This is a genomic window from Microbacterium sp. NPDC077663, assembly GCF_044542795.1.
Taxonomy (GTDB): domain Bacteria; phylum Actinomycetota; class Actinomycetes; order Actinomycetales; family Microbacteriaceae; genus Microbacterium.
On the sequence record NZ_JBITVE010000001.1, the window covers coordinates 229,522 to 340,127 of the forward strand.

Sequence of the window (110,606 nt, forward strand, 5' to 3'; positions counted from 1 at the left end):
AGGACCTCGTCCAGCGCGGCCACTTCTACTGCATCGTCGACGAGGTGGACTCGATCCTCATCGACGAGGCGCGGACCCCGCTCATCATCTCCGGCCCCTCGTCGGGCGAGGCGAACCGCTGGTTCACGGAGTTCGCGAAGATCGCCCGCACCCTCGAAGCCGGCGTCGACTTCGAGGTGGACGAGAAGAAGCGCACGATCGGCGTCCTCGAGCCGGGGATCGAGAAGGTCGAGGACTATCTCGGCATCGACAACCTCTACGAGTCGGCGAACACCCCGCTCATCTCGTTCCTCAACAACTCGATCAAGGCGCTCGCGCTCTTCAAGCGCGACACCGACTACGTCGTGATGAACGGCGAGGTGATGATCGTCGACGAGCACACCGGCCGCATCCTCGTGGGGCGCCGGTACAACGAGGGCATCCACCAGGCGATCGAGGCGAAGGAGGGTGTCGCGGTCAAGGCCGAGAACCAGACCCTCGCCACCGTGACCCTGCAGAACTACTTCCGGCTCTACGAGAAGCTGTCCGGCATGACCGGTACCGCCGAGACCGAGGCGGCCGAGTTCATGTCGACGTACAAGCTCGGCGTCATCCCGATCCCGACCAACAAGCCGATGATCCGCAAGGACCAGTCCGACCTCGTCTACAAGAACGAGCAGGCCAAGTTCGCGCAGGTCGTGGAGGACATCGCCGAGCGCCACGCCTCCGGCCAGCCGGTCCTCGTCGGAACGGTCAGCGTCGAGAAGAGCGAGTACCTCTCGCGTCTGCTCGCCAAGAAGGGCATCAAGCACGAGGTCCTCAACGCCAAGAACCACGCGCGCGAGGCCGAGATCGTCGCCCGCGCCGGTCGCCACGGCGCGGTGACGGTCGCGACCAACATGGCCGGTCGAGGCACCGACATCATGCTCGGCGGCAACGCCGAGTTCCTCGCCGTGTCGGAGATGAAGGCGAAGGGCCTCGATCCCGTCGAGACGCCGGAGGAGTACGAGGCGGCGTGGGAGGAGGTCTACGCGGCCGTCAAGGAGAAGGTGCAGGAGGAGGCCGATCGCGTCGTCGAGGCCGGCGGGCTGTACGTCCTGGGCACCGAGCGCCACGAGTCGCGCCGTATCGACAACCAGCTCCGCGGTCGATCGGGACGTCAGGGCGACCCCGGTGAGAGCCGCTTCTACCTGTCGCTGACGGACGACCTCATGCGGCTGTTCCAGTCGGGGGCCGCCGAGGCCATCCTCGCCCGCACCAACTTCCCCGACGACGTGGCGATCGAGTCCACGATGGTCTCGCGGGCGATCAAGAGCGCGCAGTCGCAGGTCGAGGCCCGCAACGCCGAGATCCGCAAGAACGTCCTCAAGTACGACGATGTCCTCAACCGTCAGCGCGAGGCCATCTACGCCGACCGCCGTCACATGCTCGAGGGCGACGACCTGTCGGAGCGCATCGAGCACTTCCTCGAGGACACCATCGGCGCGATCATCGACGAGCACACTGGCTCCGGTCACAACGAGAGCTGGGACTTCGACGCGATGTGGGCGGAGCTCGGCACCCTGTACCCCGTCGGCGTGACGATCGACGAGGTCGTCGCCGAGAGCGGCAGCAAGGGCAAGGTCACCCCTGAGCTCCTCAAGCGGGAGCTGCTCTCGGACGCCAAGATCGCCTATCGCAACCGCGAGGAGAAGCTCGGGTCCCCTGCGATGCGCGAGCTCGAGCGCCGCGTCGTGCTGCAGGTGCTCGACCGCCGCTGGCGCGACCACCTCTACGAGATGGACTACCTGAAGGACGGCATCGGTCTGCGTGCCATGGCCCAGCGCGACCCGCTCATCGAGTACCAGCGCGAGGGGTACCAGATGTTCCAGTCGATGATGGCCCAGATCAAGGAGGAGTCCGTCGGGTTCCTCTTCAACCTCGAGGTCGAAGTGCGTCAGACCGAGGGCGGCGACATCGAGGCGAAGGGGCTCGCGGCTCCGGAGATCGACGCGCAGAAGCTGCAGTACACCGCGCCGAACGACGCCGGCGAGGTCGAGGTCCGCAACGAGCGCGGCCAGGTCCAGCAGGCCGCGACCAGCAAGGCCCGTCAGCGCGAAGCCGAGCAGGAGGCTCCCGCGGACGCCCCGCGCGGCGCTTTCGGCCAGCAGGTGCAGGCTCCGGCGGAGGCGGGCAACCGCGCGCAGCGGCGGGCGTCCGGCAAGAAGAAGTGATGGCGGACCGACGGGGCGGTGCGGGCCACGCACCCGCCATTGGCCCCGTCGGGTCCCCGATATCCTGAACCGATGACCCCGCGTACCCTCGACCAGTCATCCAAGCTCAAGGACGTCCTTTACGAGATCCGCGGGGCCGCCCTGGTCGAGGCCGACCGGCTGCAGGACGAGGGTCACACGATCCTCAAGCTCAACACCGGGAATCCCGCGATCTTCGGCTTCGAGGCTCCCTTCCAGATCGTGCGCGACATGATCGAGGCCGTGCCTCAGGCCCACGGCTATTCCGACTCCCGCGGCATCATGTCCGCGCGACGGGCGATCGTCTCGCGCTACGAGGAGGAGCCCGGGTTCCCGAAGTTCGACCCCGACGACGTGTACCTCGGCAACGGCGTGTCCGAGCTCATCACCATGACGATGCAGGCGCTGCTCGACGAGGGCGACGAGGTGCTCATCCCCGCGCCGGACTACCCCTTGTGGACCGCGATGACGAGCCTCGCCGGCGGCACACCCGTCCATTACCTCGCCGACAGCGAGAACGGATGGCAGCCGGATCTCGAGGACATCCGCGCCAAGGTGACCGCGCGGACCAAGGCGATCGTGGTCATCAATCCGAACAACCCCACCGGTGCGGTCTATACGCGCGAGGTGCTGCAGGGGATCGTCGAGATCGCGCGGGAGCACGAGCTGCTGCTGCTCTCGGACGAGATCTACGACCGCATCCTCTTCGACGATGCTCAGCACATCCCGTTGGCCACGCTCGCGCCGGACCTGCTCTGCCTGACCTACAACGGTCTGTCCAAGACGTACCGCGTGGCCGGGTACCGCTCCGGCTGGATGGTCATCACCGGCCCCAAGAAGCACGCGGCGGGATTCCTCGAGGGCATCCAGCTGCTCGCCTCGACGCGACTGTGCCCCAACGTCCCGGCACAGTTCGCGGTGCAGGCCGCCCTGTCCGGTGTGCAGTCCATCGACGCGCTGATCGCGCCGACGGGGCGTCTCCACGAGCAGCGGGATGCCGCCTGGGCCGGCCTCACGGCGATCCCGGGGGTCACGTGCGTCAAGCCGCAGGGTGCCCTCTACGCGTTCCCGCGGCTCGATCCCGAGGTCCACGACATCCACGACGACGCCAAGTTCGTCTACGACTTCCTCGTCGCCGAGCATGTGCTGCTCGTGCAGGGGACGGGCTTCAACTGGCCGACGCCGGATCACTTCCGCATCGTCACGCTGCCCGAGGCCCGTGTGCTGACCGAGGCGATCGAGCGCTTGGGCAACTTCCTGGCGTCGTACACGCAGTAGGCGGCGCGGAGGTCAGAGCAGGGCGAGTGAGGTCGCGCGCCAGCGTCCGTCCCACCCCTCCAGCCGCATCGCGACGGCCCGCGTACGGATCGGCCCGCCGATCACGACGACGGCTTCGAGCACGCCGTCCGCCGGTTCGCACGTGCGCTCGGTCAGGATGCGGTGCGCCGGCCGGACGGCGGCGACGCCGCGAGCGCTGCGCGCCCGGGCCGAGAGGTTCGCCCGCGTCACGAGCACGCGATAGGCGTCCTCGCCCAGCCACCGCGCGAGTTGGTCGACGTCGCGGACACCCGCCAGCACCTCGAGGACGCCGATCGTGAGGTTCTTCACGAGCGGGAGGGGGTCGGGAAGGTCCTCCGACGAGGTGCGCTGAGGGGCGAAGTACTCGGCGACCTCGAGCGCGCTCCCCGAACGCGGTATGCGGCTGTCTTCGGTGGCAGTGAGGGCCATGTCGGTTCCTCTCGGGCGACAGGTGTCTACGGGTCGATGAACGGCACGAGTACAGCACAGCCCGACGAGCGGGTGGATGAGAATACTCCAACCTGTGGACAAAGGCGGTCGTGGGTCGGTGCGGTCGTCTACTGTCGCCCCCGTGCGCTGGGATCGATTCTTCGAGGACCTCGAAGACCAACTCGACTCCGAATGGGAGGCGGAGCGTGCGGCGCTGGACACCGAGGCCGAACGGCTGCGGCTCGCCCGCCTGTCGCTGTTCGAGCGGCTTCACGCCCTCGTCGGTGCAGCCGAGGCCGCGATCGTCGTGGATCTCGTGAGCGGAGTCGCCGTGACGGGATCCCTGGTCGCGGTCGGCCCGGACTGGCTCGCCGTGGAGGACGGGGGCGCGAGGGGCGCGCTCATCGTCCCGCTGTCGGCGGTGGCGGCGGTCGGGACGACGCACGCCGATCTCCTGCGCAGCGCGCGCGGCAGTGAGCCGGGGCGACTGCGCGAACGCATGACGCTCGGTTTCCTCCTGCGCGACCTCGCGCGGCGCCGTGTGCCGGTGACGTTGCACGCCAGGGACGGGCGGGAGTACAGCGGCACGATCGACCGCGCGGCATCCGACCACCTCGATGTCGCGCTGCACGACCGCGGCTCACCCCGGCGCGCCGACCTCGTGACCGGCTACCGGATCCTTCCGCTGTCGGCGGTGACGGAGGTCCGGTTGGAGTCTCCGACCGCGCTCGCGTGAGCGAGCGGCGCTCGCCGAATCGTCACTCGCCGCCGCGGCGGCCGCGTCCCCACAGTTCGGGGAAGCTCGCGGCGTTCGACTCCCGCCAGAGAGCGTGCAGACGCGCATCCTCGGCTTGGTCGTCCAAGTAGTCCTCGACACTGTCCGCCTCGATGCGCCACGTCCCCGGGCTGCCCAGCCGCGCGCCGCGCAACCGGCCGTCGAGGATGAGGGCGACGACCTCGTCGACGTCCAGCTGCAGCATCTCCGCGACCTGAGCGGGCGTGAGCATACGCAGCGAGGAGGCATCGGGCATGAGGCCATTATGCGGCCGCGGCCCCGTCGCATCCCGCGCATCGCCGGCTTGTGGATAATCACCGTCGCGACGGAGCGGGCTCGGTCACCATGACGTCATGACCACTCCCGAGACCGTCCGCCCGGCGCCCCGCGCGTTCTGGGCCGACGCGCGGTTCCTCCTCGGCATCGCGCTGATCATCGCATCCGTCGCGGGCGTCTGGCTCGTCGTCGCCTCGGCCCGGCAGACGGCCCCGGTCTTCGCCGCTGCTCGCACGATCGTCCCCGGTCAGACCGTGACGGCCGAGGATCTGCGGGTCGTCGATGTCGCCCTCGGTCCCGCCGGCGAGACCTACGTGTCTCCCGCGTCGCTGGAGCCCGGGGTCATCGCGACCCGGACGATCCTGGCGGGGGAGCTCGTCCCGCGTGCGGCGGTGGACGGGGCGGATGCCGCGACGACGACGAGCGTCGTGATCCGACCCGCGGGCGACGTCTCGGCGGCCGTCACCGCAGGGTCGGTCGTCGAGGTCTGGTCGGCACCGGCCGAGACGGACGGCGAGGTCGGCGCCCCCCGCATCCTCGTGCCGTCCGCGACGGTCGTCTCGGTCACCCGCGACGACGCCGTCGTCTCGGGAGAGGACGTGTCGCTCGAGGTCGTCATCCCCCGCGCCGACGTGGCGGCGACGCTCGCCGCGCTCGCGGGCGATTCCCTCCTGTCGGTCGTTCCGGTCGCGGGAGAGGCGCCGTGAGGGTCGTCGTCGCCGCCGACCGGCCGCGGGCCGAGTCCCTCGCCAGTGATCTGCGCCGCGAGGATGCGGAGGTGCGGGCGGTCGTGTCCTCGGGTGCCCCGGCCGCCGCCGCGCACGACGCCATGTCGGCTCCGGAGGCGGCCGAACTCCTCGCCGAGCTGTCGCGAGCGGATCTCCTCGTCATCGAGGGGAGGCCGTCGACCTTGACCGCCGAGCTCGTGGCGGCGTGCGACCGGATGTCCGTGCGGATCGTGCCGTTGTGCGCACGCGCCTCCGACCGACGTCTGGCTGCAGCGCTCGGCCTCGCGGCCCACGACCGGGACGCACCGGCGGTCGAACTCCTCGCGAGCCCGCAGCCGTCGGCATCCGCCGACGCCACCCGCGGCCGGGTCATCTCGGTGTGGGGCGCCCACGGGGCACCCGGTCGCACGACGCTCGCCGTCGAGGTCGCGTGTGCGCTCTCCCTCCGTGAGCGCCGTGTCGCCCTCGTCGACGCCGACGCGCACGCGCCCTCGCTCGCCCTGGCGACGGGCCTCGCCGACGAAGGACCCGGGTTCGCCGCTGCGTGCCGCCAAGCCGAGCGCGGCGTCCTCACCGTCGCGGAACTCAGCAGGATCTCCTCCACCCTGGCCGAGGTGGCGGTCCTCACCGGCCTCAACCGGCCGGGGCGCTGGCCGGAACTGTCCCATGCGCGGGTCGTCGGGGCACTGGACGCCTGTCGGGACTGGGCGGACGACACCGTCGTCGACACTGCGGCATCCCTCGAACGGGACGAGGAGATCGTGAGCGACCTCGTCGACGGACCACGCCGCAACGCGGCCACGCTCGCCGCGATCGAGGCGGCCGACCTCGTCGTCGCCGTCGTCGCCGCCGACCCGGTCGGGGTCTCCCGCTTCGTGAGGTCCTGGCCGGATCTGCGTGCCGCCGCAGGCGCGACCCCGGTGCACGTGGTCGTCAACAAGATCCGAGCGGGTGCTCTCGGCGTCGACGCCCGCGGACAGGTGCGGCGCACGCTCGAACGGTACATCGGCGTGACGGACGTCTCGTTCGTGCCGTGGGATCCCCGAGGGGCGGATGCCGCGCTGCTGGCCGCGCGCCCCATCGCCCACGTCGCACCGCGCTCGGCGGTGCCGACCGCGGTGCGACGCCTCGTCTCCGAATCCCTCACCCCGCGGGAGGCGGCGACCACCGCCTCGCGGCACTCGCTGCGGCGGCTGGCCCGGAGCGCGTGACCCGAAGGGAGGCCCCGGGCGGAGGATCTAGGGTGGAGGCGTGTCCACCCTCAGCGACCTCGTCTACGCCCAAGGCCGTTCCACCGCGGAAGACGTGGAATGGCTCCACCGTCTCGCCGGCGACGGTCAGCTCCTCGCCGACCTGGCGTTCGCGGACATCGTGATCTGGGTCCCGACCGCCGACGATTCGTTCATCGCCGTCGCGCACACGCGACCGAGCGGCGCAGCGACCCTGTTCTATCGCGACATCGTCGGTGACGCGGTGCGTCCGCAGTGGCGCACCCAGGTCAAGGACGCGTTCACCCAGGTGCGGGTGGTCGACTCCTCCTCGCCGGACTGGTTCGAGGAGACCCCCACGCGCGTGCGCGCCGTGCCGATCGTCCGCGAGCGCGGGGGAGAGGGGCGTGAGACGCGCGTCATCGGCGTCCTGACCCGGCACACCAACCTCGGTGAGGCGCGCACCCCGTCGCGGCAGCAGATCACCTTCAACGACTGCGCCGACGACCTCTTCGGGATGATCGCCTCGGCGGACTTCCCCGACCTCACGGCGCCGACCTCGCCGCGCCGGGGCGCTCCTCGTGCGTCGGACGGTCTGATCCGCCTCGACGTGGACGGGGTCACGACCTTCGCGAGCCCCAACGCGCTCTCGGCCTTCAACCGGCTCGGATTCGACGACGAACTCGAAGGTGAGTCGCTCATGGAGGTGGCGACCACGATCATGCCGGCATCGCGCCAGTTCGATGAGTCGCTACCGATCGTCATGGCAGGGCGTGCGCCGTGGCGCGCTGACGTCGAGGCGCGTGGCGTGACGGTGTCGCTGCGGACGATCCCGCTGCGCGAGAACGGAACGCGCATCGGCGCGATCGTGCTCTGCCGCGACGTGAGCGAGATCCGGCACCAGGAGCAGGAGCTCATCACGAAGGACGCGACGATCCGCGAGATCCACCACCGCGTCAAGAACAATCTGCAGACCGTCGCGTCGCTGCTGCGGATCCAGGCGCGTCGTACGCACTCCGACGAGGGGCGGGACGCGCTGACGCAGGCGATGCGTCGCGTGAGCGCGATCGCCGTGGTCCACGACACGCTGTCGGAGGGGCTCACGCAGAGCGTCGACTTCGACGACGTCTTCGAACGCGTCCTCAAACTCGTCGCCGAGGTGGCGGCCGCCCCCAACACGCGAGCCCGCACGGTCAAACGGGGCACGTTCGGAACCCTGCCGAGCGAGTACGCGACACCGCTCGCCCTCGCCCTCACCGAACTCGTGACGAACGCGGTCGAGCACGGGCTGGCCGACAAGGAGGGCGAGGTCGAGATCATCGCCGAGCGCGATGAGGACCGCCTCGCGGTGCGCGTCCGCGACACCGGCGTCGGCCTGCCCGAGGGTCAGGTCGGCCGGGGCCTCGGCACGCAGATCGTCCGCACTCTCATCCAGGGAGAGCTGAGCGGAACGATCGACTGGCACACGCTGGTCGGCAGTGGCACCGAGGTCACGATCGAGATCCCGATGCGGTACATCGAGCGAGCGCGGGCCTGAGACCCGCGCTCGGCGACATCAGGACGCGCGGCGGGCGCGGGCGGCGCGACGCTTGAGAGCGCGACGCTCGTCTTCGGAGAGACCTCCCCAGACGCCCGAGTCCTGACCGGTCTCGAGGGCGTACTGCAGACAGAGTTCGGTGACGGTGCACCGGGCGCAGACGGACTTCGCCTTTTCGATCTGGTCGACGGCGGGCCCGGTGTTCCCTACGGGGAAGAACAGTTCGGGGTCGACGGTCAGGCAGGCGGCTTTGTCGCGCCAATCCATAGCGGTGCTCCTTGTGGGGGATCGGAAGTCGGGATGCGACGCCGGGCGACGTCGACTAACCTGGGTGGTGTGCGAGCTGTTGCTCGCCCCACGCCGCTGTGGGAGCACACTTGCCCGTCAATATTCCCATGCTCAGGCATGTGAATCAAGGGTTAACGGAGTATTTCGGCGGCTCGCCGTGCCGCGGCGCCCAGGAGGAGCTGTGAACGTGCCCACCACTCGTGTCGAGCGGATCGCGGCGGGATGGCTCGCCCTCGAGGCGGTCGGCGTCCTGGTCCTCGCGGCGTGGGAGCTCGTCGCCCTGACCCGCGGCGACAGCGAGAGCGTGCCCAGCTCGCTCGCCCTGCTGGTCCTCACCGTGATCGGCGCGGCCGCGGTCATCGGATTCGCCGTCGCGGTGTGGCGCGGCGGGTCCTGGGGGCGTTCGGGGGGCGTCGTGGTCCAGCTCCTGATCCTGTCGATCGCGCTCGGTTCGCTGACGGGAGAAGGCGCCGACGCGCGGCTGGCAGCAACCATCGCGGTGCCCGCCGTCGTCGGGCTGATCCTCCTGATCGCCGCCGCCCGGTCGGCCGGTGCGCGATCGAGAACGGGCGACAGCGAGGTCTGATCAGACCCCGAGCAGGGTCCGGATCCGCGCGACGTGCCCGGTGGCCTTGACGTTGTAGAGGGCATGGGCGACCGTGCCGTCCGCGTCGATGACGAAGGTCGACCGGATGACGCCCAGGGCGAGCTTGCCGTAGTTCATCTTCTCGCCCCACGCGCCGTAGGCCTCATGAACGCCGTGGTCGGGGTCGCTGAGGAGCGAGTAGGGGAGAGCGTCGCGCTCACGGAACTCGCGCAGCTTCGCCGGTTCGTCGCGCGAGATGCCGACCACGGTGTAGCCCGCGGCCTGCAGGGGGGCGACGCTGTCGCGGAAGTCGCAGGCCTCGGTCGTGCAGCCGGGCGTCATGGCGGCCGGGTAGAAGAAGACGATGAGACCGCCCCCGCGGAAGTCGCTCAGTGAGACGGCCTCACCGTCTTGATCGACGAGGGTGAAGTCGGGGGCGGAGTCTCCGGGGTTCAGTCGCGGCATCCCCCCATTTTAGTCGGGCGCTCAGGTGGCGAAGGTGGCGAGGAGCCGCTGTAGGGAGTCCAGGCGTGCCGGTCCGCGTTCGCCCAGCCGCCCCTCCGCGACGGCCTCGATGATCGCGCAGTCGGGCGCGTCGGGCAGGTGCGTACAGCCTCGCGGGCACTCCTCGGCGATCGCTGCCAGGTCGGTGTAGGCGCGGAGGATGTTGGCCGGATCGACGTGCCCCAGTCCGAACGACCGGACGCCGGGGGTGTCGATGACCCACCCGCGGCCGTCGTCGCCGACGTACCGCAGCGAGACCGCGGAGCTCGAGGTGTGTCGGCCGCGGCCGGTGACCTCGTTTACATGCCCCGTCGCCCGCGCCGCGTCGGGGACGAGCGCGTTGACGAGCGTCGACTTGCCGACGCCGGAATGTCCGACGAAGACCGTGGCGTGGCCCGCCAGGCGCGCGCCGATCTCCGCGACGGGCATCTGATCACGGCCGCTCGTGAACACCTCGAGGTCGTCGAGCCCCTCGAAGTGCGCGAGGAAGGATGCCGGATCGGCGAGGTCGGTCTTGGTGACCACCAGAAGGGGCTGCATGCCGGCGTCCAGGGCCGCGATGAGGTACCGATCGACGAGACGGGGGCGCGGCTCGGGATCGGCGGCCGCCACGACGATCAGGAGCTGTTCGGCGTTGGCGACGATGACCCGCTCGACCTGGTCGGTGTCGTCGGCGCTGCGACGCAGGAGGGACGTGCGCTCCTCGATGCCCACGATGCGCGCGAGCGTTCCGTCGTCGCCGGTGGTGTCTCCGACGACACGGGCGCGATCGCCGTTGACGATCGGCTGCTTGCGCAGCTCCCGGGCCCGCGTCGCGAGGATCTGACGCTCGTGGGGACCGTCCTCGTCGATGAGGACGGTGTAGCGGCCGCGGTCCACTCCGAGCACGCGCGCGATCTGCGCGTCGGCGTGCGCGGGGCGCCGTTTCGTGCGCGGGCGGTTGGCTTTGGGGTTCGGCCGGACGCGGATGTCGGCCTCGTAGTCGAGGTCGTCGTCATCGTCGTCGTCGAGCCAGCTCACGCGAGCATGCCCGCCCACAGCTGGGGGAACTCCGGCATGGTCTTGGCCGTCGTTCCGATGTCGTCCACGACCACCCCCGGGACGCGGAGGCCGATGACGGCGCCCGCCGTCGCCATACGGTGGTCGTGGTGTGCCCGCCACACCCCTCCGTGGAGAGGACGGGGAACCACATGGATGCCGTCCTCCTCCTCCTCGGCCTCACCACCGAGGGCGCGCAGGTTGTTCACCAGGGCGGCGATCCGGTCGGTCTCGTGCCCGCGGATGTGGCCGATGCCGTGGAAGGTCGTGGGGGCGTCGGCGAACGCCGCCAGCGCGAACAGGGTGGGCGTGAGCTCACTCGCCGCGGACAGGTCCAGGTCCACCCCCGACAGGCGATCGCCCGCCGTCACCGTCAGCGCTCCCGCGCGTCGCGAGACATGCGCCCCCATGACCGGGAGGATGTCGGCCAGGAGTGCGCCCGGCTGCGTGGAGTGCGCGGGCCACCCGGGGACCGTCACCGATCCGCCGGTGAGGACGGCGGCGGCCAGGAAAGGCGCGGCATTGGACAGGTCGGGCTCGATGGCGATGTCTTTGCCCCGGACGGGACCGGCGGGGACGAGCCACTCGTTCGGGGTCGGATGCTCGACGTGCACCCCGCGACGGGCGAGGGCTTCGACCGTCATCTCGATGTGGGGGAGGCTCGGGAGGCGCTCGCCGTCGTGGATCAGCCGGAGCCCGACGTCGAAGCGCGCGGCGGCGAGCAGGAGGCCCGACACGAATTGGCTGGACTGGCTCGCGTCGATCGTCACCTCGCCACCGCGGAGGTGCCCGTGTCCCCGGACATCGAACGGGAGCGCCCAACTGCCGGCATCGTCGATGTCGGCGCCGATCTCGCGCAACGCGTGGATCATCGCCCCCATGGGTCGGTGCATGGCGGTCGGGTGCGCGGTGACGTGCACGTCGCCGACGGCGAGACCCGCGATGGGCGAGATGAATCGCATCACGGTCCCGGCCTGGCCGCAGTCGATCGTGGTGTCGCCGGTGAAGGTCGAGGGCGGCGTCACCGCGAGATCCGGACCGAACGGGGAATCGCCGGCGACGGGGTCGATCCTCACCCCGAGGGTACGGAGCGCGTCGATCATGCGCGCGGAGTCGTCGGAGTGCAGGGCGCCGGTGAGCAGACTCGGACCGTCGGCGATCGCGGCGAGCACGAGCTCGCGATTGGTGAGCGACTTGGACCCGGGCACCGTCACACGCGCCTGGACCGGCTCGGCGGAGGTCGGTGCCGGCCAGCCCGCTGCGGACGCACCGTCGGCGGGAGAGGGGGAGGGGGGCGCGTCGCTCATCGATCCCAGCCTACTGAACGGTGCGGCGGCGGAGCGGGCGGACGGGAGGCTGTCGCCGATATGCGACATCGTCGCGACACCGACCGCGTGGCGTGGAGGTACCGGCGGCATCCGCGAAGCTGGGAATAGCCCCAGCCCCGTCCCCGTTGCACCCCGTGTCGACACCGTGCACGCCAGGGGAGAGGAGCGCGATGATCGCGACAGCTGACGCGCCCGTGCTCGCAGAATGGGCGGACGTAGACTGGCCTGTGATGAACGAGCAGGCGGTCGACGACCCGCGAACCCAGTTCGAGGAGCAGGCGCTCCCCTTCATGGACCAGCTTTACGCTGCGGCCATGCGGATGACCCGCAATCCCGCCGATGCGTCCGACCTGGTTCAGGAGACCTTCGTCAAGGCCTTCGCCGCGTGGGCGTCGTTCACGCAGGGCACCAATCTCAAGGCCTGGCTGTACCGCATCCTCACGAACACGTACATCAACACGTATCGGAAGAAGCAGCGCGAGCCCTACCAGGGCACGATCGACGACCTCGAGGACTGGCAACTCGGCGGAGCCGAGTCGACCACGGCGTCCTCGGCGCGCTCGGCCGAGGCCGAGGCGATCGATCACATGCCGGCATCCGTCGTGAAGGACGCCCTGCAGTCCCTTCCCGAGGACTTCCGACTGGCCGTGTATCTCGCGGACGTCGAAGGATTCGCGTATCAGGAGATCGCGGACATCATGAAAACCCCCATCGGCACGGTCATGAGCCGTCTGCACCGTGGCAGACGACAGCTTCGTGACCTGCTGTCCGATTATGCGAAAGAGCGCGGCATCGAGGTGCCGGCCACAAGGAGTGCGAAATGACCGACTGCGGTTGCGACAAGGCCCGTCAGGATCTCGAAGAGTACCTGCGCAATGAGATCTGCCAGACGCGCCACTCGGACATCACCGAGCACCTGGAGAACTGCGCGGCGTGCCGGGACGAGGCGCTCGTGGCGACGACCCTGACGGCCGTCGTCGCACGCGCGTGCAAGGAGGCGGCCCCGGAGGACCTGCGCGATCAGGTGCTCGCGCGGCTGCGCGCAGAGCAGGCCACCCACCACTGACCTCGCGGTCCGTCACACACGCAAGAGGCCCCGCCGGAGCGGGGCCTCTTGCGTGTGCCGGGAAGGCTCAGACGGTGAGCGCCTTCTCCATGATCGCGGCGTGCTCGCGGGCGTGGACCTTCGGCGATCCGGTCGCCGTCGAGGCAGCCGACGCGCGCGAGATCCGCTTGATCGTGCGGCCGTGGACGTGCTTGACGACCTCGAGCGCGATGAACGGCCAGGCGCCCTGGTTCTCAGGCTCCTCCTGGACCCAGAACAGCTCGGCGTTCGGGTAGCTGTCCAGCACCGCGTTGAGCTGTTCGATCGGCGCCGGGTAGTACTGCTCGAGCCGAACCAGGGCGACCTTCTCGTTCGGGTTCTTCTCGAGCTCGGCGGCGAGGTCCCAGTGGATCTTTCCGGCGTGGAGCAGGACGCGCGTCACCGCGCCGCGGTCGAGGTCACGGCTGTCGTCGATGACCGGCTCGAACCGTCCGTGGAGGAAGTCCTCGACGGGGCTCGTCGCGTTCCGCAGACGCAGCATCGCCTTCGGCGTGAAGACGACGAGCGGGCGGCGCGGGCGGGCGTAGGCCTGGCGGCGGAGCAGGTGGAAGTACGACGCCGGCGTCGACGGGCGTGCGACGGTCATGTTGTCCTGCGCGCACATCTGCAGGTACCGCTCGATGCGTGCCGACGAGTGGTCCGGCCCCTGACCCTCGTAGCCGTGGGGGAGCAGCAGCACGACGCTCGACTGCTGACCCCACTTCTGCTCGGCGGAGGAGATGAACTCGTCGATCACCGACTGCGCCCCGTTGGCGAAGTCGCCGAACTGGGCCTCCCACAGCGTCAGGGTGTCGGCCCGCTCGACGGAGTAGCCGTACTCGAAGGCCATGGCCGCATACTCGCTCAGGAGTGAGTCGTACACGTAGAACCGGCCCTGGTTGTCGCTCAGGTTCGCGAGCGGCAGCCACTCCTGACCGTTCGCGCGGTCGTGCATGACGGAGTGGCGGGTCACGAACGTGCCGCGCCGGACATCCTGCCCGGCCAATCGCACGTTCGAGCCCTCGACGAGGAGCGAACCGAACGCGAGCAGCTCGCCGAAGCCCCAGTCGATCTTGCCGTTGCGGCTCATGTCGTGCCGCTTCTCGAGCAGCTGCTGCAGCTTGGTGTGGACCGTGAAGCCTTCGGGCTTGTTGAGGAACGCGTCGCCGATGCGCTCGATGACGTCGCGGGCGACGCCCGTGCTCTCGGGTGCGCCCACCGCGGTCTCGGCCGGTTCGTCGGCGGCGACGACCGGCGAGGTGCCGGTCTGGGCGGCGTGGGTCTCGGCGAAGGCGATCTCGAGGCGGTTCTGGAAGTCCTGCTTGGCCTTCTCGTACTCTTCCTCGGTGATGTCGCCACGTCCGACGAGCGCCTCGGTGTAGAGCTTGCGCACCGAGCGCTTCGCCTCGATGAGGTTCGTCATGAGGGGTTGGGTCATCGACGGGTCGTCGCCCTCGTTGTGCCCGCGGCGGCGGTAGCAGACGAGGTCGATCACGACGTCGCGGTTGAACTCCTGCCGGTAGCGGAAGGCGAGGTCGGCGACGTGGACGACGGCCTCGGGGTCGTCGCCGTTCACGTGGAAGATCGGAGCCTGGATCGTCTTGGCGACGTCGGTCGCGTAGATCGAGGTGCGGGCGTCGAGCGGCAGTGTCGTGAAGCCGACCTGGTTGTTGACGACGACGTGCACCGTACCGCCGGTGCGGTACCCGCGCAGGCGCGACATCTGCAGCGTCTCCATGACGACGCCCTGGCCGGCGAAGGCCGCGTCACCGTGGACGAGGATCGGCAGCCACGAGAACGAGCCGATGGGGAGGCGGTCCTGCTTGGCGCGGACGATGCCCTCGAGCACCCCGTCGACCGTCTCGAGGTGCGACGGGTTCGCGGCGAGGTAGACCGGGAGCTCCTCCCCGCCGTCGGCGACGAAGGTGCCCTGCGTGCCGAGGTGGTACTTGACGTCGCCCGACCCGCTCTTCGAGCCGACGGCGACCGAGCCCTCGAACTCGCGGAAGATCTGGCTGTAGGTCTTGCCGGCGACGTTCGTGAGGACGTTCAGGCGGCCGCGGTGCGCCATGGCGATCGCGGCGCCGTCGAGGCCCTCGGTCGCCGCACCCTGCAGGATCTGGTCGAGGAGCGGGACGAGGGACTCGCCGCCCTCCAGGCTGAACCGCTTCTGGCCGACGAACTTCGTCTGCAGGAACGTCTCGAACGCCTCGGCCTCGTTCAGTTTGCCCAGCACGCGCAGCTGCTCGTCGTGACCGGGCTTCTGGTACTTGACCTCGAGGTTGTCCTGGAACCACTTGCGCTGGGTCGGGTCCTGGATGTGCATGTACTCGACGCCGAGGGTGCGGCAGTACGAGTCACGCAGGATGCCGAGGATGTCGCGGAGCTTCATCGTGCGCTTGCCGCCGAAGCCGTTCGTGACGAACTCGCGGTCGAGGTCCCAGAAGGTCAGTCCGTGGTTCTCGATCTCGAGGTCGGGGTGCGTGCGCTGCACGTACTCGAGCGGGTCGATGTCGGCCATCATGTGCCCGCGGACGCGGTAGGAGTTGATGAGCTCCTGCACGCGAGCGGTCTTGTCGACGCGCTCGGCGATGTCGACCTTGATGTCGCTGGACCAGCGGATCGGGGAGTAGGGGATGCGCAGGGCCGCGAAGATGTCGTCGTAGAAGCCGTCCTGACCGATCAGGAGCTGGTGCACGATCTTGAGGAACTCGCCCGAGCCGGCACCCTGGATGACGCGGTGGTCGTAGGTGCTCGTGAGGGTGATCGTCTTGCCGATGCCGAGCTCGCCGAGCGTCTTCTCGCTGGCGCCCTGGAACTCGGCGGGGTAGTCGAGGGCTCCGGCGCCGATGATGCAGCCCTGGCCCTTCATCAGGCGGGGGACGGAGTGGACCGTGCCGATGCCGCCCGGGTTGGTCAGCGAGACCGTTGTGCCCTGGAAGTCGGTGGCGGTGAGCTTGTTCTTGCGAGCGCGCTGGACGAGGTCCTCGTAGGCGCTCAGGTACTCGCCGAACGTGAGGGTCTCGGCCTGCTTGATGCTGGGAACCATGAGCGCGCGGGTGCCGTCGGGCTTGGGGAGGTCGATCGCGATGCCGAGGTTGATGTGCGCGGGAGCGACGACCGAGGGCTTGCCGTCGACCTCGGCGTAGTACACGTTCTGCGTCGGGAAGGCCTTCAGGGCCTGAATGAGCGCCCACCCGATGATGTGGGTGAAGCTCACCTTGCCGCCGCGCGTGCGCGACATGTGGTTGTTGATGACGATGCGGTTGTCGATCATCAGCTTGGCCGGGATCGTCCGGACGCTGGTCGCCGTCGGGACGGTGAGCGACTCGTCCATGTTGGCGGCGAGGGTCTTGGGCAGGCCGCGCAGCGGGGTGACGGTGTCTTCGAGGACGGCCTTCTCGCCGGCGGGTGCCGTCTTCGGCGCCTCGGCCGGGATCGGCTGGGGGGCCGCTGGGCGCGCCGTCGTGCGGGCGACGGGCTGAGCGCCCGTCGATGCAGCGCGGGATTCGGGTGCGGCGGGAGCCGGCGCGGCAGGTGCCGGTGCAGCGGATGCCGGGGGTGCGTTCTCGGGCGTCGGTGCGCCGGACGAGCCCTCAGGCGTGTACGCCTCGAGGATCGGCCACCATTCCTTGTCCACCGAGTTCTTGTCGCGGCTGTACTGCTCGTACAGCTCTGCGACGAGCCATTCGTTGGCTCCGAACTCCCCGTCGCTCGTAGTTCCCACGCCGGTCACCTGACTGGACACGGATCCGCCTGCTTTCGTCGTCGACGTTCGAAATGTGCGGTGCCCGCGCGGCCTCGCGCACAGACATCAAGGGTATCCCAGGTTCTGCTCCGCCCGCCCCGCGCCGGGCCGTCTGACGCGGGGGGTCGACGGTCGCCTAGCGTTGGGGTATGCACTTCTCCGGTGAGCGGCCCGCAGGCGACCTGACCTACTCCGACGTGTTCCTCGTCCCCCGACGGTCGGACGTGACCAGTCGCCTCGATGTCGACCTGTCGCCGGGTGACGGGACGAGCGCGACGATCCCCATCGTCGCCTCCAACATGAACTCGGTCACCGGCCCCCGGCTGGCGGCGACGCTCGCCCGTCGCGGCGGACTCGCGGTGCTGCCGCAGGACATGCCGTTGCAGGAGGTGGACGCCGGCATCCGCTGGGTGAAAGACCAGCCCGTGCGGTGGGACACGCCCCTCGTCCTGTCACCCGACGCGCTCGTCTCCGAGGCGGCCGCCCTGCTGCCGCCCGCCGCAGGGCACGGGGTCGTGGTCGCCGCGGCCGCGTCCCGCGGCGAGAACGGACCGCAGGTGCACGTCGACGACATCCTCGGCATCGTGTCGGCCGAGCGACTCGGGACCGCCCTGCCCGACGCGCGTCTCGGTGACCTCGTGCGGGGACGTGCGGCATCCATCGACGCCGACGACGTCGACTCCGCCCGTGCCGCGTTCGACCTGCTGGTCGCGGCGGATGCCGACATCGTCACCGTTCTGCAGCACGGCCACCTCGTGGGCACGCTGTCGCAGCGCACGGCGTTGCGCTCCTCGCTGTACCGTCCCGCCGTCGATGCCGACGGGCGGCTCATCGTCGCCGCCGCGGTGGGCATCAACGGCGACGTCGCCGCGAAGGCGCGGGCGCTGGCTTCGGCAGGTGTCGACGCGCTCGTCGTCGACACCGCGCACGGACACCAGGAGAGCATGATCCGCGCGCTGCGCGCCGTGCAGGCCGAGGGGCTCGATCTGCCGATCGTCGCCGGCAACGTCGTCACCGCCGAGGGTGTGCGCGATCTCGTCGACGCGGGCGCGACGATCCTGAAGGTCGGCGTGGGTCCGGGCGCCATGTGCACCACCCGCATGATGACCGCCGTCGGACGCCCGCAGTTCTCCGCCGTGCTCGAGACCGCCGAGGCCGCCGCCGCGACGGGCGCCCACGTGTGGGCCGACGGCGGCGTCCGCTACCCGCGGGACGTCGCGCTGGCCCTCGCGGCGGGTGCGGCATCCGTCATGATCGGCTCGTGGTTCGCGGGCACGATCGAAGCGCCCGGCGACCTGCGTGTCGACGCGGAGGGACGCGTTTTCAAGGAGTCGTGGGGCATGGCGTCGACGAAAGCGGTGCAGGGGCGGTTCGGCCGGCTCGATCCGTTCGAGCGTGCGCGCAAGGAGCTGTTCGCCGAGGGGATCTCGTCCTCGCGCATCTACCTCGACCCGCTGCGCCCGAGTGTGGAGGACCTTCTCGACATGATCACGTCGGGGGTGCGCTCCTCGTTCACGTACGCGGGGGCCGCCACAGTCCCGGAGTTCCACGAGCGTGCGATGGTCGGCTTCCAGTCGGCCGCCGGTTACGAGGAGGGCAAGGCGCTTCCCGTCAGCTGGTGATCCCCGCGCCGCTGCGGACGGGCGTGCCGTAGAATCATCGGCACAATGGACGACCCTCCCAGTAGACCCTCGCCCCACCGACCCTGCTCCCCGATGATCGGGGGTGACGTGTGATGGACTACGTCATGTTGGGCGTGGGGCTGCTCCTGACTGTGGGAACGGGTCTGTTCGTCGCGAGCGAGTTCGCCCTCGTCAACCTCGACCGCGCCGACCTCGAGGCCCGCCGCGCCGCCGGCGAGAGCCGGCTGTCGCTGACGATCAACGCGCTCCGGATCACGTCGACGCACCTGTCGAGCGCACAGCTCGGCATCACGCTGACGACCCTCCTCACCGGTTACACGATGGAACCGGCGCTGTCGAACCTCCTGAACCCGGTGTTCGCGCTCTGGGGTGTGCCGGAAGCGGCATCCCGGCCCATCGCCACCGTCGTCGCGATCACGGTCGCGACCGTCTTCTCGATGATCATCGGCGAGCTCGTGCCGAAGAACTTCGCGCTGGCCGTTCCGCGCCAGACCGCGAAGCTCGTCATGGGCTTCCAGACGGTCTTCACGACCGTCTTCCGCCCCGCGATCCAACTTCTCAACGGCAGCGCGAACGCGGTGCTGCGTGCCATGGGCGTCGAGCCCAAGGAGGAGCTGTCGGGCGCTCGGACGGCCGAGGAGCTCTCGAGCCTCGTGCGGCGCTCCGCGAGCGCCGGCGTCCTCGAGGAGGACACCGCCTCGCTGCTGGATCGCACGCTGACCTTCTCGCGTCTCACGACCGCCGACGTCATGACCCCGCGCCCGAGCATCCACGCCGTCGCCGCGGACGACAGCGTCGAAGAGGTCGTCCAGCTCGCCCGCCGCACCGGCCACAGCAGGTTCCCAGTCTACGGCGAGTCGATGGACGACATCACGGGCATCGTGCACCTCAAGCAGGCCGTGTCGGTGCCGCGTGAGCGCCGCGCCGATGTCCCCGCCGCCGCGATCGCCGAGGAGCCGCTGCGCGTTCCGGAGGCCGTCCACCTCGACGGGCTGATGTCGGAACTGCGGTCGCGCGGTTACCAGATGGCGATCGTCGTCGACGAGTACGGCGGGACGGCCGGTGTCGTCACCCTCGAGGACCTCGTCGAGGAGATCGTGGGAGAGGTGCTCGACGAGCACGACCGCAGCCGCGCCGGCATCGTCCGCGCGAAGGGTTCGATCATCTTCCCCGGGGACCTCCGCCCCGACGAGGTGCTCGACCGCACCGGCATCCGCGTTCCCGAGGGCGACGTGTACGACACGGTCGGCGGATTCATCATGGCCACGCTCGAGCGCATCCCCGCGGTCGGCGACGAGATCACCCTCGAGGACGGCACCATCACCGTGCAGCGGATGGACGGTCGCCGCGTCGACCGCGTCAAGTTCGTGCCCGCGCCCGTGCCGGTCGGCGCCGAGATCAAGGGGGGTGATCGGCGATGAGCGACTGGGCCGGAATCGCCTGGCTGGTCGTCCTGCTGATCGCCAACGCCTTCTTCGTCGGCGCGGAGTTCGCCGTCATCTCGGCGCGCCGCTCGCAGATCGAACCCCTGGCCGAGAAGGGCTCCCGCTCGGCGAAGACCGCGCTGTGGGCCATGGAACACGCGACGCTCATGCTCGCCACGTGCCAGCTCGGTATCACGATCTGCTCGCTGCTGATCCTGAACGTGTCGGAGCCGGCCATCCACCACCTGCTGGCGGTGCCGCTCGAGGCGATCGGCCTGCCGTACGCCGTCGTCGACGTCACGGGGTTCGTCATCGCCCTGCTGCTGGTCTCGTACCTGCACGTCGTCTTCGGCGAGATGGTGCCGAAGAACCTGGCGTTCTCACTCCCGGACCGCGCGGTGCTGCTGCTGGCGCCTCCGCTGGTGTTCGTCTCGCGGGTCTTCCACCCGGTCATCGTCGCGCTCAACTGGATCGCGAACCACGTGGTCCGGCTGTTCCGCGTCGAGCCGAAGGACGAGGCCGCCTCGACCTTCACGCTCGACGAGGTCGCGACGATCGTGAACCAGTCCCGCATCGAGGGCGTCCTCGACGACGCCTCGGGCGCGGTGGCGATGGCGGTGGAGTTCACCGACAAGAAGGCGAAGGATGTCGCGGTGCCGCTCTCGGAGCTCGTGACCCTTCCCGAGTCCACGACCCCCGACGAAATCGAGCGCGCCGTCGCCCGGCACGGGTTCTCGCGCTACGTGATCGTCGACGACGAGGGGATGCCGCTCGGCTACGTGCACCTGAAGGACGTGCTGCGCGCCGCCGAGGGAGCGGATGCCGATGCCACGGTCGAGCTGCCGATCAAGCCGAAGCGCATCCACCACATGATCCCGATCGGTGAGACGACCGACCTCGAGGATGCGCTCGCGCTCATGCGACGTTCGAGCCGCCACCTCGCGCAGGTGCGCGACTCGGCGGGTGAGACGACGGCGGTGCTGTTCCTCGAGGACATCATCGAAGAGCTCGTCGGCGAGGTGCACGACGCGACGCGTCGCCTGTAGCCCCGCTCAGCGCCGGCGGGCGCGGAGGTACTGCGGCGGCCACATCGTCGCAGCCTCCGCGTCGCCCAGCTCGTCAGCCGCACGGAGGGCGAAGTGCGGGTCGCGGAGCCAGCCGCGGCCGACCATGACGGCGTCGGCGAGACCGTCCTGCAGGATCGCTTCAGCCTGCGGGCCGTCGAGGATCTCGCCGACGGCCGTGACCAGCAGGCCCGTGCGCTCGCGGACTCTCGCGGCGAAGGGCACCTGGTAGCCGGGGCCGGTGGTGATCCGCTGGTGCGCGACGAGCCCGCCGGTGGAGATGTCGATGACGCTCGCGCCGCGCTCGCCGACCCAGGCGGCGACCGTAGCCGTCTCGTCGACGCCCCAGCCGCCGTCCGCCCAGTCGGTCGCCGAGAAGCGGACCGCGAGCACCCGGGTGGGTGCGGCCTCGCGCACGGCGGTCACGACGCGCAGCAGGAGCCGCGCACGGTTCTCGAGCGATCCGCCGTACTCGTCGGTGCGCTCGTTCGACAGCGGCGAGAGGAACTGGTGCAGCAGGTAGCCGTGCGCAGCGTGGACCTCCAGCAGGTCGAACCCTGCCTCGTCGGCACGCCGGGCTGCCTCGGCGAAGGCGTACACGAGGGTGTCGATGTCGCCGGCGCTCATCGCGACGGGCTCGGCATACCCGTCGTACGCGATGGCCGAGGGGGCGACCGTCGTCCAGCCGCCGTCGGCCGCCGCGACGGTCCCGCGCTCGGCGTCCCAGGGACGGTGCGTCGATGCCTTCCGTCCGGCGTGCGCCAGCTGCACACCGGCCAGGGCGCCCCGCGCGTGGATCGCCGCGACGATCGGGGCCCAGGCGTCCCGTTGCACGTCGTTCCACAGGCCCGCATCCTGAGGGGAGATCCTCCCGTCCGGGGTGACCGCCGACGCCTCGGCGATGACGACCCCCGCACCGCCGGCCGCGAACTGAGCGAGGTGCACGTGGTGCCAGTCGCCCGGCACGCCGTCGACAGCCGAGTACTGGCACATCGGCGAGACCCAGAGGCGGTTGCGCGCGGTCGCACCGGCCAGTTCGAGGGGGCGGAACAGCAGGGTCATGGGCGGACTCCGTCGCAGTAGGGTGGGCGCCATGGCGGCGCGGGAATGGACGAGGGCGGACACCGCCGAGGTCGTCAGTGAACCAACGGCGGACGACGACAAGTATTCCCGCGGCGTCGTCGGCCTGCGCACCGGATCGGCCGCGTTCCCGGGTGCCGCGGTGCTCGGCGTCGAGGCGGCGTGGCGGGCCGGTGTCGGGATGGTGCGCTTCCTCGGACCGCAGCGGGCGGCGGACCTGATTCTCGCCCGGCGCCCCGAGACGGTGACGGCCGACGGCCGCGTGCAGTCCTGGGTGATCGGTTCGGGGACGGATGCCGCGCATCGCTCCGCACGCGAGCGCGCCGCCCTGCGCGCGGTACTGGGCGGCGATGTCCCCGTGGTCGTGGACGCCGGGGCCCTCGATCTCGCGGCGGAGGCGTCTGCGCCCGTCGTGGCGACGCCCCACGGACGCGAGCATCAGCGGTTGCGCCGGATGCTCGGCCTCGACCCCGACTCGGACGATGCGGCCGGAACGGCACGTGCCCTCGGCGGCGTGGTCGTGCGAAAGGGGGCGACGACGGTGGTCGCCGCGCCCGGCACGGAGCCGATCGAGATCACCGCGCCGACCTCCTGGCTGGCGACGGCGGGGACCGGCGATGTCCTCGCCGGCACGGTCGGCGCCGTGATCGCGGGTGTCGTCGGCCGGGGTGCGCCGGCGGACGACCTCATCACGATGCAGCGAGCCGCGGCATCCGCTGTCTGGCTGCACGGTCACGCGGCGGCGCTCGCCGTCGCCGCCCACCGCGGCGGACCCATCACCGCGCTCGACGTCGCGGAGCACCTGCCGCACGCCGTCGCCGACGCGCTGATCGGCTGAGCGGCGTCGAGCCCCGGGCAGCACGCCCGTAGGCTGAACGCGTGACGAACCGCGTGCTGCTCTGGGCTGCGTTCGTCCTCGTCCATGCGGGCGTCGCGCTGCTCGGCTTCGTCCTTCCGAACGAACCGATGGGCGACGTGTACCGCGTGTACGAGCCGTGGTCGCGCGCGGTGTTCTCGGGTGGGGGGATCGTCGGGGTGACCCAGGACTGGGTCTACCCGCAGCTCGCGCTGCTGCCCATGCTCCTCGCGCACCTGCCGGCCGGGCTGCTGGGCGACTACACCGCCGGCTGGGCGGTGCTCGTGACCCTCGTCGATGCGGTCGCGTTCGCCGTGCTCATCGGCCGGGTGCGCTCCCGCGGCCGAGTCGCGGGAGCGGTCTTCTGGCTCGCGGCGATCGTCTGCCTCGGTCCCGTCGGGATGTACCGGATCGACGCTATCTCGGTTCCGCTGGCCATTCTCGGATGCCTCTGGCTGCTGCGCCGACCGGGACTCGCGGCCGCTCTCCTCGCCGCGGCGACGTGGATCAAAGTGTGGCCCGCGGCGCTCCTCGCGGCGGCCGTCGTCGCCGTCCGTCGGCGTGCCACGGTGATCGCCGCGGCGGCTCTGGTCAGCGTGGCGGTGCTGGGCGCCGTGGTGGCCGGCGGGGGAGCGGATCACGCGCTCGGATTCGTGACCGGGCAGACCGGGCGCGGCCTGCAGGTGGAAGCTCCCGTCAGCGCACCGTACGTCTGGGGTGCGCTGCTCGGATCCGACGGATCGGCCGTCTACTACGACCAGGGCCTGCTGACGTTCCAGGTCACCGGACCCCACGTCGACCTCGTCATCGCGGCGATGACGCCGCTCCTGGCCGCCTCGGCGGCCGCTGTCCTCCTGATCGGCGTGTGGCGGCTGCGCCGCGGGGCCCCGTTCGTGCGCCTGTTCCCGGTGCTCGCACTCGCCCTGGTGCTCGTGCTCATCGTGGTCAACAAGGTCGGATCGCCGCAGTTCCACACGTGGCTGTTCGCCCCCGTCGTCCTCGGGCTCGTGATCGACCGGCGTCGGTGGGCGGCTCCGGCGGCGCTCGCGTGTGTCGCGGCCGCGCTGACCCAGCTCGTCTACCCCGTGCTCTACGGCGGCATCGTCACACCGGCGATCCTGGCGGTCGTGGTGCTCACGCTCCGCAATCTTGTCCTGGTGGCGCTGCTCGTGTGGATGGTCGTCCGCCTCGTGCGGCTGCCGGCATCCGTCCCGACGACCGTCTCCCTCACTCCCTGATACCGGAGGTCCTCTCATGCTCGTCGCCTTCTCCGTCGCCCCGTCCGGGAACGGCAACTCGGACGGATCCGTCCACGACGCGGTCGCCGCGGCCGTCGCCGTCGTCCGCGCCTCGGGTCTTCCGCACCGCACGACGAGCATGTTCACCGAGATCGAGGGGGAGTGGGACGAGGTGATGGCTGTCGTCAAAGGCGCCGTCGACGCGGTCCGGCCCTTCGGCTCGCGCGTCTCGCTCGTGCTGAAGGCCGACATCCGGCCCGGATACAGCGGGGAGATCGACGGCAAGATCGAGCGGCTGGAAACGGCGATCGAATCGATTCGTGATCAGCGGGGCAGCGGGCCTAAAATCTCGGAGTGACCTCCGCCCCCGCTCGTCCCCGCCGCGCCCTCCTGGCGCTCGCCGTCGGGAGCTTCGGCATCGGCATGACCGAGTTCGTCGTCATGGGGCTGCTCCCCGAGATCGCGCGCGAACTCCTGCCGACGACGTGGGCGACCTCGCAGGAGGACGCGATCGCGCACGCCGGGTGGCTCATCACCCTCTACGCGCTCGGAGTCGTAATCGGGGCGCCGACGATCGCAGCATCCGTCGCCAAGTACCCGCGCCACCGCGTGATGGTGCTGCTGGCGGCGGCACTGACACTCTTCAACGCCCTCACCCTCCTGCTGCCGACCTTCGAGCTCGTCGCGGCGTCGCGCCTGCTGGCGGGGCTGCCCCACGGCGCGTACTTCGGCATCGGCGCGCTCGTGGCGGCGGACGTGATGGGGCCGGGCAATCGGGCCAAGGGCGTCGCGTTCGTCCTGACGGGTCTGACCGTCGCGAACGTCGTCGGCGTGCCGCTCGGAACTTTCCTCGGCCAGAACCTCGGCTGGCGGTGGGCGTTCGTGCTGGTGGTCGCCATCTTCGGCGCCGCGACGGCCGCGATCGCCGTCACCGTGCCGCACGGCGCCGGCGAGCCGTCGCGGACCCTCCGGGCGGAGCTCGGGGTCTTCCGGATCGGTCAGGTCTGGTTCGCGCTGGGAATCGGCGCGGTCGGCTTCGGCGGCTTCTTCGCCGCGTACACCTACGTGTCGCCCCTGGTGACGGAGGCGGCGGGATCACCGGCCTGGGTCGTCCCGATCGTCCTCGTGATCCTCGGGCTCGGGATGACGGCCGGCAATCTCGTGGGCGGACACCTCGCCGACGTCAACCTCATCCGGGCCATGTTCGGCCTCTTGGGGCTGCTCGCCCTCTCGCAGCTGCTCCTCGCGTTGACCTCGGGGTGGATCGTCACCGTCGTGGTGTTCGTCTTCGCGGTGGCCTTCACCTCCTCGGCGGTGAGCCCCACGATCCAGACCCGCCTCATGGATGTCGCAGGCGACAACCAGTCGATCGCGGCGGCCCTCAACCACTCCGCCCTGAACACCGGGAACGCGCTGGGCGCGGCCCTCGGAGGCGCCGTCATCGCGGCAGGGCTCGGATTCACCGCCCCGGTCTGGGTCGGGTTCCTGCTCGCGCTCGCAGGGCTCGGCGTCGCGGCGATCAGCATCACGGTCGAACGCCGCAGCCTCGCACGCGTCTGACACGACCCCGGAGGCGACGCAACCCCGTCGGCGGCGCCCGGAGGACTCGATAGCGTCGAGTCATGTCCCGCAACTCGCGCCTGTTCGCCTGCACGCCGGACGACGTCTTCGCCGTCCTCCAGGACGGGTGGCTGTTCCCCACCTGGGTGGTGGGCGCGTCTCGGATGCGGGAGGTCGCGGACACGTGGCCGCGGGTCGGGTCGCAGCTCCACCACTCGTTCGGTGTCTGGCCGGTGCTGATCGATGACGAGACCGAGGTGCTCGCCTACGACCCTCCCCGCCACATCCAGCTGCGGGCGAAGGGATGGCCGATGGGGGAGGCCCAGGTCGACATCCAGGTGAAGCCGCACCGGGACGGGTGCATCGTGCGTATCCAGGAGGAGGCGGTGGCCGGTCCCGGCAGCCTCGTTCCGCAGCCGCTCCTCGACGTCGCGCTGCAGGTGCGCAACCACGAGACCCTCCACCGGCTGGCCTACCTCGCGGAAGGGCGCGCTGCGCGGCCCACCGATGAGACCACCGCCGAGGACGAGGGCGTCGCAGAGTGAGCGAGCTCGACGCGATCGTCGTCGGCGCCGGCCCGAACGGGCTCGCCGCCGCGGTGACACTCGCGCGCGCGGGCTTGGCCGTCCGGGTCTACGAGAAGGGGGCGACGCTCGGCGGCGGCGCGCGCACCGCCGAAATGACGCTGCCGGGGTACCACCACGACGTCTGCTCGGCCGTCCACCCGCTCGCCTTCGAGAGCCGCTTCTTCCGCGAATTCGGGCTCGGTCAGCGGGTCGAGTTCGTCGTTCCCGAGGCATCGTTCGCGCATCCCCTCGACGGCGGCCGTGCGGCGATCGCCTACCGGGACCTCGATCGCACCGCCGAGGGGCTCGGCCGGGACGGCGCCGCCTACGCCCGCCTGCTGCGCCCGCTCGTCGACCGCGCGTCGGGGGTCGCGGACTTCACCGGGCATCCGCTGCTGCGCGTGCCCCGGCATCCGCTCGCCGCGGCATGGTTCGGCGTTCGCACCCTGGAGCAAGGCGGTCCACTGTGGAACGCCCGGTTCCGGGAGGATGCCGCCCCCGCGCTGCTGACGGGTGTCGCCGCGCACACGATCCTCCCGCTGCCGAGCCTCGCGGGGGCGGGGGCGGGGCTGACCCTGACGACCTACGCCCATGCGCGCGGGTGGCCGATCCCGGTCGGCGGCAGCCAGCGCATCGTCGATGCGATGGCGGACGACCTGCGCGCGCACGGCGGCGAGATCGTCACCGACCATGAGGTGACGTCGCTCGCCGAGCTGCCCGCCGCGCGCGCCGTCCTTCTCGACGTCATCCCGCGTGCGTTCCTGCGGATCGCCGGTGACGCCGTTCCTGCCGGGTACCGCGACGCGCTCGAGCGGTTCCGGTACGGCGGAGCGGTCGCGAAGGTCGACTTCGCGCTGTCGGGGCCGGTCCCGTGGACGAACCCCGAGGTCGCGGCAGCGGGCACGGTGCACGTCGGCGGCACGCGGGCCGAGGTCGCGGCATCCGAGACGCTCATCGCCCGCGGCGGCCTTCCCGATGCGCCGTACGTCCTCGTCGCACAGCCGTCGGGGTTCGACGCGACCCGCGCACCCGCCGGGCATCACACGCTGTGGACGTACACGCACGTCCCGTCGGGATCGACGGCGGATCGCGCCGAGGCCGTCATCGCACAGATCGAACGGTTCGCGCCGGGCTTCCGCGACCTGATCCTCGCCGTCAACTCCCGCAACGCCGTCGAGATCGAGGCGGAGAACCCGAACTACCCCGGCGGCGACATCGCGGCGGGCGCGCCGGCACTGTGGCAGCTGCTGAAGCGTCCGGTGGTCTCGCCGGAGCCGTGGCGCACACCCCTCGACGGCGTGTACCTGTGCTCCGCGTCGACGAGCCCGGGTCCCGGGGTCCACGGTCTGGCCGGATGGCACGCCGCCCGGTCGGCGCTGCGACACACCTTCGGCACCCGCATCGCGCCCGACCTGTCGCCGCGCTGAGCGTCAGCCCTCGAGCAGACGCCGCAGGTGCCGGCCGACCGGTTCGGTCTCGATGAGGAACCCGTCGTGGCCGAAGTCGCTGTGCAGGACGACGGTGTCGTCGTCGATGGTGGAGCGGATGCCGCGGCTGATGCGGTGCTGCCCCTCCACCGGGAACAGGCGGTCGCTGTCGATCCCCAGCACCAGGGTGCGCGCCGTCACTCGGGCGAGCGCGTCCTCGACTCCGCCGCGGTCGCGTCCCACGTCGTGGGAGTTCATGGCCTCGACGAGTGCGAGGTAGGAGTTCGCGTCGAACCGGCGGGTGAAGCGGTTGCCGTGGAAGTCGAGGTAGCTCTCCACGGCATACCTGCCGCCGTCGCCGAATGGGCTCTTGTCGGACTGCCACGACCGCTGGAACCGCTGGTTGAGTTCGGTCGGCGTGCGGTAGTTGAGCAGAGCCATACGGCGGGCGAGCGACAGGCCGCGGTGCGGGCCGTCGCCGTCGGGCGCGTCGTAGTAGTGCCCCCCGGCGAAGCGCGGGTCCATCTGGATCGCCGCGAGCTGGACGGAGTTGAGCGCGACCTGATCGGCGGTCGTCGTCGGCGGAGAGCAGAGAACGCCCAGGCGCTCGACCCGCTCGGGGTGCGTCACCGCCCACTCCAGGGCGTGCATGCCGCCCATCGAGCCGCCGATCACGCCCGCCCAGGAGTCGACGCCGAGCGCGTCGGCCAGCCGGACCTGCGCGGCGACCTGGTCGCGGATCGTGAGGAACGGGAAGCGCGATGCCCACTCGTAGCCGTCGGGAGCGATGCTCGCGGGACCGGTGGACCCCTGGCATCCACCCAGGATGTTCGGCGCGACGACGAACCACCGGTCCGTGTCGATCGGTGCGCCGGGACCGACGATGTCGCTCCACCAGCCCTCCGTCGCGTGCCCCGGACCCGCCTCGCCGCGCACGTGGCTGTCGCCGGTGAGGGCGTGCAGGATCAGCACGGCGTTGTCGCGCGCGGGGGAGAGCTCGCCCCACGTCTCGTAAGCCAGACGGATGCCGGGCAGGTTCGCGCCGCCCTCGGTGGCGAACGCACCGAACTGCGCGAACCGGCGCTCGCCGACCGGGTCGCCGTCGCGCCACGCCCCGGTCGCCGGCGGGCGCCCCAGCAGCAGCCGCGCGTCGGCCTCGGTCACCGGCGCCGAGGGCACCGTGTCTTCCGAGGTCTGCCAGTCCATCCCTCCATTGTCCCGGGTGGGGCCCCGACCCGGGTGAGTGTTACGGACGCACGACCGGTGGGGCGGGTGCAGCCTGGAGGGGCGGATGCGCCGGGATGCGGCGCGGGCGTCGTGCATCCGTCACGCGGCCGGACGCACGACACCCCGCGCCGGGCGGACCCGGGCGGGGTGTCGGTCTCCTGAGGAGGGGAGGATCAGGCGCGTGCGGCCTCCGAGACGCGTCGCGCCGCGGCGAGGGCCTGCTCGAGGTCGGCCTTCAGGTCGTCGATGTTCTCGAGGCCGACCGAGAGACGCACGAGACCCGGCGTGACACCCGAGGTGAGCTGCTGCTCCGGGGTCAGCTGGGAGTGGGTCGTGGATGCCGGGTGGATGACGAGCGAGCGCACGTCGCCGATGTTGGCCAGGTGGCTGAACAGGGTCAGGGCGTTGACGAACTCGCGGCCCGCGCCGACGCCGCCCTTGAGCTCGAACGACAGCACCGCGCCGACACCCTTCGGGGCGTAGCGGTTGGCCGCGGCGTACCAGGGCGAGGTCGGGAGGCCCGAGTAGTTCACCGAGGCGACGTCGGGGTGGTTCTCGAGCCATTCCGCGATCTCCTGCGCGTTCTGCACGTGACGTTCGATGCGCAGCGACAGCGTCTCGACGCCCTGGATGAGGTTCCACGCGCTCTGCGGCGAGATGGCCGAACCGAGGTCGCGCAGCAGCTGGACGCGCGCCTTGATGATGTACGCCAGGCCGTCGCCGACGGCGGCGGTGTAGACGGCGCCGTGGTACGACTCGTCCGGCGTGGTCAGGCCGGGGAAGCGCTCGGAGTGCTCGGACCACGGGAACGATCCGCCGTCGATGATGGCGCCGCCGATCGTCGTGCCGTGGCCGCCGAGGAACTTCGTGACCGAGTGCACCACGATGTCGGCGCCGTGCTCGAAGGGGCGGATGAGGTAGGGCGTCGCGATCGTGTTGTCGACGATGAGCGGCACACCGGCTGCGTGGGCGACGTCGGCGACGGTGCGGATGTCGAGGACGTTGATCTTCGGGTTGCCGATCGTCTCGGCGAAGAACAGCTTCGTGTTGGGGCGGACCGCACGACGCCACTCCTCGGCGTCGTCCTGGTTCTCGACGAACGTCGTCTCGATGCCGAGCTTGGCGAGCGTGTACTTGAAGAGGTTGTACGTGCCGCCGTAGATCGAGCTCGACGAGACGATGTGGTCGCCCGCCTGCGCGATGTTGAGGACCGCGAAGGTCTCGGCCGCCTGGCCCGAGGCGACGAGGAGGGCTCCGGTGCCGCCCTCGAGACCCGCGAGGCGCTGCTCGAGGACGTCCTGCGTGGGGTTCTGGATGCGCGTGTAGATGTTGCCGAACTCGGCGAGCGCGAAGAGATTCGCGGCGTGGTCGGCGCTGTCGAAGACGTACGACGTCGTCTGGTAGATCGGGGTGGCGCGGGCCTTGGTGACCGGGTCCGGAGCGGCGCCGGTGTGGATCTGCTTGGTCTCGAAGCGCCAGTTCTCGGGTGCGGACATGACGGGCTCCCTGCTCGGTGGTTCCTGCTCGGTGGTGGTTGATCGACGGACGGATGCCGCCGGTTCGACACTGACGTTACGAGCCGCATCCGGAGAGGACAACGGATCGGACACGCGGCGTAACGTGACGCGGTCCGGGCGTGTGCGCGAAGTGGCTAGCGTGGACGTCATGGCGAATCGACGTGCAGTGGTGACCGGGGCGAGCTCCGGGATCGGTGAGGCGGTCGTGCGCGACCTGCGGGCGAGAGGCTGGGATGTCGTCGGCGTCGCCCGTCGTGCGGCGCGCCTGGAAGCCCTCGACGCCGAGATCGGATCGCGTTCCTACGCGGCGGACCTCACGAGCCAGGCGGACGTCGCCGCTGTCGCCGCGCATCTCGCCGACACGGGTCCCGTGCACGCGCTCGTCCACGTCGCGGGCGGGGCGCGCGGCACGCAGCGGGTCGAAGACGGCGATGCGGCCGACTGGCGCTGGATGTTCGAGGCGAACGTACTGTCGGCGCAGCTGCTCACCGCGGCGTTGCTGCCCCTCCTGCGACGTGCCGCCGAGGCCGACGGGCACGCCGACACGGTCTACGTCACCTCGACTGCCGCGCAGACCGCGTACCCCGGCGGGGCCGGGTACAACGCGGCGAAGGCGGGGGAGTCGATGCTCGTCCATGCCCTCCGACTCGAGTTGAACGGTGAGCCGATCCGCGTCGTCGAGATCGCCCCCGGGATGGTGCAGACCGAGGAGTTCTCGCTGAACCGCCTCGGCGGCGACCGCGCCGCGGCCGAGAAGGTCTACGACGGCGTCGAGGAGCCGCTGACGGCCGCCGACGTCGCCGACGTCATCGGCTACGCGCTGACCGCGCCGGGTCACGTCAACCTCGACCTCGTCACGATGCGCCCGGTCGCACAGTCGGCGCAGCACCTGTTGGCGCGCGGGCGGCTGCGCCCGCGCAGCGACACGGACTGACCGAGCTCAGCCCGCCGGCGGAGCGTCGGCGAACGCCACCCGGGGCACGAAGACCAGCAGCACCGCGGCGAGGAATCCGCCGGCCGCGCAGATCGCCCACACGGTGAGGTAGCCACCGAGCGAGCTGGCGGTCTGCCCGGCGACACTGCCCGCCCCCGCCGCGAGCACGACGCCGAAGACGGCGGAGGAGAACGCACCGCCGATCGTCTTGGTGGTGTTGGTCATACCCGATGCCTCACCCGTCTTGCCGAAGGGCGCGGCCGCCGCGGCGGCGGCGGGCATGGCGCCGACGAGGGCGCCGCATCCGATCCCCGCGATCGAGAGGTTCAACAGCACCTGCCAGACCTCGACGTGGAAGGGCAGGAACAGCGCGTACCCGACACCCACGAGTGCGGCGGCGGCGATGAGCGCGAGGCGCGGGCTCACCCGTCGCGAGGTGACGGCGAACAGCACGGCGCCCACGATCAGCGACACGAGGTAGAGCCCGATGACATACGAGCGCTCGGTCGCATCCAGCCCGAGGCCGTATCCGAGCGAGGAATCGGTCCCCGCGTACGTCGACAGCGGCCCCTGCGCCCCCAGCAGGCTGATGCCGATGAGGAACGCCGTCGCCTGCACCGGCCACATGTCGGGGCGGGCGAGGACCCGCACGTCGATCACCGGGTAGGGGTGGCCCTTCTCGTGGAACACGAACACGGCGAGCAGGCCGACCCCCAGCACGAACAGCGCCGCGACCAGCAGCCAAGCGAGGCCGCCCAGTCGGAGCTCGCCGATGAGCCGCATCCACGCGAGTGCACCGGTCACCAGCAGCAGCCCCCACGCGAGCAGGACGACCCCCCACGTGTCGAGGCGGCGCTCGCCGCTGGGGGTCGATTCGGGCACGAACAGCCAGATGACGATCGCGATGAGGGAGACCGCGATCGCCGGCACCATGAGTGTGAGACCGAGGTCTCCGGTGGCCGCGTAGATCCTGCCCGCGGCGAGCGCGCCGATGATGGCCCCGGCCTCGAGTCCGACGACCAGCAGGCCGGCCGCGCGGCGGGTCGTCGAGACCCCGCGGTTCTGCTGACGGCCGCGTTCGAAGATGAGCGCGATCTCCAGCGGCAACCAGACGACGTAGAACCCCTGCAACGACCAGAACAGCAGGAAGGTCCAGAACGAGTCGGCGAAGACCAGCCCCCACGACGCGAGGGCGGTGAGGATCGCGGCGACGAGCAGGGTCCGCTTGTGGCCGAACATGTCGCCGAGCTTCGCGAGGATCGGGACGACGAGGGCGCTCAGCAGCAGCTGACCCGCCTCGAACCAGTTGACGTCGGCGTCGCGGATCCCCAACTGGAGCACGATGTCGCTGAAGAGGGGGACGTAGAACCCCTGCAGGATGCCGCTGACGATCTCGACGAGGATGAACCACCCGATGAGACCGGCGGTGATCCCCAAGGCTGAAGAACGCAGCCCCGAAGAGTGCGGGGTCGAGGAGCGCGCGGTGCCGGTCACGAGCGCGAGCCTAGCGCTGCACCGGCCCGCGTCCGCGGAGGCGGCCCTTCGCACGCCGTAGTCTGGGAGCCTATGGACGAAGGGATGCCGGTGGCCGCCGAGCGCGAGACGTTGACCTGGGATGATTTCGGCGGGGCGACCCGTGATCTGGCGCGATCGATCATCGCCGACGGGTTCGCGCCCGACATCGTCGTCGCGATCGCCCGCGGCGGCCTGCTGCCGGCCGGCGCGATCGCCTACGGGCTGGGTGTGAAGAGCTGCGGCGCGTTGAACGTGGAGTTCTACACCGGGATCGGCACCGTGCTCGACGCTCCCACCCTGCTCCCACCCGACCTCGACCTCGGCGCCCTCCCCGGCAAACGCGTGCTGCTGGTCGACGACGTCGCCGACAGCGGTCGAACCCTCGCGCTCGCGGTCAAGATGCTTCGCGAAGCCGGCGCCGACGTCCGCTCGGTGTGCATCTACACCAAGCCGGGGTCGATCGCGATGCCCGACTACTCGTGGCGCGAGACCGATCTGTGGATCGACTTCCCCTGGTCGTCCCGTGGGACCGTGGTCCAGGAGGACCAGGGGCTTCCCGCCGGCGCATGAGCGGGCGCTCGCTCGACGATCTGGCCGCCGACGGCCTGATCGACCCGGACTGGGCGCAGGCCCTGGCCCCCGTCGCATCCGACATCGCCGCCCTCGGCGACCGGCTCCGTGCCGACGAGCGGGGGTACCTCCCGGGCGGGCGTCACGTCCTGCGCGCCTTCGCGCGGCCGCTGTCCCAGGTGCGGGTGCTCATTGTGGGGCAGGATCCGTACCCGACCCCGGGGCATCCGATCGGGCTGTCGTTCGCCGTCGAGCGTCACGTCCGGCCGCTGCCGCGCAGCCTCGGCAACATCTACGCCGAACTCTCCGCCGATCTCGGCATCCCGCCCGCGTCCCACGGCGACCTGTCGGCGTGGACGGAGCAGGGTGTCATGCTGCTGAACCGCGTGCTGACCGTTGCACCCGGCGAGGCGGGCTCGCACCGCGGCTGGGGGTGGGAGCGTGTCACGGAGCACGCGATCCGCACCCTCGTGGCGCGGCCCGGTCCGCTCGTGGCGGTGCTCTGGGGGAGGGATGCGGCGAACCTCGCACCGCTGCTCGGCGAGACCCCGCGGGTCGAGTCGGCGCACCCGTCCCCGCTCTCGGCCCGCCGGGGCTTCTTCGGGTCGCGACCGTTCTCGCGCGTGAATGAACTCCTCGAGGCGCAGGGGGCGGCCCCGGTCGACTGGCGGCTGCCCGGCTGATCCGACGGCCTCGCGACCGACCCGTATGCTGGCGGCATGCTGGAGGACGAGTACGATCGCGACCGCCGTCGCCTGCCCCGTCACCTCCGCCGTCGACCGGAGCCCGAGCGCGGGTTCTCGTTCGCGCTGCGCCCTGCGGTGCGCACCGACATGCCGGATGTGCGCGAGATCTACAACTACTACGTCACCAACTCCGTCGTGACCTTCGACGAGAAGCGCTGGACCCACAGGCAGTGGGTGGAGAAGTTCGACCATCTCACGAAGCTCGGTCTGCCCTTCCTCGTCGCCGTCTCGCCCGGCGGACAGGTCCTCGGCTACGGTCTCGTCTCGCCGTGGACCGGCAAGAGCGGGTTCCGCTACACCGTCGAGAACTCCATCTACCTGGGTCAGGCGGCCACCGGCAAGGGGCTGGGTCGCGCTCTGTTGGAGGCCCTCATCTCCGCGTGCGAGGAGAAGGGCATCCGCGAGATGGTTGCGGTCATCAGCGACAAGGGGGCCGAGGCGTCGCTCGCTCTGCATGAGCGGCTCGGGTTCGTCGAGGTGGGCCGGATGGGACGCGTCGGGTTCAAGTTCGGCCGGTCCCTGGGCACGATCTACCTGCAGAAGCACCTGACCCCGAAGAAGAAGGACTCGATCCTCTCCCGCATCCGCGCGCGCTGAGTCACCTCGCCGGCACGTCCTCGCCGTCGGCCTGCACGCGATCGATGAGCGCGCGCCACGGGCCCGCGGCGGAGCCCTCGCCGAGCGACGCATGGCGGTCGCAGGAGTCGCCGGCGACCGCAACGTTCCACGAGAACCGGTCGGCGCCGGGAACGGATGCCGCGGGCTCCTCCCACGGGCAGGCGTCGATGAGCGGCATCCAGTCGTCGGCGTCCTGTTCCGCGATCTCCACGCGCCACGCGCGGCGCAGCCCGGCGAACCCGCCGCTGCGCACGACGACGATCGTCAGGTGGTCAGCGGGCTGGGTCATCCTCCACGACTCCGACGCTCGCCCACGCGGTGCGGACGGCGACGGCCTCCTCCGAGTCCTCACCCTACTCCCGCGCGGCGGTGTCGGCAGTGGCCGCCGCGAACTGGGCGAAGCTGGCTGCGGGGGAGAGTGAGCCCGAGGTCAGCGTGAGGTACCAGACGCGGCCCGCGCGTTCCCAGGCATGGCCGCCGAGGGCCGTCGCGACCAGGTGGAACGCTTTGTTCGGGATGCCGGAGTTGATGTGCACGCCGCCGTTGTCGCCCGAGGTCTCCACGAAGTCGCGCATGTGGGAGGGCTGCGGGTCCTTGCCGAGGACGTCGTCGTCGTAAGCGGTACCCGGGGCGGCGAGGGAGCGCAGCGCCGACCCGGTGACGGCCTCGGTGAAGATCTCGGCGCCGACGAGCCAGCTGGCGGTGTCCGCCGTCTGGCCGCGGTGGTGCTGGTCGGTGAGCGCTCCGAAGACGTCGGCGATCGACTCGTTGAGGGCACCGGACTGCCCCGAGTAGTCGAGGCCGCCGGCGCTCTCGATGACCCCGTGTCCCAGCTCGTGGGCGATGACGCTCAGCGAGCGGGTGAAGCCGGCGAACACCTCGCCGTCCCCGTCGCCGAACACCATGCGCTCGCCGTCCCAGAACGCGTTGTCATAGGCACGGCCGTAGTGGACGGTGGCCGCGAGCGAGCCGCTGCGGCCGTCGAGGCCGACCCGCTCGAAGGCCTCCCACAGGAAGGCGAAGGTCGCGCCGAGCCCGTCGTAGGCCTCGTCGACCGCGGTGTCACCGGTCGGGGCGGCGCCCTCCGCGCGGGCGGGCGTGCCGGGGAGCTCTTCGCGGTTCTGCGCGTCGGAGATCAGCCGGTCGGGGTCGGGCGCCGCCGAGACGACGAGGGCGTCACCGTCGACCGACAGGTCGAGGTGCGCACGCATCGGCGCGTAGGCGCGGGGGACGGCGAGGGTCGCGCGGGCGGCGGCGACGGCGTGCGGGAATCGCTCGGCCGGAGCGGCCGCGAGACGGGCGAGCAGATACGGCGGGACGATGGCGTGCATGCCGCCACGCTAGTCCCCGGCGCCGACACGGGGGTGAGGAGTCACCGCTCGCGGGGGTCGATGACGGGGATCGAGGCCAGCAGCCGACGGGTGTATGCGACCTGAGGATCGAGCAGGACCTTCTCGGTCGGCCCCTCCTCGACGACGCGACCGTCCGTCATGACGACGACGTCGTCGCAGAGGCTCTGCACGACGCCGATGTCGTGCGACACCATGACCAGGGTGAGGCCGTCCCGCCGACGCAGCTCCCTGACCAGCTCGAGGATCTGTGCGCGCACGGTGACGTCGAGGGCCGACAACGGCTCGTCGCCGACGAGGACCTCGGGGCGGTGGACGAGGGCGCGGGCAAGGGCGATGCGCTGCCGCTGGCCGCCCGAGAACTCGTGCGGGAACCTCTCCGCGGCATCCGACGGCAGCCCCACGTCGTCGAGCACCTCGCGCACGCGCGCGCGATGGTCTCCGGGGATCTCGAGAGCCGACAGAGGCTCAGCCACGATGCGGCCGACGCTCATCCGCGGGTCGAGCGAGCCGTACGGGTCCTGGAAGACGATGCCGGTGCGCCGCCGCAGCCAGTGCAGCGATCGGGCGCGGGCGCTGCCGTCGACGACGCGTCCGTCGAACTCGACGGAACCGGCGCTCGCGACATCGAGGCCCAGCAGCAGCCGCACGAGGGTCGACTTGCCCGACCCCGACTCGCCGATGATCGCCAGGGCGCTGTGCGCGCGGACGTCGATGTCCACGTCGTCGAGCGCCGTCGTCCAGCGGGCCGGCTCGAAGGCGCGGGACCGCGGCATCCGATACCGACGCGTCAGCCCGCGGGCCCGGATCAGATCGCTCACGAGTCCCCCCTCGGTCGCCACACGGTCGCCGTCGCATCCCGCAGCAGGGCCTGCGTCACGGGGGAGGCGGGGGAGCGCAGGAGCGTGCGGAGCGGTCCCGTCTCGATGACGCGCCCGGCGTCCAGCACGACTGCGTCGGTCGCGATCTGCGAGAGGACCGCGAGGTCGTGCGTGATGAACACGAGCGACATCCCGTCCTCGTCGACGAGGTGATGCAACAGGTCGAGGATCTCCGCCTGGATCGTCACGTCGAGGGCCGTGGTGGGTTCGTCGGCGATGAGCAGTCGCGGGCGGCAGGCGAGGGCCATGGCGATGGCGACGCGCTGTCGTTGCCCGCCCGAGAGCTGGTGGGGGTAGCGGCGGACGATCGCGTCGGGGTCGGGCAGGCGCACCCGCCGCGCCTGCTCGATCGCCCGCGACCAGGCCTGCGCCCGTGAGACGCCGCGCTCATGGATGCGGATCGATTCGGCGATCTGCCTCCCCACCGTCCGAATCGGGTTCAGCGCCGTCTGGGGCTCCTGGAACACCATGCCGATCTCGTCACCGCGCAGTCGCGCGAGATCGCGGTCCCGCAGCCCGACGAGCTCGCGACCGTCCCACCGGATGCTGCCGCCGACCTGTGCACCCTCGGGGAGGAGCCCGAGCATCGCGAGCGCGGTGAGGGACTTGCCCGACCCCGATTCGCCGATGAGACCGACGCGATCCCCGTCACCGACCTCGAGGTCGATGCCGTCGACGACCCGGCGGCCGCCGACGTCGATTGTGAGTCCCGCCACCGAGAGGGTCATGCCGTCACCGCCGCAGGGGCTTCCGCGCCCCGGGGGACGACACGACGCGACAGCGTGGGGTCGGTGGCGTCTCGGAGGGCGTCGCCGAGGAGGTTGAACCCCAGCACCGTCAGGGTGATGGCGAGCCCCGGCCAGACCACCGACAGCGGGTGGACGCTGATGAACCGCTGCCGGTCGGCCAGGAGCAGTCCCCAGGAGGGCTCGGTCACGGGGGCGCCGAAGCCGAGGTAGGACAGTCCCGCCTCGGCCAGCACGGCGACGGCCATGCCCCAGGAGAGCTGCACGATGAACACGGGGGCGACGTTCGGGAGCAGATGGCGCCACAGGTTCTGCCAGGGCGTCAGGCCCGAGGCCCGGCCCGCGAGGACGAAGTCGCTGTGGAGGACGCGCCGCAGCTCGGGACGGGTCACCCGTGCGATGTTGACACCGAACCCGATCCCGACCGAGACGATGACCACCAGCAACGAGCCGCCCCACACGGCCGAGATCATCATCGCGATCAGCAGCACGGGGAAGGCGATGAGGACATCGACCAGCACGGCCGTGCTCTCGCGCACCGGTCGGGGGGTGAGGGCGCCGAGCGCGGCGAGCAGCAGGCCGATGACCGTCGCGATGATCCCGGCGCCCACGGCGACGACGACCGTCGTGCGGGCCCCTGCCATGAGCAGGCTCAGGATGTCGCGGCCCGAACCGTCGGTACCGAGGAGGTGGGCGGCATCCGGCCCCGACCACCGGTTGGCGATGTCGACCCGTTGCGGATCGACGGGCGTCCAGAACAGGGCCACGGCTGCGACCACCAGGATCACGAGCACGACGACCACGCCGAAGCGGCCCGTGCCGGAGCCCCAGAGCCGTCGTGCCCACTCGAACCGCCGCATCACTCGGCCTCTCGCTGACGGGGGTCGAGCAGGCGGTGCACCAGGTCCACCACGAATCCGATGACGAGGACGAGTCCGGTGAGCACGAGCAGTTCGCCCTGCACCTTGACGAGGTCGCGGTTGCCGGTGTCCTCGACCAGCATGCGTCCGATACCGGGGAGGCTGAAAAGCTGCTCGATCACGACGGCGCCGACCATGATGCCCGCGACCTGCACGCCCAGGACGGTGACGACCGACAGCCCCACGCTCGGCAGACCGTGTCGAAGGAGCGCCTGCGTGCGGGTGAGTCCCTTCGCCGCCGCCGTGCGCACGAAGTCCTGGTTCAGCGCCTGCAGGGTGGCGGAGCGGACGAACCGCAGGAGCACCGCCCCCTCGACGACGCCGATGGTGAGGGCGGGCAGGATCAGGGCGCGCAACGCCGCGGCGGGGTCGGACCAGCCGGCGCGGGGGAAGCCTTGCGCGGGCAGCCATCCGAGGGTGACCGCGAAGACGACGACGAGCATCATCCCCGCCCACACCACGGGGACCGCGGCGAGGGCCTGAGCGCCGACCGAGACGAGGATGCCGTCGGGTCGACGACGTCGGACGGCTGCGTGCACGCCGAAGGGGATGGCGACGAGCAGGGCGATGACGAAGGAGAGGATGCCGAGCGGCACGGTCACCTCCGCCTTCTGCAGCAGCTCCGAGGCCACCGGCGTGCCGGTGAGCTGCGAGTTGCCGAGATCGCCCGTCAGGATGCCGCCGATCCAGTCGCCGTACTGGACGGGGAGAGGGCGGTCGAGTCCGAGCTGTGCGCGGAGGGCCGCGATCTGCTCGGGGGTGGAGTTCACGCCCGCGATCAGCTGCGCGACATCCCCCGGGAGGACGCGGAGGGTCGAGAAGATCAGCGCACTGGCGACGAGCAGGCCCAGCACCAGCAGGGCCAGTCGCGTCAGCGCGTAGCGGATCACCCCTCGCTCTTGGCCAGCTCTGCGACGTTCAGTCGCTCGTTGACGTTGACCGTCGGCATCCCGCTGACGGTCGACGCGACCGCGAGCACGGACTGCCCGTTGTAGAGCCAGTCGGCGGCATCGTCCTCGGACACGATCCGGGCGGCCTGCGCCAGCAGGTCGGCGGCGGCGGTGTCGTCGGTCGCGGCGACGGACTGCGCGTACAGCGACTGCACCTCGGGGTTGTCGTAGGTGAAGTAGTAGTCGGGGTTCGCCCAGTTCTCGAAGTCGCGTGCCTCGGTGTGCAGCACGAAGCTGAGCTCGTAGTCCTTGTTGACGTACACGTCGTTGATCCACGTGGGGAACTCGACCGGGTTCACCTGCAGGGTGATCCCGACGTCGCGGAGGTTCGAGACCAGGATCTGCGGGATCGTGGTGCCGTAGGCCGACGGGATCGTCAGCGTGAGCGAGAGGTTCTCGGCTCCGGCATCGGCGAGCAGGGCACGCGCGCCCTCGGGGTCGAAGGGGGCGACGTCCGTGAGGTCCTCGTAGCCGGGGTCGAGCGACGGGATGGGGCCGCCGAGGACCTTGCCGGCGCCGAGGGCCTCGACGATCGCGTTCTTGTCGATCGCCTGACGGATGGCCGTGCGCACCTTCTGGTCGGCCAGCGGTCCGGTCGTCTGGTTGAAGGCGAGGGTGCCCTTGTCGGTCGAGTCGCCGAGTTCGAGGGCGAAGTCGCCGTTCGCCTCTACCTGGTCCTTCAGGTTCGCGTCAAAGCCGGTGAGCACGTCGAACTCGCCGGCGAGTGCGCCGCTGAGGGCGGCCTGGTTGTCGCTCACGTACGAGAACACGACCTCAGCCGCGGCGGCGGGGGTTCCCCAGTAGTCGGCGAACCGCTCGAAGGTGATGCTGTCGCCCTCGCGCCAGTCGGTGAGCTGGAAAGGCCCGGTCCCGTTCGCGGCGGTCTTGCGGTCGATCGTGTCGCCCTCCTTCAGAACGAGTCCGGCGCGGCCGGTCAGATTCCACAGCAGGGTCGAGTCGGGTGCCTTCAGGGTGAGCGTGATCGTCTGCCCGTCGGCGACGATGCCCGTGACGTTCGCCAGTCGCGCGGAGTCACGGAACGTCGGGGTGTCGCGCACCTGCGTCAGCGACCACACGACGTCCTGCGGCGTGAGGGGCTGGCCGTCGTGGAAGGTGACGCCTTCGCGCAGGGTGAAGGTGTAGGTGAGCTTGTCATCCGAGACCTCGTAGTCGCTCGCGAGCGCCGGAACGATCTCCTGGTCGGGTGTGCGCGCCACGAGGCCCTGGTACACGTTGTCGATGAGGATCTGATCGAGGGCCGCGCCGGCGGTCTCGCGGATGTCGAGGTTGCCCGGCTCGAGGACGAGGCGCACGGCGACGGATGCGTCGGGGTCGGGGGTCCCGGACGAGGCGGAGGGCCCCGGCTGCGAGCCGGTGCAGCCGGACAGGAGCAGGGCGCCGGCGGCGAGGAGCGCGGCGGCGGCCAGGGCGGTGCGGCGAAGCATGTGCGTGGGGGATCCTTTCAGCACGATGGGGCGTCGTCATCGCCGCCGCTCCATCGGAGTGCTCGGGTGCGCGTTACAGCCTAGAGTCCCGGGCGTGGACTTCCGTCACCGACCGTCATGTGCTGCTCTGAGGGCGGCTGCGAGCTCGACGGGGCGCTCCTCCTGCACGTTGTGCGCCGAGTCCAGCTCGACGTGCCGGGTGGTCGGCAGCCGACGGAGGAACTCGTCCCGATCGGCCTGAGTGAGGAACCCGCGGGTGCCGGTGACGAGAGTGACGGGCGCGGTGACGGCGGCCAGGTCGTCCCACCCGGCGGCGGACAGGATGCCGGCATCCGCCCGCTGTGCCGCGTCGACCGCGTCCGCGGCCTCGGGGTCGGCGGCGAGCCGGTTGGCGAGGTGGGCGTAGTGGTGCTTCCACTCGACGCGGCCGTCGGGGCGGATGCGGGAGTTCAGCGAGACGCCCCGGGTGGCGGCCTCGCGCGACCCGCCGAGCCCGAACGACAGCGCGCGTTCGACGAGGTCCTCGCGGCTGGCCCAGTCGGTCGGGCCCGCGAAGAAGGCGCGGATCGAGGCGGCCGCGCCGTTCGGGTCGATCCCAGGGGAGATGTCGACCAGGACGAGGGCGTCGACGAGCTCCGGATGCCGCGACGCGAGGGCCGCCGCCGCGAGCCCGCCGAGCGAGTGACCCACGAGGGCCTGCGGACGGCCGAGTGTCCACGCGGCGACGGCGGGGGCGATGTCGTCGGCGATGGTCGCTCCCGTGTAGCGTGCGTCCTCCCGCCACGACGAGTCGCCATGCCCCGGCAGGTCGAGGACGAGCGCCGGGAGTCCGGTGGCGAGGATCGTCGTGTCCCACGTGTGGGCATTGAGTCCGGCGCCGTGAAGGAGCGTGAGCTCCGGGGGGAGGGCCGGGTCGCCGAATCGCAGGGCGCTCACGGTGCGGCCGTCCGAGAGGTGCTGGGTCAGCCGCTGCACCGGGGGAACCGGGACGCCCAGGGCCTCGGCCTGGGCGGGGAGGTAGGAGAACTCGTCGAAGGCGTCGTCGCTCACGCTCCTCATTCTCCTCGATCCCGGGTACAGCGGGCGCCGCTAGGGTGACGGCATGAGCGAACCGCAGCGCGTGCACCTGGCTCGAGCGGCCCGACCGGCCTACGACGCCCTGGAGGCGTTCGCGAAGACGGTCGGCGACCTCGCCGCCGATGCGGGGATCGACGCGCGGATGCGCGAGATCGCCCTGATCCACGCCTCGCAGCTCAACGGCTGCGCCTACTGCGTCCGCGTCCACAGCGACCGTGCCGTCAAGGCAGGGCTCACAACCGACGTCGTCGCCCAGATCGCGGTGTGGCGGGACTCGGGTGTCTTCAGCGAGCGCGAACGCGCGGCGCTCGAGCTCACCGAGGCCTACGTCTTCATCCACGAGGACGGTGTCCCGGACGAGGTCTACGACCGGGTCGGCGGCATCCTCTCCGAGGAGGAGTACGTCGCCCTCAGCTGGCTGCTCGTCTCGATAAACGCCTTCAACCGCGTCGCGATCGCGGGGCGCTACCCGGTGCCCGGGCGTTCGGCGTCGCCCGCACCGTGACGGTCCACGACGTCCCCGGTGCGTTCAACGTCCGCGACGTCGGGGGGCTGCCCGCCGAGGGCGGGGTCACGCGCGACGGCGCCCTGTTCCGATCGGGGCACCTCGCCCACCTGACGCCCGAGGGCCGCGAGCGGCTCGGCGCGTTCGGCATCCGTCGCATCGTGGATCTGCGCGACGAGCAGGAACGACGATACGACCCGTCCCATATCGACGGTCTCGACGTCGAGACCGTGTGCCTGCCGATGTTCGCGGGGTCCGCCGCCTCGTTCTTCGACGACGACCTCTCGCTCGACGACCTGTACCGGGCGCTCATCGTCGGCTCCGCATCGAGACTCGTCGACGTGGTGCGGGCGGTGAGCGCGGTGCAGCCCGTGCTCGTCCACTGCACCGTCGGCAAGGACCGGACTGGCCTGTCGGTCGCGCTCGTCCTCGCTGCGGCGGGCGTCGACGAGGATGCCGTCGTCGCCGACTACGCCCGGACCGAGACGCTCCTGCCGGCAGCGCGGAACGAGAACGTCCTGCGGTTCCTCCGCGCGCGATACCCGCACGCACGGCATCTCGAGGACCTCGCGACCCGTTCGCCCGCACCCACCCTCCGCGCCGTCTTCGACGACCTGCGGCTGCGATACGGCGGCGCCGTCGAGTACCTGCGGGCCCACGGTCTCGGTGACGACGAGATCGCCGACCTGCGGCGCGCGCTCATCGTGTGACGGGCCTCAGCGACGGGGCACGTACCGCCCGTCCGCGAGCCCGGCCTCGATCTCGAACCGGTTGGTGAGCGGGTCGCGGCCCGCGAACAGGTAGAGCAGCGGCATGAGCATGCCGTACCGCCGCCACTGCTCGCGGTGGACCGACTCGTGCGCGAGGAGGCGATCGTCGATGACTCCTGTGCCGGTGAGGAAGCAGCCGCCGACGCAGACGCCGCCGCGCCCGTACGTCGCCCCGGGCATCCCGCGGAAGACCCACAGACCCGCGCGGCGTTCGATCCGGCCGGTGGACCAGAGCGTCCCCCACGCGAAGCCGAAGGCGGTGCCGGCGAGGTAGCCGAGGCGGCTGAGCGGGGAGTCGAGGAGGATGCCGGGGATCCACCGGTCCCATCGACGACCTCGCTCGACGGCGCGGGCGGCGCGCTCCTCCCAGCCCGCCGGGGGCACCGGGCTCACGCGAGTGCTCCCAGCAGTCGCAGGATGGTGCCGAGGTCCTCGACCGCGGCGTCGCGACTGGCCGGGGCGAATCCCGACAGCGAGGCGCCGACCAGCGGCATCCGCTCGCGCAGGCGGCCGATGGCGGCGATGACCTCGGCGGGCTGAGCGCCGAACGGGACGGGCTCGAGCACCCCGATGACGGTCGCCGGGTCGAGCACGTCGAGGTCGATGTGCACGTAGACCGCCTCGGCGCCCGTCGCCGCAACGGCCTCCGCGAGCGCGGCAGGGTCGGCGAGGGCGTCGGCGGACAGCATCGAGATGGGGGATGAGTCGAGCAGGTCCGCCTCGGCATCGTCCAGAGCGCGGGCACCGACCAGCACCGTGCGTGCGTCGGTCGCGGGCGGGGCATCGGTGAAAGGCCCGGGCGCGACGGCGGCGCGCAGGGCCATGCCGGCGAGGGCGCCCGAGGGCGAGGATTCCGGGGTATGCAGATCGCCGTGGGCGTCGAACCAGACGACGGCGAGGGACGGATGCCGCGCTGCCGCCGCCGCGATCCCGGGGAGCGCGACCGCGCAGTCGCCGCCCACGATGACCGCGGGGTCGTCGGCTGCGGTGACCACGTCGGCGATCGCCTCCCGCACACGGGCAAGGGTGCTGAAGCGACGGATGCCGGTGCCGAGCGATTCGCCCGCCTCGGTGGGCACCTCGATGCGAGTCAATGCGGAGCGGGGAAGGTCGTCGGCGATCGCCTCGGCGCCGTCGATGAGGCGCATCGCGCGGGCGGACGGCGAGCCCTGCCACTGCGGGGCGACGAAGAAACGGGTCATGGGCACCTCCGGGGAGCAGGACGGCGCCGGACCCATCGGTCCGGCGCCGTCCGTGCGGATGTTACTGCTCGATCGCGCCGGCGTTGCCGCCGGTCTTCAGGGCGGCCAGTCGCGCCTCGACCTCGGTGAGCTCGCCGATGTCCTCGAGCTGGTTGAACTGCGCATCGATGGACGACGCGGCGATCTCGGCCTTGCCCGCGGCGAGCGCCTCCTGCCGGCGGACCTTGTCCTCGAAGCGGCCGAGCTCGCTCGTCGGGTCGAGGACGTCGATCGACTTGACCGCGTCATGAACCTTGTTCTGGGCCTCGGCGGTCTTGGCACGGGCGAGCAGCTCCGAACGCTTCGACCGCAGCTGGTCGAGCTTCTGCTTCATGCCGTTGAGGCCGTCCTTGAGCTTCTCGACGACCTCGGTCTGCGCGGCGATCGAGGGCGCGATCGCACGTGCCTCGTTCTCCTCGCTGATCTGGCGCTGGAGGGCGATCTTCGCGAGGTTGTCGAACTTGTCGGCATCCGTCGTGTTCCCGGCGCTGCGCAGCTCGTCGGCCTTGCGGCTGGCGGCGATGGCCTTGTTGCCCCACTCGGCTGCGGCCTTCACGTCCTCGTCGTGGTCGCGCTCGAGCAGACGCAGGTTGCCGATGGTCTCGGCGATGGCGGTCTCGGCGTCGGCGATGTTGTTCGTGTAGTCCCGGACGAGCTGGTCGAGCATCTTCTGCGGGTCCTCGGCGGAGTCGAGGAGGGCGTTGATGTTCGCCTTCACCAGGGTCGAGATGCGGCCGAAGATGGACTGCTTTGCCATCGTGTTTCCTTTCCTAGCGGGAGGTCGTGGTGTCGAGGTCGGTGTGGAGGTCGTGCGTCGGCGTCGGCGGAAGATCAGAAGCGACCGCCTCCTCTGCGGGATCGTGAGCCGCCGCTGCTGCGTCGGATCGACCCACCGCTGCGTCCGCCGCTGCGGCGGGACGAGCCGCCGAACCCGCCGAACCCGCCGGACGAACGGCGGGATCCCCCGCCGCCGAGCAGTGAGCCGAGGACGATGCCGCCCAGCATGCCGCCGAAATCGCCCCCACCGCGACTGTTTCCGCCGCCGGCGAACGAGCCGACGTCGTTCTGCGCGAGACGGGTCGCCTCCCCGGCGAGGGACGAGGCGTGCTGGGCCAGCGCGAGCGCTCGTTCGGGGTCGCTCTCCTGGGCCTGGGTCGCCTGGACGAGAGTGGCACCGGCCTCGGCCAGCCGCGTGCGGGCGGTGGCACCCACCGCACCGCGCCGCGACCGGATGAACTCCTCGGCGGTCGACACCTGGGCTCGGGCCTGGAGGAGGGTCTGCGCGAGGACGCTGCGGGCCCGGTCAGCGCGCTGCTGCGCGTCTCTGACCTCGCCGAGCGCGCTGTCGATGGCGGTGTTCGCGCGCTCGAGCAGCGTCAGTGCCGCGAGGGGGTCTCGGTTGCCGCCGGTCAGGTCGTTGCGGGCCGCGTCGAGGTTCTGCCGGGTGGCGGCGATGACGGGCGCGAGCCGCGACTCGGGATCGGGCGTCGCCGCCGCCGCCGCGAGATCCGCCTCGAGCTCGGTCACGAGAGCGGCGCCGTCGCGTTCGGCCGCCTGGAGGTCGGCGGAGAGCTTCGTGAGGGCGTCCTGCAGCTGGGCCGCCTGCGCAACCGCCTGCTCCGCCGCACGGATGCCGACGGTCGCCCCCGCGCCGTCGCCTGCCGCGACCTCGCGCTGCGCCTCGGCGAGCCGCGCGTCGGCGAAGGTGAGTCGGTCGCGGGCCTGGGCGGGGTTGTCGGCGACGGCGCTCAGGGCGTCGGCGCGGTACTCGGCACGGAGCCGGGTGAGCAGCGTCTCCGACTCCTCCGTCCGGGCGCCGACCTCGGCGCGACGCTGCTGGATGTGGGTCAGCGCCTCCGGCGCGTTCCCGGCGAGGTCGCGGAGTGCCTCGAGCGCATCGGTCTTCTCCGCCAGCGTCGCGGCGGCCGACCGGCAGAGGTCGAGGATCTGCTCGTACCCGGCGCGGCGCTGCTCGGGGGAGTCCGGCGTCTCGTCATCCATCTTCTGCTGCAGCGAGAACGCCTGCTGCAGCGAGTCCCGCGCCGCGGTGATCGCCTGCTCGAACTCGACCGTCGCGGCATCCCCGAACTCCGCCTTCGCGAAACCGAGCTCCTGCGTGCTCGTCGAGACGGCGTCGTCGGTGCGCACGAGCGCGGCGCCTGCCTGCCGCTCGAGTTCCTCGAGAGGGACCTGCTTCTTCCCGGATGCGAGGCCCGAGCCGCCCCGGCGGCGACGCACGAGCGCCCACACCACGAGACCCGCCAGAGCGGCGACGACGAGGACGACGACCCAGACGACCCCGCCGAAGCCTCCGGATCGCGCCTGTTCGAGGCCGTCCGCGGCGGCGACGCCGGCCCCCGCCCAGTCGCCGTCGCTCAGGGCGGGGCGGACGCGGTCCTGCTCGATGCGGGTGATGGCGTCCCCGGCGATTGGGCCGCTGGAATCCGCCGAGAGATAGTACGCGCGACCCTCGGTCGCGATCGCGAGGAGGTACTGGTCGGGACCGAGGTTGTTGCGCTCTGCTGCTTCGTTCGCCCAGTCCTCGGCGCTCGTCGGATCGGTGAAGTCGTCGACGTAGACGACCCAGAGGCCGATACCGGTGTCGTCCTGGAGCTGGGTGAGACGGGCGTCGAGACGCGATTCCTGTGCGTCGGTGAGGACGTCCGATGCGTCCAGTACACGGCTCGCGCCGAGGGCGACGGGCTCGGTCGCTGCGGCAGGGGCAGCCACCACGACGCCGACGACGATCGCGAGCGACACCGCCACGACGGACGCCAGGCGGGATCGCATCGTCCAGACCTCCGGGAGTCGCTCGAGTGCGGTCGGAACCGCCTGTCGCGAGTCTATGCCGCGACCCGTATGTCTCGGTACCGGCATCCGGCCGGAGCGCCTGTGCGTTCCCTCTGTGTTCCTGATCTAGGCTTCCCGGTTCGGGAGGTGTCGATGGACGACCGGTACGGAAGCGACGTTCTCGCCACGGGATGGCGCGACAAGGGACGGCCCACCGTCACCACGGTGCCCGCCGAGCGCGGACTCGTGGTCGAGATCGCGCTCGACGACTTCGTGGGTGCTGTGACCGGCGTGACCGCGGGCCATGTCGAGCTCGAGGACCGGCACGGCCGCGTGCGTCTGTTCCCCCTCGGCGGCGGATTTTTCGTCGATGGCGCGCCCGTGCAGCTCGTCCCACCCCGCGCGGCGGCCCCGGCGGGACGAACGCGCACGGCGTCCGGGTCGTTCGCCGATCCGCAGGCGCGCGCCCGCGTCGCCCGCGCGTCGCGGATCCTCGTCGAGGGCCGCCACGACGCCGAACTCGTCGAGAAGGTGTGGGGCGCCGACCTCCGGATCGAGGGCGTCGTCGTCGAGTACCTGCAGGGCGTCGACCTGCTCGAGGACCTGCTGCGCGACGAGCCGCCGAGCGCCGACCGCCGCTATGGCGTGCTCGTCGACCACCTCGTCCCGGGCTCGAAGGAGACCCGGATCGCCGAGCAGATCCTCCGCGGTCCCCACGGCCGGTTCCTGAAGATCGTCGGCCATCCCTACATCGACGTCTGGCAGTGCGTGACGCCGCGCGCGCTCGGCATCTCCGCCTGGCCCGAGGTGCCCCGGGGGATCGAGTGGAAGAAGGGCGTCAGTCGTGCCCTCGGTTGGCCCGCCGATGACCAGGCCGACATCGCTCAGAACTGGCAGCGCATCCTGGGGTCGGTCACGACCTACCGCGACCTCGACCCCGCCCTCCTCGGCCGTGTCGAGGAGCTCATCGACTTCGTGACGGCATGAGCGGGCGGCGCAAGGGCAGGCCCGCGGGAGCGCCCGACACCGCGGGATACCCTGGTCGCATGCCCGACCCCGATGCGCCCGAGGCTGCGCCGCGCTTCCGCGACAAGCCCGTGTCGTTCGTGCGCCGGAGCGGTCGCATGAGCGACGCGCAGGAGCGGGCCTGGGACGAGCTCTCGAGCACGTACCTGCTCGAGGTCGAGCGGGATGCCGCGGCCACCAGCATCCGCCCCGGTTCCACGGTCGACCCGGCCGCGGAGTTCGGCCGTGAGGCGCCGCTGGTCGTCGAGATCGGGTCGGGTCAGGGGCACGCGATCGTGCACGCCGCCTCGGCGGCGCCCGGGACCGATTTCATCGCGGTCGAGGTGTTTCGCGCAGGCTTGGCCCGGACGATGCTCGACGCCGACCGTGCGGGGGTACGGAACCTCCGGCTGGTCGAGGCGAACGCGCCCGAAGTCCTGGAGCACCTGCTGCCCGAGGCATCCGTCGACGAGGTCTGGATCTTCTTCCCCGACCCGTGGCACAAGACCAAGCACAACAAGCGTCGGCTGGTCGCCGACGGCTTTCCCGCGCTCGCCGCCCGCGCGCTGCGCGACGGCGGTCTGCTGCGGCTGGCGACCGACTGGGAGGAGTACGCGCTGCAGATGCGCGACGTCCTCGCCGAAGCGGCCGAGTTCGAGCCCGCGTTCGAGGGGGAGTGGGCGGAGCGGTTCGAGGGCCGCATCATGACCGCGTTCGAACGCAAGGGCGTCGTGAAGGGGCGCGACATCCGCGACCTGACGTACCGCCGCCGGCCGCGGACGCCGTGATGGTGCGCGCCGACGCGGGGGCACGTCCGTACATCGACGTGCGCGTCGTGCCGGCGCTGCTCGTCTGCCTCGCCGCTCCCGCGTTCTTCGTCCTGCTGACGCCGTGGCTCGGGTGGGTGCTGCTCGCGATCGGGCTCGGGGTCGCGGCGGTCCTCGAACGGCGGGATGCCGCGGGATCCGCTCCCTCGCTCACCCGCGATCTCTCGCTCATCGCGATCGGCATGCTGATCGTGAGCGTCATCCCGCTGAAGGCGGAGCTCGACGACGCGGCGATGATCCGCTTCACGCTCGCCCTCGGCGGCGCGGTGCTGGTGCCGTACCTGGTGTCGCGGTTCGTCTACCGCGATCATGCGATCCGGTTCCCCTGGCGCGGCGGCGGGCGGTGGACGGCGTGGCAGTGGGCGTGGCTGGTCGCCGTACTCGTGCTGGGGTGGTTGATCCTGCCGTTCTACTTCATCACCTCCGGCGTCTACGAGAACTGGCCCGTCGTCGACACCCCGGACCTCATCGCGCGCCTGTTCGTCGGCGTGGGCGCGGTGGGCATCTGGGATGAGCTGTTCTTCATCTGCACGTGCTTCGCGTTGCTCCGGCGGCACTTCGCCGACGCGACGTCGAACGTGCTGCAGGCGATCGTGTTCGTCTCGTTCCTGTGGGAGCTGGGCTACCGCGCGTGGGGACCGGCGCTGACGATCCCCTTCGCTTTGCTGCAGGCGATCATCTTCCTGCGGACGAAGTCGCTCGCGTACGTCGTGACCGTCCACCTGCTCTTCGACGCCGTGGTCTTCGGCGTGCTGGTCCACGCGCACAACCCGGGGCTGCTCGACGGGGTCTTCCTCGTCCCGTCGCCGTGACCCTCAGCGTCAGGCGCTGACGGCGGAGGCGGTCGCACGCCCCGAGGTCGCGTATGCGACACCCAGGACGACGAGGACGATCGCGGCGGTGCCGCTGGCCACCATGAGGACGGATCCGCCCGCGGCGTGATCGCCGCCGGAGATCGCGAACGTGTCGGCGAGGGACATGCCGGGTCCGAAGGATGCCGCGAAGTAGGCGGGCGCGCCCCCGGCGATGATCGCGAGGTATGCGGCCGTGACGACGCGGGTGGATGCGGTGGGCACGAGGATCGCCGGGACGAGGACGACCAGCGCGAGACCGATCCCGATGCACGCGAACACCCAGGGCGCGGGGGTGAACACGGTCTCACCGCGTGACGCAGCCACGGCGCCGATCTCCCCGAGGGTGAGCCCCGGCGCAGCGGCGAGCGGGTTCCACACCGAGATCTGGAGCACCATCACGACGGCGTACGCGGTGACGGCGAGGGCGCCGAGGACAGCGATGGACGTGCGCAGTGATCGCGTCGACATGCGCTGAGCATGGCACACGACCCGCTGTCGAGGCATCCGTGTCGCTCATCTGGTGGAGGGTGTCAAGCCCCGCGTTCGCGGGTCGGCGCGGTGCGAGCCTGGCCGAAAGATGAAGGAGGGCCCCTCATGGCCGACGAGAAGGATCCGCACGCGACACTGATCGACCTGCTCCCGAAGTTCCGCTTCGCGATGGTCACCACGATGAACGAGGAGGGCGCTCACACGGCGCGGCCCTTGACGGTGCAGGACCACGAGTTCGACGGCGATCTGTGGTTCATCGTCGGCCGTCGGTCCTCGGTCGTGGCTCACGTCGCGACCCGGCCGCAGGTCGGGGTTGCGCTGAGCACCAACGACGCCTGGGTGTCCATCGCGGGAAACGCCGAGGTCGTGGACGACCTCGAGCGACTGCGCGAGTACTGGTCGCCTGCGGTCGAGGCCTGGTTCCCCGACGGGCCCGAGGACCCGAACGTCACGCTGCTCAAGATCGATGCGGCGTCGGGGGAGTACTGGAGCAGCCCCGGTGGTCTCGTCGCTTCGGTTGTGAGCCTCGTGAAGTCGAAGATCACGGGTGAGCCGTACGAGGGACGCAACGACACCGTCGAGCTGTGACGATCCCGCACGGAGGGGGCCTGTCAAGGCCCTCCGTGGCGCGGATGTCGCCCCGTAGCGTCGCCGCCGCGTGACCGACAGCGACCGGAAGGACCGCGATGAGCGACACGAACGGCTCGGATGAGCACAACACCCAGGGCGTAGCTGACGAAGGCGCCGAGGCCGACACGGCGTCGGGCGGTTCGCCTGATGAGAACCCGCCCGTCACCACTGACGAGGACGGCACCCCCATCGAGAACCCCTCGGGCGGCTGAGTCCGTCAGGTGACAGGTCTGCCGTCACGCGAGGATGTCCGTCCTTCGCGTGACGGCAGTTGTGCGCACGGGGTCGCGTGACGGTGCGCGGGGGTCGCGGGCGGCGTCAGAACATCGCGAGCAGCGACGGTCCGAAGGCCACCAACAGTGCGACGGGGACGACGAGCAGCCCGATGGCGGCGATGCCGATGGCGGCGATGGTGCCGAGCACGGAGAGTACGGCCGCGGAGGTAGCGCTACCCGCGCGGGCGACGGAGGACGACGGGGTGGGGAGAGTCGCGGTAGCCATGCTTCGACGCTACGAATCAGCCGGGGTTCGGCGCGTCCACCGCAAGGGTGGCCGGGGTCATCCTCGGGGATGATCCGGGCCGTCAGAACGGCGGAGGTCCGCATCCCCTCCCGCCCCCCCCGGCATCCGCCCCCCCGACGTCGAGACTGCACGTTCGCCTCGAGACTGCGCCTCCATGCCGCATCCTCGTCGCGCGGGCGCAGTCTCGCGAGCAGGGTCTGCACAGCCGCGATCGCTAGACTCGTGGCGGGCCTCACCCCGGCCCCCGGACGAGGGTTCAGTACCCGGTGAGCGACAAGACTGGCCAGGAGGTCAGTGATGTTGTCGTGGATCGTGCTCATCGTCGCCGGGATGCTCGAAGCGGTCTGGGCCACCGCGCTCGGTCGCTCCGAAGGCTTCACGAAGCTGTGGCCGACGGTCACGTTCGGTGTGGCGCTCGTCGCCAGCATGGGTGGTCTCGCCTTCGCGCTGCGCGAGATCCCGACGGGCACCGGCTATGCCGTGTGGGTCGGGATCGGGGCATCCCTCACCGTCGTCTGGGCCATGGTCACCGGCGCGGAGTCCGTCTCGCTCGTCAAGGTCCTGCTGATCCTCGGGCTGGTGGCCTGCATCGTCGGGCTGAAACTGGTCTCGGACTGACCTCGCGGGCTGTCAACCCCGAGCGTCCGCGTCGACTCCTGGTTAGCGTCTGATCCACAGACGACACCGACAGGCGGAGGGTGACATGTCCGGCGACGACCGCAGCACCGACGAGAACGCGTACGAAGGACCCGACGTGGAGCTTCCCACGCACGACGGGGCGGTGCCGGGCGGCATCCCTCCCTCCGGGCACCCCGTCGACCCGGACGACACCCGCGACGGCGACTGACCGCCGCGGGAACGACGAAGGGGACCCGGCGCGATGCCGGGTCCCCTTCGTATCCGTGTGCTCCTGGCTGGAGGACGTTCGAATCTCGTCGCGGGCGCTCAGATCGTTGATTTCACGGGTGAAGGCTGGTGAGCTCGACCTAAGCGAGGACCGGATCCGGACTCCGATTTCGGACGTTCGCGGGTGCGTCATCGAGTCGATTGGGAGGGTTCGAAACTCGCTCACAGCGGAGGAGATCGGTCGTATGGTTGAAGCCTACGAGAGGGGCGCGACGATCAGGGTTGTCGCTGCGGAGTTTGGGCTGAACCGCGAGACGGTGATGCGGCACCTCCACAGGTCGGGCGCGAAGCTGCGCCACCAAGGGCTGGACGAGGCCGGCGTCGCGAAGGCGCGGGAGCTCTATCTATCGGGTGAGACTCTTGCGAAAGTGGGCGCAGCTCTCGGGGTGGCTCCCGGCACCGCTGGTCGCTATCTGCGCGCCAGTGGCGTGGCGCTGCGGCCGCCACTGTTCCCATCCGGTCGGTCATCGTTGTCTGAGTGAGCAGCAGACTTGGCCACTACGGACGTGCAGGGGCGAGGATGCGGCTACTGGTCTCGTGTAGCGAGCCCCCGGCGAGAAAGGCAGATGGCCGTGGGAAGCACTCGCCGGCGGAGCGTTCGCTTCTCAGAGGCACGCGCGGATCGAATTCGTCCCGAGGCTGCGGAGGTCCGAAAGACGGACTCATCGTGTGCGGGCAGCCGGGTCAGTTGGTGAAGGCGAACGCCGGTTCGTACCCGGGGGCGAGGTCTTCGTAGAGGGTTGTGGGCGGTACGCGGTCCCAGACGTGCCCGAGAAAGAGGGCGAATGGGCCACTCGCCACCATCACGACGTGTAAAGGGGTCCCGGCGAGGTTGCGTCTGATCCAGTCGCGAATCGCAACGGCGGCCGCAAGCGTGGCGGCCCCATCGGTGAAGAGCCTACGGTTCGGGCCACCGTCAACGGTAAGGGCGACGAGTCGGCTGATGTCGGTTCGGTTCGCGAACGCGGTGGCGACATCGTTTCGTCCGGTGGTGGACATCTCCAACACGACGGCGACGCCTGCGGCTCCGTCTGTGCCGAGGTGGGTGTCGTGAAGGATGTGGACGGCGGGTGTGGGCGTTGGTGAAGTGGTCGGTGCCCACAGGACACCTCGGTCGTACGCGGCGATGTCGAATCCGGCGACATCGCGCAGCGCGGCACCCACCGCAAACCAGGTCGGAAGTCGCATGGCGCCTCGAACGGCGACGTCTGTTATTCCGCGTTGACGAAGTTCCTGACGAACATGAGCGAGGTCGGCGGGGAGACGTGTCTGCCAGTCGGCAGGGTCGATGAGTCCTCGCCGCGTTTCGGGGGTAGTTCCGCGGAACCTATCGACCCAGTCCACGGTGATAGCGTCATCGTTGCCGACAGGAACCCGGTCGAGGGCATGGACAACGACGAGGGCACGGGGTTTCCCGACACGGAGCCCAAACTTGTCGATGAATCCGCGAAGTTCTTCGGCGGTGCGGACTCCTCGTGTGGTCTTCACCCATTCGCGCATCTCGGTGAGTGCGATGGCAAGGGACTCGGGGCCGGGCTTAACTCCCGCTCCTACTGCCGCGTCATCGACTTTGTCGCGCCAGTCTTTCTCCGTCTGCCCGAGCTGGATCTCAAGAACATCAAGAAAGTCGAGTAGCTCCTCCACCGTGCAGCCAGCGCTAGTGGCGACCGTGGCCAGGGCCCCCTGTACCGTGGCGGCGCGTGCGCGGCGTAGCCTCGGTCCAAGCCGGTTCAAGCGGTCACGTTCTCGAAGGAGAACGTCGTCCGGGTCGATTGGACGGCTGGTGACGAGCACGATCCCGTCGTCAGGTCGCCCGAGACTGTCCCAGGAGGAGTACAGCCGCCTGATGAGTGAGGTGGTGTTGGGGGCGGTCAGCCACGCGATATTCACCAGTCCGGCGGAAGAGACGGCTGCCTTCACTTGAATGTACCGGCAGCTGCCATCGACGTAGGTGATGGCGACGTCGTCGAGGTTGCCGGCGTTGTCGACTTCGATCCCGACCGAGGCGATATCCGTGCCGGGCGAGGAGGCTTTCAAGCACCAATACCAGGCGATCAGGTGTTGCAAATCGTCGCCGGTGAGGCGGGCGCCGGATGGGCTCGGCGGCGGAGTTACCCCGGTCATTTCTCGGTGAACGGGGGTGTCGGCGGGTGCGCCGAGATCGCGGCCATGACAGAGCCCGCATCCAATGCCATGCTGGGGTAGGAGGACAAGACCGCCGCGGGCAGGACACGGTTGACGATGTCGGAGTAGGTGTGCCCGTACCCGCGACCGTCGTCACCTGCCGCCTGAGCGATCTGCTGGATCTCCGGCTCTGTAACTCCCGCCCCGTCTAAGGCTGTGGTGAAGAGGGCAGCGCGTTGGATGTCGTTGGGGCGTTCAAACTGGAACTCACTGGCGGCTCGTCTCCGCACAGCCGGATCCAAAGCGCTAACACGGTTGGTGCACATGACGACCAAAATCGGGAGGCCCTCAACAGCGACGGTATCGATCCCACGAATCAGGGCGTTCACGCCGGCACGGTCTTCGTGGTGCATCTGTCCGAGCTCTCGGGATTGCGCGATCGCGTCGGCCTCATCGATAACCAGAACCAGCGCGTGCCCTTTGGGCATACGGCGTCCGCGGGACACAACTTCGTCGAACGCTTCGCCCAGCAGTTTCGTCATCTCTCCCACAGCGCCCGTGCCGCGGGCTCGCAGGCTCAATCGCAGCACGGTGATCTCGATCTCGTGCTGCACCGCGATCTGCTGCGCGAAAGACTCCGCCAGCGTGGACTTGCCGGTGCCCACGTCGCCGGCAAACACGAAGAGGGGAGTGCGTTGCGCGAACGCCGAAACAACCGGCAGGACGACACCGTGCTGTTCTTCAGACCAGGCACGCAGCGAGTCAGGGTCCAACAAGACGGCCGCGTTCTGAACCAGTGCGTGCTTGACCTCGTCGAGCCCGACGAGCGAGTCATAGCGGCGTTGCGCCCGCGCGTTAGGGAGTTCGAGTTCCTCGTCAAACATGTCCGAGTTCACCATGGCTTGAACTCCGTTCTGCTCACACCGACACCGTTCGACGAGTACGTGTTCCCGGTGGCCCAGGATCCACCGGCTGTGCCGGGTTCCGCGGCTCCTGAGCGACGGAACGGCAACGTCGCCGCAAACGCATCCCAGTCCGCTGCGCTCAACGCGGCCTTCTTGCTCGAGTAGGTGAGATACGAGTAAAACGTGGCACCGGAAATGTCGACGCCGCGCGGAATCTGCCCGGCCCGATCGTCCGCGGTCAGCGTCCCGTTGCTGTTGGCGGTGTACCGCAGGGCGACGATCCAGTCGCTGCCCCGCTTGTACCCGTATGTGACGGTCCCCAGATAGCCTTTGGCGAGCATCTGTGCTACTTCCTCACCATAGTTCTCAATGTCCCCATCGTCGGGATGCCCGTACGCGCGCTGCATCAGTTTCAGATCAGTCTTGACCTTCGCGCTGATGTGGCGCGCGTTCGCGATCGTGAACGTGCTGGTGTTTGTAAAACTGGATGACATTGCCTACCCCTTAAATCTGGTCCCGAGGACAACTTGCCAACACGCGACAGCCTCACCCTTCGTTGTGGCGTAGTTCGCTTCGGTGATGGCATCAAGCGCCTGTTCTGCCGCTGCCACAATTCGCGCCCGCTCATCCTCTGTGTACCGGAACGCCACGTTGTTGTCGGGATTCACAGGGTCGAAAACCTCGATAACTGCTCCCGTCTGCGCGGGCAAGTCCGAGGCCGGATAGTAATCGGTGAAGGCGACCCGTTCACGGAGTTCGGTGTCTACGATGAAGGCAAAGACACGCGCCAACGCCTCCGGATAGTCGGCCATGTCAACGCCCTCATCGGCGAGCTTCGAAACTATCAGCTCCGCCATGAACGACTTGAACCGGAAGTCACTGTCGAGTTTCTTCTGCACTCGCACCCACCACTTCACAAACCGCACCACCTGCGCGAAATGATCCGGTATGGCCTTCTTCCTCGCCCGAATGAACGCCAGGTGCCGGGTGACACTGGTCTTGAGGCGGTCACCCGTATCCTTCGCGATCAGGAACCCGACATCGTCAGCGTCGCCCTCGTACAGCACGGGGACAACATCGACGGAAAGACCGGACGCGAAGGTGATCGTCGGGCAATGCACACCCTCCTGGACCTGATCCGGGTTGATCGTCTGCCCGTACGCGTCTCGGAGTCGCTGCGCCATCCACGACACCAAGCCCGTCTCGGGCGCGTCGTCCGAGCGGACGTACACCACAACGTCCATATCATTCGTCGTCGCCAGCGCCGTCCCCTTCGCGACGCTTCCCGCATGCAGCATCTTCACCAACGAGAAACCAGGGTTCTCCGCGATGTGCTTCTCCAACCGTGTGCGGAGAAAATTGACCCGGTCACGCCCTGCCTGAGCTTCCTCAGGGGCAAGATTCACAACCTTCACCGCGAACGCCGCGAGGTCCTCCACCGTGATGATCGTCATGCCACTCCCATTCAGACGCAACTACCGGTAACCAACTCTAGGCCGACCCTCCGACACAGGCGGCTCGCGCAGCACGCTGCCCGAGCCCCTTTCCGGCTCCGCGGTCCACATCGAGATGATGAGCAGCCGACGAATTGAGCGGCTCCCTGTTGGCACCGACCACGTCATCGACGCGCTAGCCCAGTCCGCCGAAGCAACCGAACGCGATCGGGCGGGCCGAGGGATCGAAATCGCCGCCGCCCGGCTAGCCCTTGAGCGCCGTAAGCGGCTAGGACTCGTGAGCTTCGCCCGTCGGACGCGGACTCACCCGACCGGTCTTGCTGATCGGAATGCTGATCGGTTCCGCTAAGTGTCGAGCGGTGCTGGTTCTGCAGTCGCTATGTTGTCCGATATGGGGGAACTAAGCGAGCAGGAACGGCAGACGCTTCAAACCGCCGTTGCTCGGCGTTTGGGGGCGCGGCGGGACGCGGCGGAGCTCGTTCCGGCGTATCTGGTGGCAGCGCAGCGCCATGCGTTCTCGCGCACGGTGCAGGCAGGGCCAGTTCCGACGAGTCTGACGGTCGAGCGTTCTGGGATGCTGTTGGAGATCAGTCGGGAGCTCGGTCGGGTCATCGATGATGTCGAGATCGAGGCGTTGTTCCGTGTCTCCCGATCGCAGGCGCGGACTATGCGGACGACGCTGCTCGCAAGTTACAGCGACATCACCGATGACCTTACGGTCGACTGGGCGTTGAAGGACGCACGTCGCGGCGCACGGAAGACGGTGGGCGATGTCAATGGCACGTTGATTCGTTTCTCGTCCGAGCAGAAGCTCGACGCGTTCTTGTCGCAGATGGAACGGTCCGGTATCGGTACCGAGCTCGTCTATGACGACAAGAGATCCCCGTGGGCAGTCGTCGTCTCGGACGCTTTGCCGCGAGACCGGTTGCCGAAGAGCAGGTAGGCGAGGGCGACCGTGGAAGCAGAGAAAGATCTGCTGCTGGTACTGGGTGGACCCGCTGGTGTGAGCCTGCTCGTGCTGTTCGGCTTCTCGTGGGGCGTCCTCAAGAGCGAGGACCGCTCGCCCGTGTGGGCATGGCTGATGATCGCTGCAGGTGGCCTTTCGGTCGTGCTGTGCGTGACGTTCCTCGCCTTGTCGTCCGGAAGGGTGTTCGCTTCGTGGAGGGCGCCGGGCACGGTGGAGCCGGTCCTCGTGCTGCTGAGTATGGCCTGGTTTGTTGCGATCGCAGCGCTCGTAGCCGTGCTGGTGTCAGTCAAGCGAGCCTGTCGTCATCTCGTCGAGTGCTATCACCCAGACGACACGCCGTTCATGGTGCGATGGTTGCGTCGCTGGGTCGAACACTGAGGGCATCCCCGTAGCCGCGTCACAGGTATCCGCGATGCTCAAGGATCCGGTTGAGTGCGATGGTGGCCGCAGCACGACACGGAACCGGAGGCGCAAGGGGAAGGATCCTGCGTGCGTGGTCGTCGGTACCGAAGAACTGCGCGAGCATCGCGACGAGGTCGACGGCCACGATCTGCACGTCGATCCCCTCGTACCCGCCCTCGGTGTCGATGATGGCACCCATCCGGCCTGCCACGTAGGGCTGGCTGGCTTGACGATCCGTGCCGGACCGGTGTCGCAACCGTGGACGCGGAAGATTCCCGGCGCGGGTGAGCCGTCCAGCACGCGCGGCGGCGTGGCGGGTCTTCACCTCGAACGCGACCAGACGGTCGCCGACAATAGCGACGACGTCAAGGTCTTGCCGCCCCTCTGCGCGTTCGAGACCGGCGTCGCCGAGCGCGACGATCGTCGCGCCCATCTCTTCCTCGAGGAGCACCGCGACCGTCTCCTCCCCCAAAGCGCCGATCTGTGCGTCGGTGGCGCCGGCGAGGGTCGCATCGAGAAGATCCGTGCCAGCGAGCGCGGCATGGTCGAAGCGGTTGCGGAAAACATCGGAGGCCACCATCTGGGATGTAAGCACGATGAGTTGCACGAACGCAGGGACCGCTGATTCATCAATGTAGGTGGCGTGAACGGCCATCGTCGCGCCCGGGGTGTTCGCGGCGAGGTTTTCGAGCGCTCGGTACCGTCTTCCCTCTCATGACCAGCCACGGTTGAGCGCGCGGTCCTGGACATACAGGTTCGGGCCGAACGTCCCTCCCGCCGTATAGGGGATGAAGTGTCCTCGGTCCTGCCGTCGCCCGGCCGGGCGATCTGGGAGCGGGTACCCGCGTTGATACGTCACATCTCGTGCCACGTCCGGTGTCTCGGTCTTACGCATCGCCATCACGGTGCGATCGCGGCGAGAGGACGCGTCGAATAAGAACGTCGCGCCGTGATGGTCGAACACGGTCAGCTCCACGTCCGGGACGTGCGTCCAGCACGCGTCTGCGGCCTTATCGAGGAGCGTCTCAGGAGACGTTCCCGGGGCCACGTTCAATACATCGGAGTCAGTGATGTCCATCACGCTCGACCCATTCCTTGCGGCGGACGCCCGGGAGAGTATGGCGCGCCGTCGGCACGTGAACATCGCGGCAGCGGAAGCTCTGTGAACTCGATGCCGAACACGTCCCCGTGCCACGGTAGTTGGTCACTGCCGAGCTCGTGGAGTACACCGTGACCATAGAAGACGACTTTGCTGGCACCCGCACCAACGGCCGGCGACGGAAGAAGGTCGCTGTCTTCGAAGCCAATAGGCTCAGCTCCCGGCGGGGACCAAAATATTGGGCGCCGAGAAGCATCAGCGGGATGCCCCGCTCCAGCCCGTCACGGCGACGGATCTTGTCGAAGAGGATGTTGGTCGGCACCGGCCGACGAAGGGATACGCGGGTGCGTGTGCTCGCGACCCACAGGTTGTCGAGGGGCAAGGTCTCGGCCTCATATTCACTCTGTCGACGACATCGATGTGGCTGGTCCTGTGTAGGTGAGTGCCGAAATGCCTTCGGGCGGTCTGCTCCGCCCCGTCAGGTCAGGCGCGGGGTGTAGTTGCTCCCACTACGCGCAATTATACGCCGAGGCGCTAATCGCGTGTCCGGCAATAAACTCGTGCAGTTGGGTCGCCCGGCCGAGGTCACGCTCGTGTGGGGACGTTCCGTCTCGTGCTCCGAGCTGCCTGGGCTGCATTGTCGGACGCTTCTTGCACTGTGGTCAGGACTGCGCGGGTGCGTTCGTAGTCGAGCCGCTGCGCATCGTCGTCCGGCATCGGGCCGAGGGCGCTGCTGGCGGTGACGCCCCACCGGTCCCGGTACGCGACGATGGCGCGAACCGCCGACACACGCCTCTCCTGCTCCGCCGTGCTCAGGCTACGCATCCACGCCACCGGTTGTTCGAGCGCTGCCTTGGTGAGGGCGTCCACGCGCGCCGCCATGAGGTCCTCGCGTTCGGCCAGCGCCTGCCGCATGGCGGGGTCGGTGATCAGTGTCGCGCGTGGCACGAGACCCGCGATGAGGCCGGTCGGGCGGGGGCGGGATGGTGGGTAGAGGGTGGTGATCTTTTGGATCCGGTACCGGAGCAGGGATCCGAGGTCGTCGACGTCGTCGAGATTCCCCGCGCTGATGACGCGCGGGAGGAGGTCGTCGATGTCGTGCCCGTCGGCTTCGAGGCGCCGCAGCTCCGTGGTGAGGATCCCGAACGAGTCGGTCTCGGCAAGCTCGTCGATCGTCTCTGTGGTGAGGCCCGCCCGTTCCAGTAGAGTGACCCATCGGTCCTGTTGGGCTTCCTGCGCGATGGTGTCGTACTCGGCGGCGAGTTGCGCGAGCGATCCCCACACGTTCCGCTCCGAGCTCGTGGTCTCGTGCGCAGACAGCTCCGCACCGGGGTGCTGGAGGATCCCGTAGAGGATGCTGCGGGCCGTCATCGCGAGGTCACCACGATGTTGGTGCTGTTCGAGGTGATGCTCGTCGGTGGCAACGTAGACGCGGTTGGATTCGCGGCCGCGGGTCATCGCGACGTAGAGGGATTCGCGGGTCATCTCCGGTGAGTGCACGATCGCGTGCGCGGTATCGACTGTGGAGCCTTGGGCGCGGTGAGCGGTGACCGCGTAGGCGAGCTCCACGTTCTCCGCCACGTAGGCGGCGGGCAGGGTGATCGTGGTGCGCCACTTCGACCGGGCCCGGCGCAGCGTGAGGGATCCGTCGTCGTTCGCTCGGGCGACTTCCCACCGGTCGCCGTTCTTCACCCAGGAGCGGCCGAGGGTGAGCTTGCGGTCGTTCTTTCTCGTGATCACCAGGTCCCCGCGGGAGGCTTCGTTGCCGTCGTGGAGGCGGACACCGTCGAGCGCGACCTGGCCGGCGGCGATCCGGTCCGTGCGGGCCCGAGTGTTGAGGGCGGAAACGGTGTCGAGGGTCTCTGCGATCAGCACCGACGTCTTCCCCGTCGCCTGATCGGACCGCCAAGCCTGGTAGGCCTGTTCGAGGATCTCCTCGTGCCCGCCGGGCGTGACGCGGTCGTGGCCGATGTAGGTGTCGATGACGTCGGTGTCGCCGATCCGCAGACCGAGGGAGGTGTGCTTCTCCCAGTCGTTGCGGAACCGGCGTACATCCGTCAGCTCGGGGGCGTCGCCGCGTTCGCGCACGAGCATCCCAAACGCCCCGCCAGCATCCACCGCGGCCAGCTGTGCCCAGTCACCGACCAGCAGCACCTTCGCCCCGACCTCCCGCGCATGGGACGCGATGGCATCGAGGGCGAGCGTGCCAGCAAGGGACGCTTCGTCGATGATGACGAGCTGCCCGGGCTCCAGGCCCCAGGCACCGTGGCGGTGCTCGAAGAGCCACTTCGCCGTGTTCTCCGTCGAGATCCCCAGATCCCCAGCGAGCACCTCCGCTGCGGCAGCGGAGGGGGCCAGTCCGATCAAGGACTGCGGTCCGTGGCGTTTCTCCCATGCGGTGCGGAGGGCGCGCATGGTGGTGGTCTTGCCGGTGCCGGCGGGGCCGACGAGGACGTCGAGGGTGCGGGCGGAGAGACAGATCTTCGCGATCGCCTGCTCCTGATCCGTTGACAGTGTGTGACCGTCTCGGTTCTTCGTGCGCGCGGCGTGCTCGATCCATCTCAACGGCACGGTCGGCGCTTGCCGGTTTTCGGCGGCGTCGAGGAGTCTGTCTTCGGCGGCGAGGACCCGCTCGGACGAGTACACGGTGGCGTCCTTGCGGCGGAACATGCTCGTCCCATCGGTCCGCTGGAACAGCGGTGGGCTGGACGCGAGGTCCGGCGGTGTCAAGCGCAACGACACGGCCTCCGCAGCATCCACGATGTGACGTGTGACGACATCACGGTCGGCGGCGGTGGCGAAGCGGATGTCCATGGTCTGGCGGACGGCCTCGGCGTGCAGGTTCCACCGCTTCCACGTCGCACGCCGGTTCCCCACCCGCGCGATGACAACCTCCGCGATCTGATGGACATCCTCGAGCGGGATGTCATCCGCTCGCAGCAATGGATCCGCCTTAGACCCGGCGACGACCGCAGCTGCCCATGTCGTCGCGTCCTCGCCGAGAATGCGGGTGGCGCGTTCGCGCCACCGGACGGTCAGCTCACTCAACGAGTGCCGCTGCTTCGGCGGGCGCGTCTCCAACGTCGCTCGCTGCCGGAACTGCCACAACAGCTTCTGAGACGGCTGACGACCATGCTTCTCCATGTACTCGGCGACCAGCCCATCTTTCACTTGCTCGATGTTGCGGGTGCGAGAGGAGAACTCGTCCATCAACTCCTGCGACACTTCCGCGATCTCCCACGCCGTCGAGCGCCCCTGGCCGCGCTCTCGCGCCTCCCACCCGACGCCAAGAGCCCAGGTGAGGTGGTCGGAGAGGACGGCGTTGTAATGCTCCGATAGGCCCGTCAGCGCGGCGTGCAGGGCGCGTGAGTCCAGCGTCCGCCACTTCCCATCGCTCACAGCCTGAACACGGTTGGCGATCACCATGTGGGTGTGTAGCTGCGGATCCGACGACCTCGAGTCGTAGTGGTCGTACTGGGCAGCGATCACGCCACGAACCGGCACCTGGGCGACCGCACCACGGGGTCCTTTCGCGCCGATCCGCGTTGCGGCGACGTCACGCTCGAGAACGGTGAGGACGTCCTGGATCGCTGCATGATGCGCCGCGGCGATGAACGCCTGCGCGCCGCCGTCGGCAACAGCCCATAGGGTTGACACGGATTTCGAGGCGGAGAACGTGAGATCGAACCCTGCAACCGGTGCGCCCGTCAGCTTCCTGGACTCTTCTGCTCCAATTAGCGCGACTTGCGCCTCGTGCTCGTTGGCGGGGAGACCTTTGGGAAGCGCGTCGACGCGACGCTTCACACGCTCGGCCTCCGTCTCGAACTTTCGGTAGGGGCGGCCAAGTTGCTCCGCAGTAGTCGGGTCCTGCCCATAGCCCATCAGCCGCCGCAGCTGTTCCTCGGCCACCGGGGATCCCGCGGCGATGCTACCGGCGAGACCGGTGACGCCGGCACCGACCCAACTGCCTGGCGGCGTACCGGCCTCGCTGTAGTACCGCGTCAGCTCGGACGCCGCATCGCGGTCTCCGTCGCCCATGACGACGCTGTTCAGCAGATATCGGTACCCCGCGCCCGCCGTCAGCACCCGAATCGACACAGTCACACCGGTCAGGTAGGGATACAACCTATAGCCCGCCGTGCGCCGAGCCTCACCGCAGCTGACGGCTGGCAAGACTAGGCAGGCGCAGCTGGGTAATGAGTGCCAAGATTCGGCTGAATTGCCGTAGGAGTGCGCAACTGCGACGATGCAGGTCGCGGGCTCATACATCGTCCATCGTGCCATAAGAGTGGTTGCTAACGAACCGGCGTGGACTAATGCCGTAGCGAGCAGTGAATGCGCGGCTTGCGTGGTTCGGGCTCGCCCATCCTGCTCGACTGGCCGCTTCGCCGACAGAGAGACGCTCCGCCAGGAGCAGGTCAGCCATGCGATCGGTACGCAGCTGCCGCAGGTACGCCGCCGGCGTGATCCCGAGGTCAGAACGAAAAAGACGAGTGAGCTGCGACGGCGACAACGACACTCTTCCAGCGAGATCTGTCACGCTCCATGAATGCGCCAGATCCTCCCGAAGCGCATGTGCGGCGAGCGTAACCTCGCGTCGCGGAAAGACGTGACGGGGCGCTGCCAGGGCACTGGGCGCCCCCACGACGCGGGCAACATCCGCAAGCAGGTTCGCCAACGTCACCCATGTGGCAAATTCGCCTCCCTGGACCGTGCTCCACGCAGCGAGCGTATACAATGTGCCGCGGACAGATTGCGCGCCAGCTGCGCCCAGCGCCAGACCGCCGGTGTTGCTCCGACGCATAGCCGCACGAAGATGTGGTCCCAGTGGATGTGAGCTGGGCAGCCACCGCAATCCGGAGGCAACGAACGCTGTGTGTAGGTAGATGGTGACCGTATCCGTGAACGGCAACGGAACATTCCACACAGACGAACATGCAGGCAGCACGACCACTGTGCCCTCGCTCGCAGTGACGGAGGAACTTTCGGTGCAGATGCGCCCCCACCCCGACGTCACGAAGACGATCGCGACAGCATCGGCGCTGACCGCGCAGGACGGATCGGTAAAGGACTGCACTTTGACCGCCACAGGGGACGACTCGATACCGAAAAGCTGACGCTCCGACAGATGCAGGGGCGCTGAGTTGTGCGACCCCGTCCCCGCGTTCGGTCGGTCCTTGATGCAATCCGCCTCAAGGGGATCAGCGCAAGAGGCCACTGCTGCATGGCTCCTCGCCGCTCGTAGAGCTGCACCGTTCCCATCTCGCTTCGCCCGTCAACCGACTCCCACCCCCTACCGGTCGGTGCGCCGAATCTGTTGCGCCTTCATGTCCAAATAATACAGTTGCCTCTGTTTTTTCCATGGATTTGCGAGTAGCTTGCGGAGCAGGCGGACAGACAGCCCTCGCCGCGAGGGAGCGGAACCGTCACAAGAGAATCGGAGAACAGAGATGTCAACCATCGATAAGCACCGACGCGGGCTGAAGGCGCGCCTGATGACGGCTGCGGCCGCGACCGCAGTGGTCGCCGGCCTGGGCGCGTTCGCTGCGGCGCCCGCTCAGGCGGCGGGTACCTACACCCTCCACGCCGCGAGCGACTACTCGCGGGCAACGACCTCGACCAACAACGGCTGGGAGGGCCGGTCGTACGCCCAGCACGGGTCGGTCTCGTCACTGTCCGCGTGGTACAACGTCAGCTCGTACGCCTTCGCGGACTCGGGCACATCGAGCAGCTACGCGGCGCAGGTCTGGTTCCGCGACTGAGGCTCCCCGTCGGCGCGGTCCTCATTGAGGCTTGCGCCCGACCCTGGACGGGGCCATGGCGTTGTCGCTCTGAATGTCACGGCCCCGTTCTCGCTCCGCTCATAGTTGCGGGATTGCCAGGCTCACCGTCAGGCCGCTCCTGGAACCGGGCACAACGAGAAGGGCACCTTCGTGCGCATTTGCAATGCTCTCGACGATGGACAGCCCAAGCCCCGTCCCCGGTGTTCCGCTTTTGCGAGTGGACACTCCGCGGTTGAACGGCTGGCGGAGCTCGTCAGCCTCGTCCGCGGTGTAGGCCGGTCCAGTGTTCTCGATGGTAAGCGTTGCGTGCTTCCCATCCGAGGCCACCGCGATGGACATGCTTCCGTCGTCGTGGTTGTGCTGAACGGCGTTGTTTAGCAGGTTCTGGACAGCGATGACTAGGGAGGCGCGATGCCCCCGGACGATTGCGGCGCCATGTGGCACCTCGATCTTGACTGCGATGCGGCGAGCGCAGATCTGGTCCGCGAGCGCCTCTAGCGTCTCTGAGACGAGTAGCCCAAGGTCGACGTCGATCACGTCCCCGGCGCCCAGTCGGCGGGCGCGCGCAAGCAGGAGAAGCGCCGTGATGAGTTCTTCCATGCGCTGGTTGGCGCGCAGCGCGCGGCGCATGTAGGGCTCGAGTTCTTCGGGAACGCGGCCTTGCGTTAGCGGGGCTTCGAGTGCTGCCCGGGTGGCGGTGATGGGCGTTCGGAGTTCGTGGGATGCGTTGGCGATGAAGCGCTCCTGACTGGCGAATGCTTCCTCGAGGCGGCCCAGCATCGTGTCGATCTGGTCGCCGAGGTCGGTGATCTCGTCGCGCGGGCCTTGGAGGTCGAGACGATGCGAGAGGTCATGCTCGGATATGTCGCCTGCGAGCGCGGAGATTCCGGCGATCTTCCGCGCAGGGCTGCGAGTCAGCATCCAGGCCAGTAGGGCAGCCAGGATTGCGAAGGCGGCGAGGAGAGCTACGGACCATCCGAGGTAGCGTCCCATGACGTCTTCGGCGAGCGCCTGACCGTAGTTGAGCATCGGGTCGGTGGCACCGCCGTTGCCGCAGGTGAGGTCGGAGGGAGCGGTCGCGCAATCGCCTACCGTTCCGGAGGTGTCCACTGCTGCGCCGTTGGTGCCAAAGGTGATGACTGATTGGAAGCTCTGGAACAGGATGAGGAATTGGATGCCGACGAGCACGATTCCGAGCAGGACAAAGGTTCCGGCGATGGAGAGGGCGAGTCTGCCGCGGAATCCCCACGGACTCCTAGTGGTAGCGTTCACGTTGCTTCCTCGACGCGGTAGCCGCGTCCTGCGATGTGGGTGATGGTGATCGTGGGGCTGACCTTTTTCCGTAGCGAGTGGATGACGACGCGGACGGCGCCGTGTGTGCGTTCGAATGGCTCGTCCCATGCTGCCGCGAGCAGTCGTTCCGTGGGGAGGCTCTCTCCGTCGGCACGCAGCAAGGTCTCGAGCACATCGAACTCCTTCCGGGTGAGAGTGACGGGCAGCCCGTTGATGTAGAGCGAACGTTGTGCAGTGTGCAGTCGGGCCTCGCCGTGGCTGACCACAAGACCGGACGGCATTTCGCTGCGTCGGGTCAAGGACCGTAACCGTGCCACGAGCTCCGGGTATGCGAAGGGCTTGGCGAGATAATCGTCGGCACCGAGATCGAGCCCCGCGACGCGGTCGTCGAGGCCGCCTGCTGCAGTCAGCATCAGGATCCGTGTCGGTGTGCGTTGGGCTACCAGCGCACGACAGATCGCATCACCGCTCATGCCGGGCAGGTCTCGGTCGAGGACGACGACGTCGTAGTGAGTCGAGTCGACAAGCGGCAGGACGTGGGTCCCGTCGGCGACGGCATCAACGTGGAATCCGTCGATACGCAGAGAGTCCTGCAGCGTCTCGGACAGGTCGGCATCGTCTTCGACCACGAGCAGTCGAGCCATCTTCACTTCCCTTCCGTCGTCCAGCGGGCCAGTGGTGCTGCCAGTCAAGCATCGCGTCCTTTGCGTTAGCCGCCCGTTAGGCGCGACCTCGCGCGGCCCTAATTCGCACCCTCGTAGACCTAGTTCTGCCAGCCATTCCGATTGGATCTTCGCCATCGGACACGGCCGGACCCGAGAGAGAGGACAGACCGTGAGAGCAGCCACCGTTCGTTCGGCAGGCATCGCGACGTCGATGCTTCTGCTGGGCACACTCGTGCTGGCCGCGTGCGCCAGCACCGCCCCAGAAACAGCACCACCCACCGCCCAGGAGAGGCTCGCGGGCAGTCTCACCGAGCTGTTCGAGCAACAGCTCCAGAATCCGAATCTGTCCGAGTTCGAACGTGACGTCTTCGAGCGCGCGATCGACTCGGGCGAGATCCCGCAATCCGACTACGACGAGGCGTTCAACCGGTACGAACAGTGCGTCTCCGACCTGGGCTATGAAGACACCTGGACGAAGCAACCGAACGGCGTGTACCGGATCACGCCGCCCCCTCTGGAGGGGCAAGACGCTGTCGACGAGTACGGCGAGCAGACCGCCGACTGCGCTGACGGCACCACGATGCGCATCGAGGCGATGTTCATCCAGCAGCAGAGCAATCCGGATCTGAACGCCGACCAGCGAGTTGTGGCAATCCAGTGCCTTCTGGAGGCCGGGTTCGTTGACGCCTCCTACACGACGGACGACTTCGACGCGGATCTCGAATCCGGGTTCCAGGATGCGACCTTCGACGTCACCTCGACCGAGGCCAACACCTGCCTGTTCAACGCTGGCTACGCCGTCGCCGTCCAATAAATGCGAGATCGGAGAAGTTCATGAAGAAGTGTTTCCTTGCCGGGCCCATCCTGCTCGCGGCGATCCTGCTCGCCGGTTGCGCCCCTGGCACAATCGGCTCCGAGGAGCCGGACGACTCCTCCGCGCCTCCGACGACGTCGGCTAGCCCGGGCCATCATGGCGGGGAAGATAGCGGCGGGTCAAACACCCCACCCGATCCGGGCGCATCCGTCTCCGCGGACGAAGCGACCGTCGAGTATGTCGACTGCCTTAATGAGCACGGCTTGAACGCGGTCATCGGCCCGGACGGCACCGCGCAGTATGCCGTCACCGAAGAAGACCTCGGCGAGGACGGACAACCGGTCGTGCCCGGCGACGACGCGGAGCAGGCGGGGACCGAGGCCCTGTGCCAGGACACTGTTCCGAGCTACACGCCGCCGGACTACAACGAGCGGTGAGCACGCAGATGGCCTCTCGCGCGCACCCGCGGATCACTGGCTCACTCGCGATCCTCGCCGTCCTCGCAGCCATCGGGGCCGGCGCGATCGGGGCGACGATCCTCACGCCGGAACAGCCTCCGACCGATCTGCGGCCCGGTGCGGAACTGACCTCCGCCCCGGTCCAGCAGCAACAGTTCGATGACCAGCGAACCGTGCCGATCGCCCTCGCGATCACCGAAGCGACGCCCCTGGTCTCCAACGTGAACGGTACGGTGACCGCTCTGCGCGCAGCCGCGGGACAGGAACTCGCCTCAGGGTCGAGCCCGCTCGATGTTGATGAGGTGCCGATTCTCGCCCTGCACACCACGGTCCCGCTGTACCGGGATCTGAGCATCGGCAGCCGGGGCGCGGACGTCGCTTCGCTCCAGGATGAGCTCGCGCGCCTCGGCTACGACATCGAGAGCGATGGCTACTACGGTTGGGTGACCGGTGCCGCCGTGAAGGATCTCAAGACCCGAGCGGGTGCGGTCAGACCAGACGGCAACCTGCCACTTGCACAGGCCGTCTGGCTTCCCGCACAGATGGTGACGCCTGACACATGGCCGGCGCTGCTCGGGTCGACGGCCGCGGCGGGCACCGGCTACGGAACTGTGCCTGGCCGGCTCACCGCCGTCGCCGCAACGTTACCGGGCACCCTCGCTCCCGGTGCCCGGTCGCTGACGTTGTGGGGGCAGACCGCGCCCCTTGAGGACGGTCGGGCTGTTGATGACGGTTTCCTTGAGGCTGTCATGCAGACCCGCGACTACGCCGCGGCGGCCGCCGCGGCCGACCCGGCCAGCCTGACCGCAACGATCGCTCTCACCGAGCCGGTGGAGACGCTCAAAGTGCCGCCCACCGCACTGTTCGGCATCGAGGATGACCGCGCCTGCCTGCAGTCCGGGGAGGAGGTCTTCCCCGTCACGGTGGTCGGCTCCGCCCTCGGGGCAAGTCTGGTGACCGTCGACGAGTACGCCGACAGGGTGGCCCCGACGGAAGTGGCGCTCGGCGGCGCGATCACGGCGGAGACCTGCCGATGAGCGGTCCACAGGCGCCGACGGGTCGGATTATCCGAGCGGACGGCCTTGCGCACCGGTTCGCCGGAACCGCCACGCTGTTTCAAGGACTGTCGTTCGTGCTCTCGCCCGGAGACGTCCTCGGCGTGTGTGGCCCCTCGGGCTGCGGCAAGTCCACGCTGTTGTCGATCCTCGCCGGATGGGAACGCCCCGCGGTCGGGACGTTGACGATGACCGGCATCGAACGCACAGGCTGCGTTTTCCAGAACCCGTACGGTGTGCCGCGGCGTAGCGCGATCGACCATGTGGCCTTTCCACTGCTGACGAAGGGCCTGAGCCGTCGCACGGCCGAAGCCCGGGCGCGAGAAACGATGGCATTGTTCGGGCTCACCGATGTCGAAGACCGGCCGTTCCGGGCCTTGTCAGGGGGTGAAGCGCAACGACTCATGCTTGCCCGCGCGGTCACCAGCGCCCCGGACCTGCTGCTCGTCGATGAACCGACCGCCCAGCTGGATATCCGTACTGCCCACACCGTCAACGCGACGCTCGGAGGTATCGCCGCCAGCGGCGCGATCGTCGTCATCGCCACCCACGACCCCGACACACGTGCGGCATGCACACGCGTGATCGACATGCCCGACTACGCGCCCGCCACGGAAGCAGTCGCATCGTGAGGACGTCGACGATTCTCAGTGAGGCCTGGCGAAACCTGGCGAGTGGGACGACCCGGGCGCTCTTGTTTGCGGGTTTGTTCGCCGGCCTCGTCGGAACACTCGCTCTCGCCGACACTCTGACCATCTCCACACTCCAGACCAGAGCCGAGCAGTTCCGCGAGAGCGGGGCAGCGATCCGCACGCTGGTCGCCGAGGGCCATATCGACGCGGACAGCTGCGACGCGTTGACCGCTGCCTCGCCCGTCAGTGCCGCCGGCGCCCTGGCGGCCGGGCGGCCCGTCACGTTCTCGGTGATGCCCGGAAGCAGCGTCCCCAGCTTCGATGTCACTCCCGGCTTCGCCGACGTGATTGCACTCGATTCCAGACAGCCAGCGGGCGTCTGGATCTCGGAGCCACTCTCCGACTCACTCAAGGCATCCCCCGGGACCATTCTCGCCACGACGGCCGGCCCTCTTACCATCGCCGGCACATTTCCCTGGCCCGACGACGGCAGGGACAGCCGGCTCGGCTATGCGGTGCTCATCCCCACGCGTTCAGAGATTGCGCTCGACGAGTGTTGGGCGACGATCTGGCCGACCTCGCAGGCCGCCGACAATCAGCTCCGTGCGGCAGCGACGGTCGACGTCGCCTCTACGACTCCGCTAAACCTCTCTCAGGTCAACAAGAATCACGGCACGACGTTCGACGGCAACGCCGAGTACCTCGCCCGGCTGACTCGCGGGGTGCCGCTGCTCGGGGCGCTCACCGCCCTGCTGCTCGGCTATACCGCGAGCCGCGTCCGTCGCCTTGAGTACGCCGGAGCCCTGCACGCCGGGGCGACCAAAGCCAGCACCTTGGCGACCGCGCTCGTCGAGACATTCGTCTGGGCCGTCACGGGGGCGCTCGTAGCCGCGGCAGTGCTCGCCGTGGTTGCCCGACAGGACCCGGGAAGCTTCGCGCCGGTCTTCCTCACCAGCGCCAAGGTCGCCCTCATCGGGGTGAGCTCCTCGCTCATCGGCGCAGCCATCGCCGTGACGAGCATCCGAGAGCGCCATCTCTTCCGCTTCTTCAAAGACCGGTAGTCCCCGCCACGACCACAGTGAGGCCAGACCTTGATCAAGACGTATCCGTTGCCACGCGATGCCCATCGCGGGCGCCGCGACGATGAGCCAACGCTCCTGCCGCTGCAGAGCCTCGTGCACAAGCGCGTCGCTGACGAGGTGCTGCTCGCTTGGGCCTCGCCCCGATCCGGGGGCGCCTGGGCCTTCGGCATCGATCTTCCGCACCGGCACAGCTCCAACGCACGCGGCCGCGCAACCGTGCCCCTGATCAGCGGGCTGGAGATCGTGCGGCAGCTCGGTCTCGCAATCGGGCACCTCCACGCGAACGTTCCCATCGATTGGGCCTACACGCTGCAGAAGGCGAGGTTCCAGTGGCTCTCGGAGCCGTGCGGGTTTGATCTCGACGAGCGCTTCAGGCCCACGGCGATCGTCACGGTCGAGGACGTCGTCTTGCGGAGGGGCCAGGTCTCAGGCCTCGTGGCGCGAACCGATCTATCGCTGCACGGAGAAGCGATAGCCGTCGGGTCCGGGGAACTGAAGTGCTTCACCCCCGAGACATATCGCCTGCTGAGACGAAGGCTGGTACGGCAACCTGCTGTCCCTAAGGAGGCGACCACTGCGGATCTTCGAGATGTGAACATCGGCGTGAGCGAGGTCAACGCGCGGTTGGGCTGGCCCAGCCACGACCGCTTCCTGTTTGACCATGCCACCGATCACATCCCCGGGATGCTCCTCGCGCGAGGTGCCGTCGCTGCGCACACCGAACTCGCCGCCGGCGAGCCCGACGCCTCGATCGCCGTGGAGTGCTACCGGTTCGCCGAGCTCGACGATGAAGTTCAGGTGCACGCGCAAGAGCTCAGAGGTCACGTCGTCACCGAGATGCAGCAAGGCCCGCACATAGTCGCCCGTGTCCGCACCGCATAGCCACGGTCGCGCTACGGCGACTATGAGAGAAACCGGGCGTACCAGCCGCGTTCCTCCGGAGTAAGCGACAGCTCCGGCTCGCCAGGCAGCAGTGCACTGAGCTCGGTGCTGTCGTACCAGTGGTCGATGGAAATCAGCGCGAGCTGATGATCCGTGAACCCCAGGGCGCTCGCCCGGCGTGCGACCTGATCCGCAGGAATCGCCTCGGTCGGCACACTCGATCCGTTGCCCTGGGTCAGCAGTTCGACGAGGCCCGCAACCGTGATCGGACGCGGATGAACCGCGTGGATAACTTGGCCGTCGACACTGTCGAAGCCAGCGGCCAGCGCTGCCAGCGCCACGCCGAGAGACCTCGCGGGGATGACGGAGAGGCGCGACCTCCCACCACCTGGCAGACCGCCGAGCGCGCTCGCGCCACGCAGGAGCGCGGGGCCGAACCAGCGATCCCCGATCCCGAGCGCAGGCGCGGCTCGCACGACTTTGCCGCCAGCTTCCAGCACCAGCTGCTCGGCGGCCGCTCGAGCGGCGCTGATCGGCGACTCAGGATGCAGAGACAGCTCGCCCTCCACGGCACCCCGATGAGGACCGGTGCCGTACACGGAAGTGGTGCTGACGAACACCAGCCTGACGTTCGGGCGATTGGAGAGAGCTCGGAGGAGATTCCGCGTAGCTTCGACATTGGTTGCCTGGACCAAGTCGGGGTCGCTGCCGGTATAGGACACTGCGTGGACAACCACGTCAGCATCGGCAAGCGCGCTGGTGACGCCGTCGCGCTCGAGCACGTCGGCAACGCGCAGATCAACGCCACGCGGAAGAACACCTCCCGATACCGAGTTCCGAAGACCAGCAGAGACATCGACGTCGCCACGAGCGACGAGCGCGGCAACAGTATGAGATCCGATAAACCCGCCTGCCCCAAGCACCAACACACGCATGTCGCTCCTCCGCTCGAAACAGAGACAACTGTATGGTGTGGCGACCATCAGATGCGAGCCGCATGGTGGTTCCTTCTCCCGGCAAGCAGTCAACGATGATTCGGATCAGAGCCGGGGTGCCCGAGCCGAGATACTGAATCTGCACGCAGCGAATGGAACGGATGCAACGGATGACACCACGAAGGTCTAAGCCACCGCAGGACCGGGCGGTTGCCACGCGCACGGCAATCATCAAGGGCGCGGCGAAGGCGTTCGCCCAACACGGCTATGCCACGGCAACCCTCGCCCAGATCGCTCGCGAGACCACGGTCACAAACGGGGCATTCTACTTCCATTTCCCCACCCGTGAAGCAGTCGCTCTCGCAGTGATCGACAACTACCAGCAGATCATCGAACAGCTCGTCGGCGAAGCAACAAACGCCAACGACCACGCTATGGAGGTGCTTTTCGCGGTGTCCGCATCGTTTGCGAAGCGGATGCGATCCGACCCTATTGTTCAGGCAGGGATCGTGCTGACCACTGAACGTACCGGCCTGCCGCGAGCTGTCAACGCTCCCTACAAGACATGGATCGAGAGCGTGGAACTCGCGCTGCGCAAGGCGAGCGAGGAGGGGGATCTTCGCGCTGATCTACCGATACACGACGTCGCTGCTCACATGGTCGCCACGTTCACCGGAGTCCAGATGGTCTCCGCAGGACTGACTAATCGACGGGACCTTGCCGCACGTCTACGCCGAAGCTGGGCGTTCCTCCTGCCCTCCATCACCCCGGCGGATCGCTTAGCAAGCCTCCTCAGCTCTCTCGAACGCTCGTTCCCGCCGCCAGCGGGGGCAGCCTCATCGTGACGTGAACGGCCCAGCAGATCGCACGGAGCTGACGCACAGAGCGAGCATCGATCGCGTCGGGGAGTATCGCGCCCAGCACCGGGGCGGCCTGTGACATCTGATCGAATAGATCCCGTTCGGCTGGCGCCGTGACGTGAACTTGAATAACGAGTTCCTCGACCATCACCTACCGCACTCGGCAGGTTCTCGCTGCACTCCGGACTCCCGAGTTCGTCAAAGCTGGCTGCCGCGGTCCGGATCGAGTCGCCTTCTACTGTGCGTGTCGACTCAGTAAGCCAGTCATCAGGCCGAGGCTATTGGCCCGCTCCGCCCGTTCCCACTTCTAGGCGACCAGCAGCGGCAGCGGGGGGCGCGTTATCTCTATATGACTCAGAGGGGCGCGGCTCCATCGAACCCTGGTACTTCCCCTGGTAGAGCACTCGCTGCCCAGTCGGCTCCCAGAACGTCACCTGTCCAATCAGCATGCCTGGATAGATTCGAAGGGGCTGGATCGCATGGAGCTGCAGAGTCCACCGATTGACAGAGCCAAGGTCGATGAGGTCAGCGGTCATGTTGATAAACAGCCCGAGTCGTGCCAGCGAAGACTTCCCTCTGATGATGGGCACATAGTGCTCACTCCCCATGACCTCGAGCGTGGCTCCGAGGTAGACCCGGTCGGGTCGTAGGACAAGTCCTGACTTGGGAAACGGCACGCGCCGGGCTGGGTTGGCAATCGCCGTGTCCAGTTCGACGTGATCATAGGTGATGAGGTGGTCCAACAGGTGGAAGTCGTAGCTGTTGGGATTCACGCGATCCTCAGTGAACGGATCGATGTGAATTCTCCCAGCGTGGACCTGCGCGGCGATCTCTGGTCCTGTCAGGATCATGCCGGCCGACCTGTAGTGACGAGTCCGCCGAGATTCGGCGTCGGTACGGAAAAGTCACTGTAGCGGCCGACATACCGCAGCACCGACCCTCGAGACTCCCAGAAGCTGACCTGTCCTATCCGCATTCCCCTATAGATGCGCAGCGGTTGAACCGCATGGAGTTCAAGAGTCCAACGATGTACGGCGCCAACATGACCGAGGTCAGCGGTGACTTGCAGGAAGAGTCCCAGACGACCCAACGACGAACGACCGATCAGCGACGTGACATACTCCGAACTCCCTATGGTCTCCAACGTGCTGGCCAGGTACAACCTGCCCGCCCGCAGGGTGAATCCCTCCTCCGGGATCTCGAACTCTTTCCATGTCGGCGAGCGTGCAGCATCGAAGACTTCGTCGCGCGACACGAGCAAAGTGTCGCCTAGCCGATAGTTGTAACTGTTCGGGTTGACCGACGCAGGGTCAAAGGGATCGATCGTGATCGTGCCGTCAGCGACGCAGCGGGTGATCTGGGGACCTGTGAGGATCACACCAACACACTGTTCCAGAAAGCGCGGACGCTCGCAGTCAAATCGTCCAGAGAACCACCGTTGTCGAGCCTGGCCATGAACTCGAGTGACTCAAGACCCAGCTCATTCGGATCGTCCGGAGCCCCTAGTGTCATGTCGCCGCGAAGCAAGCGGCGTTGGACGGCGGTATCGCGCGGAACGCCGACCTCCACGAAAGCGAACCCCAGCTCACGCATGAAGGACGCGTCTGGCGGTCTCATGTCATCGCAGATCACGGCGTGCCGACCCGGCTGAGAGTCGAGCAGTTGCCCGATGCCGACCAGACGAGTTCTCGCATGGTCAGCCAAAACGTTGGGATTGATGCGCCGCATCTCGACGCCGAGCAGATTGAGCAGCCGACCATCCTGAAGCCCGGTGTCGGCAAGGGGGCGACCTGAGAGCCGGTAAATCTCGCCCTGCGCGTGATACAAGGGATCCGCGAGGCGCAAGTGGTGAACGACGAGGTCGAGTTCACCGGCGAGGTGCTCCGAGATTCGTCTGACAGTCGATTTGCCTGCGCCGGGCGGGCCGCACAATGCGATGCGCGTGATCTGACTCATCCTGCGTGCTGAACTGCGTCAGCATCGATGCGTGTGAGCGCCGCTTCGATGGCCTGGGAAACGGAGGGGAAGTCGAGGGCAGTTAGTGGTGAGCCGACGAAGGGCGGCTCATCGGGAAAGCCAAGGAGCCCCCAGGGCATCAAATCCAGATTGCGATAGGACGTCGTGGACAGAGCGACAAGCGGGTAGGGGCCATTCTCCCTGCGCCCCCTGACCTCCGCCATCTCCTTCGCGATGTTGCCAGTGGTCTGCTCGGTGATCCGTTTCTGGTACGCAGGTGAGACGACCATGATGCATGCATCTGTCTCGCGCGGCGCGCGCTCACTATTGTTGCCGGGAGTTCCTCCGACGCCCTGGTAGGCGCCCGCAATCAAGTAGTAGCGGCGTTTTCGTCGGTACAGCTCGCCAACAAGCGCGGAGACGAGGAGGTGATCATCCGTGCAGAAGGAGATGAAGATCGCAGGACCGGTGAACTCGGGCGTGTCGCGAGTATCAGTGTGTGCGATCCCGCCACCGGCGATGAGGCCAGCCCGGATGCCGGCGCCAAGCCAACCGGCAGCGAGTGCGTCCCGGTAATCCTTCGGCTGGCGGAAACGTGCCGGCTCGAAGACAAGTACGTCTCCGCGGATCGGCAGTTGCGCACGTGTATCCGCAACGACGCCGGAGTAGGGGCCATTGAGTGTCTCAAGATCGACGGGTGCACTGTTCGGGTCGAGGCGCACGCGGACACGGCGCTGGTCGGGGTAGCTCTTGGCCTCGAAGATCTCGCCGAAGACCCGGACCGGCAAGGGTACCGATTTCCCGTCCGGGGCAGGGTTCGAGGTTGTGAGCCATCGTTCGCTGTAGTTATTGTTCGTACCGGAGAGGACCTCCAGTGCCTTCTGTGCGCGGTCGCCGAGCTGCTTCTTCAGGTTTGGATCGTTCGCCTTGGCGATGGATCTGTCGACCTCTACGTCATCGAGCTCAAGAAACCGCGAGTAGCTCACTTCCCGAGCCTCGGTGCCCAGCACACCGCTTCGGATTTCGTTGCTGGGCGAAGTGAGGACGTCGCTCAGCAACTCGCGCAAGAGCATGACACGGAAGCGGTTTGGCGCCGAGTAGTAGACCGTCGAGTACAGATGCGCGCGGAGCGCGAGCAGGCTTGCGATCGGTGCTGGGTCGGAGCAAACGGGACCTTCGGCATCGAAGTCCAGCAAGCTGTCCACAATCGCTCGGACATCGACGTGTCCTTGGCCAACGTGGTGCGCGTCTCGCCGGACGTAGTCGATTCGGTCGGCGTCTACGACGCCGTCGAGCAGGTGCATTGCGGGATGCAAGGCCGGGCGCCGAGACTTCCAGTAGCGGCCGGTCATGAGGTAGGCGAGAACCTCGATGTCGAGATCGTCAAGTATGCTCTGAAGCTCATCTAGGCAAGCCAGAAGGAAGACAGCCTCGCTCGGCCAGTCTGCAGCATTCTCCCCCGTGAGCTCACGAACGCTCTTGAGAACCTCCTCGTTTGGCCGCAGTAACGACCCCGTGGCGATTCCGTAGGGCAGCTCGCCGCAGTCCTGAAGCAGTGCCGCGACCAGGAGATGCTGTTCGGCGCTCTCGCGCGATCTCACGTCTTCACGGAGTTCCTCGGCCACGGCATTCAGATACATCTTCTCGCCTGGCTTCGCGAGGATCGTCCGGGTGACATGCATCGTCCCGACCGCATGAGAGAACCGGCTGTGATCGGCACCCGTGTACTCCAACGAGGCGAACCCCAGCTGCTTGATTCGCCTCAGCCGCTGTATGGGGGCAGAGACCACCAACCGCTTGATGATCTGTGTGCCCGGAGTGACATCATCCAGGTCGATCTGCCCGTGGACAGAGCATCGCACTACAGAGAGGAGAGCATGCGACTCACGATTCGATGGCATCGTTCCCTCGGCTTCTGCAGGCTCCTCGGCGCGACGAGCGTGTCAATTTATCCTCACTGTATCGCTCGACCGGTATGTGTCTCCGAAGCGGTCGCGTGTTCCTGGTTAGGTACTCGCGGAGCCGACTCTTCTGACGCGAAGACAGCGAGTCATGGCTGCATTATGATCCTCGTTGTCGCGGTTGCGAACTCGTTGGTCATGGCTGCTGATGCGGCAAGCCGACGGCGGTCTCGATGCCTCCACGCCTCGATTCCCGAGCACCCCAACGCTTGTCGCACTTGCTTAACCAGGGGATCGCATCAGCATGTGTGAACCGGAAGAAGCGTGTCTCGACCACAAGGGCGAGGAGCAGGACCGGGACGATACGATGAAGACCCGCTCGGCTCTCGATATGTCCTCAGCTCTCGGCGCCCGACGTTGTCACGGGAGTTTTCGTCTTCAACCAGGTGACCACGCCGATCAACCCCCAGCCGGCAGCCACGAGCTGCTGTTCCAGATCCTGCAGCGACATCTGGAACTGCTGCTCCGACAGAGATTCGAGTTCGTCGGCTTTGCGGCGAAGGGCTCGAGCGGCGGTGTTCGACTCCGAGTCGGATCGTGTTGCGCGGAATCCCATGAGAGTAGAGCCGATGATCGTGAGAACGCCGATCGACCCGATGATGCCGTTCAGGAGCTTCACCGCGATGGCGAGTCCACCTACCGGTACGAGCACAGAGATCTCGCCGAAGTATGCGCCCACGGTGGAGTAGTAGACGAAGGTCCAGGCGTCTGGGGTGACCGTGAACGCGAACTGGGTCGGATCGACGACGAAGACGCCGTAGTTGAGGAATGCGAACGCGCCGATGACCTGCGCGAGGAGCAGCACGATGAGCACTGCGTTGAGGACGACTACGGCGGGTCCGCGTCGGTACTGGTCCACGGCGCTTGCCCAGAACAGCAGCGCGCGTCGCGCGATGAGCGCGAATCCCGCGGTGTCGCGGAACTTCTTTGCGTCGTCCACCGACCACGCTTTCAGCGCCAGCGCGTCTGGTTGTTCGGGGGTGACGAACCGTTCAATGAGCTCGAAGCCGAAGATCCAGTTAATGACTCGCTCTTGTGCCTTGATGAACGCGCTCGTGTGGAGGAGGTCGATCGCGGTCACCGTCAGCCACCAGATGACGACGAGCAGCATTGCGCCCATCCCCGCCAGGACGACCGGTGGTGTCTCGCCCGTGACAATCATGGTCCCTGAGAGGCAGGCGATTGCGAGGGCGACGATGAAGAACTTCGCGCGTGACAGGAATCCCGTGGCGACGCCGGCCAGGCTCGACACCAAGAGGGTGCTGCGTCGTATGATGAGCAGTTTCGGAATCTTCCAGAAGAGGATCACGAGGGGAAACCCGACGATGTAGGCGACCGCGATCCCAAGCGTGCGTGCGCGAAGGAGGATCAGAATCAGCGCAAACAGGCCCAGGACGAGGAGCCACCTCATGTCCAGCAGCCAGACCAGCTGTGGAGCGATCGACGAGATGAGAAGCCGGTCAAAGTCACCGACGAACAGTTTGATGAGGCTCACGATCCAAACCACAGATCCGAGAACGTCGAGCGTGCGGACAACTCGCCGTCGTCTCTGACGCCGACGGGCAGCTCCACGTTTCCGCTTCTGCGTGCTCGCCGCGGGAGTCATCGGCTCCGCAGCCGACGCCGGTGCAGCCTCAGTCGGCGGCTCGCTCGCGATGAGCGTTTCGATCCGCTCCCAGAGCTCATCCGGACGCGCCTTGGGCGGTTGCGGACGATACGCGTTGCTCTCGGTCGACCGCTGGAAAACCTTCCAGTTCCGGCGTTCTCGTTTCTTGGTCACGATGTGTCTCTCCGTAGACACCCAAGCCGCCCCAGTTGCCGCCGAAGTCGGCGTGGCGCTTGGTGCACCCGCGTCGTTCAGCTACCTTCTGTAGAGAACCGCCAAGTTCGAGAAGGCCCGAGACGGATTGGACCCGCATCTCGGGCTTCTCTGTCTCTGCCGATGTTCGCACGCATATTCGACCCCGACGGCTCGACACGCCGAACTCAATAACGATGACAGGCGACCGACCCGACTACCGTTCTCTCCTCAGTCGACTCGCGCCGTGATCTCACCTCACTCGCTGAGTCGGGGCGGGCGCCGGGCGGGCTTCCCTAGCGGCGCGTAGTGGTGCCAGGCAACGCCGTACTCGGTGGCGATCCGCTCGCTGCCGGTGGGGCTGTAGCCGAGCATTCCGGCGACGATGATCGGTGGCGCTTCGCGCAGCAGCTCGCGGATCGCGCGGCTACGGTTACTGAGGTTCGGGATGCCGAGGCTGCGGAGCCGGTCACGCAGGGACGTGGTGTGCAGCGGGCGCCCGGACGCGCGCCCGGGGAACAGCCACGGGCTGGCGATGTTGGCTGCGGTGGTCTGGTTCCGACGGGCGGCGACGTGCTGGCGGATGATCTCGTCGAACGGCGCGGGAACCGGAGTCGGCGGGTCACCGAGACGGATCAGGACCTGCCCGTCTTCGTCGATGCCGATGTCGTCGACGGTGAGCTGCTGGATGCGGGTCAGGGGCTGGGCGTAGAGCAGGACGAGCAACGCAAGAACCCGGTCGGATAGGTCCATGCCGTCGCCATCGTGGACGCGGCGCATAAGCTCGATCCGTCGCTGTTGGGTCAGGAGCATGACGGACCGCTGGACGTGGGGCGGGAGCTCGAGTCTCGGCATCCGCCGGGTGTTCATCGCCCAGCGCAGGAACGGCTTGAGAATGTCGCGCAGCCGGGGCGTTCCCTCCGCGAAGAGACGGTCAAGATCAGCCTGGGTGGTGTCAGCCAGACTCCGTCCCTGTTCAGCAAGGCCAGCGACGAACCCGGCGGCAGTGCGGAGCTGGTGCTGGCGAGCTGCGGCTCCGCGTAGCCGAGCTCGCCGCGGGCGTCGATGCGTGCCCGGAAGATGCGCAGATAGTGCCAGGTGATGAACAGCCGGAACATCTTGCGCTGCTCGGGATCCGGAAGCTCGTCGAGCCAGCCGCGCCACCACTGCTCGAAGTAGAACAGCGACTTGTCGACGGGCGGAAGAATCCCGGCAGTGACCATCAGGTCGCGGATGTAGGCGGTGGATCGGCGCTCGGGGAACCTGTGGATGCCCTCGTGCGTGAGCGGAACCTCGCCGCGGGCGATGGCGCGCAGGACACGCTGCGGCTCGGGGCGACTGAGCCAGAGGACGCCCGAACGGGGACGCTTCATACGGAGGATCAGCGCCGCCAGGGGCATCAGCTCGAGCCGGACCCTGCCGGTGCTGTCATCGAGGATCTCGACGACGCGGTCTTGCAGAACGCACCGCCCGCAGATGCCGGCGTACTCGCGCCATCCCTCTCGGCCGCAGCGGGTGCAGGTGAAGTCACCCAGTCCTCCCGCGCAGTCGGTGCACCATCGCTGCCCGTCGGGGCCGATGCCGGGCAGGAGCCGGTCGGTGCCGTAGCTCTCGCAGATCCCGTACGTCTCCATCGCCTTCGCGAAGCACCCGGAGCAGATCAGCCCGTCCGGCCACCGGCGCATCCAGACCAGGACGACCTCATCGGTCTTGCCGGACTGCTCGCGCCGATCCCGAACCCGGCGGTCGCAGCGCACGCAGCGCGTGCCCTCACTGGCGGAATCGGCCGCGGTCACTCGCCGGGGCGAATGATCCGGGCGCGGACCGGACGCAGATCGCCGATACCCGTCGGCTTCGCGGGCCGGTCGCCGGCGGCGATCTTGCGGACCCCGACGTTGACCGCGTCGGTCGGGATCAGCTCGGCAGGGGTGACGTCGAAGATATCGCAGAGCGCGGCGAGGACCGGCAGCGACAGTCGCTCCGGGGTCGCGGTCACCAGCCGGTGCACCTGCGAGGCCGAGAGCACGATGCCGCGCTCAGCGAGCAACGGGACCAGCTCGGTGGTCGCGTAAGTCTTGTGCTCAGCCATCACCTCCCGCAGCCGCCACTCGTAGGACACTTTCCGCCGTTGTCTGGTCATCGCGTTTCCTCCCTCGGTACGGTGCCGACCGCGTCGGCGATGATCTGGTCCAGCGACCGCCGCAGGGTTCGGATCCGGAAGTCCAAGGACACCCCGGTATAGATCGACGTGGTCGAGGCATGTTCGTGCCCGACTTGGTCCTGCACAAACCTCGGATCCCAGCCGTCCTCGATCAGATGCGTGACGTAGGAACGGCGCAGCGAATGGAAGTCCAGGATCGGGTCCAGGCCGATCGCTTCCCGGTAGTCGGCCATCCGGTGATCCAGCAGCGCCGCGCTCACCCGCGGTGCCCGCTCGGAAGGCCAGGCGGCGGGATTGTCGTCGGCGCCGAACAGCGGGCGCACCTCGGAGAACCACTGCTCGAGGACCTCGACCGCCCAGGGCCAGACCGTCAGCACCGTGCGACGCTTTGGCGGCGCGGCGCGCTTGGCCTTCCCGTGCCGGACGTGCACGGACCCGAACCGGCCGAACTCCGGCGCCTCCGGGTTGCGGCCGAAGTCAGACACGTCGAGCATCTGCGTCTCGGTGCGACGCGTGCCGTAGGCGTAGGCGGTCTTGAAGATCGTCGCATCCCGGAACGCCGCCATCCAGCCCTTCTTTCCCTCGGATCGCTTCAGCGCGACCTGCTCGTCGGCGTAGTCGAACAGGTCCTGCAGCTCGCGTCGAGTGAACGGCCGCTTCGCAGGCTCCGACTCGACGTCCGCCACGTGCTGCGCAGAGTTGACGTCGGTGAGGATCTGCACCGGGTGCGTGCCGAACCGGCGCATGCACTCCTCAGCCCAGCCATATGCCGGATCGAGTGCGAACGAGCAGAAGCCGCGCACCGCCACCTGATAGCCGCGCACCGTGGAGCGCGTGCAATGGTGCACCGAGCGCAGATCCGCGAACCACTCGTCCGCGTGCTACGCCGTCCACTCCCACGGGAACGTCGCGGCGTGCGCCTGGAACGCACGGACCTGCCGCTCCCGCGCCTGAACCGTCGAGCGGGCGAAATTCCGGGCGGGCCCCTGATTCCGCCAACCCTCCAACATCGCCTCGAACACCTGCTCGTCCGGGCGCAACAACGCGACCCCGTCCAGCAGGACCAGCCGGGCCGAACCCGCCAGAGCACCCTCGTCACCGGCCACGTCGCTCCCTCTCGCAAGACCGCATCTGATGCGAGATTATCGCATTAGATGCGATTTGCAACAGAAAGCCCCGGTCACAGACGGAGGGAGAGAAACAATGTCCGACGAGCATCCGCGAGGGCCACGATCTACGTCCGCCAGATCGCTGAGATTCCAAGGGAGAACGGCACGCGAGGCCGCAGCCAACACCGGTGACGGGATCGCATCAGATGCGATTCATCATCGTCTGGCGCTGATTGCCGGTCGTGTGTGGGAATAGCCTTGCGCTGGAAGGCAACGACGCGAAGCCGACCGGCTCGATGGCAAGGACGCGGTAATCGCGCCTGGGTAGGAGCCGCCCACGTGGGCTCGTACGGGCGCGTGGTGGGCTGGGTGGCCTCGTACCTGCTGGGTGATCCTGTTCGTCGCACGAGAGGGCGGACAGGGCCCGAACAGCAGGGAGCCCTCCGCCCATGTCCGATCCGTCATCACCGAACCGTCGCCGTCTGACCGCGCTTCCGGCGCCGGTGCTCGCCCACGACCGCGCGACCGTCTACCTCGGCGATGCTGTCGAGTTCCTTCCGCTCTTGCCCGCGGGGAGTGTCGACGCGCTGGTGACCGACCCGCCCTATGGGCTCGGCTTCAACGGCCACGCGTGGGACGACGCGTCCGGGTTCCGGGAATCGCTGCACGATGTCGACACCAGCGTGATGAGTGCACCGGAGGTGTTCGAGGCGTGGTGCACGGCGTGGGCTGCGGGTGCATTGCACGCACTAAAGCCCGGTGCACATGTTGCAGCGTTTGGCGGTGCACGCACGTGGCATCGGATGGTGCGCGGTATCGAGAGTGCAGGGTTCGAGATCCGTGACCAGATCGCGTGGTTGCACACCACCGGGATGCCCAAGAGCATGGATCTCTCGCACGCGATTGACAAGCACCATGGCGTGCACCGCACCGATCGCACTGTGCAGACCGATGACCGCGACGGGGTGCTCGGCGCGACTCGCGTTGTCGTCTCGAAGGGCACCCCGGTGACGGAGGACGCGCAGCGGTGGGAAGGGTGGGGCACGGGGTTGCGGCCGGCGTTCGAGCCGATCGTCATCGCCCGTAAACCCCCGGAGGGCACAATGGTGCGAAACGTCCTCACTCACGGTGTCGGTGGGATCAACATCGACGGGGCGCGGTTCGCTGATGATCGGTGGCCGACGAACGTTGCCTTCGATCCGGGGCAGGCGGAGGCGTTGGATGTGCTGACGGGGACGTGGCAGGGCGAGTCGTTGTCGCGGAAATTCCCGATCTTCCGGTTCGAGCACAAACCTAATGCCGCCCAACGGCCCCGCGCATTCGGAGTCTCACATTCAACGGTGAAGCCGTTGGGACTGATGCGATGGCTCGTCACCCTGCTCGCCCCGCCCGGCGGGAGCGTGCTTGAGCCTTTCGCTGGCTCCGGTACGACCGTGGAGGCCGCCCTCATGGCTGGGTGCCGAGTGGTCGCCATCGAGCGCGACAAGGACTACATCCCGCTCGTTGCCTCCCGGGTGGACCGCCAGATCTGAGCACGTCCACCAGCAGATCACGCGACATCTCGGGTCGGCGGTTGGGGCGCACCCAGTTACTTGTCGGCGCGTTCGCGTGTGTCGCTGGTCCAGTTCGGGTCGTCGAAGTCTGAGCGTTCACCCATGATCTGAGCCGACAGGTCATCGAGGACGTGGAGTTCGTCGGCGCTGAGGACGATCGATGTGGCGGCGGCGTTCTCCGCGATGCGTTCCGGGCGGCGGGTGCCCGGGATGGGAACGACCGGTAGGCCGAACCGGTCACCCGCTGCATACAGCCAGGCCAACGCGATCTGCGCGGGCGTGGCGTCGTGGTCATCGGCGATCCCCCTCAGTGCTGCGACGACGGTCTGGTTGGCGGCGAAGGCGTCACCGGTGAACCGGGTGAGCCCTGCCCGCCAGTCACCGGCGAAGACGGCGGGGTCGCTCAGGGCTCCGGTGAGGAATCCGCGCCCCAGAGGCGAGTAGGGCACGAAACCGATCCCGAGCCTGGCGGCGGTCGGTGCGACGGCGCGTTCGACGTCGCGGCTCCAGACTGACCATTCGCTTTGCACGGCGGCGATGGGGTGGACCCGGTGAGCGGCCTCCAGCTCGTCGGCGGTCACCTCCGACAATCCCAGATGGCGGACCTTCCCGGCGGCCACGAGCTCGGCCATCGCACCGACGGTGTCCTCGATGGGCACGGTCACCTCGCGGCGGTGCAGGTAGTAGAGGTCGATCGTGTCGATCCCGAGCCGGTTCAGGCTGGCGTCGACGGCCTCGCGCACATAGGCGGGGTCGTTGCGGGCGCGCATGGTCTTGTTCGCGATGGAGCCGGTGATGCCGAACTTGGTAGCGATCGTCATCTCCTCGCGGCGGGTCCTCGCGACCTCGCCGACGGTGCGTTCGCTGTCACCGTCACCGTAGATGTCGGCAGTGTCAATGAACGTGACCCCGACATCGAGGGCATGGTTCAGCACGTCCAGATTCTCCACGTGGGTGCTGGCCCCGTACACGCCGGTCAAAGCCATCGCGCCGAAGCCGAGACGGCTGACGGTCAGACCGTCGCCGAGAAGCGTCGTTGGAGCATTCATCGTTGTTCTCTTTCTGTTGCGGTGAGGGGCTGTACGGCGGCGACTTCGGGCGGGACGGGGCGTCCGTCGCAGTCGAGGCCTGCACCGATCAGGTAGCGGTAATGGGTCATCTTCTCTTCCAGGGAGACGAGGTGCTGATCGAGCTCCGCTTGCCGCCTGTGGATGCGATCGCGGTGGGCTTCGAGGATCGCGAGGCGGCGCCCGTGGGTGGTGGCGCCGCCGGCGACCAGGCGTGCGAACTCGCGCATCTCTTCCGTCGGCATCCCGCTCTTACGGAGCTTCGCGAGCATCTCGACCAGTGCCGCGTCCCTGCGCGTGTACTGGCGGCGACGATCCGGTCCCCGGCGCACCGCAGGCAACAGTCCCTCACGCTCGTACCAGCGGAGGGTGTCTTGACTCAGTCCGCTCAGGCGCGCGACCTCCGCGATGCCGAGGCTCGCGTCTGTATCGTCCAGCACCTCGAAGGCGACCTGTGTGCTCATGCGGCAACGCTATGTCCTGGAGTTCACTCCAACGCAAGCCCAGTATCCGCCACTGCCGCCATGTGTCTGGGCACGCGCGACAAGCTTTCGGGTGGTTCCGGGGAGAAGAACTCCGCTGGTGTCCCGCTAATCGGATCTCGCCCGGCGTCCTGCCCCATCCGCCTACCTATCGTGAGGCCCGTGCAGTTGCGCGCGGGCGATCTCAACGCGGGAGGACGAGGACATATGGACATGGACCCTGCCAAGGGCGCCGAGGCACCACGAACCGAAACGGACCAGGACGCAGGGCAGCCGCGAATGCTGCATCTCGGGGTCATCGTGTGGTTGGATGACCCCGAGGTCGAACCGACCGTCCTCACCCACGACAGCGCCGTGGTGGTTGCGCACGCTACGGCACTGGCGATCCACGAGATGCTCGAGGACTCACCTGCCTATGTGGGCGCGGCCCAGTTCCTCGCAACACACCGCGTTCCTCAGGACTGGCACACACCCGAGCACGTCGATGCCTGGCTTGAAGCACTGCGGGAAGCGACCCCGCACCCGGCTTACTCGTTCCACCAGATCCCCGTCGGCGCCGGCATCGATAAGGGAAACGAAGCCGCTACATCCCTCCATCACGCGATGCAAGAACGTGAACGCACGCTCACCGAGCATCCCGCCGCCGGCCCTGCCCGTGCTCCGATACCGCGCCCGGGCCTCACACGATGACCCGTACGAGAACCGTGCCGGGTGAAGAGCCGACGATTCGACGCATATCTGCGACTCCAGCGCTCACGTTCGCCTTCGTCCACCATGCATCCACCGGAACGACGAGTAAGCCAAGAACCACCTGCACCGGCCCGCCTGGGGCGCGATCAGGCCCTCGGGTGCCGGGCTCCTGCCTGAACCCGTTGCGTTGCCTGCCGTTGGAAGGAGCCGACCGCCATGTCTGATAGCACGAATCTCCCGCCCCTGGGATACACGCCCGAACCGCTCGAGCCGCGACGCGTGGTGATCGAGTTCGACGTTCTCGCTCGTTCCGACGCCGAAGCCGAGCATCTGGTCACTGAGGTGCTGATCGAAGAGCTCGCCGGCTCACCGGACCAGCTGCGCACGGACGGCGACCGCGTTTACGGGGAGGGTTTCGGCGACGATGTCTCGCACATCCGCTCTTGGACCCCAGGACCTGCCTCCGCTCACGGTGCGAGTGCGATGGTGGTGCCGTCGGTGGAGTGGGCGGCGTTCGAGGGCTCCGGGATCCCGGAGATCGTCGCCGAGATGTTCCCGCCCGCACCGGCCGAGGCCGACTTCCGCGTCGAGGACGGGACGGTGGATGTCGACCGTCTCGAGGATGCCCGCGACCAGTGGCGAGACGAATGCCTCACCCTCGCCACGGCCGCTGCGCGCCTGCCAGAGACACTCGCGCGACTCGACCGCGCCGAGCGGATGCACGGCGGGCTGATCGATCTGCTGGAGCGCGAGCCGCTGCCGGTGGAGCCGCAGAAGGAGGATTACCTGGTCACCGTGTCCCCGAGCTACGAGGGCGAGATCGTCGGAGCCGCCTACCGGTGGGACCACACGCAGTGGGAAGCGGACTTCAAGACCGCCGCCCGCCGACGGGAGAGCGCCCTGCAGGATCTCCTCGACGATGACGGGTCGCGGACGTCGTCTTTGCGTGAGCGGTTCCGTCAGGTGGGGGTGTCGGATCTGGTCGCGATCCAGACCCTGCGCGAGGTCGTCGAGCGGGACAAGACGAGCCCCGGTGAGCGGCTGCTGGACGGGCCGGTGCGGGAGCAGCTGGAGGCGATGCTGTTCGCTGCGGACCCGGACGTGCAGGTGCCGGATCTGGACGACCCGGTGGGGCCGCCGATCTATGAGGGTCCGGCATCGGAGGCGCATGCGTGGATCGAGGAGGGCGTGTACGCGGCGACCGGGTTGGACGGGCAGGGCGAGTTCCGGCTCGTCGTCGGCCCTGTCCCGATCGGGCACGAGCGGACGGCGTCGGCGGCGTTTCCGCCGGCCGAGCACGACAGCACGGTCGTGAACGAGATCGCCCGCATCCTCGAACAGCGCACCGAGGACCATACCCCGGACGAGGTGCTCGCGCAGGTCAACCAGGCGATTCTCCGCACCGGCCGCACGGGCATGCCGACCCCTGGGCCGGTGGAGCCGCCCACGCTGCTCGAGCGCGGCGGACTGCTCAGCGAACTCCTCGCCGAACGCGAACGTCACCTCAGCTCAGGCCCCGATGGCCCGGAGCCTCCCGCGACAGGAAGAGGGACAACCGGGCGTCGTCTCTGAGATGCGTTGGGGAGGGCCGGGAGTGGACGATTTCCCGCATGTTCCGGACGTTTCCGCGCATCCTGCCAGGATCTGCTCGCGCCGGGATATCGACGTCGGGTAGGGGTTGAGGTCTCTCGACTGGCGGGAATGCTCGTGAGCCGACAGCATCGGGCCCGGGTCGGTAGCACTGCCACCGCACCTTCCCGGTGACACGGCGCACGAGCATTCCGCCCCTCGTGCGCCGAGTCACCGGAAGGAGGTGCCGCTCATGACCGCTCCCGACCCTACCGGCTGGACCCTGCCCACCACCCTCCCCGCCACGCTCGTCGATGCGGCGCTCGCCTACGGGGCGGCGGGCGTGCCGGTGTTCCCGTGCGCGCCCGGTGCGAAGGTTCCACTGACGAAGCATGGGTTCCACGATGCGACGACGGATCCCGGGCGGATCCGGTCGTGGTGGTCGTGGATGCCGGAGGCCAACATCGCCCTGCGCACCGGCACGACGGTGGATGTCGTTGATGTGGACGTGCACGGGGTGGGCACCGGGTTCCCGGTGCTGCGGACGCTGCACCGCGACCGGCTGATCGATGGGTGGGGCATGGCGGTCCGTTCCCCGTCCGGCGGCGTGCACCTCTACTACCCCTCCGCCCCGGACCGCCCACAGATGTCATGGTCGCGGGGGGCCGCGCTTGTAGACTTCCGTGGCACCGGCGGCTACATCCTCGCCCCGCCCTCCACCATCACAGGCCCGGACGGCACGACCGCCGGGTACGAGGTGATCGCGCGCGGGCGGCGGCCGAGGCCGGTCGACGCCGACACGCTTCGCGACATCCTCACCCCGACACCACCCGCCCCGCAGCGCGAGTTCCAGTCGGTCGCCGACGAGGCACGGATCACCGAGCGCTTGTCGGGATGGGTGGCGCGGCTGCCGGACGGCAACCGGAACGCCGGACTGTTCTGGGCCGCGTGCCGTCTCGCCGAAGCCGCGCTCAGCGAAGACGAAACGACCGCCGCCCTGGAGCCCGCGGCGGCGTCGACGGGGCTGGAGGTGCCGGAGTTGCGCGCGACGATCCACTCCGCTTACCGCACCATCACCAGAAACAACGGAGGCCCCGCCGCCCCCTCATTCCGAAGGACGACCGCCGGGCTGGAGGCTGGGCGATGACGTCCCCCGGACAGCAGCCGACCGAGCAGAGCCCCGTCCCCGCGACGGGCGGATTCGGCGGTGCAGTGACGCGGGGCGTGGTGGTGCTCGCGGTCGGCGGGACGGTGCTGTTGGCGTTGGGGGCGTTCTGGTTGTCGTTCACGACGTTGCGGGATCTCGCCGTCCTCTCGGGGATCCCGGCGGGGCAGGCGTGGGTATGGCCGTTGATCGTGGACGGGGTGATCCTCGAGGCGACGATCAGCGTCGTCGCGCTGCGTAACGCCGCCCGCCCCGCGCGCCGGTTCGCGTGGCTGCTGCTCGCCGCCGGCGCCGGGGTGTCCGTTGCCGCGAACATCACCCACGCTATCGTCACCGCCCACACCCAGGTCCCGGCGCTGATCGCGTCGCTGGTCGCGTCCGTGCCGCCGCTGGTGCTGCTGGCGATGACCCACCTCACCGTCGAACTCAGCCGCAACAGCACGCAGAGGACGGAGTCCGTGCGGGCACGCCCAGACCGCGTGCTGCCCAGACCGCGCGGCGACGAACACGATCAGGATCGTGCCCTGCTCGCGGACACGAGCGCAGACAGCTCGGCCATGCTCGCCGATCCGCCGGAGGATTCCGAGCCGGTCTCGTCGGGGAAGCCGGGGCGACGTCCTTTGCAGGAGCAGGAGCGGGCACGGGAGTTGCGGGCGCGGGGGTTGTCGCGTCGCGCGGTGGCGGCGGAGCTCGGGGTGCACCCGACGACGGTCGGCCGGTGGGAGCACGCACCTGAGAGTCGACAGGACGGAGCAGACCATGACTGACCCCACCACAACCAACCAGCCCGATTCGCACGACCCGCTCCTCGACCAGACCCTGGACGAGGACCGCGATCCGGACGACGTCAAGCACACGTCGAAGCGTGATCCGGATCGGGCGTCGGCGTTCGCGACGCACGGCGACCCCAGCACCACGACCACCAACGTCCCGGACGGGGCGCAGCGCGCCGGGGTGCGGTGGGTACGTCCGACCGATCTCGCAGCCCAGGCCGGCGCCGCCGTGCTCTCCCGGGGTGCGCAGGCGAACAGGCAACTGCATGACGCGGTCGCCGACGGGCTGCGGGAGATGCGCGCGAACCTCGCGGACCGGCTCGCACGCCGACAAGCGCAGCTCGAACCAGAAGCCACGACGACGGGCCCGGCGACACGGGAGCGTCCGCTCGGGAGGACGGGGGTGAGCCGGTGACCTCTCACTGTCCTGGCAGCACCCGACTGCCAGAGCACACCCGCCACCCGTAACCACAAGAACCGCCGCCTGGTGCTCACCGTCGCACCGGCCGGCACCACGCATAGACCACTCTCACCAGGGTCGGCCCGACGGTCCTCCCTGCCCTCCCGCAGCAGCCCCGCGCTGCGCGAGGCCGGGCGGGGGTCGTGTCGGGACGGGTGTCGCACCTTCCAGATACCGACGAATTCTTCACTTTTCAGGGAGTCACGATGCACCCCACACCATCAGGCCGGGTCACCGGCCCGGACCCGGATTTCACGAGCAGCGAGGGCCTGCGCGCACTGCTGCGGGAGCTGAACGAGCACGACGCGTGGGCGACGAGCCCGGTCGCGGCAGAGCTGATGGCCTACGCCACCCGCAAGTATGAGCCGATCGCGAAGGCCTGGCACCGGGCGCCGGAGGACGCCGCCTACGAGGCGTTCATCGCGATGCGCAAGCGCACGACCGTGAAGGCGGGTGACCCGTGGGCGGTGATCACCCGCGCGGTCGCGCTCGGCATCGCCGCGGAAGTCCACGCCGACCGCAACATGACCAGCCAGGACAAGGCCCGCCGCCCCGAGAGGCGCCCCGACGAGGAACCGGTGCGCGCCGGGCACTACGAGGAGTTCTTCTACGACATCCACCCCCACACCGAACCCGCAGGGGATGCGGCGGACGGGGATCATTCGGTGGACCGGGTGATCCGCGCGACCTGCGTGTTCCTCGTCCTCACCGACTGGCCTGCCCGGCCCGTGGAGCAGGCCGTGGACTACATCGCCCACCGCGTCACCGGCCTGTCCTCCGGCGATTCCGCTGTCGACGTCGTCTCCCGCGACCTGCACATCGCGCTCCGCCTGGGCTACACCCCCGACGCCTGGGCGGCGCTGGTGCGGCTCGTGGTCGGCACGAAGACCGGGAGGAGCCGCACCGGGAAATACGGGCTGTTCGCCCGCGTGCTCCTCGGCGACGACGTCACCGACCTCCTCCGCGACGGCGACCTCGTTGCGACGTCCCGCCGGAGCGCGCACGTACCTGATTGGTGGGAGACGCGTGAGGGAGGTGTGTCATGAGTCGTGGGCATCTGGTGATGGAGCATGCGATCGATCAGATCCGGGAAGGCCACTCCTACCGTCGCGACCTCGGGGACTTGGAGGAGCTGACGGAGTCGGTCCGCCGGTTCGGGCTGCTCTCGCCGATCGTGATCACCACCGGCAACGTCCTCATCTCCGGCAACCGGCGCCTGGCCGTCCTGCGCTCTCTCGGCCACCGCACGGTGCCCGTGTGGATCGTCCCCGGGGTGTCGGACAAGCTGTCGATGGTAGTGGCGATCCAGGACGAGAACACCCTCCATAAGATGCTCGCCCCGCTCGAGCAAGCGGAGCTGTATGCAGAGCTGAAGGAGCTGTACGCGGAAGAGAACGCCCGCAAGCAGGAAGCCACCCAGTTCGGCGCGACCACGCCGTCCGAATCGGCCCACAATTTCGGGCCCGCACCCGGCGACTCGGGTGGGGGTAACGGTGGTGTCGATTCGACACCACCGCAGCCGGCGAGGGGTGAGGGGCAGAAGACGCGGGTGCAGGCGGCGAAGGCCGTCACCGGGCGGGACTCGCACGGGATGCTCGACCAGGTCGTCGAGCTGAAGCAGATCGCCGCATCCGAGGCGGAGCATCCGGAGGTGCGGCAGGCCGCCGCTGAGGCGCTGCTGGAGCTGAACACGGATGGGAAGGTGAACGGCCGGTTCTTGCGCGTGAAGCTGCTGCAGCAGATCCACACATTGCGCCGGTGGGCGACGCACCCCGACGAGCCCGACGGCATCCGCGCGGCGGCCGCCTCGGAACTGGCGCTCGTGGAGGCGCAGGAGCATCCGAAGGACGCGCTGACGGAAGCCACCCGCGCGATCGGTCGCCTCACCCAGCTGCGCGCCGACGCCGCAGTAGCTGCGGGACCGGCCGGGTGGAAGGATGCGGATCCGCTGCTGCGGGAGAAGCACGCGATCCGCAAGCTCGTCGACCTGCTGCGCCGCGAGCACGGCTGGTGGGACCGCTACGACCCCACCGACTTCGGGACGTACGCCGACCAGGAGCAGTGGGAGCTCGTCGAGACCTACATCACCGAAGCCTCCCGATTCGTTGAGCGGGCGCGGGCGGCGCGCGAGAAGCATGAGGAGGGCAGTGATGCCGACGGATGAGGATCCACAGCAGGACGCGGACGAGCTTGAGGAAGCCGCCCGTGCTCTCGCTTATGCCACCCGCGCCATCGACACACCTGAGAGCACCTATCAGGTCCTCGGCTCCGTGCACCTGACGCTGTCACGGATCCAGCAGAGCCTGTCGCAGTTGGCAACCTGGCATCAGCAGCACGGCGTCCTCGCAGCGGCCGACGACGGAAATCGTGAGGCGGGGAACGATAGCGCCCAGAAAGCGGCGGGCTGGCTGTTGATGGCCGCGGCCGGGGCGGGACAGGTCATCGACCTGGTCATGGCGGCGCCGACCGAGAACGGGCAGATCGCGTGGCAGCCGACCCCAGACGTCCGTGCGGTACTCGCGGAGCGAGAAGTCAGCCTGGCCCCGGACCCGTCCCCTGCCGAGAAGAGGCCGGAACGGGGAGGCGGTTTGTCGCGGTGAACCGACGTGACGGGGTGGCGCACCTACCGGGTGTGCCACCCCTTGTTGTTCCCGGGAAGGAACCCTGCCATGTCGTCACCTCTCGTTGATAACCGCTTGCGCCGGCGGCGCCGGCTGATCATCACTCTCACTGCGACCGCCCTGGTCGTACTGACGCTCGCTGGCGTCGGCATCTACGGGCTCGTCGCCCGCCCCGACCAGACCCCGCCGCCGACATCTACGAGCAGCGCGCCAGGGCCTCCCACGCCGAGTCCGAGCGGCCAACCCACCATCGCGGCGCTGCCCGGCCTGCCAGAGACGGATGACCCCGAGGAGTATGCGGAAGCGGTCGCACACGCGCTGTTCGGCTGGGACACCTTCACCCTCTACACCCCGGCCGACCACCGTTCCGTGATCATCGACGACGCCGATCCGTCCGGCGCAGAGACGCCCGGCCTGGTCGTCGACCTCGACGGGTACTTCCCCTCGCAGGAGACCTGGCGGGATCTGGCCGACTACCGCACCCGGCAGTCGATCACCATCGACCAGGTCTTCGTGCCGGAGCAGTGGGACGAGGCGGTCGCGGCGGCGAGCGGGCAGATCGCCGATGGCACGATCGCCTTCACGATCGAGGGCACCCGGCACCGGGAGGGCTTCTGGTACGACGACCCCGTCGAAAGCACCCACGAGGTCGCGTTCACGGTGTTCGTCGCGTGCGAACCCGTGTTCGACCGGTGTCATCTGCTGCGCCTGTCCCAGCTCGACAACCCCCTCCGCTGAGAGGGCGCTGTCATGAAGAAGCTCCTCGCGCTCGGGGTCGTCGGGGTCCTGCTCGCCCCGATGCTGGGCCTGCTCACCGTGGGCGTGGTGATGAATCCCGCGCTGACAACCCAGGCGGCGTGTGTCGCGTCGGATGTGAATCTCGGACCGGTGCCGGACGAGCTTCAGGTCACCACCGCCGGCGGAGACACGTTCACGCTGAACCACACGCAGCTCACCCACGCCGCCACCATCATCACCACGGGAGCGGCGACGCCCGGGGTAGGGCGGGAGGGGATCCTCATCGCGCTGATGGCGGCGTTGACGGAGTCGACGTTGCGGCAGTTGGCGAACACCGGCACCTACCCGGAGTCCGGCGACTACCCGAACGACGGCAACGGCTCCGACCACGACAGCCTCGGGCTGTTCCAGATGCGCCCGCAGTCCGGGTGGGGCACGGTCGAGGAACTGATGGACCCGACCTATCAGGCGGAGGCGTTCTACGGCGGCCCCGACGGCCCCAACCAGAGTTCCCCGCGTGGCCTGCTCGACATCCCCGGCTGGCAGCAGATGGGCAAGGGCGAGGCCGCGCAGAGCGTGGAGGTGTCGGCGTATCCGGATCGGTACGACAACTACGAGCCCGTCGCTCGCACCATCCTTGACACCCTCACCACCAGCCCCGGAACCGACGGCGAAGACAACGAGATCCCGGAGACGAGCGGCCTGGTGTTTCCGCTGCCGTCCGGGACGTACGTCATGACGTCGCCGTTCGGGCTCCGGGTGCATCCGATCACGGGCGAGGTTCGCCTGCACGCCGGGACGGACTGGGCCGCCCCGGACGGCACACCCATCTTCGCCCTCGCCGACGGTATCGTCACCTACGCGGGCATGGTCGACGGCACGTCAGGGCAGATCACGATCGAGCACACCATCGACGGGCAGCGTGTTGCGACGAAGTACATCCATATGTGGGAGCACGGTATCCACGTTCAGGCCGGCGACCGGGTGATCGCAGGGCAGCACGTCGGCGACGTCGGAAGCAGCGGCCAATCCACCGGCCCCCACCTCCACCTGCAAATCCACCCGGGCGGCGCCGACGAGCCCGCGGTCGACCCGGAGGTGTGGCTCGCCGAGCACGACGTGGACGGCATCGACGCTCCGACCGGCGGCGGACCCTTCTGCACCCTCTGACCGTGGAACGGGCGCGGGTCGGGTGGCGCACCTGACAGGTGCCCGCCCGCCCCCGCGCTTATCAGGAGACCGACCTCATGCACGTCCTTGCCACGCTCATCCCGGCCGAGAACGTTTACCCGGACCTCAGCGGTGTCCGCGGTAAGGAGACCCTGCTGTCCATCGTCGGGGCGCTGCTGACGTTCGTGCTGATCGTCGCCGTGCTGATGCTCATCATCTCGGCGATCGTGTGGGCCGTCTCCTCCGCCCACGGCAACCCCCACACCGCCACGAAAGGCAAGTCCGGAGTGTTCGTCGCCCTCGGTGCTGCCGCCCTCGCCGGCGCCGGGGTTGCGTGGATGAACTTCCTTCTCAACCTCGGTGACACGCTCTGAGTTCCGACCAGCCTGACTCGCGGAGAGTCGTGATCGCAGGCTGCATCATCCCTATCGACCGCGTCGAGGAGATCGCGCGCGACAGCACCGTCAGCCACGTCTACCTCAGGAGGGAGAGTAGCGAACCCATCCTGGAGCTCCCGCTCGCAGCGGGCGTAGGCATCGCCACGGTCGGCACACTCATCGCCCGCGCTCTCGTCGCAATCGGCCGAGTGGCTGCACTCCTCGCCCGGGTTACCATCGGCGTCGCACTGCGCGCACCCACCCCTGCCGCCTCGCGAGCACGGCGTCACATCCTCGCCCGACGGTTTTGTTGGACGAGGAATGTGCCGTTGAACTTGCTCTGCACACAACCGTACTTCGAGCGCCCCTCGTCCATCGCCCGGCGCTGTCCCTCAAACGCGTCGACGAAACCAGTCCAGCAACCGTGTACGGCGCGGGCGCGTCGCTGTCACAGAAGGAAGGGGCAGGGGGTCTGGGTCTTGTGTGTGGAGGTTGTCCGCATCGCGGTTGGCCTGAATTTTCTTGTCGGACCACTGCGCGGCCTTGATGACCCGGCCGTCACGGATCCAGTAGTGCGATCTGCAGGGGAAGCTCCAGTTCCCGATTGAGGGCGACAGTCCGACAGCCACGCCGTTGAAAGTAATGGACCACTCCGACGGCGCCAGCGGGGTAACCACTTTGACGCCGCAACCGCACGCGCACAGATGCACCGCGGTGGCGTAGTCGGTGGAGACGAACAACACTCCCTCCGGGAGGGCGGCAGGGATTTCTTCGACGAACCGGTAGTCGAATCTGAGCGTCTTCACTCCGGGTCCTCGTTTGCGATGACGTTGCTGTCGATCATGTACGTGGCCGCGTCAGTCGGGTCGAAGTCGAGGTAGAACCCGAGGGTCTTTTTGAACCGGATGACGGCGAGGGCGGCATTCAACGCGTTCAAGTCAGCGATCTGGATGTTCTGCGTGTACGCGTTGTCCGTGTTGTCGCCGAACGAGATCCGGCTCCGTGCCGCGGCCCGGCTAGCCGGGTCGTTGCGGCTGAGTGTGGTGCGCACGAGACCGCCGAGGGCACCGCCGTTGTCGTAAATTCCCATACCGACATCGATGAACGCGATCCCTGCCGCCTCAAGGAAGGCGATGACGACTTCCTTGGCGGGTCCGTCATCAATGGCGAGGAATACAAACTGCAATCCAGTCAGCACGTCCAGGTTGCCGGCGTCGACGTGGACGGGATGCGCAATGATCCCCGAGCGCATCGGCGCGTACTGCGCCGCCAGGTAGTGCACCTTGTACGGGCTAGTCCGCAACTGTTCCAACGTGGCCGCGCCCGGCGCACGAAACGCGTTGTACTGCTGAAAGGTGTCCCCATCGAACAGGTGCAACTCGGTAATTGGGGTCTTCGCAAGAAGGTCGAGGATGTACGCGCCGGTTCCGCCGAGCCCCACGATCCCGACCGGACCGATCGCGAGCTTGGCGGAGATCGCCGCGATCCCGGCGCGCGTGGAGGCGGTGTCGAGGTAGGTGAAGACGCTGGTGTCGTCCTCGTCGGTCACCGGCGCGAATGTTTGCGCGGTCACGGTCGGGTCGATCAGATGCGCCTGTTGCATCAGGATCGCTGCGTACGTGACGATCTTGGCGCGATAGTCGGGGTACTGCCCCGACGGCATCGGCTTGTGGGAGAACATGAAATCGACGTGCACGCCGGGAGCCAGCTCCGTGGCGTAGGCCGAGTTGATCAGCGCATCCAACGGCGCGCCGGCCGCGGTGCACGGGGTCTCTCCGGCGAAGTACGCAACGTGCGTGTCGGGTGTCGTGGTGACGTCGTCCTGGATGTTCAGGGTGGACACGAGAGAGCCGTAAGCAACCTGGCGCTCCGCGGTGACGTAGGGGATGTGGCCCACCACGAGGTGCCCGCCGATAACGGACACCTCGTAGCCTTCATCACGCAACTTCTGCAGGTCGGTGCTACGACTTGTCAGTTGCGGTGACATTGAAGATCGTTCCGTTCTTGATGGTGACGCTCTCCCCGGCGCGCAGGGTGCCGGTGGGGCGGGGTGCGGCGGCACGGCTGTAGCCCACGGTGAACAGCAGCTGGGCACCGGCGGGAGGTTCGGGGTAGGCGATCGCGGTGACGGTCTCGAAGAACACGGTCGAACCGGTGACGGTATGCTTCGTGCCGTTGACGATGATCTGGAAGCTGGTGGGCAGCGGGTTCTTGGTGAAGAACCGTTCCCCGTCCGCGATGATGACGATCTCGTCCTCGGTGATCGGGTCATCGAGGTCATCGAAGATGTCCCGGTACAGCCGGTGGTCGTCCGGGATGGCCGGGGAGGTGAGCTCGCGCAGCTGCTGCTCGGTGATCGCTCCGGCGGGGACACGGTACGGGACGGCGTTGAGGAAGAGCGTGACGGGCTGGTTGCTGAAGAACCGCAGGTCACCGGTGATGGTGATGGTGGAGTGCGGCGGGACGGGGATGTCCTGCGCGTCGGGCAGTTCCAGCCACAGGTCCGCGACGGGCGGCGTAGGCAGCTCGCGCAGTTCCCGACCGCTGATGTCGCCGAGGGGAACGGGGTAACTGGCCCCGTCGATGATGATGTCCGCGAACTGCGGATCGGGCGTGGTGTTCACGATGCTCCAGTCTGGGCACAGGGTGTGCCCTCACCCGGAACAGACGACGTATCTTTTCGTCCCGCTCAGCCGGCGCATTCCTCGCAAATGCCGGCGGTGGCGGACTGCTGTGTACCGCTTTTCAGCAGGAAGCATTCCATGCACTGAAACTCCGCCGGCGCCGCGACCGAGCAACCGCACCGTTGACAGGTAGGACACGTGGGGTTCCCGCAGGCGGCGCAGGCATCGTGCGGTGCGGCTCGAAATTCGGCCGCGCACCCCAAGTGCACACACACGTACGAGCGGCCGTAGGAGACGTGTTCATGCCGCGCGACCGAGAACGTCCACGGCACTCGCTCCGTCGCAGCGACGACGATGTAGCCGCTGCCGGCGGGAGCCGCCTGCATGAAGTAGGTGTCTCCGGCAAGGACGGAGTTATAGGCGAACTGTCCGCGCGCGGCCACGGTCGCGCCCGCATGCCCGCGTTCGATTGCCTCCCAGATGGCAGTGGCCGTCTGGTCACTGCGCCGTGTCGGACGGACTGCCGTTGTGGAGGTGGAAAAGGTAACTTCCCCGGCACCGCTGAGAACCACGACATGGCCGTCACCGTCGATCTGACCGCGGGCGCGCATCGCCACCGCGGAGCGTGACACCGTGCTCAATGCCCGCCACAAGCTCACGACGGCGTCTGCGGACGGGGTGCGTTGTCCTAAGACGGATGTTGCCGTGGCTTCGGGGATGAGAACGGCGGAGGCGAACGCGTCGCATGCTTCTTCCTCGAGTGCGCGACCCCCGTCGCCACGTTCTAACAGAGTTTCCAGGAGATGTTCGTCGGTGAGCTGAATGTGGTGTCCAAGTTCGTGCAACGCCGTAAAGTTCATGCGCTCCCGGGTTCGGGAGAACGCCACCCCGACACGCGGCGGGGTTTCCTCTCCTCGGTACAGACCATCCACATCGCACCGCTCGTCCGACGAGGTATGGGAACGCTCCAGATCGAACACCTCCACCTCAGGCCATTGACTCAACCATCCGATTGGGTCTTGCCGGATCTCCTCGAGGTCCACGCCCTCTCGGGCAACGAGAGACGCCATCATGAGGTCAACATAAGCAGGCGCGTCCAAGCGGGCGCGGATCCGCACAGAGCGCCCAGAGTCAGTCATCACCACTCAATTCGGACTGCAGGTAACTGTCGATACGAGCACGCATACTCTCCGGCGCCTGGTCGTTACCTTGCCGTGCCGCCAAAGCCAACGCCCCATACGCGACAGAACGCCAGGCATCCGAATCGGTCTTGTGCAGCTGACGGGCGAGAGCCTTGATCGGCGCGCGATACGAACTGGCGTGCAGTTCCCGCTGCCACTGCGGCGGCAAAGTCGGGTTGGATTCGAGGATTTCGTCCGCCGTTAACGGCATGGTGTGTGCGAGCGTCTCCGCCTGACCGGGGGTGACGGGCCGGGCGTTGCGGAGAATCTGCGCGGCAACGGTGAGCGGCTCGTTCAACGCCGACGCGATCTGCCTCGCGGTGACACCGACCGACCGGAACCTCTCCCGAAGGGTGCCGGTGCCCTCACCGTGCGTGGACCACTGCGACAACCTGTTCAGCGGCTCGATCATATGCTGCTCCAGATCCGCATCAATCACCGCATGCGTGATCTCCGCGTTCGGCAGGGCCACCGTTCCGAACAACGCATCCAAAGTCAGAGGAGCAACCGGTCGCGCATAGCGACGCAGCACCAGCACCACGCAGCCAGCAAAATCAGTGAGCTCGTCGTCTTCGAACACCTCCAGGTCGAAGTCCGTGAAAATTGGCGCGACCAGAACGGACACGTCCTCAACGGACAACACCACAGCCAAAGAAGAGTCGGCGTCCCACGACACCCGCCACACCTGCCCAGGCTCAGGTGGCGCGCTCTCCATTGGACGAGGGATACGAACCTCACGCCCCAACGCAAGAAGGTCCTCGAAGGTCAGGGGAGGAAGACCTGTCATCACACCCTCCAAAGTGTTGGTGATCTCATCAGAACTGACGACCTAACTCGCGTCCGCACCAGACGCGCACCATCGGATTACCAGGTTCACCGCATCACGGCCCGTTTCGCTACCCGCATACAGGCGCAGCCTGCTGAACAACGCATCCCGGGGCGAAGTAGGACCAGAATCCGCCGCTGTAGCCTCGGCGGCGAGGATCGTGACGTCTTCCGCGGATAGGTCATCGTAGATGCGGCGGGCAAGAACCTCGACCTCATCGTCCGGGTCGACGCTCAGCACGGGCAGATTCGACGCAGTGTCCGCGCGCGAGGGCGGGCCGGCTGCGTCAAGCTGGAAGCGCTCGTGTAGGAACCGAGCGAGCAGTTGCGCACGGATCGCGCCGACGGCACGCGTCACCGCTTCGTAACTCATCGTCACCAGGCTGTGCCGCGCCGCCGCAGGAGTTGGGCCAGCCGTGTTCAAACGGTCAATCGCCGCGACCTGCACCGACGATGTCAACCGTGTCAGCTCCGCAACGCCCCCATCCCACACCGCATCCCCGTTGCCAGGGACACTCCATCCCTCTTCGCCCGCGAGAAGCCGGTCTGCAGATACGAAGCGGCTGTCCTTCGCGAGCAGGGTACGCAGTCGCCGCCGCAAACGACCGACCGGGGTTGCCTTCGCCTCGTCGATCAGGAACCGGCGAATCGATACCAGCAGCAGTCGCTCAAGCGACGCATCAGAAGTCGCGGTCACAGCGCAATTGATCACCATTCCGCGACCACGGGATGTACTGAGAATGCTTCCCACATAATCAATGACGGCTTGATCGGACCACCTCGGGTGCCCCAACGGGGGCGGGAACGAACTGGTACGCCCGATCTGACCCACCAGGCGGATCAGCAGACTCACCGTCCCCCGACCGATGCCATCCGGACCGCTCAGCTCAGCGAACGGGGACATCGACCAACCCCAAACTTCGCTCGCGGACTCTTTCAATTGAATCTACTCGAGCGATCGACCGTCGACGAGGCCCGATGTCACTTCCGTGAACGCTCGTTCCACAAGCGGGGCGACGTGAGCCGCTCAGCAAGCCGTCAAAGAACCCGACCGGTGGACGGGTCGGTCATGGCTCGATCGAGCAGACGCCCGGGGGGCCGGGTGAAGGCGGGCCTAACTTTCCAGGGTGACCTCGACGCGTTGGGTGTCATTCGCGATCACCACCCACGTTTCCTGGGCCCCCACATCCCGGATGGCTATCACGTTGAGCTCGTCGGCTTCCACATCGTCATCGGACGGCGCGTGACCCAGGACTGGCGTGCGCAATGCTGGATCACCGGGACGATGCGGTGCTCGCCGTGATGATGTCGGTCCTCGCGGAAGTGCTGATCGTCGTGGCGGCCATCGCATCAGGCCGGGCAGTCCTCCGTACGCCACTCGTGGCGTTCACTGGACATGCCGTCTCCTCTCACCCAGCGCACCGTGCGCGTGGGCAAGACCACACAGCCCAAGCCAGCGAGTCCGAAGCCATCGGCTTCGCAACCGGCGAACACCCACCCGGCAGCAGCTATGGGGCGCGGATTACGCTGAACGCTGGGAGGAGGTCCAGGATGCAGCTGACCATTCTGGGAGGACGTCTCCTGCCGGAGTGGGTGCTGGAGTACCTCGGCATGGGCAAAGGCCCCGCGCTTCCGGCGTTCTTCTGCACCGACGCGTTCGGTCGGCACGTCACGGTCATCGGCTTCGACGAGGACCTCTTCCACGAGATCCACGACGCCGACGACGACACGGTCGCCGGCTCCGCGGTTCCGGTGGAGAAGTTCCCGGTGTCGGTCATGGGGTGGCCGGAAGACTGGGCGAGAGACCACGCACTCCGCGAGACAATCCGCATCGACCCGCGCGGGCTCCCGCCCGCGGAACAGGTCGAGCAGTACCTCGCTGAGGGAACCGTCGACGGTGTCCCCTTCGAAGCTGTCGATCGGGATCTGTTCACGCGCATGGCCGACATCCTCCGCAAGCGCGGCCGCTGACCCCGCAGCACGGCAGACCGCCCGACCCCGCGAGAGGGCGTGGGGTTCGCGTGTCGCACCTGTCCAGTTGACCGCCTCCCGCCCCGGGGAGGGGTCGCCTGTGAAGGAGCCCCCATGTCTGCCGTCCTCGACACCCTCACCACCACTTTGACCGTCGCCGCCGCGAGTGGCATCGTCTCCGCCGAGATCGACGTCACCCCGAACGACTCGGGCCTGCCCGGGATCGCAGCGCTTCGCACCATCGTCGGCGCGGTGATGACGATCGGTCTGATCCTTTCCGTCCTCGCCCTGATCATCTCCGCCATCGTGTGGGGGTTCGGTGCGAACTCCTCCAACCCCCATCTCGCCTCCCGCGGCAAGATCGGTGTACTCGTCTCCTGCGCTGCGGCGATCATCGCCGGCGCGTCCGTGACGCTGATCAACTTCTTCTGGAACGTCGGCCAGACCGTCTCCTGACCCGCCACCTCAACCTCACGAAGGGAGGGGTGACGTGGCTGGCATCTGTGACGTCCCCATCATCAGCACCGTCTGCGACACCGTCGGCGAAGGCGCAGCCACCCTCATCAGCGCCCCGTTCGACTGGCTCGCCCAAGCCACCGGCGCGGCTGCGTCCTGGCTGTTCCAGGGCGTGTGGGCTCTGTTCGACACCACAACGCTCGTGGACCTGACCGACGCGGGCTACATCGGCGTGTACAACGTGATCTTCGGGATCGGCATCTTCCTCATGCTGATCTTCTTCTGCCTCCAATTGATCACCGGCCTCATCCACCGCGACCCCAGCTCCCTCTCCCGCGCCGCCCTCGGCCTCGCCAAGAGCGTGCTCGGGTCGTTCCTGGTGATCACGCTGACCGCGACACTCCTGGAGGTCGTCGACCAGCTCACCATCGGGGTAATCCAGGCGACCGGGACCACGCTGGAAGAGATGGGCGGGAAGATCGGCGTCCTCATCGCCGGGCTCACCGCCATCAACCTCACCGCCCCCGGGGCAGGGGCGATCATCACCATCTTCCTGTCATTCCTCGCGATCTGTGCAGCCGCGATCGTGTGGTTCAGCCTCTTGATCCGCAAAGCGCTAATCCTCGTCGCGGTCGTCATGGCACCGATCGCCCTGGCCGGCGGGTCGTGGGATGCGACCCGGGGCTGGTTCGGGAAGTGGGCATCGTTCGTGCTCGCCCTGATCTTCTCGAAGCTGGTGATCGTGGTCGTGTTCCTCGTCGCGATCAACCAGGTCAACGCCCCGATCGACCTCGATCTCGCGTCCATCGCCGACCCGGTCGCGGGCATCGTGCTGATGTTCGTCGCCGCGTTCGCGCCGTACATGGTCTACAAGTTCATCAGCTTCGTCGGCTTCGACCTGCACCACGTCATGTCCGCCGAGCAGGAAGCCAAGCAGTCCATGAACCGGCCCCTGCCGCTGCGCACCAAACCCGACGGGGACGGCCCGGAAAAGGTCCTGAACGGGTCCGGCGACGGCACACCGCCTGGCGTGAACAACAGCGGCGGAGGCGGTGACACACCCCCGCCACCTGGCGGGCCGACACCCGCACCCGCGGGCACCGGCGGTACGGGCGCGGGTGGCACTGCGGCGGCGGGCAGCGCAGGCGCGGCCGGTGCGGGCGGCAGTGCCGCGGCAGGTGGGGGCGCGGCCGCGGGTGGTGCCAGCGCAGGAGCTGCGGCAGGTCCTGTCGGGCTCGCGGTGGTCGGCGGCGCGACAGTCGTCAAGGGCGCGGCGGAGGCCGGCCCGAAGGCCGGGAACGCGATCGGACAGGCCGCAGAAGGCCACGCCGACGCCGCCTCCGACAGCCAGGCCCCGCCACCGCACGCCTCCGGGAACCAGCCTGCTCGGCCGACACCGCCGAGCAGTCCACCGCCGGCCGACGCCGCACAGGTCCCGCCGCCGGCATCGACGCCGCCACCGCATACGGATGGTGGGGCGCCGAAGCCCCCGCCGCCTCCGGAACCGAAGCCATAGGGCTGCAGTAAGTCAGCAGAAGGGGGTGATGACAGTCCCGTCGGTGTGGGCGGCAGCATGAGATCGTGCTGCCGCCCACGGCCATTCCCGGGGCGCGTACCTGACCGGCGACCACCCGTTCTTTCCCCTGTCTTGGAGTGTCATATGGCTACCGCATCCCCCGTGAACGAGTTCGAGCTGTCCCCGGTGAAGTTCTCCCGCCTCACCCGCCGCGGGATCATCCTCGGGCTCTCTCTGCCGCAGGTGATCGCCCTCGCCATCGCGGTAGCCGTGTTCGTTGCCTCCCTCTACGCCGGCGGCCCGGCCGCCCTCTACACGTCACCTGTCTGGGGCACCGCGCTCGCCCTCACCGGGGCCGGCATCGGCGGGCGCAAGCTCGTCGAATGGGTGCCGATCACCCTGCACTGGGTGCTGCGGTCCTTCCTCGGCCAGACCCGCTACCGGCGCCGCATCGCCAAACCCCGCCCGGCAGGGACGCTCGCACTGCCGGGAGACGCGGCACCGCTGCGGCAGTACGAGGACCTCGAGACCGGGGCGGTGATGGTCCACGACCCGCACGCGCAGACGCTGACCGTCCTGGTGGAGGTGACGCATCCGTCGTTCATCCTCCTCGACCCGGGCGAGCAGGAACGCCGCGTCCACGCCTGGGGCCGGGTGCTGTCCACCGCGTGCCGATCCACCCGCATCGCCCGCCTGCAGGTCCTCGAGCGCACCGTGCCCGACTCCGGGCAGGGCCTGGCGCAGTGGTGGGCGGAGCAGGGCACCGACGACGATTCCTGGGTCGCCCGCACCTACCGGGAGCTCATCGACCGGGCAGGCCCCACCGGGGAACGCCACATCTCCACGATCTCCCTCTCCCTCGACATGCGCGCAGCCAACCGGCCGATCCGTGCTGCCGGCGGTGGCGTCAGAGGCGCAGCCGTCGTGCTGCGGCAGGAGATGGACACCCTCACCACCGCGCTGCGCACCGCCGACCTCAAACCCACCGCCTGGTACACCCCCGGGCAGCTCGCAATCATCCTCCGCTCCGCCTACGACCCCGCCATCGCCGCCACCCTCGAACGATCCGGCAACATCGGCAAAGACCTCGCCGCCGCCGGCCCCGTCGCCGTCGAGGAGACCTGGGACAGGCTGCGATCGGACTCCGCGCATCACGTGGTGTTGTGGATCAGTGAGTGGCCGCGCGCGCTGGTGTATCCGGGGTTTCTCGCCCCGCTGCTGCTGAGCTCCAGGATCCGCCGTGCGTTCACGCTGCTGTGCGACCCGATCCGCTCCGACCAGGCCGCCCGCGACATCCGCAAGAAGAAGACCGGATACATCTCGGATGCCGCGCAACGTCAGAAGGTCGGGCAGATCGAAGACGCCCAGCAGACCGCCGAATACCAGGACGTGCTGCAGCAAGAAGCCGACCTCACCAGCGGCCACGGGGTCCTCCGTTACACCGGCCTCCTCGCCATCTCCGCCCCCACCAGCGAGGAACTCGAGACCGCGGTCGCCGCGATCGAACAGGCCGCGATCCAGGCCTCCTGCGAGACCAGGCGCCTCGTCGGGCAGCAGGCGCAAGCGTTCGTCGCCGCGGCGCTACCGCTGTGCCGCGGAATCTGACGGCGGCCACGCCAGCCGGTCGCTGTGGCGCAGCAGCAGGATGACGAGGTTCGAGAGCCGGGCGAACAGGTAGTCGTAGCCGTCCTCCGGGACGGCGTAATTCCCGGTCTCGTGGTGGCGGGGGTTGAACGTGTTGCCAATCTTTGTGAGCGCGATCATCTCGGCTTCTGCGAGGTCACGGAACGGCTCGCCGGCCATGTGTGCCAGCAGCTTCGCGGCGCTGGCCTTCTTGTCGCCCCCAGGGATCTCGATCGTCTCGAGCCGTTCGAACGCGTCCCGCAGTTTTTCCAGCCCCAGCTGACAGTCGCCGACCCGGCGAGACACGTAAGGCGTGCGCGCCTCAACGATCAGCTCGTCGAGCACACCGTCGGTGTATCTTGTCGCTGCGTTAGCGCTGTCTGTCTGGCGACTTCGCTCATCAATCGTTCCTGAGGAGCGGTGGGGTGGTATGGATCCTTCTTCATGTACGCCTGTCGCGGGATGGGCGTGTGCACCTGACCAAGTTCGGGAAGAGGATCAGCGCGGCGAGGAAGGCAGCCAAGACGACTCGCCCGAGAAGTGTCTGGGTGGCCTGCAGCAACCCTGACCACGGCGCGCCGATGTGGGCGGAGACCGTTCCGACAATGTCGGCAGGTGTCACTTCACGAGTGTCGGGGACGGGGTTGGCATCGCCTTGGGTCGTGAGCCAAGTCCCATTCACGTCGATGATGCGGTGGGTGTAGAGGGTGCTGTCGTCGCGTCGGACGGTGACGATTGTGCCGGGGACGAGGGTGCCGTTGGCGGGTGGTGCGAGGATGATGAGGTCGCCGACAGCGAATGTGGGTGCCATCGACCCGCCTTCCACGACGAGGATTCGCGCGCCCCAGAGCACGCTGGCCACGAAAGGTGCGAGCAGCAGCATGGAGCAGAGGACCATGAGTCCCCGTCGGAGGATGCTCAGCGTCCGGAGTAGCTCCGCCCGTGGGCGTGCGTTCATGGACGGGGTGTGGTCAGGGCGGTCCATGGTGAGGCGGGTCCGGGGTGGCCGTCGCTGGTGTAGCTGAGACGGTAGTAGTACGTGGTTCCGGGAGCGAGGGTGCAGGTCTGGTCGGGCAGCGCTGTCGCACCGGGAGCGCATTCTTGGCGTTGTGCGGGCAGCCCTTGCATGGGCGTGGTGGTGCTGACGATGTCCCCTTCGAGCCCGAGCGTGTAACGCGTGCCACCCCAGGCCCATCGGATGCCTGACGAGGTAACAGCAAAGCCCGCATTTCGAGTCAGGGCCACGTGCGTGACTTCTTGATTACCGAGAGCTTCGGGGTCGATGAGAGTGGGCCGTGAGGCGTTGGCCGTGGAGCCAATGCCCAGATGACCCCAGGTGTTCTCACCCCACGTGTAGACGTGTCCGTCGGCAGTGACGGCAGCGGTGGTGTTCCCGCCCGCCGTGACGCTGGTGACGGGCACGCTGCCGAAGTCGGCCGGGTCGACCCGGTCGATGAGGTTGCCTGGTGCGCGTCCGAGTTGCCCGGAATCGTTGCCGCCATAGGTCCACACGGTGCCATCATCGGTGAGGGCTACGAGGTGCCGAATCCCGTAGCTCATCGAGACGATGGTGCGGCCCTGCAGGTCCATCGTGGCGACCTGTCTCGGGCGTGTTATGCCGTCTCCCCAGGTCCAGAGCGTGCCATCGTCCGTGAGCGCCGCGCTGCGGTAGGACCCTGCTCCCAGCGCGACTATTGTCCGGTCGCCCATCATGCTGGTGTCGACGCGGACAGGGCGCGCTGTATCACGGCTGGAGGTGCTGGTACCGATCCCGAGTTGCCCGCTGCTGTTGCCGCCCCACGCCCACAGCGTTCCGTCGCTGGCGAGGGCCAGGTTGTGGTAATGCCCTGACGTGATGTGGGTGAACGTCGCCGCACCGAGCGCGGTGGCATCGACTTCAGTGGGAGGCTTCTGTCCGCCGCCGGCGGGGTTGCCCAGGGATCCGTCGCCGTTGTATCCCCATCCCCAGGCCGTTCCGTCGCTGGCCAGCGCGATTGTGTGGTTCCACCCCGAGGACAGGGCCGTGATGGTCCGTCCGCCGAACGCGTCATCTGCGATGGGACCGGGCGCATTCGAGTTCGTGGGGTTTGCGCGACCGAGTTGACCGTTGCTGGAGTCGCCCCATGTCCACACGGCGCCGTCTTCGCCCAGCGCTGCTGAGAAGTGGTACCCGGAGGAGATGCTCACGAGTGGCACGTCGATCATCGCCGCTGGCACGGGCCCACTATCGACGTAACCGACGGTAGCTGACGCCTCTACCACGGTGGTCGGGTTCGCGCCGTCCGCCGTCAGAGATCGCTCGAGGGTGTAGGTCGTCTCGGTGTCGGATCCGGCGGAGTTCCAGGTGACGCCGATTTGCGTACCCGTCGATGTCGCCGGGTCCAGTCGGGGAGTCAGGGGAGCGAGCGCGGTGGTCAACCCTACCCACGCGGAGGGCGGGGACACCCACTTCCCGATGGTGTAGCTGACGCGGTAGTAGTATGTCGTATCGGGGGTGAGAGTGCACTTGCCGTCGTTGGTGGGCGAGGCGCCGGGTGGGCATTCCGTGGCCGGTTCCTGGTAGACGGGGGTGGGTGTGGGCGCACCGATCGTGGTGTTGTTGCCGAGTTGGCCGAGGCTGTTCCGCCCCCACCCCCAGCCGGTCCCGTCGCCGGCGATGACGAGGACCCGGAGCCCGTACGTCGAAACGGCCCGAGGGTTTTGGGTGGGCATCGCGGTGGTGTCGACCTGGACCGGGATGGACGAGATTTCTACCCCGCTGCCGGTGCCAAGCTGCCCTTGCTGATTGCCTCCCCAAGTCCAGATCGAGCCATCCGTCGCAGTGGCCACGGAATTGTAGAGGGAGGCGGAGATGTCGGTCAGCGACCGGTTACCGAACGAGGCGGGGTCGATCTGTCGAGGTTCGAGGGTGCTCTCAAGGTTCCCGATGCCCAGTTGACCGTTGGTGCCCTCACCCCACACCCACACGGTGCCATCATCCGTGCGGGCCAGAGTGTGGTAGCCCCCGGCTGCGACGCTGGTGACGGTGCGTCCAGCGAAGGACGCCATATCGGTCGGGACCGGCGCGAAACTGGCGTCGTCGCTGGCGGTTCCGATGCCGAATTGCCCGTTCATATTTCCGCCCCACGCCCACAGAGTGCCGTCCGTGGCGCGGGCGATGGTGTGCCAGATGCCGGCGGACACCTGCGCGAAGGCGCGCCCGCCGACAGGTGCAGTGTCGATTTGGACGGGAGTCAACGCGAGGCCGCCATTGGCGAGGCGCACGCCAAGTTCACCGCCGAGGCCCCACCCCCAGGACCAAACGGTTCCGTCGTCAGCAACGGAGGCCACGTGCGCGCTTCCCCCGTCCACGCTCACAAGATGCCTCCCGGCGAAGGCGGAGGTGTCCACTTGCACGGGACGATTCGAGGAGGTCTGGGTGCCGTTGCCGAGTTGCCCCCAGCTGTTGTCTCCCCACGCCCACACCGTGTCATCGGAGGCGATCGCGATGGTGAAGCGTGCTCCCGTGGTGAGCGAGGTCACCACGCGTCCTCCCAGCGGGGCCATGTCCACCCTGACGGGGCGGGTGGAGGAGTCGTTGTTTCCGGTGCCGAGTTGACCGTACTCGTTGTCCCCCCACGCCCATACCACGCCGTCTTCGTCGACAGCGGCGGTGAATGCGTCCCCGGCTGAGATGCTCGAGAATGTTTGCTTTATCTGGGTTGGTTCGAGGTGGCCGGTGTCGGTGAAGGCGGGCTCGGTCAGGCCGGTGGCGATGGTGTCGGGGGCTGCTCCGTCTGGGCTGAGGGAGCGTTCCACCGTGTACGAAGGGCTGGCCAGGCCGGGAGCGGCCCAGGCGATGTCGATGGACTGTGCCGCCGATTGGGGGGTGTCCGGCGTGATAGTGATGGGTTCAAGCGTGCCAAGGGTGAGGCTGTTACCGGTGCTGGTGTCGCCTGCGGTGAAGCCCGCTGTGGTGCTTCCGATGGTCCCGCCCAATGCGATCGCGGTCGCGAGGGCGACCACAAGGAGACGGGGGACGGGAACGCGGATCATGAGGTCCTTCGAATGGGAAGCTGGGAGAGGTGTCCGGCTCCCCGCGGGGGCGGTTCGGGGAGCCGGACGGGTGGGTGACAGATCTAGGGGATCTGTTCGGCGGTGACCGCGACGTCGAAGGTGACGCTCTTGCCCTGTGCGGTGTTGTCCGCATCATCGGAGAGACCGACCTCCACGGTCACCGCGGCGGCGGTGTCCTCCGCGAGGGAGGCAACGGTGACCTCGGGCGGGGCTGCGAGGGTGCCGGTCGCGGCTTGTCCACCGCTGGTGATCGTGACGGGGATCCATCCGGGAAGGCCGGCTGGCGCGTCAGCACCGGGGGCAACGTTGTCGAGGGTGACGGTGTACGTGAACGCGGTGGTACCGGTGTTCTCGAACGTGAGCA

The 110,606-nt window shown here is 68.5% G+C and carries 116 protein-coding genes, 2 pseudogenes and 1 riboswitch (2 of these 119 only partly in view); of the genes and pseudogenes, 59 read left to right on the forward strand and 59 right to left on the reverse strand.

What is annotated here, in order from left to right; all coding sequences use genetic code 11:
* On the forward strand, positions 1–2,192 hold the 3' portion of the coding sequence (gene secA / locus ACIGEP_RS01040; protein ID WP_396659781.1) for a preprotein translocase subunit SecA. The gene continues 583 nt to the left of window position 1, outside the view; 2,192 of the gene's 2,775 nt are visible here — the last part of the coding sequence; the start codon falls outside the window, past its left edge; it ends in the stop codon at positions 2,190–2,192.
* Positions 2,193–2,264: 72 nt separating this feature from the next.
* Positions 2,265–3,488: a pyridoxal phosphate-dependent aminotransferase gene (locus ACIGEP_RS01045; RefSeq protein WP_396659782.1), complete on the forward strand. Its 1,224-nt coding sequence runs from the start codon at positions 2,265–2,267 to the stop codon at positions 3,486–3,488.
* Between the two features lie 12 nt (positions 3,489–3,500).
* On the opposite strand, the gene ACIGEP_RS01050 is transcribed toward ACIGEP_RS01045, so the two are convergent.
* The gene (locus ACIGEP_RS01050) at positions 3,501–3,938 is read right to left on the reverse strand and encodes an Rv3235 family protein (RefSeq protein ID WP_396659783.1); all 438 of its coding nucleotides are present in this window, start codon (positions 3,936–3,938) and stop codon (positions 3,501–3,503) included.
* Between the two features lie 142 nt (positions 3,939–4,080).
* Between ACIGEP_RS01050 and ACIGEP_RS01055 the strand changes: the two genes are divergently transcribed.
* The gene (locus ACIGEP_RS01055; protein WP_396659784.1) at positions 4,081–4,674 is read left to right on the forward strand and encodes a hypothetical protein; all 594 of its coding nucleotides are present in this window, start codon (positions 4,081–4,083) and stop codon (positions 4,672–4,674) included.
* Positions 4,675–4,696: 22 nt separating this feature from the next.
* Here ACIGEP_RS01055 and ACIGEP_RS01060 read toward each other — a convergent pair whose 3' ends face one another.
* Complete coding sequence (locus ACIGEP_RS01060; RefSeq protein ID WP_396660985.1) at positions 4,697–4,945, reverse strand: helix-turn-helix domain-containing protein; 249 nt, start codon at positions 4,943–4,945, stop codon at positions 4,697–4,699.
* 121 nt (positions 4,946–5,066) lie between these two features.
* On the opposite strand from ACIGEP_RS01060, the gene ACIGEP_RS01065 reads away from it, so the two are divergent.
* The 3 genes from ACIGEP_RS01065 to ACIGEP_RS01075 are packed head-to-tail and all read left to right on the forward strand — an operon-like array spanning position 5,067 to position 8,462.
* Positions 5,067–5,696 (forward strand): SAF domain-containing protein, encoded by a 630-nt coding sequence (locus tag ACIGEP_RS01065; RefSeq protein ID WP_396659785.1) that lies wholly within the window; start codon positions 5,067–5,069, stop codon positions 5,694–5,696.
* Positions 5,693–6,928: a CpaE family protein gene (locus tag ACIGEP_RS01070; protein ID WP_396659786.1), complete on the forward strand. Its 1,236-nt coding sequence runs from the start codon at positions 5,693–5,695 to the stop codon at positions 6,926–6,928. The genes ACIGEP_RS01065 and ACIGEP_RS01070 overlap by 4 nt, the downstream gene beginning before the upstream one ends.
* A gap of 40 nt (positions 6,929–6,968) precedes the next feature.
* Positions 6,969–8,462 (forward strand): sensor histidine kinase, encoded by a 1,494-nt coding sequence (locus ACIGEP_RS01075; protein WP_396659787.1) that lies wholly within the window; start codon positions 6,969–6,971, stop codon positions 8,460–8,462.
* An 18-nt stretch (positions 8,463–8,480) separates the two neighbouring features.
* On the opposite strand, the gene ACIGEP_RS01080 is transcribed toward ACIGEP_RS01075, so the two are convergent.
* A complete protein-coding gene (locus tag ACIGEP_RS01080) occupies positions 8,481–8,729 on the reverse strand; it encodes a WhiB family transcriptional regulator (protein WP_018188706.1) in 249 nt (82 codons plus the stop codon).
* A gap of 208 nt (positions 8,730–8,937) precedes the next feature.
* Here ACIGEP_RS01080 and ACIGEP_RS01085 point away from each other — a divergent pair, with 208 nt between their 5' ends.
* Positions 8,938–9,336, forward strand: a complete 399-nt coding sequence (locus ACIGEP_RS01085; protein ID WP_396659788.1) for a histidine kinase — start codon at positions 8,938–8,940, stop codon at positions 9,334–9,336.
* On the opposite strand, the gene bcp is transcribed toward ACIGEP_RS01085, so the two are convergent.
* Genes bcp through aroA form a run of 3 tightly spaced genes read right to left on the reverse strand, consistent with a single transcriptional unit; the run spans position 9,337 to position 12,185 of the window.
* Complete coding sequence (bcp, locus tag ACIGEP_RS01090; protein WP_396659789.1) at positions 9,337–9,801, reverse strand: thioredoxin-dependent thiol peroxidase; 465 nt, start codon at positions 9,799–9,801, stop codon at positions 9,337–9,339. It lies immediately after the preceding gene.
* 21 nt (positions 9,802–9,822) lie between these two features.
* Complete coding sequence (gene rsgA, locus ACIGEP_RS01095) at positions 9,823–10,860, reverse strand: ribosome small subunit-dependent GTPase A (RefSeq protein ID WP_396659790.1); 1,038 nt, start codon at positions 10,858–10,860, stop codon at positions 9,823–9,825.
* Complete coding sequence (gene aroA / locus ACIGEP_RS01100) at positions 10,857–12,185, reverse strand: 3-phosphoshikimate 1-carboxyvinyltransferase (protein ID WP_396659791.1); 1,329 nt, start codon at positions 12,183–12,185, stop codon at positions 10,857–10,859. Before aroA ends, rsgA begins: the two co-directional genes overlap by 4 nt.
* A gap of 191 nt (positions 12,186–12,376) precedes the next feature.
* Here aroA and ACIGEP_RS01105 point away from each other — a divergent pair, with 191 nt between their 5' ends.
* Positions 12,377–13,030, forward strand: a complete 654-nt coding sequence (locus tag ACIGEP_RS01105) for a sigma-70 family RNA polymerase sigma factor (protein WP_396659792.1) — start codon at positions 12,377–12,379, stop codon at positions 13,028–13,030.
* Complete coding sequence (locus ACIGEP_RS01110) at positions 13,027–13,272, forward strand: zf-HC2 domain-containing protein (protein ID WP_396659793.1); 246 nt, start codon at positions 13,027–13,029, stop codon at positions 13,270–13,272. Before ACIGEP_RS01105 ends, ACIGEP_RS01110 begins: the two co-directional genes overlap by 4 nt.
* A gap of 67 nt (positions 13,273–13,339) precedes the next feature.
* Here ACIGEP_RS01110 and ACIGEP_RS01115 read toward each other — a convergent pair whose 3' ends face one another.
* The gene (locus tag ACIGEP_RS01115) at positions 13,340–17,038 is read right to left on the reverse strand and encodes a multifunctional oxoglutarate decarboxylase/oxoglutarate dehydrogenase thiamine pyrophosphate-binding subunit/dihydrolipoyllysine-residue succinyltransferase subunit (protein ID WP_396659794.1); all 3,699 of its coding nucleotides are present in this window, start codon (positions 17,036–17,038) and stop codon (positions 13,340–13,342) included.
* 149 nt (positions 17,039–17,187) lie between these two features.
* Here ACIGEP_RS01115 and ACIGEP_RS01120 point away from each other — a divergent pair, with 149 nt between their 5' ends.
* From ACIGEP_RS01120 to ACIGEP_RS01130, 3 genes are all read left to right on the forward strand, one after another.
* A complete protein-coding gene (locus tag ACIGEP_RS01120) occupies positions 17,188–18,660 on the forward strand; it encodes a GuaB1 family IMP dehydrogenase-related protein (RefSeq protein WP_396659795.1) in 1,473 nt (490 codons plus the stop codon).
* Between the two features lie 113 nt (positions 18,661–18,773).
* The gene (locus ACIGEP_RS01125; RefSeq protein ID WP_396659796.1) at positions 18,774–20,102 is read left to right on the forward strand and encodes a hemolysin family protein; all 1,329 of its coding nucleotides are present in this window, start codon (positions 18,774–18,776) and stop codon (positions 20,100–20,102) included.
* A complete protein-coding gene (locus ACIGEP_RS01130; protein WP_396659797.1) occupies positions 20,099–21,151 on the forward strand; it encodes a hemolysin family protein in 1,053 nt (350 codons plus the stop codon). Before ACIGEP_RS01125 ends, ACIGEP_RS01130 begins: the two co-directional genes overlap by 4 nt.
* Positions 21,152–21,157: 6 nt before the next feature.
* On the opposite strand, the gene ACIGEP_RS01135 is transcribed toward ACIGEP_RS01130, so the two are convergent.
* Positions 21,158–22,231, reverse strand: a complete 1,074-nt coding sequence (locus ACIGEP_RS01135; protein ID WP_396659798.1) for an NADH:flavin oxidoreductase/NADH oxidase — start codon at positions 22,229–22,231, stop codon at positions 21,158–21,160.
* A 22-nt stretch (positions 22,232–22,253) separates the two neighbouring features.
* Between ACIGEP_RS01135 and ACIGEP_RS01140 the strand changes: the two genes are divergently transcribed.
* From ACIGEP_RS01140 to ACIGEP_RS01165, 6 genes are all read left to right on the forward strand, one after another.
* A complete protein-coding gene (locus ACIGEP_RS01140) occupies positions 22,254–23,087 on the forward strand; it encodes an NAD(P)H-hydrate dehydratase (RefSeq protein ID WP_396660986.1) in 834 nt (277 codons plus the stop codon).
* Between the two features lie 41 nt (positions 23,088–23,128).
* The gene (locus tag ACIGEP_RS01145) at positions 23,129–24,343 is read left to right on the forward strand and encodes a glycosyltransferase 87 family protein (protein WP_396659799.1); all 1,215 of its coding nucleotides are present in this window, start codon (positions 23,129–23,131) and stop codon (positions 24,341–24,343) included.
* Positions 24,344–24,359: 16 nt separating this feature from the next.
* The gene (locus ACIGEP_RS01150) at positions 24,360–24,701 is read left to right on the forward strand and encodes an MTH1187 family thiamine-binding protein (RefSeq protein WP_396659800.1); all 342 of its coding nucleotides are present in this window, start codon (positions 24,360–24,362) and stop codon (positions 24,699–24,701) included.
* Complete coding sequence (locus tag ACIGEP_RS01155) at positions 24,698–25,903, forward strand: MFS transporter (protein WP_396659801.1); 1,206 nt, start codon at positions 24,698–24,700, stop codon at positions 25,901–25,903. Before ACIGEP_RS01150 ends, ACIGEP_RS01155 begins: the two co-directional genes overlap by 4 nt.
* A 62-nt stretch (positions 25,904–25,965) precedes the next feature.
* The gene (locus tag ACIGEP_RS01160; RefSeq protein WP_396659802.1) at positions 25,966–26,448 is read left to right on the forward strand and encodes an SRPBCC family protein; all 483 of its coding nucleotides are present in this window, start codon (positions 25,966–25,968) and stop codon (positions 26,446–26,448) included.
* Positions 26,445–27,896: a phytoene desaturase family protein gene (locus tag ACIGEP_RS01165; protein ID WP_396659803.1), complete on the forward strand. Its 1,452-nt coding sequence runs from the start codon at positions 26,445–26,447 to the stop codon at positions 27,894–27,896. The genes ACIGEP_RS01160 and ACIGEP_RS01165 overlap by 4 nt, the downstream gene beginning before the upstream one ends.
* A gap of 3 nt (positions 27,897–27,899) precedes the next feature.
* On the opposite strand, the gene ACIGEP_RS01170 is transcribed toward ACIGEP_RS01165, so the two are convergent.
* Together ACIGEP_RS01170 and ACIGEP_RS01175 are read right to left on the reverse strand one after the other, a co-directional pair.
* Positions 27,900–29,102, reverse strand: a complete 1,203-nt coding sequence (locus ACIGEP_RS01170; protein ID WP_396659804.1) for a homoserine O-acetyltransferase — start codon at positions 29,100–29,102, stop codon at positions 27,900–27,902.
* Positions 29,103–29,296: 194 nt separating this feature from the next.
* Positions 29,297–30,619 carry a bifunctional o-acetylhomoserine/o-acetylserine sulfhydrylase gene (locus ACIGEP_RS01175; RefSeq protein ID WP_396659805.1) on the reverse strand — a complete coding sequence of 441 codons (1,323 nt, stop codon included), beginning with the start codon at positions 30,617–30,619 and terminating at the stop codon, positions 29,297–29,299.
* Positions 30,620–30,788: 169 nt separating this feature from the next.
* Here ACIGEP_RS01175 and ACIGEP_RS01180 point away from each other — a divergent pair, with 169 nt between their 5' ends.
* The gene (locus tag ACIGEP_RS01180) at positions 30,789–31,574 is read left to right on the forward strand and encodes an SDR family oxidoreductase (protein WP_396659806.1); all 786 of its coding nucleotides are present in this window, start codon (positions 30,789–30,791) and stop codon (positions 31,572–31,574) included.
* A gap of 6 nt (positions 31,575–31,580) precedes the next feature.
* On the opposite strand, the gene ACIGEP_RS01185 is transcribed toward ACIGEP_RS01180, so the two are convergent.
* Positions 31,581–33,026: an MFS transporter gene (locus ACIGEP_RS01185; protein WP_396660987.1), complete on the reverse strand. Its 1,446-nt coding sequence runs from the start codon at positions 33,024–33,026 to the stop codon at positions 31,581–31,583.
* Positions 33,027–33,140: 114 nt separating this feature from the next.
* On the opposite strand from ACIGEP_RS01185, the gene ACIGEP_RS01190 reads away from it, so the two are divergent.
* The 3 genes from ACIGEP_RS01190 to ACIGEP_RS01200 are packed head-to-tail and all read left to right on the forward strand — an operon-like array spanning position 33,141 to position 35,002.
* Entirely contained in the window at positions 33,141–33,659 is a 519-nt protein-coding gene (locus ACIGEP_RS01190) for a phosphoribosyltransferase (protein ID WP_396659807.1), read from the forward strand.
* Entirely contained in the window at positions 33,656–34,342 is a 687-nt protein-coding gene (locus tag ACIGEP_RS01195) for a uracil-DNA glycosylase (protein WP_396659808.1), read from the forward strand. The genes ACIGEP_RS01190 and ACIGEP_RS01195 overlap by 4 nt, the downstream gene beginning before the upstream one ends.
* Positions 34,343–34,378: 36 nt before the next feature.
* A complete protein-coding gene (locus ACIGEP_RS01200; protein ID WP_396659809.1) occupies positions 34,379–35,002 on the forward strand; it encodes a GNAT family N-acetyltransferase in 624 nt (207 codons plus the stop codon).
* 1 nt (position 35,003) lies between these two features.
* On the opposite strand, the gene ACIGEP_RS01205 is transcribed toward ACIGEP_RS01200, so the two are convergent.
* The 8 genes and pseudogenes from ACIGEP_RS01205 to ACIGEP_RS01240 form a co-directional block, all read right to left on the reverse strand.
* Positions 35,004–35,312 carry a protealysin inhibitor emfourin gene (locus ACIGEP_RS01205; protein WP_396659810.1) on the reverse strand — a complete coding sequence of 103 codons (309 nt, stop codon included), beginning with the start codon at positions 35,310–35,312 and terminating at the stop codon, positions 35,004–35,006.
* Positions 35,296–36,354 (reverse strand): annotated as a pseudogene (locus ACIGEP_RS01210) (M4 family metallopeptidase). The gene ACIGEP_RS01205 and the pseudogene ACIGEP_RS01210 overlap by 17 nt, the downstream one beginning before the upstream one ends.
* Positions 36,355–36,395: 41 nt before the next feature.
* Positions 36,396–37,148: an ABC transporter ATP-binding protein gene (locus tag ACIGEP_RS01215; RefSeq protein WP_396660988.1), complete on the reverse strand. Its 753-nt coding sequence runs from the start codon at positions 37,146–37,148 to the stop codon at positions 36,396–36,398.
* 41 nt (positions 37,149–37,189) lie between these two features.
* A complete protein-coding gene (locus tag ACIGEP_RS01220) occupies positions 37,190–37,981 on the reverse strand; it encodes an ABC transporter ATP-binding protein (RefSeq protein WP_396659811.1) in 792 nt (263 codons plus the stop codon).
* Positions 37,978–38,859, reverse strand: a complete 882-nt coding sequence (locus tag ACIGEP_RS01225; protein ID WP_396659812.1) for an ABC transporter permease — start codon at positions 38,857–38,859, stop codon at positions 37,978–37,980. Before ACIGEP_RS01225 ends, ACIGEP_RS01220 begins: the two co-directional genes overlap by 4 nt.
* Positions 38,859–39,809, reverse strand: a complete 951-nt coding sequence (locus ACIGEP_RS01230) for an ABC transporter permease (RefSeq protein WP_396659813.1) — start codon at positions 39,807–39,809, stop codon at positions 38,859–38,861. Before ACIGEP_RS01230 ends, ACIGEP_RS01225 begins: the two co-directional genes overlap by 1 nt.
* Positions 39,806–41,314: an ABC transporter substrate-binding protein gene (locus tag ACIGEP_RS01235; RefSeq protein ID WP_396659814.1), complete on the reverse strand. Its 1,509-nt coding sequence runs from the start codon at positions 41,312–41,314 to the stop codon at positions 39,806–39,808. The genes ACIGEP_RS01230 and ACIGEP_RS01235 overlap by 4 nt, the downstream gene beginning before the upstream one ends.
* Before the next feature lie 105 nt (positions 41,315–41,419).
* Complete coding sequence (locus tag ACIGEP_RS01240; protein ID WP_396659815.1) at positions 41,420–42,373, reverse strand: alpha/beta fold hydrolase; 954 nt, start codon at positions 42,371–42,373, stop codon at positions 41,420–41,422.
* Positions 42,374–42,416: 43 nt separating this feature from the next.
* Between ACIGEP_RS01240 and ACIGEP_RS01245 the strand changes: the two genes are divergently transcribed.
* Positions 42,417–42,896: a carboxymuconolactone decarboxylase family protein gene (locus ACIGEP_RS01245; RefSeq protein ID WP_396659816.1), complete on the forward strand. Its 480-nt coding sequence runs from the start codon at positions 42,417–42,419 to the stop codon at positions 42,894–42,896.
* Positions 42,893–43,606 carry a tyrosine-protein phosphatase gene (locus tag ACIGEP_RS01250; RefSeq protein WP_396659817.1) on the forward strand — a complete coding sequence of 238 codons (714 nt, stop codon included), beginning with the start codon at positions 42,893–42,895 and terminating at the stop codon, positions 43,604–43,606. Before ACIGEP_RS01245 ends, ACIGEP_RS01250 begins: the two co-directional genes overlap by 4 nt.
* A 6-nt stretch (positions 43,607–43,612) precedes the next feature.
* Here ACIGEP_RS01250 and ACIGEP_RS01255 read toward each other — a convergent pair whose 3' ends face one another.
* The 4 genes from ACIGEP_RS01255 to ACIGEP_RS01270 form a co-directional block, all read right to left on the reverse strand.
* Entirely contained in the window at positions 43,613–44,059 is a 447-nt protein-coding gene (locus ACIGEP_RS01255) for a Fe-S oxidoreductase (RefSeq protein ID WP_396659818.1), read from the reverse strand.
* A complete protein-coding gene (locus ACIGEP_RS01260) occupies positions 44,056–44,868 on the reverse strand; it encodes an arginase family protein (protein ID WP_396659819.1) in 813 nt (270 codons plus the stop codon). Before ACIGEP_RS01260 ends, ACIGEP_RS01255 begins: the two co-directional genes overlap by 4 nt.
* 61 nt (positions 44,869–44,929) lie before the next feature.
* Positions 44,930–45,664, reverse strand: coding sequence for a PspA/IM30 family protein (locus ACIGEP_RS01265; RefSeq protein ID WP_064001454.1), 735 nt, complete (start codon positions 45,662–45,664; stop codon positions 44,930–44,932).
* 74 nt (positions 45,665–45,738) lie between these two features.
* Positions 45,739–47,697: a TPM domain-containing protein gene (locus ACIGEP_RS01270; protein WP_396659820.1), complete on the reverse strand. Its 1,959-nt coding sequence runs from the start codon at positions 47,695–47,697 to the stop codon at positions 45,739–45,741.
* A gap of 153 nt (positions 47,698–47,850) precedes the next feature.
* Here ACIGEP_RS01270 and ACIGEP_RS01275 point away from each other — a divergent pair, with 153 nt between their 5' ends.
* Genes ACIGEP_RS01275 through ACIGEP_RS01285 form a run of 3 tightly spaced genes read left to right on the forward strand, consistent with a single transcriptional unit; the run spans position 47,851 to position 50,341 of the window.
* On the forward strand, positions 47,851–48,684 hold the full coding sequence (locus tag ACIGEP_RS01275) for a DUF3097 family protein (RefSeq protein ID WP_396659821.1): 834 nt from the start codon (positions 47,851–47,853) through the stop codon (positions 48,682–48,684).
* Positions 48,685–48,743: 59 nt separating this feature from the next.
* Positions 48,744–49,490: a tRNA (guanosine(46)-N7)-methyltransferase TrmB gene (gene trmB / locus ACIGEP_RS01280; RefSeq protein ID WP_396659822.1), complete on the forward strand. Its 747-nt coding sequence runs from the start codon at positions 48,744–48,746 to the stop codon at positions 49,488–49,490.
* Complete coding sequence (locus ACIGEP_RS01285; protein WP_396659823.1) at positions 49,490–50,341, forward strand: CPBP family intramembrane glutamic endopeptidase; 852 nt, start codon at positions 49,490–49,492, stop codon at positions 50,339–50,341. Before trmB ends, ACIGEP_RS01285 begins: the two co-directional genes overlap by 1 nt.
* A 9-nt stretch (positions 50,342–50,350) precedes the next feature.
* Here ACIGEP_RS01285 and ACIGEP_RS01290 read toward each other — a convergent pair whose 3' ends face one another.
* Entirely contained in the window at positions 50,351–50,851 is a 501-nt protein-coding gene (locus ACIGEP_RS01290) for a hypothetical protein (RefSeq protein WP_396659824.1), read from the reverse strand.
* A 126-nt stretch (positions 50,852–50,977) separates the two neighbouring features.
* Here ACIGEP_RS01290 and ACIGEP_RS01295 point away from each other — a divergent pair, with 126 nt between their 5' ends.
* Both ACIGEP_RS01295 and ACIGEP_RS01300 read left to right on the forward strand, forming a co-directional pair.
* Positions 50,978–51,460: a pyridoxamine 5'-phosphate oxidase family protein gene (locus ACIGEP_RS01295; RefSeq protein WP_396659825.1), complete on the forward strand. Its 483-nt coding sequence runs from the start codon at positions 50,978–50,980 to the stop codon at positions 51,458–51,460.
* A gap of 98 nt (positions 51,461–51,558) precedes the next feature.
* Positions 51,559–51,714: a hypothetical protein gene (locus ACIGEP_RS01300; protein ID WP_396659826.1), complete on the forward strand. Its 156-nt coding sequence runs from the start codon at positions 51,559–51,561 to the stop codon at positions 51,712–51,714.
* 106 nt (positions 51,715–51,820) lie between these two features.
* Here ACIGEP_RS01300 and ACIGEP_RS01305 read toward each other — a convergent pair whose 3' ends face one another.
* A complete protein-coding gene (locus tag ACIGEP_RS01305) occupies positions 51,821–52,003 on the reverse strand; it encodes a hypothetical protein (protein ID WP_396659827.1) in 183 nt (60 codons plus the stop codon).
* A 245-nt stretch (positions 52,004–52,248) separates the two neighbouring features.
* A riboswitch (guanidine-III (ykkC-III) riboswitch) is annotated at positions 52,249–52,312 on the forward strand.
* 12 nt (positions 52,313–52,324) lie between these two features.
* Between ACIGEP_RS01305 and ACIGEP_RS01310 the strand changes: the two genes are divergently transcribed.
* From ACIGEP_RS01310 to ACIGEP_RS01320, 3 genes are all read left to right on the forward strand, one after another.
* Positions 52,325–52,642: a DMT family transporter gene (locus ACIGEP_RS01310; protein ID WP_396660989.1), complete on the forward strand. Its 318-nt coding sequence runs from the start codon at positions 52,325–52,327 to the stop codon at positions 52,640–52,642.
* Positions 52,643–52,727: 85 nt separating this feature from the next.
* Entirely contained in the window at positions 52,728–52,871 is a 144-nt protein-coding gene (locus ACIGEP_RS01315; protein WP_396659828.1) for a hypothetical protein, read from the forward strand.
* A gap of 55 nt (positions 52,872–52,926) precedes the next feature.
* On the forward strand, positions 52,927–53,412 hold the full coding sequence (locus ACIGEP_RS01320) for a hypothetical protein (RefSeq protein ID WP_396659829.1): 486 nt from the start codon (positions 52,927–52,929) through the stop codon (positions 53,410–53,412).
* Between the two features lie 202 nt (positions 53,413–53,614).
* On the opposite strand, the gene ACIGEP_RS01325 is transcribed toward ACIGEP_RS01320, so the two are convergent.
* From ACIGEP_RS01325 to ACIGEP_RS01340, 4 genes are all read right to left on the reverse strand, one after another.
* Positions 53,615–54,967, reverse strand: a complete 1,353-nt coding sequence (locus ACIGEP_RS01325; protein ID WP_396659830.1) for an SAVED domain-containing protein — start codon at positions 54,965–54,967, stop codon at positions 53,615–53,617.
* A gap of 83 nt (positions 54,968–55,050) precedes the next feature.
* Positions 55,051–55,953 carry an AAA family ATPase gene (locus ACIGEP_RS01330; RefSeq protein ID WP_396659831.1) on the reverse strand — a complete coding sequence of 301 codons (903 nt, stop codon included), beginning with the start codon at positions 55,951–55,953 and terminating at the stop codon, positions 55,051–55,053.
* The gene (locus tag ACIGEP_RS01335) at positions 55,947–56,453 is read right to left on the reverse strand and encodes a hypothetical protein (protein ID WP_396659832.1); all 507 of its coding nucleotides are present in this window, start codon (positions 56,451–56,453) and stop codon (positions 55,947–55,949) included. The genes ACIGEP_RS01330 and ACIGEP_RS01335 overlap by 7 nt, the downstream gene beginning before the upstream one ends.
* 3 nt (positions 56,454–56,456) lie before the next feature.
* Positions 56,457–57,413 carry a CBASS oligonucleotide cyclase gene (locus ACIGEP_RS01340; protein WP_396659833.1) on the reverse strand — a complete coding sequence of 319 codons (957 nt, stop codon included), beginning with the start codon at positions 57,411–57,413 and terminating at the stop codon, positions 56,457–56,459.
* A gap of 379 nt (positions 57,414–57,792) precedes the next feature.
* On the opposite strand from ACIGEP_RS01340, the gene ACIGEP_RS01345 reads away from it, so the two are divergent.
* Positions 57,793–58,356 carry a hypothetical protein gene (locus tag ACIGEP_RS01345; protein ID WP_396659834.1) on the forward strand — a complete coding sequence of 188 codons (564 nt, stop codon included), beginning with the start codon at positions 57,793–57,795 and terminating at the stop codon, positions 58,354–58,356.
* Between the two features lie 12 nt (positions 58,357–58,368).
* Positions 58,369–58,758, forward strand: a complete 390-nt coding sequence (locus ACIGEP_RS01350) for a hypothetical protein (protein ID WP_396659835.1) — start codon at positions 58,369–58,371, stop codon at positions 58,756–58,758.
* Positions 58,759–58,777: 19 nt separating this feature from the next.
* Here ACIGEP_RS01350 and ACIGEP_RS01355 read toward each other — a convergent pair whose 3' ends face one another.
* The 5 genes from ACIGEP_RS01355 to ACIGEP_RS01375 form a co-directional block, all read right to left on the reverse strand.
* Complete coding sequence (locus tag ACIGEP_RS01355; protein ID WP_396659836.1) at positions 58,778–59,437, reverse strand: hypothetical protein; 660 nt, start codon at positions 59,435–59,437, stop codon at positions 58,778–58,780.
* Between the two features lie 57 nt (positions 59,438–59,494).
* Positions 59,495–59,860: a hypothetical protein gene (locus tag ACIGEP_RS01360; protein ID WP_396659837.1), complete on the reverse strand. Its 366-nt coding sequence runs from the start codon at positions 59,858–59,860 to the stop codon at positions 59,495–59,497.
* Positions 59,847–60,203 carry a hypothetical protein gene (locus tag ACIGEP_RS01365; RefSeq protein ID WP_396659838.1) on the reverse strand — a complete coding sequence of 119 codons (357 nt, stop codon included), beginning with the start codon at positions 60,201–60,203 and terminating at the stop codon, positions 59,847–59,849. The genes ACIGEP_RS01360 and ACIGEP_RS01365 overlap by 14 nt, the downstream gene beginning before the upstream one ends.
* A gap of 263 nt (positions 60,204–60,466) precedes the next feature.
* Positions 60,467–63,985 carry a MobF family relaxase gene (mobF, locus tag ACIGEP_RS01370; protein WP_396659839.1) on the reverse strand — a complete coding sequence of 1,173 codons (3,519 nt, stop codon included), beginning with the start codon at positions 63,983–63,985 and terminating at the stop codon, positions 60,467–60,469.
* Between the two features lie 157 nt (positions 63,986–64,142).
* Positions 64,143–64,685, reverse strand: a complete 543-nt coding sequence (locus ACIGEP_RS01375) for a helix-turn-helix transcriptional regulator (protein WP_396660990.1) — start codon at positions 64,683–64,685, stop codon at positions 64,143–64,145.
* Positions 64,686–65,331: 646 nt separating this feature from the next.
* Between ACIGEP_RS01375 and ACIGEP_RS01380 the strand changes: the two genes are divergently transcribed.
* Entirely contained in the window at positions 65,332–65,643 is a 312-nt protein-coding gene (locus ACIGEP_RS01380) for a hypothetical protein (RefSeq protein ID WP_396659840.1), read from the forward strand.
* Positions 65,644–65,742: 99 nt separating this feature from the next.
* Here the strand turns inward: ACIGEP_RS01380 and ACIGEP_RS01385 are convergent, their stop codons facing one another.
* Both ACIGEP_RS01385 and ACIGEP_RS01390 read right to left on the reverse strand, forming a co-directional pair.
* The gene (locus ACIGEP_RS01385; RefSeq protein ID WP_396659841.1) at positions 65,743–66,936 is read right to left on the reverse strand and encodes a sensor histidine kinase; all 1,194 of its coding nucleotides are present in this window, start codon (positions 66,934–66,936) and stop codon (positions 65,743–65,745) included.
* Positions 66,933–67,601 carry a response regulator transcription factor gene (locus ACIGEP_RS01390; RefSeq protein WP_396659842.1) on the reverse strand — a complete coding sequence of 223 codons (669 nt, stop codon included), beginning with the start codon at positions 67,599–67,601 and terminating at the stop codon, positions 66,933–66,935. The genes ACIGEP_RS01385 and ACIGEP_RS01390 overlap by 4 nt, the downstream gene beginning before the upstream one ends.
* 190 nt (positions 67,602–67,791) lie before the next feature.
* On the opposite strand from ACIGEP_RS01390, the gene ACIGEP_RS01395 reads away from it, so the two are divergent.
* From ACIGEP_RS01395 to ACIGEP_RS01420, 6 genes are read left to right on the forward strand one after another with little or no spacing between them, the layout of a single operon-like run.
* Entirely contained in the window at positions 67,792–68,436 is a 645-nt protein-coding gene (locus tag ACIGEP_RS01395) for a hypothetical protein (RefSeq protein ID WP_396659844.1), read from the forward strand.
* A 20-nt stretch (positions 68,437–68,456) separates the two neighbouring features.
* On the forward strand, positions 68,457–68,873 hold the full coding sequence (locus ACIGEP_RS01400) for a hypothetical protein (protein WP_396659846.1): 417 nt from the start codon (positions 68,457–68,459) through the stop codon (positions 68,871–68,873).
* Positions 68,870–69,931: a peptidoglycan-binding protein gene (locus ACIGEP_RS01405; protein ID WP_396659847.1), complete on the forward strand. Its 1,062-nt coding sequence runs from the start codon at positions 68,870–68,872 to the stop codon at positions 69,929–69,931. The genes ACIGEP_RS01400 and ACIGEP_RS01405 overlap by 4 nt, the downstream gene beginning before the upstream one ends.
* The gene (locus tag ACIGEP_RS01410; protein WP_396659848.1) at positions 69,928–70,581 is read left to right on the forward strand and encodes an ATP-binding cassette domain-containing protein; all 654 of its coding nucleotides are present in this window, start codon (positions 69,928–69,930) and stop codon (positions 70,579–70,581) included. Before ACIGEP_RS01405 ends, ACIGEP_RS01410 begins: the two co-directional genes overlap by 4 nt.
* A complete protein-coding gene (locus ACIGEP_RS01415) occupies positions 70,578–71,642 on the forward strand; it encodes a hypothetical protein (protein WP_396659849.1) in 1,065 nt (354 codons plus the stop codon). The genes ACIGEP_RS01410 and ACIGEP_RS01415 overlap by 4 nt, the downstream gene beginning before the upstream one ends.
* A 30-nt stretch (positions 71,643–71,672) precedes the next feature.
* A complete protein-coding gene (locus ACIGEP_RS01420; RefSeq protein ID WP_396659851.1) occupies positions 71,673–72,545 on the forward strand; it encodes an AfsA-related hotdog domain-containing protein in 873 nt (290 codons plus the stop codon).
* 20 nt (positions 72,546–72,565) lie between these two features.
* On the opposite strand, the gene ACIGEP_RS01425 is transcribed toward ACIGEP_RS01420, so the two are convergent.
* Positions 72,566–73,480 (reverse strand): NAD-dependent epimerase/dehydratase family protein, encoded by a 915-nt coding sequence (locus ACIGEP_RS01425; RefSeq protein WP_396659852.1) that lies wholly within the window; start codon positions 73,478–73,480, stop codon positions 72,566–72,568.
* 170 nt (positions 73,481–73,650) lie between these two features.
* On the opposite strand from ACIGEP_RS01425, the gene ACIGEP_RS01430 reads away from it, so the two are divergent.
* A complete protein-coding gene (locus ACIGEP_RS01430) occupies positions 73,651–74,325 on the forward strand; it encodes a ScbR family autoregulator-binding transcription factor (protein ID WP_396659853.1) in 675 nt (224 codons plus the stop codon).
* Positions 74,326–74,618: 293 nt separating this feature from the next.
* On the opposite strand, the gene ACIGEP_RS01435 is transcribed toward ACIGEP_RS01430, so the two are convergent.
* The 10 genes from ACIGEP_RS01435 to ACIGEP_RS01480 all read right to left on the reverse strand — a co-directional run bounded on the left by ACIGEP_RS01435 (position 74,619) and on the right by ACIGEP_RS01480 (position 83,322).
* Positions 74,619–75,191 (reverse strand): dCTP deaminase domain-containing protein, encoded by a 573-nt coding sequence (locus ACIGEP_RS01435; protein ID WP_396659854.1) that lies wholly within the window; start codon positions 75,189–75,191, stop codon positions 74,619–74,621.
* Positions 75,188–75,718: a dCTP deaminase domain-containing protein gene (locus ACIGEP_RS01440; protein ID WP_396659855.1), complete on the reverse strand. Its 531-nt coding sequence runs from the start codon at positions 75,716–75,718 to the stop codon at positions 75,188–75,190. Before ACIGEP_RS01440 ends, ACIGEP_RS01435 begins: the two co-directional genes overlap by 4 nt.
* Positions 75,715–76,296, reverse strand: coding sequence for a hypothetical protein (locus tag ACIGEP_RS01445; protein WP_396659856.1), 582 nt, complete (start codon positions 76,294–76,296; stop codon positions 75,715–75,717). The genes ACIGEP_RS01440 and ACIGEP_RS01445 overlap by 4 nt, the downstream gene beginning before the upstream one ends.
* Positions 76,293–78,086: a hypothetical protein gene (locus tag ACIGEP_RS01450; protein WP_396659857.1), complete on the reverse strand. Its 1,794-nt coding sequence runs from the start codon at positions 78,084–78,086 to the stop codon at positions 76,293–76,295. Before ACIGEP_RS01450 ends, ACIGEP_RS01445 begins: the two co-directional genes overlap by 4 nt.
* A gap of 508 nt (positions 78,087–78,594) precedes the next feature.
* The gene (locus ACIGEP_RS01455; RefSeq protein WP_396659858.1) at positions 78,595–79,752 is read right to left on the reverse strand and encodes a hypothetical protein; all 1,158 of its coding nucleotides are present in this window, start codon (positions 79,750–79,752) and stop codon (positions 78,595–78,597) included.
* Between the two features lie 561 nt (positions 79,753–80,313).
* A complete protein-coding gene (locus ACIGEP_RS01460) occupies positions 80,314–80,910 on the reverse strand; it encodes a hypothetical protein (RefSeq protein ID WP_396659859.1) in 597 nt (198 codons plus the stop codon).
* An 11-nt stretch (positions 80,911–80,921) separates the two neighbouring features.
* Positions 80,922–81,851 carry a hypothetical protein gene (locus tag ACIGEP_RS01465; RefSeq protein ID WP_396659860.1) on the reverse strand — a complete coding sequence of 310 codons (930 nt, stop codon included), beginning with the start codon at positions 81,849–81,851 and terminating at the stop codon, positions 80,922–80,924.
* Positions 81,848–82,195 carry a helix-turn-helix domain-containing protein gene (locus ACIGEP_RS01470; protein WP_396659861.1) on the reverse strand — a complete coding sequence of 116 codons (348 nt, stop codon included), beginning with the start codon at positions 82,193–82,195 and terminating at the stop codon, positions 81,848–81,850. The genes ACIGEP_RS01465 and ACIGEP_RS01470 overlap by 4 nt, the downstream gene beginning before the upstream one ends.
* Positions 82,192–83,040 carry a tyrosine-type recombinase/integrase gene (locus ACIGEP_RS01475; protein WP_396659862.1) on the reverse strand — a complete coding sequence of 283 codons (849 nt, stop codon included), beginning with the start codon at positions 83,038–83,040 and terminating at the stop codon, positions 82,192–82,194. The genes ACIGEP_RS01470 and ACIGEP_RS01475 overlap by 4 nt, the downstream gene beginning before the upstream one ends.
* Before the next feature lie 57 nt (positions 83,041–83,097).
* Positions 83,098–83,322, reverse strand: a complete 225-nt coding sequence (locus tag ACIGEP_RS01480) for a hypothetical protein (RefSeq protein ID WP_396659863.1) — start codon at positions 83,320–83,322, stop codon at positions 83,098–83,100.
* Between the two features lie 593 nt (positions 83,323–83,915).
* Here ACIGEP_RS01480 and ACIGEP_RS01485 point away from each other — a divergent pair.
* Positions 83,916–84,857 carry a DNA-methyltransferase gene (locus tag ACIGEP_RS01485; RefSeq protein WP_396659864.1) on the forward strand — a complete coding sequence of 314 codons (942 nt, stop codon included), beginning with the start codon at positions 83,916–83,918 and terminating at the stop codon, positions 84,855–84,857.
* Positions 84,858–84,913: 56 nt separating this feature from the next.
* On the opposite strand, the gene ACIGEP_RS01490 is transcribed toward ACIGEP_RS01485, so the two are convergent.
* Together ACIGEP_RS01490 and ACIGEP_RS01495 are read right to left on the reverse strand one after the other, a co-directional pair.
* A complete protein-coding gene (locus ACIGEP_RS01490; protein WP_396659865.1) occupies positions 84,914–85,927 on the reverse strand; it encodes an aldo/keto reductase in 1,014 nt (337 codons plus the stop codon).
* Positions 85,924–86,409, reverse strand: coding sequence for a MerR family transcriptional regulator (locus ACIGEP_RS01495; RefSeq protein WP_396659866.1), 486 nt, complete (start codon positions 86,407–86,409; stop codon positions 85,924–85,926). The genes ACIGEP_RS01490 and ACIGEP_RS01495 overlap by 4 nt, the downstream gene beginning before the upstream one ends.
* Positions 86,410–86,589: 180 nt before the next feature.
* Between ACIGEP_RS01495 and ACIGEP_RS01500 the strand changes: the two genes are divergently transcribed.
* The 12 genes and pseudogenes from ACIGEP_RS01500 to ACIGEP_RS01555 form a co-directional block, all read left to right on the forward strand.
* The gene (locus ACIGEP_RS01500) at positions 86,590–87,117 is read left to right on the forward strand and encodes a hypothetical protein (RefSeq protein WP_396659867.1); all 528 of its coding nucleotides are present in this window, start codon (positions 86,590–86,592) and stop codon (positions 87,115–87,117) included.
* A gap of 216 nt (positions 87,118–87,333) precedes the next feature.
* Positions 87,334–88,689, forward strand: coding sequence for a hypothetical protein (locus ACIGEP_RS01505; RefSeq protein WP_396659868.1), 1,356 nt, complete (start codon positions 87,334–87,336; stop codon positions 88,687–88,689).
* 250 nt (positions 88,690–88,939) lie between these two features.
* Positions 88,940–89,833, forward strand: coding sequence for a bifunctional DNA primase/polymerase (locus ACIGEP_RS01510; protein ID WP_396659869.1), 894 nt, complete (start codon positions 88,940–88,942; stop codon positions 89,831–89,833).
* Positions 89,830–90,618 (forward strand): DUF2637 domain-containing protein, encoded by a 789-nt coding sequence (locus ACIGEP_RS01515; RefSeq protein ID WP_396659870.1) that lies wholly within the window; start codon positions 89,830–89,832, stop codon positions 90,616–90,618. The genes ACIGEP_RS01510 and ACIGEP_RS01515 overlap by 4 nt, the downstream gene beginning before the upstream one ends.
* Positions 90,611–91,039: a hypothetical protein gene (locus tag ACIGEP_RS01520; protein ID WP_396659871.1), complete on the forward strand. Its 429-nt coding sequence runs from the start codon at positions 90,611–90,613 to the stop codon at positions 91,037–91,039. The genes ACIGEP_RS01515 and ACIGEP_RS01520 overlap by 8 nt, the downstream gene beginning before the upstream one ends.
* Positions 91,040–91,290: 251 nt before the next feature.
* A complete protein-coding gene (locus tag ACIGEP_RS01525; protein WP_396659872.1) occupies positions 91,291–92,130 on the forward strand; it encodes a hypothetical protein in 840 nt (279 codons plus the stop codon).
* On the forward strand, positions 92,127–93,248 hold the full coding sequence (locus ACIGEP_RS01530; RefSeq protein WP_396659873.1) for a ParB N-terminal domain-containing protein: 1,122 nt from the start codon (positions 92,127–92,129) through the stop codon (positions 93,246–93,248). Before ACIGEP_RS01525 ends, ACIGEP_RS01530 begins: the two co-directional genes overlap by 4 nt.
* Positions 93,235–93,684 carry a hypothetical protein gene (locus tag ACIGEP_RS01535; RefSeq protein ID WP_396659874.1) on the forward strand — a complete coding sequence of 150 codons (450 nt, stop codon included), beginning with the start codon at positions 93,235–93,237 and terminating at the stop codon, positions 93,682–93,684. Before ACIGEP_RS01530 ends, ACIGEP_RS01535 begins: the two co-directional genes overlap by 14 nt.
* A gap of 69 nt (positions 93,685–93,753) precedes the next feature.
* Positions 93,754–94,443 carry a hypothetical protein gene (locus ACIGEP_RS01540; protein WP_396659875.1) on the forward strand — a complete coding sequence of 230 codons (690 nt, stop codon included), beginning with the start codon at positions 93,754–93,756 and terminating at the stop codon, positions 94,441–94,443.
* Positions 94,444–94,455: 12 nt separating this feature from the next.
* Positions 94,456–95,613, forward strand: a complete 1,158-nt coding sequence (locus ACIGEP_RS01545; protein WP_396659876.1) for a M23 family metallopeptidase — start codon at positions 94,456–94,458, stop codon at positions 95,611–95,613.
* A 77-nt stretch (positions 95,614–95,690) separates the two neighbouring features.
* On the forward strand, positions 95,691–95,987 hold the full coding sequence (locus ACIGEP_RS01550; protein ID WP_396659877.1) for a DUF6112 family protein: 297 nt from the start codon (positions 95,691–95,693) through the stop codon (positions 95,985–95,987).
* 29 nt (positions 95,988–96,016) lie between these two features.
* A pseudogene (locus ACIGEP_RS01555) lies at positions 96,017–96,223 on the forward strand (DUF4342 domain-containing protein); the annotation flags it as partial.
* Positions 96,224–96,382: 159 nt separating this feature from the next.
* Here the strand turns inward: ACIGEP_RS01555 and ACIGEP_RS01560 are convergent.
* From ACIGEP_RS01560 to ACIGEP_RS01585, 6 genes are all read right to left on the reverse strand, one after another.
* Positions 96,383–96,796 carry a DUF6527 family protein gene (locus ACIGEP_RS01560; protein WP_396659878.1) on the reverse strand — a complete coding sequence of 138 codons (414 nt, stop codon included), beginning with the start codon at positions 96,794–96,796 and terminating at the stop codon, positions 96,383–96,385.
* Complete coding sequence (locus ACIGEP_RS01565) at positions 96,793–98,052, reverse strand: ThiF family adenylyltransferase (protein WP_396659879.1); 1,260 nt, start codon at positions 98,050–98,052, stop codon at positions 96,793–96,795. The genes ACIGEP_RS01560 and ACIGEP_RS01565 overlap by 4 nt, the downstream gene beginning before the upstream one ends.
* Entirely contained in the window at positions 97,952–98,614 is a 663-nt protein-coding gene (locus ACIGEP_RS01570) for a multiubiquitin domain-containing protein (RefSeq protein WP_396659880.1), read from the reverse strand. The genes ACIGEP_RS01565 and ACIGEP_RS01570 overlap by 101 nt, the downstream gene beginning before the upstream one ends.
* A 65-nt stretch (positions 98,615–98,679) precedes the next feature.
* Entirely contained in the window at positions 98,680–99,687 is a 1,008-nt protein-coding gene (locus tag ACIGEP_RS01575; protein ID WP_396659881.1) for an ImmA/IrrE family metallo-endopeptidase, read from the reverse strand.
* 58 nt (positions 99,688–99,745) lie between these two features.
* Entirely contained in the window at positions 99,746–100,471 is a 726-nt protein-coding gene (locus ACIGEP_RS01580; RefSeq protein ID WP_396659882.1) for a hypothetical protein, read from the reverse strand.
* A gap of 153 nt (positions 100,472–100,624) precedes the next feature.
* Positions 100,625–101,524, reverse strand: a complete 900-nt coding sequence (locus ACIGEP_RS01585) for a hypothetical protein (RefSeq protein WP_396659883.1) — start codon at positions 101,522–101,524, stop codon at positions 100,625–100,627.
* A 362-nt stretch (positions 101,525–101,886) separates the two neighbouring features.
* On the opposite strand from ACIGEP_RS01585, the gene ACIGEP_RS01590 reads away from it, so the two are divergent.
* The 4 genes from ACIGEP_RS01590 to ACIGEP_RS01605 all read left to right on the forward strand — a co-directional run bounded on the left by ACIGEP_RS01590 (position 101,887) and on the right by ACIGEP_RS01605 (position 106,168).
* Entirely contained in the window at positions 101,887–102,591 is a 705-nt protein-coding gene (locus ACIGEP_RS01590; protein ID WP_396659884.1) for a hypothetical protein, read from the forward strand.
* A 114-nt stretch (positions 102,592–102,705) separates the two neighbouring features.
* The gene (locus ACIGEP_RS01595; RefSeq protein WP_396659885.1) at positions 102,706–103,047 is read left to right on the forward strand and encodes a DUF6112 family protein; all 342 of its coding nucleotides are present in this window, start codon (positions 102,706–102,708) and stop codon (positions 103,045–103,047) included.
* Between the two features lie 34 nt (positions 103,048–103,081).
* The gene (locus ACIGEP_RS01600; protein WP_396659886.1) at positions 103,082–104,563 is read left to right on the forward strand and encodes a conjugal transfer protein TrbL; all 1,482 of its coding nucleotides are present in this window, start codon (positions 103,082–103,084) and stop codon (positions 104,561–104,563) included.
* Between the two features lie 144 nt (positions 104,564–104,707).
* Complete coding sequence (locus ACIGEP_RS01605; RefSeq protein ID WP_396659887.1) at positions 104,708–106,168, forward strand: SCO6880 family protein; 1,461 nt, start codon at positions 104,708–104,710, stop codon at positions 106,166–106,168.
* Here ACIGEP_RS01605 and ACIGEP_RS01610 read toward each other — a convergent pair.
* From ACIGEP_RS01610 to ACIGEP_RS01625, 4 genes are all read right to left on the reverse strand, one after another.
* Entirely contained in the window at positions 106,145–106,531 is a 387-nt protein-coding gene (locus ACIGEP_RS01610; protein WP_396659888.1) for a hypothetical protein, read from the reverse strand. The two genes, ACIGEP_RS01605 and ACIGEP_RS01610, sit on opposite strands and share 24 nt — an antisense overlap.
* Before the next feature lie 97 nt (positions 106,532–106,628).
* Positions 106,629–107,171 carry a signal peptidase I gene (locus ACIGEP_RS01615; protein WP_396659889.1) on the reverse strand — a complete coding sequence of 181 codons (543 nt, stop codon included), beginning with the start codon at positions 107,169–107,171 and terminating at the stop codon, positions 106,629–106,631.
* Positions 107,141–110,221 carry an RCC1 domain-containing protein gene (locus ACIGEP_RS01620; protein ID WP_396659890.1) on the reverse strand — a complete coding sequence of 1,027 codons (3,081 nt, stop codon included), beginning with the start codon at positions 110,219–110,221 and terminating at the stop codon, positions 107,141–107,143. Before ACIGEP_RS01620 ends, ACIGEP_RS01615 begins: the two co-directional genes overlap by 31 nt.
* A gap of 83 nt (positions 110,222–110,304) precedes the next feature.
* Positions 110,305–110,606, reverse strand: partial view of a hypothetical protein gene (locus tag ACIGEP_RS01625; protein ID WP_396659892.1) — the 3' portion only. The gene runs 274 nt beyond the window's last position; the window shows 302 of its 576 coding nt (coding positions 275–576); its start codon lies beyond the right edge, outside the window; the stop codon is at positions 110,305–110,307.

Bases quoted from the DNA above. Each gene is read 5' to 3' on its own strand.
- ACIGEP_RS01045 (WP_396659782.1), top strand. From the start codon at position 2,265: ATGACCCCGCGTACCCTCGACCAGTCATCCAAGCTCAAGGACGTCCTT.
- ACIGEP_RS01050 (WP_396659783.1), bottom strand. From the start codon at position 3,938: ATGGCCCTCACTGCCACCGAAGACAGCCGCATACCGCGTTCGGGGAGC.
- ACIGEP_RS01060 (WP_396660985.1), bottom strand. From the start codon at position 4,945: ATGCTCACGCCCGCTCAGGTCGCGGAGATGCTGCAGCTGGACGTCGAC.
- ACIGEP_RS01065 (WP_396659785.1), top strand. From the start codon at position 5,067: ATGACCACTCCCGAGACCGTCCGCCCGGCGCCCCGCGCGTTCTGGGCC.
- ACIGEP_RS01080 (WP_018188706.1), bottom strand. From the start codon at position 8,729: ATGGATTGGCGCGACAAAGCCGCCTGCCTGACCGTCGACCCCGAACTG.
- bcp (WP_396659789.1), bottom strand. From the start codon at position 9,801: ATGCCGCGACTGAACCCCGGAGACTCCGCCCCCGACTTCACCCTCGTC.
- aroA (WP_396659791.1), bottom strand. From the start codon at position 12,185: ATGAGCGACGCGCCCCCCTCCCCCTCTCCCGCCGACGGTGCGTCCGCA.
- ACIGEP_RS01105 (WP_396659792.1), top strand. From the start codon at position 12,377: ATGATCGCGACAGCTGACGCGCCCGTGCTCGCAGAATGGGCGGACGTA.
- ACIGEP_RS01110 (WP_396659793.1), top strand. From the start codon at position 13,027: ATGACCGACTGCGGTTGCGACAAGGCCCGTCAGGATCTCGAAGAGTAC.
- ACIGEP_RS01120 (WP_396659795.1), top strand. From the start codon at position 17,188: ATGCACTTCTCCGGTGAGCGGCCCGCAGGCGACCTGACCTACTCCGAC.
- ACIGEP_RS01125 (WP_396659796.1), top strand. From the start codon at position 18,774: ATGGACTACGTCATGTTGGGCGTGGGGCTGCTCCTGACTGTGGGAACG.
- ACIGEP_RS01130 (WP_396659797.1), top strand. From the start codon at position 20,099: ATGAGCGACTGGGCCGGAATCGCCTGGCTGGTCGTCCTGCTGATCGCC.
- ACIGEP_RS01135 (WP_396659798.1), bottom strand. From the start codon at position 22,231: ATGACCCTGCTGTTCCGCCCCCTCGAACTGGCCGGTGCGACCGCGCGC.
- ACIGEP_RS01150 (WP_396659800.1), top strand. From the start codon at position 24,360: ATGCTCGTCGCCTTCTCCGTCGCCCCGTCCGGGAACGGCAACTCGGAC.
- ACIGEP_RS01160 (WP_396659802.1), top strand. From the start codon at position 25,966: ATGTCCCGCAACTCGCGCCTGTTCGCCTGCACGCCGGACGACGTCTTC.
- ACIGEP_RS01170 (WP_396659804.1), bottom strand. From the start codon at position 29,102: ATGGACTGGCAGACCTCGGAAGACACGGTGCCCTCGGCGCCGGTGACC.
- ACIGEP_RS01175 (WP_396659805.1), bottom strand. From the start codon at position 30,619: ATGTCCGCACCCGAGAACTGGCGCTTCGAGACCAAGCAGATCCACACC.
- ACIGEP_RS01180 (WP_396659806.1), top strand. From the start codon at position 30,789: ATGGCGAATCGACGTGCAGTGGTGACCGGGGCGAGCTCCGGGATCGGT.
- ACIGEP_RS01190 (WP_396659807.1), top strand. From the start codon at position 33,141: ATGGACGAAGGGATGCCGGTGGCCGCCGAGCGCGAGACGTTGACCTGG.
- ACIGEP_RS01195 (WP_396659808.1), top strand. From the start codon at position 33,656: ATGAGCGGGCGCTCGCTCGACGATCTGGCCGCCGACGGCCTGATCGAC.
- ACIGEP_RS01200 (WP_396659809.1), top strand. From the start codon at position 34,379: ATGCTGGAGGACGAGTACGATCGCGACCGCCGTCGCCTGCCCCGTCAC.
- ACIGEP_RS01205 (WP_396659810.1), bottom strand. From the start codon at position 35,312: ATGACCCAGCCCGCTGACCACCTGACGATCGTCGTCGTGCGCAGCGGC.
- ACIGEP_RS01215 (WP_396660988.1), bottom strand. From the start codon at position 37,148: ATGCCGCGGTCCCGCGCCTTCGAGCCGGCCCGCTGGACGACGGCGCTC.
- ACIGEP_RS01220 (WP_396659811.1), bottom strand. From the start codon at position 37,981: ATGACCCTCTCGGTGGCGGGACTCACAATCGACGTCGGCGGCCGCCGG.
- ACIGEP_RS01225 (WP_396659812.1), bottom strand. From the start codon at position 38,859: ATGCGGCGGTTCGAGTGGGCACGACGGCTCTGGGGCTCCGGCACGGGC.
- ACIGEP_RS01235 (WP_396659814.1), bottom strand. From the start codon at position 41,314: ATGCTTCGCCGCACCGCCCTGGCCGCCGCCGCGCTCCTCGCCGCCGGC.
- ACIGEP_RS01240 (WP_396659815.1), bottom strand. From the start codon at position 42,373: ATGAGGAGCGTGAGCGACGACGCCTTCGACGAGTTCTCCTACCTCCCC.
- ACIGEP_RS01245 (WP_396659816.1), top strand. From the start codon at position 42,417: ATGAGCGAACCGCAGCGCGTGCACCTGGCTCGAGCGGCCCGACCGGCC.
- ACIGEP_RS01260 (WP_396659819.1), bottom strand. From the start codon at position 44,868: ATGACCCGTTTCTTCGTCGCCCCGCAGTGGCAGGGCTCGCCGTCCGCC.
- ACIGEP_RS01265 (WP_064001454.1), bottom strand. From the start codon at position 45,664: ATGGCAAAGCAGTCCATCTTCGGCCGCATCTCGACCCTGGTGAAGGCG.
- ACIGEP_RS01270 (WP_396659820.1), bottom strand. From the start codon at position 47,697: ATGCGATCCCGCCTGGCGTCCGTCGTGGCGGTGTCGCTCGCGATCGTC.
- ACIGEP_RS01275 (WP_396659821.1), top strand. From the start codon at position 47,851: ATGGACGACCGGTACGGAAGCGACGTTCTCGCCACGGGATGGCGCGAC.
- trmB (WP_396659822.1), top strand. From the start codon at position 48,744: ATGCCCGACCCCGATGCGCCCGAGGCTGCGCCGCGCTTCCGCGACAAG.
- ACIGEP_RS01285 (WP_396659823.1), top strand. From the start codon at position 49,490: ATGGTGCGCGCCGACGCGGGGGCACGTCCGTACATCGACGTGCGCGTC.
- ACIGEP_RS01290 (WP_396659824.1), bottom strand. From the start codon at position 50,851: ATGTCGACGCGATCACTGCGCACGTCCATCGCTGTCCTCGGCGCCCTC.
- ACIGEP_RS01295 (WP_396659825.1), top strand. From the start codon at position 50,978: ATGGCCGACGAGAAGGATCCGCACGCGACACTGATCGACCTGCTCCCG.
- ACIGEP_RS01300 (WP_396659826.1), top strand. From the start codon at position 51,559: ATGAGCGACACGAACGGCTCGGATGAGCACAACACCCAGGGCGTAGCT.
- ACIGEP_RS01305 (WP_396659827.1), bottom strand. From the start codon at position 52,003: ATGGCTACCGCGACTCTCCCCACCCCGTCGTCCTCCGTCGCCCGCGCG.
- ACIGEP_RS01315 (WP_396659828.1), top strand. From the start codon at position 52,728: ATGTCCGGCGACGACCGCAGCACCGACGAGAACGCGTACGAAGGACCC.
- ACIGEP_RS01330 (WP_396659831.1), bottom strand. From the start codon at position 55,953: ATGGTGAACTCGGACATGTTTGACGAGGAACTCGAACTCCCTAACGCG.
- ACIGEP_RS01335 (WP_396659832.1), bottom strand. From the start codon at position 56,453: ATGTCATCCAGTTTTACAAACACCAGCACGTTCACGATCGCGAACGCG.
- ACIGEP_RS01340 (WP_396659833.1), bottom strand. From the start codon at position 57,413: ATGACGATCATCACGGTGGAGGACCTCGCGGCGTTCGCGGTGAAGGTT.
- ACIGEP_RS01345 (WP_396659834.1), top strand. From the start codon at position 57,793: ATGTTGTCCGATATGGGGGAACTAAGCGAGCAGGAACGGCAGACGCTT.
- ACIGEP_RS01355 (WP_396659836.1), bottom strand. From the start codon at position 59,437: ATGGCCGTTCACGCCACCTACATTGATGAATCAGCGGTCCCTGCGTTC.
- ACIGEP_RS01360 (WP_396659837.1), bottom strand. From the start codon at position 59,860: ATGGACATCACTGACTCCGATGTATTGAACGTGGCCCCGGGAACGTCT.
- ACIGEP_RS01375 (WP_396660990.1), bottom strand. From the start codon at position 64,685: ATGCGTCGGAGCAACACCGGCGGTCTGGCGCTGGGCGCAGCTGGCGCG.
- ACIGEP_RS01380 (WP_396659840.1), top strand. From the start codon at position 65,332: ATGTCAACCATCGATAAGCACCGACGCGGGCTGAAGGCGCGCCTGATG.
- ACIGEP_RS01390 (WP_396659842.1), bottom strand. From the start codon at position 67,601: ATGGCTCGACTGCTCGTGGTCGAAGACGATGCCGACCTGTCCGAGACG.
- ACIGEP_RS01400 (WP_396659846.1), top strand. From the start codon at position 68,457: ATGAAGAAGTGTTTCCTTGCCGGGCCCATCCTGCTCGCGGCGATCCTG.
- ACIGEP_RS01410 (WP_396659848.1), top strand. From the start codon at position 69,928: ATGAGCGGTCCACAGGCGCCGACGGGTCGGATTATCCGAGCGGACGGC.
- ACIGEP_RS01425 (WP_396659852.1), bottom strand. From the start codon at position 73,480: ATGCGTGTGTTGGTGCTTGGGGCAGGCGGGTTTATCGGATCTCATACT.
- ACIGEP_RS01430 (WP_396659853.1), top strand. From the start codon at position 73,651: ATGACACCACGAAGGTCTAAGCCACCGCAGGACCGGGCGGTTGCCACG.
- ACIGEP_RS01435 (WP_396659854.1), bottom strand. From the start codon at position 75,191: ATGATCCTGACAGGACCAGAGATCGCCGCGCAGGTCCACGCTGGGAGA.
- ACIGEP_RS01445 (WP_396659856.1), bottom strand. From the start codon at position 76,296: ATGAGTCAGATCACGCGCATCGCATTGTGCGGCCCGCCCGGCGCAGGC.
- ACIGEP_RS01460 (WP_396659859.1), bottom strand. From the start codon at position 80,910: ATGCCGAGACTCGAGCTCCCGCCCCACGTCCAGCGGTCCGTCATGCTC.
- ACIGEP_RS01470 (WP_396659861.1), bottom strand. From the start codon at position 82,195: ATGACCAGACAACGGCGGAAAGTGTCCTACGAGTGGCGGCTGCGGGAG.
- ACIGEP_RS01490 (WP_396659865.1), bottom strand. From the start codon at position 85,927: ATGAATGCTCCAACGACGCTTCTCGGCGACGGTCTGACCGTCAGCCGT.
- ACIGEP_RS01495 (WP_396659866.1), bottom strand. From the start codon at position 86,409: ATGAGCACACAGGTCGCCTTCGAGGTGCTGGACGATACAGACGCGAGC.
- ACIGEP_RS01505 (WP_396659868.1), top strand. From the start codon at position 87,334: ATGTCTGATAGCACGAATCTCCCGCCCCTGGGATACACGCCCGAACCG.
- ACIGEP_RS01510 (WP_396659869.1), top strand. From the start codon at position 88,940: ATGACCGCTCCCGACCCTACCGGCTGGACCCTGCCCACCACCCTCCCC.
- ACIGEP_RS01515 (WP_396659870.1), top strand. From the start codon at position 89,830: ATGACGTCCCCCGGACAGCAGCCGACCGAGCAGAGCCCCGTCCCCGCG.
- ACIGEP_RS01520 (WP_396659871.1), top strand. From the start codon at position 90,611: ATGACTGACCCCACCACAACCAACCAGCCCGATTCGCACGACCCGCTC.
- ACIGEP_RS01525 (WP_396659872.1), top strand. From the start codon at position 91,291: ATGCACCCCACACCATCAGGCCGGGTCACCGGCCCGGACCCGGATTTC.
- ACIGEP_RS01530 (WP_396659873.1), top strand. From the start codon at position 92,127: ATGAGTCGTGGGCATCTGGTGATGGAGCATGCGATCGATCAGATCCGG.
- ACIGEP_RS01535 (WP_396659874.1), top strand. From the start codon at position 93,235: ATGCCGACGGATGAGGATCCACAGCAGGACGCGGACGAGCTTGAGGAA.
- ACIGEP_RS01540 (WP_396659875.1), top strand. From the start codon at position 93,754: ATGTCGTCACCTCTCGTTGATAACCGCTTGCGCCGGCGGCGCCGGCTG.
- ACIGEP_RS01545 (WP_396659876.1), top strand. From the start codon at position 94,456: ATGAAGAAGCTCCTCGCGCTCGGGGTCGTCGGGGTCCTGCTCGCCCCG.
- ACIGEP_RS01550 (WP_396659877.1), top strand. From the start codon at position 95,691: ATGCACGTCCTTGCCACGCTCATCCCGGCCGAGAACGTTTACCCGGAC.
- ACIGEP_RS01575 (WP_396659881.1), bottom strand. From the start codon at position 99,687: ATGATGGCGTCTCTCGTTGCCCGAGAGGGCGTGGACCTCGAGGAGATC.
- ACIGEP_RS01585 (WP_396659883.1), bottom strand. From the start codon at position 101,524: ATGTCCCCGTTCGCTGAGCTGAGCGGTCCGGATGGCATCGGTCGGGGG.
- ACIGEP_RS01590 (WP_396659884.1), top strand. From the start codon at position 101,887: ATGCTGGATCACCGGGACGATGCGGTGCTCGCCGTGATGATGTCGGTC.
- ACIGEP_RS01595 (WP_396659885.1), top strand. From the start codon at position 102,706: ATGTCTGCCGTCCTCGACACCCTCACCACCACTTTGACCGTCGCCGCC.
- ACIGEP_RS01605 (WP_396659887.1), top strand. From the start codon at position 104,708: ATGGCTACCGCATCCCCCGTGAACGAGTTCGAGCTGTCCCCGGTGAAG.
- ACIGEP_RS01615 (WP_396659889.1), bottom strand. From the start codon at position 107,171: ATGGACCGCCCTGACCACACCCCGTCCATGAACGCACGCCCACGGGCG.
- ACIGEP_RS01620 (WP_396659890.1), bottom strand. From the start codon at position 110,221: ATGATCCGCGTTCCCGTCCCCCGTCTCCTTGTGGTCGCCCTCGCGACC.